Source organism: Streptomyces sp. NPDC026377 (assembly GCF_055567715.1).
Genome location: NZ_JBVHPV010000004.1, coordinates 57,503 through 172,293, shown reverse-complemented (window position 1 = coordinate 172,293; position 114,791 = coordinate 57,503). Strand labels below are relative to the sequence as shown.

Sequence of the window (114,791 nt, the reverse complement as noted above, 5' to 3'; positions counted from 1 at the left end):
GCCCTGCCGGCCCAGCGGGTCCTGGTCCACCGCGATCACATCGGTGTTCTTGAGGATGGCGAGCGTCGAGGGGCTCGCGGTGCGCAGATCGCTGCCGATCAGCAGCGGCGCGGCCATCTGCGACCAGAGGCTGAAGTGGGTGCGGTACTCGGTGTCGCTCATCCCGCCGTTGCCGACCTCCAGCATGTCGGGGTCGTTCCAGGCGCCCGGCCGGGCGTACGGCGCCAGGGGCTGGTTCTGGTGGGCGATGGAGATCATGCTCGACCAGGAGTCGCTGATGTCCCCGGTGGTCCGCCAGGAGTTGCCGATGGCCGGGGCCCAGGTCCAGGGCTGGTTGGAGCCCCATTCGCAGATGCTGTAGAGGATCGGGCGGCCGGTGGCGCGGGAGGCCGCCGCCAGCGCGTCACCCATGGCCCGGTAGCGCTGCCTGGCGTCGACACCGGCATTGTTGCAGTTGTCGTACTTGAGGTAGTCCACGCCCCAGGAGGCCCACAGGTTCGCGTCCTGCTGCTCGTGGCCGAGACCGCCGGGGAAGCCCTGCGGATCACAGGTCTTGGTGCCCGCGCTGGAATAGAGGCCGAACTTCAGGCCCTTGGCGTGCACATAATCGGCCACGGCCTTGATGCCGTGCGGGAAGCGCACCGGGTCCGGGACGAGGTTGCCGCTCGCGTCCCTGTTCGGCAGGGCCCAGCAGTCGTCCAGGTTGACGTAGGTGTACCCGGCGTCCTTGAGGCCCTGCGAGACGAAGGTGTCGGCGATGCCTTTGACCATGGCCTCGTTGAACTCGGCACGGCAGTGCGTGGAGTTCCAGTTGTTGAACCCCATCTGCGGGGTCCGGGCGAGCCCGTTGTCCACGGTCGCCACGGAGGGCGCGGGGGAGGGCGCTGCGGTGGCGGGCGGCGCCGCCGTGGCGGTGAGGGCGACCAGGCCGCCCGCGAGGAGGGGGAGGGCGGCGAGCGCGGCGCCGGCCCGTTTGCTGGCTGTGCTGAGCCTGGTGAGTCCTCTGAGCGATGACATGTGCGGCTCCGTCGAGGTAGGGATGCCGAATTCAACGAGCTCAAACGAAAACGAACATATTCCAGCGTCGGGACTCGAACATGTCAAGGGTTTGCGCGGGGTCCGGAACAGGGCGCCGCCCGCTCATCGGAGCGCCCCGGCGCACAATTCAACAGTTGTCAATAACCCTTCATGCAAAGGTTGTTGAGTAGTCACGCCGGACCAATTCTCTACCGGCCGGTAAGCCCTAGGCTCGAAGCATGCGTCGAGCAAAGATCGTCTGTACCCTGGGGCCCGCCACCGACACGTACGACCAGATCAAAGCCCTGGTCGAGGCCGGAATGGACGTGGCCCGCTTCAACCTCAGCCACGGCACGTACGCGGACCACGAAGAGCGCTACCACCGTGTGCGCAAAGCCGCCGACGAGACGGGCCACAGCGTCGGAGTGCTCGCCGACCTTCAAGGCCCGAAGATCCGCCTCGGACGTTTCCGCGAAGGCCCCGTACTGCTTGAACGCGGCGACGAGTTCACCATCACCGTGGAGAACATCGAAGGCGACCGCCACACCTGCGGCACCACCTACTCCGGCCTCGCCGACGACGTCACCACCGGCGAGCGCATCCTCGTCGACGACGGCAAAGTCGCCCTGGAAGTCGTCGGCGTCGAAGGCCCGCGCGTGCGCACCCGCGTCGTCGAGGGCGGCATGGTCTCCGACCACAAGGGCCTCAACCTCCCCGGCGTCGCCGTCTCCGTACCCGCGCTCTCCGAGAAGGACGTCGACGACCTGCGCTGGGCCCTGCGCACCGGCGCCGACGTCATCGCGCTCTCCTTCGTCCGCAGCGGCCGCGACATCGAGGACGTCCACCGCGTCATGGACGAGGAGGGCCGCCGCGTCCCCGTGATCGCCAAGATCGAAAAGCCGCAGGCCGTCGACAACATCGACGACATCGTGGCCGCCTTCGACGGAATCATGGTGGCGCGCGGCGACCTGGGCGTCGAAATGCCCCTCGAACAGGTCCCGATCGTCCAGAAGCGGGCCATCAAGCTCGCCAAGCGCAACGCCAAGCCCGTCATCGTCGCCACCCAGATGCTCGACTCGATGATCGACAACTCCCGCCCCACCAGGGCCGAGGCCAGCGACGTGGCCAACGCCGTCATCGACGGCACGGACGCGGTGATGCTCTCCGGCGAGACGAGCGTCGGCAAGTACCCGGTCGAGACCGTCCGCACGATGAGCCGCATCGTCGAGGCGGCCGAGGAAGACGTACTCGCCAAGGGCCTGCCCCCGCTCACCGAGCGCAGCAAGCCCCGCACCCAGGGCGGCGCGGTGGCCCGCGCGGCAGCCGAGATGGGCGACTTCCTCAACGCCAAATACCTCGTCGCCTTCACCCAGTCAGGCGACACGGTCAAGCGCCTCTCCCGCTACCGCTCCCCGATCCCGCTCCTCGCCTTCACCCCCGACCCCGCCACCCGCTCCCAGCTCAACCTCACCTGGGGCGTGGAGGCCTTCCTCGGGCCGCACGTGGAGTCGACGGACGCGATGGTGGCGCAGGTCGACGAACAGCTCCTGAAGATCGGCCGCTGCCGGCGCGGCGACATCGTGGTCATCACGGCGGGCTCCCCGCCCGGGGTCGCGGGCTCGACCAACCTGGTCCGCGTCCACCACATCGGCGAGGCGGACAGCCTGAAGTAGCGCCAGGTCCCCCGGAGTCCGAGACTCCGGGGGGTCAGTGCTTGGGGCCGATGTGGCTGTCCATGAGGGCTACGGAGTCGCGGCGGGCGATCGAGACGTTCCACGCGGTGGGCGAGCGGCGGGAGCACTTCCAGGCGACTCCGAGCCGATCCAGGGTGGCGGTGAGCAGGTCGATGATGTCGGCGGAGGAATTGGTGAAGAAGTACCGGGGGTACTCGTAGCGCTTCTTCTCGCCCGCGACGAGCCGGGTTGCCCAGTTGGTGATCCGGCAGCCGTCGGAGTGGATGAGCCCTTTGACGAACTCCCACGGATGGGCGTCGACGATCTCCCGCTGCCAGGGTGCGAGCACGATGCGCCGCTCGTGTTTCCTGCCGGGGCCGTGTTGGGGGAAGAGGCAGTAGAGGTGCTTCGAGTAGATCGCCACTTGTCGGCAGCCCTGCCGCCGCACCTGGCTGACGCGGTTGGCGGGGAGTACCGCGCGCATCGCGTCCGCGCACTCCTCGATGAGTCCGGGCCAGGCGTCCGCGCAGGCGACGGAGAGCTTCGGAGCCCGCATGGCGCGGTTCTGGACGATGTGGCCGTCGCCGAGGTAGAGGCCGAGGAGATATGCGTACCCGGCCCGGTCGAGCTCCCCACCGTGGCAGCGCGGGCACTGCGGGCGGGGCGCGCCGAGGCACTCGCCGCGTCGGGCGCGGTCATCGTGCTTCCAGTGGCCGACCGTCCCGACGGGAACCCCCAGTCGGCGGGCGACATCGACGTTCCTCGCACCGTCGCGCAGCAGGGTGAGTGCCTGTTCTCGCACGCTCGGGCCATGAAAGTGCATGGGCGCAGTCTGCGGCGATGGCCCGCGACCACGAGCGGCTACGGCCGCTTTTTCACGAGAACGAGAAGGTCCACTTCGGAAATGCGACCTTGGAATCGAAGGAAAAGTGCCCCGGGTCGGACTCGAACCGACACTGTATGGGTTTTGAATCCATTGCCTGCTGCCAATTGGGCTACCGGGGCTCGCAGAATCAGAGGTTGCCTTTGACCCGCTGCGCGTCCACCATATCGCAGCTAGGTACGCTCTTGGGAAGCAGTGCCTGCCCCGCAACAAGGAGCCCCCGTGACCGCCCCCGAGTCGCCCCAGCCCGTCGCCGACGACGACAAGTCGCACGTCCCGCCGCTGACGACCCGTGTCGTCATCGCCGAGGACGAGGCCCTCATCCGCCTCGACCTCAAAGAGATGCTCGAAGAAGAGGGCTACGCGGTCGTCGGAGAGGCCGGGGACGGGCAGAAGGCCGTCGAGCTCGCCCGGGAGCACCGCCCCGACCTGGTCATCCTCGATGTGAAGATGCCGGTCCTCGACGGCATCTCGGCGGCCGAGCAGATCGCCAAGGAGTCCATCGCCCCGGTCCTGATGCTCACCGCCTTCTCGCAGCGCGACCTGGTGGAGCGGGCGCGGGACGCCGGGGCCATGGCGTATCTCGTGAAGCCGTTCTCCAAGAGCGACGTCGTGCCCGCGATCGAGATGGCGGTGTCCCGGTTCACGGAGCTGAAGGCGCTGGAGCAGGAGGTCGCGGACCTCTCCCAGCGTCTGGAGACGCGCAAGCTGGTCGACCGCGCGAAGTCGATCCTCCAGACGCAGTACGGGCTGACCGAGCCCGCCGCGTTCCGCTGGATCCAGAAGACGTCGATGGACCGGCGTCTGTCGATGCAGCAGGTGGCGGAGGCGGTCATCGAGGACGCGGAGGAGAAGAAGGCGGCGAAGGGGTAGGTCCGGCCCGGCCTTTGCCAGCGGGTGATCCGTGGCTTGTCGCGCGGTTCCCCGCGCCCCTCGACGCGTACGGGCCGCGCCACTCTTCGTGGCGCGGCCCGTACACGTAACCCTTGCTAGTCCTCGCCGAGGTACGTCTTGCGGACGTTCTCGTCGTGGAGGAGGTCCTGCCCGGAGCCGGAGAGCTTGATCTCGCCGACCTCCATCACATGGGCGTGGTCCGCCAGGGAGAGCGCGGCCTGGGCGTTCTGCTCGACGAGCAGGATCGTGGTGCCCTGGGCCTTCAGCTCGACGATGGTCTCCATGATCTTCTGCATCATGATCGGGGAGAGCCCCATCGACGGCTCGTCCAGCATCAGCAGCTTGGGCTGGGACATCAGGGCCCGGCCCATCGCGAGCATCTGCTGCTCGCCGCCGGAGAGCGTGCCGGCCGCCTGCTTGCGCCGCTCGCCCAGGATGGGGAACAGCTCGTACGCCCGCTGGATGTCCTTCTCGATGCCTTCCTTGTCGTTCCGCAGAAACGCTCCCAGCTGGAGGTTCTCGGCTATGGAAAGGCGCGGGAAGATGTGCCGGCCCTCGGGGGAGTGGGCCAGTCCCAGCGACACGATCTTGTGTGCGGGGATGTTGGCCAGGGGCTTCCCGTCGAAGGTGATCCGGCCGCCGGACGGCTTGAGCAGGCCCGACAGGGTCCGCAGGGTGGTGGTCTTGCCGGCGCCGTTGGTGCCGATGAGCGTGACGACCTGGCCCGCCTCGACGCTGAAGGAGATCCCCTTGACGGCCTCGATCTTGCCGTAGGCGACGCGGAGGTCCTCGACTTCCAGAAGAGCGGTCACTGGGAGTCTCCTTCGGTACGGGTCTTTCGTGGAGCGTCGGCGTCCGCATCGGCGCTGGCGTCGGCGTCCGCGTCGGCACGGGCGCCGGACTCGGCACCGGCCAGAGGGGCCTCGGCGTCGGCAGGGGCGGCCTCGGCACCGGCTGCCGGAGAGGTGTCGGCCGAAGGGGCCGCGGAAACGGCCTCGGCCGGGGCCGTCTCCGGAGAGACGGGGGCATCGGCGGAATGCCCGGCGGAATGCGCCGCCGCGGCCGCCGCCTCCACCTCCGCGACCTCCTCGCCCCCGGGCGCCCCCTCGAAGGGGGTGCCGAGGTATGCCGCGATGACGCGCTCGTCGCCCTGCACCACGTCGGACGTGCCCTCGACGAGCTTCTCGCCCTGGAGCAGCACCGTCACGCGGTCGCACAGGTTGAAGATGAAGCGCATGTCGTGCTCGATGACGAGGACGGCGATGCCCATGTCCCGGATCGCGAAGACCAGTTCCTCGGTGGCGCGGGTCTCCTGCGGGTTCATTCCGGCGGTCGGCTCGTCCAGGAGCAGCAGCCCCGGCTCGCTCGCCAGTGCCCGGGCGATCTCCAGCTTGCGCTGCTCGCCGTAGGGGAGGTTGCGGGCGAGGTGGTCCGCCTTGTGGGGCAGGCCGATGAACTCCAGGAGTTCCATGGCGCGTTCGCGGGACTTGGCCTCGGCCTTCTTGAAGCCGGGGCCGCGCAGCAGGGCGGACCAGAGGCCCTCCTTGGTGCGGGTGTGGCGGCCGACGAGCACGTTCTCCAGAACGGTCATGTTGGCGAAGAGCCGGATGTTCTGGAAGGTGCGGGCGATACCGGCCTGGGTGACCAGGTGCGGCTTGGGCGGCAGCACGGTGCCCTTGTAGGAGACCTTGCCCTCGGTGGGGACGTAGAGGCCGGTGAGGCAGTTGAAGAAGGTGGTCTTGCCGGCGCCGTTGGGGCCGATGAGACCGACGATCTCGCCGCTGTTGACGGTGAGGTCGACGTTGCGTACGGCGGTCAGTCCGCCGAACCGCATGGTGACGCCGGACGCCTGGAGCACGGGGCTGGGGGCGGTGGTGATGGTCTGTGCGGTCATCGTGGTTACGCCTCCGCCTTGGTGACGCCGACGGTGGTGTCCGGAAGGCCCTTTTCGGGGACGTCCAGTTGGCCGGTCTCGTGGAATTCGAGCTGGCGGCGCCGGTTGGCGACGATGCCCTCGGGGCGGAACCGCATCAGCAGGATGAGGGCGACGCCGAAGCCGAAGAGCTCGTACTCCTTGAGGAAGCTGAGCTTCTCGGGGATGAGGTAGAGCATCGAGGCGCCGAGCAGCGGGCCGCTGACGGTGCCCATGCCGCCGAGGACGACGGCCGCGAGCAGGAAGGCCGAGTTGGGCGGGGCGGCGCCGGCGAACTGGAAGGGTGTGGGTACCACGCTGTAGTTGACGTGGGCGAAGACCGTGCCCGCGAGTCCCGCGAGGGAGGCGCCGAGGGCGAAGGCGATGAGCTTGACGCGGAAGCCGTTGATGCCCATGGCGGTGGCGGCGGTCTCGTCCTCGCGGATGGCGATCCAGGAGCGGCCGATACGGGAGTTCGCGGCGCGGTTGAAGACGAGCACGATGAGGGCCGTGATCAGCAGCATCAGGAACAGGTAGTTGCCGAAGCGGCCGATGGTGCGTCCGGCGATGTCGTGTGCGGCGCCCAGGTTGAACCCGAAGATCTCCAGGTCGGGGATCTGGGAGATGCCGTTGGGGCCGTTGGTGAGGTTGGGACCGGAGTGGCCGTCGAGGTTGTTGACGGTGATTCGGAAGATTTCTCCGAAACCGAGGGTGACGATGGCCAGATAGTCGCCGCGCAGCCGCAGTGTTGGTGCGCCGATGATCACGCCGAAGACGAGTGAGGCGCCCATGCCGATCAGTGCGGCGGCCCAGAACGGGACCTGCACCCCGGAGAAGCGGGAGAACTCGGAGCCGGAGACCAGCGCGGCGGCGTAGGCGCCGACGCCGAGGAAGGCCACGTAACCGAGGTCGAGCAGTCCGGTGAGACCGACGACGATGTTGAGGCCGAGGGCGACGGTGCCGAAGATGAGGATGTTGGCGCCGAGGTTGGCGTTGTGGTCCTCGCTCTGGGTGAAGGGGAAGATCACGGCGGCGAGGAAGACCGCGGTGGTGGCGAATCCCTTGTGCCGGGCGTTGAGTTCGGTGAACCGGTCGAAGAGACCGGCGGCGAACAGCGCCATGGAGGCGAAGAGGACCAGGAGCAGCAGGCCGATGAAGGTCTCGCTCTCCTCGTCGTCGATGCCGATGCCGTACGTGAAGACGACCAGGCCGAGCGCGGTGGCCAGGGAGATGATCAGCCGCTGGACCCAGCTGGGGGCGGGCGCGGCGGCCGGGATGTGGTCGGGCTTGGCGATGTGGTCGCGCAGCGAGCGGCCGGGGCGGGGCAGCGCGAGCGCGCCGGCGACGGGCAGCAGGGAGGCGGCGGCCGCGACGAAGGCGCCGGGCTCCAGGTTGGCGAGGCCGCCGAGGTCGTAGGCGATGGCGATCGCGGTGTACCAGACGACGGCGAACGCGGAGACCGCGGCGAGCAGTACCGGGTTGTTGGAGCCGCCGGGGTTGACCCAGCCCAGGCCCCGCACGCCGTAGCCCGCGAGGGCGTAGAGCAGGGTGAGCGCGCCGGCGATGAGGGTGAGGGTCTGGAGGCCGGCCGGGTAGCCGGTGACGGTGAGGTCGCCGGGGAACTCGGAGGTCCAGGTCCAGGCGAGGAAGGTGGAGGCGATGGTGGCGGCGGCGCCGGCCGCGACGAGCAGCCGGGCGGCGGACGCGGGCAGCGGGAGGATGCCGCGCGGTTCGGCCGCGGGGGCGGCCTTGCTGCTGGTGGTGGTGCTGGTGGTCATGTGGATCACGCCCTGTCCGCGACGCGTTCGCCCACCAGGCCTTGTGGCCTGAAGAGCAGGACGAGGATGAGGAGGACGAACGCCCAGACGTTGGCCCAGCCGGAGCCGCCGAGCTGCTGCATCCCGGGGACGTCGGAGATGTAGGCGCTGGCCATGGTCTCGGCGAGGCCGAGGACCACGCCGCCGATCATGGCGCCGTAGATGTTGCCGATGCCGCCGAGGACGGCGGCGGTGAACGCCTTGAGGCCGGCCTGGAAGCCCATCTCGTACTTGATGGAGCCGTACTTCAGGCCCCAGGCGACACCCGCGACGGCGGCGAAGATGCCGCCGATGGCGAACGCGATCATGATGATCCGGTTGGTGTCGATGCCCATGAGCTGGGCGGTGTCCGGGTCCTGCGCGGTGGCCTGCATGGCGCGGCCGGTGCGCGAGGAGCGGACGAAGAGCGCGAGCGCCGCCATGCAGAGCGGGGCGGCGGTGATCAGGAAGATGTCACCGGAGCCGAAGGTGATCGAGCCGACGTGGAACGGTCCGCCCGGGAGCTGCGGGAACGGTTCGTCGTTCTTGGCCTTGGGGTACCAGTTGAAGACCGCCTGCTGGAGCGCGAGCGAGAGGCCGATCGCGGTGATCAGCGGCGCCAGGCGTGGCGCGCCGCGCAGTGGCCGGTAGGCGAAGCGTTCCGCCCCCAGGGCGATGAGCACGGAGACGAGTGCGCCGCCGATGAGCATCAGGGGGAGGGCTATCCACATGGATATGCCGTCGGGCAGCACGTAGAGGTAGACCGTGAGTCCGCCGAAGGCGCCGGTCATGAAGATCTCGCCGTGGGCGAAGTTGATGAGCTGGACGATGCCGTACACCATCGTGTAGCCGATGGCGATCAGCCCGTACATCGAGCCGAGGAGCAGCCCGTTGGCCAGCTGTTGCGGCAGGGTGTGCACCGCATGGCCTCCATGTGGATGGGGAGTGAGTGCAAGGGGAGTAGACGTCGGGCCGCGCGGTAGACGGTTGCCGTGGCCGCGCGGCCCTGTTGTCGTGCGGGTGGAGCGGTGATGCGGGTGCTGCGGTGATGCGGGTGGAACGGGTGGGGCTGGTGGAGCGGCCGGAGCGGGTGGTGGTCCGGGTCGTACAGGAGCGGGCTGGGGTCAGCCGGCGTTGTACGTGCCGCTCTTCACGGCCTTCCACTTGCCGTTGGTGACCTGGTAGACGGTCAGCTGCTTGTTGGTGGTGTCACCGAACTCGTCGAACGAGACCTTGCCGGCGATGCCCTCGAAGTTGGTCTTCTGGACCTCGGCGACGACCTGCTGGCGGGCGTCGGCCGGGACCTTGCCGTCCTTCACCACGTTGCCGACGGCCTTGATGATCGCGGTGGCCGCGTCGTACGAGTAGCCGCCGTAGGTGCCGTAGTCGCCCGGGTACTTCTTGTCCTTGTACTTCTGGATGAAGTCCTTGGCGGCCTGGAGGGTGTCGACCGGGACGCCGACGGAGGTCGCGAGGTCGCCCTCGCCCGCCTTGCCGGCGGTGGTGATGAAGGTGTCGCTGTAGATGCCGTCACCGCCGAAGAGCGGGATCTTCGCGCCGGAGTCCTTGAGCTGCTTGGTGACGATCTGCGCCTCGTCGTACTGGCCGCCGTAGTAGACCAGGTCCGCACCCGAGTTCTTGATCTTGGTGACGAGGGTGGCGAAGTCCTTGTCGCCCACGTTGACGTGGTCCTCGCCCGCGACCTTGCCGCCGGCCTTGGTGAAGCCCTGCTTGAAGAGCGCGGCCAGACCGGCGCCGTAGGTCTGCTTGTCGTCGACGACGAAGACGTTCTTCTTCTTCATCGTGTTGACCGCGTAGTCCGCCGCGAAGCCGCCCTGGATGGCGTCGGTGGTGGCGGTGCGGAAGTACGTCTTGAACGGGCGGGTCTTGTTCCCGGCCGCCCAGTCCTTGCCCTGGGTCAGGGTGGGGTTGGTGTTCGAGGGAGAGATCTCGACCAGGTTGGCGTTGGCGAACACCTGCTGCATCGTCTGGGCGACGCCCGAGTTCAGCGGGCCGACCACACCGAGGACGTCCTTGTTCGCGACGAGCGCCGTGGCGTTCTGCTGACCGGTCGGCGGCAGCGCCTTGTCGTCCAGTGCCTTGACCGCGAATTTGACGCCCGGGACGAGGTTCTTCGCGTTGGCGTCGTCGACGGCTATCTGCACGCCGTACTGGATGCCGAGGCCGGTGGCGGAGTTCTGGCCGGTGAGCGGGGCGTCGACACCGATGACCACGGTCGTCGTCTTGCCGCCGCCCTCGTCGTCCTTCTTGTCGCGCGAACCGCACGCGGTGAGGGTGAGAGCCCCCGTGGTGAGCACGGTGGTGAGTATGAGCAAGGAACGGTGTCGCACGATATGTCCTCTCCCTGGCGCGACGCCTCCGCTGAGGCGCCGTGTGACTCGCCGGGCCGTACTGGGGTTGGTACAGGGGCCGTGCAGCAGACGCGCCCGGCGGCGCGGTGACTGGCCGTGACTCTAGGCGCAGGTGGCGGAGTCGGGGACCAGGGAAGGTCAGGATGTGACTTTCTTGTTATGACGAGCGGACACGCCGGGGGGAGCTCTGTGGACAGATGGGGGCATTGGTACGCCCGAAGAGTGCCCACATACTGAGAATCCCCAGTTCCGCTAAGGGGCTTGAGCCGATCTTGCTACTGACAGGGGGGTTTGTCGGGGGTACCCGCCCCACCTGCGGCGTTGCCCCTGTCCCGGATTTTCGTAATGATCTTGTGAATGCGGCCCGGAAGCGCGGATCCCGTTCATCCCTTTCGCCCGAGTTACGGAGCGTTACGATCGGGAGTGGCCGGAAGGGTCGTGTGGCCCCGTCCCGGACGCGACACGGACTGGGTGCGATACGGACTGGACGCGCTACGGACTGGGCGCGGCCCCTAGTGGCGGCCACCCCCCATCGCCCCGTGGCGCGCGGTGCACTGTTCCCGTGCCTGGCGGTCTATGAGCCGCAACGCGGCGTCGGCGCCGTGCGCGCGCTGCTCGTCCCGGGCCGCGGCCACGATCCGCTCGTGGATCGCGTGCTGGTCGATCGAGAACCCCTTCTGCTCCCAGTCGAGCCCCGACCAGCGGTTGCTCTGGATCACGGCCCGGGCCCAGTACCCGACCAACTGCCGGCAGTCCTCTTCGGGGGTGCTGGTGGTGGGGGCAGGGACGGGTGTGACGACAGTGGCGCGCGATCCCGCAGAAGAACACCCGACGACCCCGCCACCGATGAGAAGCGCCCCGGCGGCGAGCACACCGACCCCGAACCGGAGCGGAATGTACCGCCGCGCGACGGGGTGTCCGATTCCCGATGGGCTCACCATGACGGGAACGGTAGGGGGTCACGATCGGTGACACAACTGGGGGGAGGGGGTGGGGTTTTGGGGACGGTGGGCTGTTGATCGGGGATCGTCTGCGGGCCGGTGGGTGGCTGCTCGCACAGTTCCCCGCGCCCCCGGAAGGCGCCTCCGGGTGATGCGGAATCCGGCCTCTCGGGCGGGGGCACTTCAGGGCCTCCCGCGTTTGAGGAGGGGGTCCGGGGCGGAGCCCCGACCCTTCAGGGGCGCGGGGAACTGCGCGACCAGCCCCCACGGGCCCCCAGGTGATCACGAAGCGGGGTGCAGGGCCGCCAAGCCCCGCAACGGGGGTCCGGGGGCGCAGCCCCCGGGAAACCCGCCTCCACCCCCGCCCACCCCCGGAGGGCTGAGGGAAGGGGTGGGGCGGGGGCAAAACCCCTCACCCCCGCGGCACCTCCGCATCCCGCAACAAACAAGTAAGCCGAGCCGAACACACCCGCTTACCATCCTCATCCGTGATCACGATCTCGTACGTCGCCGTGGACCGCCCCCGATGCACCGGCGTAGCCACCCCCGTGACCAGCCCACTCCGCACCCCCCGGTGATGCGTGCAGTTCAGGTCGACCCCCACCGCGATCTTGGTGATCCCCCCGTGCAGCATCGCCCCCACGGAGCCGAGCGTCTCCGCCAGCACGGCCGACGCCCCGCCGTGCAGCAGCCCGTACGGCTGGGTGTTGCCCTCCACCGGCATCGTGCCGACGACCCGCTCCGCCGACGCCTCCAGGACCTCCACGCCCATCCGGGTGCCCAGGTGCCCCGCGGAAAAGAGCGCGGGCAGGTCGATGCCCAGCGCCGCGTACTCGTCGACGACCCCCTGCGGGAACTTCACCTTGCTCTGCTCACCCATGGCGCGGGACTCCGATCGTGGTGGTCCGGTTCCGTCTCCGTGGCCCCCTGGCCACGCCGACCTGTCTGAACTGCCTGAACGGTCGGGCCGGCCAACTGCCCGACTGTCTGAGCGAACGCTTAGACGGTCGCCGATTGTTCCAGACGCACGACCACGGACTTGCTGGCAGGGGTGTTGCTGGTGTCCGCCGTGGAGTCCAGCGGCACCAGGACGTTGGTCTCCGGGTAGTACGCCGCCGCGCACCCCCGCGGCGTCGGGTAGTGCACGACGCGGAATCCCGGCGCCCGCCGCTCCACCCCGTCCGTCCATTCGCTGACCAGGTCCGCGTACGCACCGTCCGCGAAGCCCAGTTCCCGCCCGTCCTCCGGGTTCACCAGGACCACCCGGCGCCCGCCCTTGATGCCCCGGTAGCGGTCGTCCAGGCCGTAGATCGTGGTGTTGTACTGGTCGTGCGAGCGCAGGGTCTGCAGGAGCAGCCGGCCCTCGGGCACCCTCGGATACTCCACCGGCGCCGCCGTGAAGTTGGCCTTGCCGGTCGCGGTGGGGAAGCGGCGCTCGTCGCGCGGCCCGTGCGGCAGCCGGAAGCCGCCGGGCTTCGCCACGCGCGCGTTGAAGTCCTCGAAGCCCGGGACCACGCGCGCGATACGGTCGCGGATCCTCGCGTAGTCCTTCTCGAACTCCTCCCACTCCGTCTTCGACGCCGCCCCGAGCGTGGCGCGCGCGAGGCGGGCGACGATGGCGGGCTCGGAGAGCAGATGCGGGCTCGCGGGCTTCAGGTTGCCGCGCGAGGAGTGCACCAGTCCCATCGAGTCCTCGACGGTGACGAACTGCTTGCCGCTCTTCTGCACGTCCTTGTCGGTGCGCCCGAGCGTCGGCAGGATCAGCGCGCGCCGGCCGGTGACCGCGTGGGAGCGGTTGAGCTTGGTCGACACATGGACGGTGAGCGAGGCGCGGCGCATCGCGGCCTCGGTGACCTCGGTGTCGGGCGTGGCGCCCACGAAGTTGCCGCCCATCGCGAAGAACACCTTGGCCCTGCCGTCGCGGAGAGCCTCGATGGAGCGGACGACGTCATAGCCGTGGTGGCGCGGCGGCGCGAAGCCGAACTCCTTCTCCAGGGCGTCGAGGAACGCGGGCGCGGGCCGCTCGAAGATGCCCATGGTGCGGTCGCCCTGCACGTTCGAATGGCCGCGCACCGGGCAGACCCCGGCGCCGGTGCGGCCGATGTTGCCGCGCAGCAGAAGGAAGTTGACCACTTCCCGGATGGTCGCGACCGCGTGCTTGTGCTGGGTGAGGCCCATCGCCCAGCAGACGATGGTGCGCCGGGAGGCGAGCGCCATGGTCAGCGCCTGCTCGATCTCCGCGCGCGTCAGGCCCGTCGCGGCCAGCGTCTCGTCCCAGTCGGCGGCCCGGGCCGCCTCGGCGAACTCCTCGTACCCATGGGTGTGTTCGCGGACGAACAGCTCGTCCACGGCGCCCTCGGTCTCCACGATCATCTTGTTGAGCAGGCGGAAGAGCGCCTGGTCGCCGCCGATGCGGATCTGCAGGAAGAGGTCGTTGAGCTTCTGGCCGCCGAGCGCCAGCCCCTTGGCGGTCTGCGGGTTCTTGAAGCGCTCCATGCCCGCCTCGGGCAGCGGGTTCACCGAAATGATCTTCGCGCCCGCCCGCTTGGCCTCCTCCAGGGCGGAGAGCATCCGGGGGTGGTTGGTGCCCGGGTTCTGCCCGGCGACGATGATCAGGTCGGCCTGGTGCAGGTCCTCCAGGGAGACGCTGCCCTTGCCGATGCCGATGGTCTCGGTGAGCGCCGAGCCGGACGACTCGTGGCACATGTTGGAGCAGTCCGGCAGGTTGTTCGTGCCGAACTCGCGCGCGAAGAGCTGGAGCAGGAACGCGGCCTCGTTGCTGGTGCGCCCGGAGGTGTAGAAGAGCGCCTCGTCCGGCGAGTCCAGCGCCTTCAGCTCGTCCGCGATGATCTCGAACGCCCGCTCCCAGGTCACCGCCTCGTACCGGTCGGCGCCCTCCGGCAGGTACATCGGCTGGGTGATCCGGCCCTGCTGTCCCAGCCAGTACCCACTGCGGCCCGCGAGGTCCTGGAGGGGATGCGCGGCGAAGAAGTCCGGGGTGACGCGGCGCAGCGTCGCCTCCTCGGCGACCGCCTTCGCCCCGTTCTCGCAGAACTCCGCCACGTGCCGCTTGTCGCCCTCCGGCCAGGCGCACCCCGGACAGTCGAAGCCGTCCTTCTGGTTGACCTTCAGGAGCGTCCGCGTCGCCCGGGCCACGCCCATCTGCTGCTGGGCCACCAGCGCCGTGTACCCGATCGCGGGCAGCCCGGCGGCGGCATGCTGGGGCGGCTCGACCTGCGGCGCGTCCTGGACCGGGTCCCCTGCGGGCGGCTTGGTGGCCATGGCGCTCCCCTTCGAGCGACGTGTGCGATACGTACGGTTCCGATCCTGTCACGGACCACTGACAACGGTCCCGGCACGGTCCCCGCTCCGCACTGGCGGGGATTGTCAGTGGGGCGTGGCAGGATCGGGGACGTGGCTGAGACGGCATCGAAGAAGACCCCTGACAACCGACCGCGCCTGCTCCTCATGGACGGGCACTCCCTGGCGTACCGGGCGTTCTTCGCGCTGCCCGCGGAGAATTTCACGACCGGGGCGGGTCAGCCGACCAACGCCGTGTACGGCTTCATGTCGATGCTGGCGAACACGCTGCGTGACGAGACGCCCACGCATTTCGCGGTGGCGTTCGACGTGTCGCGCAAGACCTGGCGCGCCGAGGAGTTCCCGGAGTACAAGGCGAACCGCTCCAAGACCCCCGACGAGTTCCGCGGCCAGGTCGAGCTGATCGGCGAGCTCCTGGACGCGATGAACGCGCCGCGCTTCGCGACCGAGGGCTTCGAGGCCGACGACGTCATCGCGACGCTCGCCACCCAGGCCGAGGCCGAGGGCTTCGAGGTGCTCATCGTCACCGGCGACCGCGACTCCTTCCAGCTGGTCTCCGAGCACGTGACCGTGCTCTACCCCACCAAGGGCGTCTCCGAGCTGACCCGCTTCACCCCGGAGAAGGTCGAGGAGAAGTACGGCCTGACCCCTCAGCAGTATCCGGACTTCGCGGCGCTGCGCGGCGACCCGTCCGACAACCTGCCGGGCATCCCGGGCGTGGGCGAGAAGACCGCCGCGAAGTGGATCAACCAGTTCGGCTCCTTCGAGCAGCTGGTCGCGCGCGCGGACGAGGTCAAGGGCAAGGCCGGGCAGAACTTCAGGGACCACCTGGAGTCCGTCAGCCTCAACCGCCGCCTCACCGAGATGGTGCGCGATGTGGAGCTCCCCAAGGGCCCCGCCGACCTGGAGCGCCTGCCGTACGACCGTACGGCGCTGATCGGCGTCCTGGACGTGCTGGAGATCCGCAACGCGTCGCTGCGCGAGCGGCTGCTCGCGGTCGACCCGGGCGCGGGCGAGCAGGAGGCCCCGGCCCCCGCCGCCGGCGTGGAGCTGGACGGCGCGGTGCTGGGCGCGGGCGAGCTCGCCCCCTGGCTCGCCGAGCACGGCTCGGGACCGCTGGGCCTGGCCACCGTCGACGCCTGGGCGCTGGGCACCGGCAGTGTGAGCGAGATCGCGCTGGCCGCCGCCGACGGTCCCGCCGCCTGGTTCGACCCCTCCGAGCTCGACGAGGCGGACGAGCGCGCCTTCGCCGCCTGGATCGCGGACGCCGCAAGGCCGAAGGTCCTGCACAACGCCAAGGCCGCGATGCGGGTCTTCCCCGAGCACGGCTGGAGCGTCGCGGGCGTCACCATGGACACGGCGCTCGCCGCGTATCTGGTCAAGCCCGGCCGCCGTTCCTTCGCCCTGGACGCGCTGGCCGTGGAGTACCTGGGCCGCGAGCTCGCCCCGGCGGCCGTCGACGGACAGCTCGCCTTCGGCAGCGACGACCAGGCCGAGGCCGAGGCCCTGATGACCCAGGCGCGCGCGGTCCTGGACCTGGGGGAGGCCTTCACCGAGCGGCTCAAGGAGGTCGGCGCGGCCGACCTGCTCCACGACGTGGAGCTGCCCACCTCGGCCCTCCTCGCCAAGATGGAGCGATACGGCATCGCGGCCGACCGCCCCCATCTGGAGGCGATGGAGCAGCAGTTCGCGGGGGCGGTGCAGCAGGCCGTGAAGGAGGCCCACGCCTCGGTGGGCCACGAGTTCAACCTGGGCTCGCCCAAGCAGCTCCAGGAAGTCCTCTTCGGCGAGCTCGCCCTGCCCAGGACCAAGAAGACCAAGACGGGCTACACGACGGACGCAGACGCGCTGGCGTGGCTGGCCGCCCAGACCGAGCACGAGCTGCCGGTCATCATGCTGCGCCACCGCGAGCAGGCGAAGCTGCGCGTCACCGTCGAGGGTCTGATCAAGACCGTCGCCGCGGACGGCCGCATCCACACCACCTTCAACCAGACGGTGGCCGCGACCGGCCGCCTCTCCTCCACCGACCCCAACCTCCAGAACATTCCGGTGCGTACGGACGAGGGCCGCGCCATCCGCCGCGGCTTCGTGGTCGGCGAGGGCTTCGAGTCGCTGCTCACCGCCGACTACAGCCAGATCGAGCTTCGGGTGATGGCCCACCTCTCGGAGGACGCGGGCCTCATCGAGGCCTTCACCTCGGGCGAGGACCTGCACACCACGGTCGCGTCCCAGGTCTTCGGCGTCGACAAGACCCAGGTCGATCCGGAGATGCGCCGCAAGATCAAGGCCATGTCCTACGGCCTCGCCTACGGCCTCTCCGCGTTCGGCCTCTCCCAGCAGCTGAACATCGAGGCGGCCGAGGCGCGCGGCCTGATGGACACCTTCTTCGAGCGCTTCGGCGGCGTACGGGACTACCTCCAGCGGGTGGTGGAGGAGGCCAGGGCGACCGGATACACGGAGACGATGCTGGGCCGCCGCCGCTATCTGCCGGACCTCAACAGCGACAACCGCCAGCGCCGCGAGATGGCCGAGCGGATGGCGCTCAACGCCCCTATCCAGGGCACGGCGGCGGACATCGTCAAGGTCGCCATGCTGCGGGTGGACCGGGCACTGACCGAGGCGGCGCTCGACTCCCGGCTGCTGCTCCAGGTGCACGACGAAATCGTCCTGGAGATCGCCCCGGGCGAGCGCGAGAAGGTCGAGGCCCTGGTCCGCCGGGAGATGGCCTCGGCGGTGTCGCTGCGCGCCCCGCTGGACGTGTCGGTGGGCGCGGGCGCGGACTGGGAGTCCGCCGCGCACTGACAGGGGGCCCGGAGGGACGGGCCGCGAAGGACCTGCCCGCCGGGAGCCGCATCCGGCGGGCAGGCCGCCGCGCGGCAGCCGCCGGGCGGCGCCCCGGGTGCGGTGGCCCAGCGGTAGCCCATGGTGGCGTCGAGCGGAAACCGATTCTTCGCCATATCCGGGATATCCGGGGCGGCTCCCGGGTGACGAAGCGGTGAAAAGGTGAATAAGGGTCAAGGGGCGGTGTCGCGGCACCCGGTGGGTCCGTTAGGGTCTCCAGGAGCCTGCGCTGGGGAGCGCGAACTGCTGACCACGGGGAGGGGCTGGACACATGGCACCGCAGATCGGTCGACGGCTGCGCAAGGGGGCGACCACGACCGCTGTGGCCGCTGCGGCGGTGGCGGCGCTCTCCGCCTCCCAGGGCCCGGGCGTCCTGGCCAACGACCCGGCGGGTGAACACGCGGCGTCCGGCACCCCGACGCCTCCCCCCGGAGCCCCGGCGAGCGGCAACTCGCCGTACTACACGGACCTCCCGCCCCTCGTCTCGCCGAACCCGCCGGCCGCCCCGGCCACCGGCTCGCCCGTCCTCGGCGCCGACCAGCAGGGCATACCCGCGACGATTCTCGACGCCTACAAGAGGGCCGAGGCCGAGCTCGCCCGCGACCGGGCCTCCTGCCACCTCTCCTGGGAGATACTCGCTGCCATCGGCAAGGTCGAGTCCGGCCAGGCCAACGGCGGCCGCGTCGACGCGAACGGCACCACCCTCAGCCCGATCCTGGGCCCGGTCCTCAACGGCGCCGGCTTCGCGAACATCACCGACACCGACAGCGGTGTCTACGACGGCGACTCGGTCCATGACCGCGCCGTCGGCCCCATGCAGTTCATCCCCTCCACCTGGGCGAGCTCCGGCCGCGACGGCAACGGCGATGGCCGCAAGGACCCCAACAACATCTACGACGCCTCGCTGGCCACCGCCTACTACCTGTGCGGCAACCGCGACCTCGCCATCCAGTCCCACCTGGACAAGGCGATCCTGAGCTACAACCACTCCAACGCGTACCTGACCACGGTCCAGTCGTGGTTCGACTACTACAAGCGCGGCACGCACGAGATCCCGAACGGTACGGGCGTGCTGCCGGGCAGCCGCAGCGACACCCCGGCCCGCCGCCCCGCCCGCACGGTCCCGGTCCCGGCCCCGCACCCGACGACCTCCACCCCGACGCCGGCGCACAAGCCGACCCCGTCCAGGCCGAGCCCCACGCCGACGCACCCGAGGCCCTCCAAGCCCACCCCGAGCGAGCCCGGCTCGCCCAGGCCGCTGCCGTCGAAGCAGGCGAGCACCTTCGAGGACGCGGGCACCGCGGCCCTGACGACCACCGCGGGCTCCTCGTTCGAGGGCCGGCCCACGGCGCGGGTCAAGGACCAGTTGGGCCGGCCGATGGGCAAGGCCACCGTCCGCTTCCAGATCACCGGCACCACCGACGCCCGCTTCCCGGACGGCGCCACCCAGGTCACGGTCACCACCGGCCCCGACGGCCGCGCCATCGCCCCCGCACTGCGGGCGGGTGAGCAGAGCGGCACCTTCACCGTCCGGGCCACCGTCGTCGGCACCTCCCTGCCCGAGATCAAGTGGACCGCCACGGTCAACGCCCGCCAGGCGGATGCCCTCACGCGCACCGACACCAAGGCGCTGACGGCGGCCCCGGGCGCCGAGTTCGCCGACTACGTGGAGGTCAAGGCCACGTACAAGGGAGCCGTCGTCCCCGGTATCGCCGTCGCCGCCACGATGATCGTCACCCCGGAGGCGCCCGCCACCGGCACCCCGGCCGCCGACGCCAAGGTCAACGACAAGGGCCCCTACTTCAAGGACGAGAAGGGCAACCCCCTCCGGTCCCTGAAGGACCTGAAGACCGACGCCAAGGGCGTGCTGCGGCTCCCCAAGATCTATGCGGACGGCCAGACCGGGACCTTCGTGCTCCGCCTCACCACCCCCGGCGGCGCCACCCTTGACGTCCAGCTCAAGGTCGCCTGACCGCCTCACCTTCCGCGGTCCCCCGCCGCCGTCGCCCCCGGACCGCCCCCGCTGCCGCCAGTGCAGCGGGGGCGGTCCCGTGTGTTCTCATCTCACCCCCGCGTTGCTACCGTGCCCAATCCTGACGCCCCATCAGCTCCGGGAGGCCGAGCATGCGCGCCCTCGTCGCCGCGGCCATCGGGCTCGCCGCCGCCCTCGCCATCGTGCTGACCGTCTCGGCGATCGGCGGCCCCGAGGGCACCACCTCGCCCAAGCCCCTGCTCACCGCCGTCCCCACCGCCCCCGGGGCCGTCCCGCCCGGGAAGCAGTAGAAGAAGTAGAAGCAGTGAAAGAAGGAGAGGAGAGCCGGCCGCATGCGACGCAAAGCCAGCCTGATCCTGCTCGCCCTCGCCGTCTTCTTCGCGGCCCTCTCACCGCTGCTGCGCTGGTATGCCTTCCCCCGGCTCGCCAAGGTCCCGCCCAGCCAGTACCAGGAGACGGTCCTGGAGGCGAAGAACGCCACCCTCATCGACTACCAGCGGTTCACGTCCGTGACGGTCCCCAAGGTGACCATCGTGCAGACCCTCAAGGGCAACGTCGAGGAGTCCCGGAAGATCGAGAAGACCGCGGGCAGGGACGTCGTCGTGTGGGACGCGCTCTCATATGTCCTCGACGACAAGGGCAAGTTCGTCTCCAGGATTCCCGAACGCTATGTCTTCGACGCCCACAGCCAGGCCCCCGTCCACGCCACCGGCGAGATGGTCGACGGTGACCCGGTCAAGCGCGAGGGGCTGGAGTTCAAGTGGCCCTTCCTCACCGAGAAACGGGACTACGAGTACTTCGACGCCCAGACCCGCACCACCGCTCCCATCCACTACCAGGGCACGGTCACCTTCCACGGACTGAAGGTCTACTACTTCGAACAGACCGTCCCCTGGACCCAGGTCCCCTTCCCCAAGGCGATGCCCCTCGGCGTCACCCCCGAGGTCGCCAAGCAGACCGGGCTGACCCGGTGGTACTCCACCAAGCGGATGTTCTGGGTCGACCCCGTGACCGGCGGACCGGTCAACGGCGAGGAGATCCATCAGGAGGAGCTCCGCAACGCCCAGGCTCTGTTCGGCCAAGACAAGATCACCGCCTTCTCGGGTCATGTGAAGATGCGTGAGGACTACGTCGACCACACGGTCGCGCTGATCAAGAAGAACCGCACGCTGGTCCTGCTGCTCACCTCCTACCTCCCCTGGGGCTTCGCCGGACTCGGGGCCGCGCTGCTCACCTTCTCCCTCTGGCTGGAGGCCCGCGGCCGCCGCCCCGCCGCCCCGGCCCCGACGGCCCGCACCGAACCCGAGCCGGTCGGAGCGTGACCTCGGCACCTGGAGGCCGCGACGGACACCGGCTTGTGCATGTGCGGGTCAGCGCCTGATCCGGGCGTTGGTGTGGCGCGTCGGCCGGGCCTGTGAGGGGTCCTCCGGCCAGGGGTGCTTGGGGTAGCGCCCGCGCAGCTCGGCGCGGACCGCGCGGTACCCCTCCCGCCAGAAGTTCGCCAGGTCGGCGGTGACGGCGGCGGGCCGGCCCGCCGGGGACAGCAGATGTATGAGCACGGGAACCCCGGCGACCTCCGGTGTTCCCTCCAGCCCGAACATCTCCTGGAGCTTCACCGCGAGCACCGGCTGGGCGCCCCCGTACTCCACCCTGATCCGTGACCCGCTCGGCACCTCGATGCGCTCCGGGGCCAGCTCGTCCAGCCGCGCCGCCTCGCCGCCCGCCCACGGCAGCAGCCGTGGCAGCGCCTGCCCCGCGTCCAGCCGTCCCAGATCCGCCCGGCGCCGCGCCCGCGACAGCTCCGGCTCCAGCCACTCCTCGGCCCGCGCGAGCAGCGCCTCCTCCGACACGTCCGGCCACGGCTCGCCCAGCGTCCGGTGCAGGAACGCCAACCGCTCCCGGAGCCCCACTGCCTCCCGGGACCACCGCAGCAGCCCGGTGCCCTCCCTCGCCAGCCCGTCCAGGAGCGCCTGGCGTACCAGGGCGGGGTCGGGCTGCTTCAGCGCCCGCACCGACAGCTCCACCGCGCCCAGCCGAGCGACCCGCCGGGCGACCACATCGCCGTCCTCCCAGCGCACCTCCTCACCCTCGGCCCCCAGCGGCCCGGCCACGGAGCGCGCGATGCCCTCGTCCACGACGGCGGCCAGCCGCACCCGCGCCGAGGCGGCCTGCACCGGCCGGTCCGCCACGGCCACCGCGAGCCACTCCGCACTGCGCAGCCCGGACCCCTGACCCAGCTCCGCCCGAGTGCCGGACACCATCAAGAACGAGCCCTCACCCCGAGCCCGGGCCACCCGCTCCGGAAACGCCAGCGCGGTGACCAGCCCGGCGACGGCATCGTCCGACCGCGCCCCGGAGCCGGAACCCGAGCCGGAACCCGAGCCGGAACCCGAGCCGGAAACTGGACCGGAAATCGAGCCGGCATCCGGACCCGAAACCGAACCCGGACCGGAACCGGAAACCGAACCCGAAACCGAGCCCGAACCCGGCCCCGCTCCACGCCCCGCCCCCAACCCCGGCGGGCTCCCGGCGCCGGAGCTCCCGGGCGGCGGGGATCCGGACCCCGCGCCCGTGACCGCCGAAGTCAGCCGCCGTACCTCCTGGCGCCAGCGCGCCCCGTAGCCGTCGCCGCCCCGGCGGGCCGTGCGCCACGCCGCTGCCAGGTCGTCCCCGTACTCCCTCGGCGGCTCCTCACTCAGGAGCGCCACCACCTCGGCCGCCCGGCGCGCGCCCACCTCGGCCGTGCCGTCGAGGAGAGCGCGGGCCAGCCGGGGATGCACCCCGAGCCGGGCCATCCGCACGCCCCGCTCGGTGGCCCGGCCGCCCTCGTCCACCGCGCCGATCGCGGTCAGCACGGAACAGGCGGCCGCCATCGCCCCGGCCGGCGGGGCGTCGAGCAGCGCCAGCCCCCGTGCGGTCGGATCGCCCCAGCACGCGGCCCGCAGGGCGAAGGACGCCAGGTCCGCGATCTTGATCTCGGGGGAGGGGAAGCGGGGACGACGGGCGTCGTCCGCGGGCGCCCAGCACCGGTACACCGTGCCGAACGCCTCCCGGCCCGCGCGGCCGAGGCGCTGGGTCGCCCCGGCGTCCGACACCGACACGGTCGCCAGGGACCCGAGCCCCCGGGCGTGGTCCACACGCGGCTCGCGGGCCAGTCCCGAGTCGACCACGATCCGGACGCCCGGCACGGTCAGACTGGATTCGGCCACGGAGGTCGCCAGGACCACCCGCCGACGCCCCTCGCCGCCCCGCAGCACCGCGTCCTGGACCGCCGCCGGGGCCCGCCCGTGCAATTGGAGGACTTCCGCCTCCACCCCGTCCAGCATCCCGGCCGTCCGGGCGATCTCGCCGGTGCCCGGCAGGAAGCAGAGCACATCGCCTTCGTGCTCCTCCAGGGCCAACCGGATCGTCGCCGCGACATGGCGCAGCAGCTGCGGGTCCACCCAGGTGCCGTGGGCCGGGCGGATTCCGGCGGGCGGCGGTGCGTAGCGGATCGCCGCCCCGTGGCCCTGTCCCGTACTGCGCACCACCGGGGCGGGGCCCGGGCCGTCGGCCACGGTCAGAAGCTGCGACCAGGCCTCCGCGTCGCTGGTGGCGGACGCCGCGATCAGCTGGAGCTCCGGGCGCAGCGCGGCCCGGACGTCCACGAGGAAGGCGATCGCGGTGTCCGCGTCGAGATGGCGTTCATGGCACTCGTCGAGCAGCACCACGTCCACCCCCGCGAGCTCCGGGTCGCGTTGCAGGCGTTGCAGCAGGACGCCGGTGGTGACCACTTCGACGACCGTGCCCGGTCCGGCGCGCCGCTCTCCTCGCACGGAGAATCCGACCGCGTCTCCGACCTCCTGGCCCAGCAGCCAGGCCATCCGGCGGGCGGCGGCCCGGACCGCCATCCGCCGCGGCTCGGCCACCAGCACCCGCCGCCGCGGCCCGGCCCCGGTCAGCCCGGCCAGCGCCAGCGGCACCAGGGTGGTCTTGCCGGTGCCCGGGGGCGCGGACAGGACCGCCGTGCCGCGCTCGTCGAGTGCGCTGAGCAGCTCGGGCACGGCATAGCGAACGGAAAGACGCTCGATCGCGTCGGTTCGGATCACGACCACAGTTTCGTACGTCCCGGCCCGGGCCCGTTTCCCGTCGTCCACAGACCAGCTGGTTTGTGGGTTTGTATGACAAATGAAGGCGTGGGGCCGCGCCGCCCCACTCCCGGACAGGTGCCGTCTAATCCCGCTCGCACACGAAGATCGCCGTACCCGGGATCAGGTTCCCCCGCAGCGGGGACCAGCCGCCCCACTCCTGCGTGTTCCAGGCCGGCCACTCCGGCTCGACCAGATCGACCAGCCGGAAACCGCCGGCCACCACGTCCCGGACCCGGTCGCCCAGGGTCCGGTGGTGCTCGACGTACACCGCCTGCCCGGCCTGGTCCTGCTCCACGTACGGCGTGCGGTCGAAGTAGGAGGCGGCCACACTCAGTCCTTCCGGACCCGGCTCGTCCGGGAATGCCCAGCGGATGGGGTGCGTGACGCTGAAGACCCAGCGTCCGCCGGGCCGCAGCACCCGCCGCACCTCACGGAAGACCCGAACGGGATCCGCGACGAACGGGACCGCCCCGTACGCGGAGCACGCGAGGTCGAAGGAGCCGTCCGCGAAGGGGAGCGCCCCCGCGTCCGCCTCCACCAACGGAACCGTTCCGCCGTCGATGCGCAGGGCGTGCTGGAGCTGGCGGTGCGAGAGGTCGAGGGCGACCGGCCGGGCGCCCCGCGCGGCCAGCCAGCGCGAGCACTGGGCCGCCCCCGCGCCGATCTCCAGGACGTCCCGCCCCTTCAGTGACTCCACCGGGCCGAGCAGCCCCGCGTCCGCCTCGTCCAGCCCCTCGGGGCCCCAGACGAAACGGTCGTCCCCCAGGAACGCTCCGTGGTCGGTCTGGTACTCGTCGGCGGTCCGGTCCCACCAGCTCCGGCTGGCCCGACTGCTCTCCGCGTCGTCGGCGTCACGCCGCGTCGCGTCGGGCTCGTATTCGGCCTCGTACTCTTGGATCATCGTGTCCGTCGTTGTAGTTTGCGCAGAGCGCGAGCACGTGTTCGGCCCAACGACTTCTGCTGGGCTTTCATGGGCCATCGTGGCCTCGGAGAACCTCAGTTGTGCCGGGAATGCGGGGATCCTCCCCGGGTGTGCGCCTTCGCGCATTGACCCTGTCCGGCTGCCCCCGTATGCTACAAGTTGCGCTGCGAGCCTGCGCACCTCAGACCTAGCAGGCGCGCTTCCATCTGTTGTATGTCCCCTCGGTTGTCGAGGCGCCATCCGGACCGACCCGGACAGGCGCTTCCCAGGCTGTCCGGCTTCTGCAGAGGCGATACGGGCTCTCGGCGTGGCAGTACCTACGACTTTCTGTCCGTAACCGGAGCCCTTTCCCACATGACGAGCAGCACCGAGACCACCTCTACCACTCCGCAGGTAGCGGTCAACGACATCGGTAACGAGGAAGCCTTCCTCGCCGCGATCGACGAGACGATCAAGTACTTCAACGACGGCGACATCGTCGACGGCGTCATCGTGAAGGTCGACCGGGACGAGGTCCTGCTCGACATCGGTTACAAGACCGAAGGCGTGATCCCGAGCCGCGAGCTCTCGATCAAGCACGACGTCGACCCGAACGAGGTCGTCAAGGTCGGCGACGAGATCGAGGCCCTGGTTCTCCAGAAGGAGGACAAGGAAGGCCGTCTGATCCTGTCCAAGAAGCGCGCTCAGTACGAGCGTGCCTGGGGCACGATCGAGAAGATCAAGGAAGAAGACGGCATCGTCACCGGTACCGTCATCGAGGTCGTCAAGGGTGGTCTCATCCTCGACATCGGCCTCCGTGGCTTCCTGCCGGCCTCTCTCGTCGAGATGCGTCGTGTCCGCGACCTCCAGCCCTACGTGGGCAAGGAGCTCGAGGCGAAGATCATCGAGCTGGACAAGAACCGCAACAACGTGGTCCTGTCCCGCCGCGCCTGGCTCGAGCAGACCCAGTCCGAGGTTCGCCAGACGTTCCTCACCACCCTGCAGAAGGGTCAGGTCCGCTCCGGCGTCGTCTCCTCGATCGTCAACTTCGGTGCCTTCGTGGACCTGGGTGGCGTCGACGGTCTCGTGCACGTCTCCGAGCTGTCCTGGAAGCACATCGACCACCCGTCCGAGGTTGTCGAGGTCGGCCAGGAAGTCACCGTCGAGGTCCTCGACGTCGACATGGACCGCGAGCGTGTCTCCCTGTCGCTGAAGGCGACGCAGGAGGACCCGTGGCAGCAGTTCGCCCGTACGCACCAGATCGGGCAGGTCGTCCCCGGTAAGGTCACCAAGCTCGTTCCGTTCGGTGCGTTCGTGCGCGTCGACGAGGGCATCGAGGGCCTGGTCCACATCTCCGAGCTGGCCGAGCGCCACGTGGAGATCCCGGAGCAGGTCGTCCAGGTCAACGACGAGATCTTCGTCAAGGTCATCGACATCGACCTCGAGCGTCGCCGGATCTCGCTGTCCCTGAAGCAGGCCAACGAGTCCTTCGGTTCCGACCCGGCCTCGGTCGAGTTCGACCCGACGCTGTACGGCATGGCCGCGTCGTACGACGACCAGGGCAACTACATCTACCCCGAGGGCTTCGACCCCGAGACCAACGACTGGCTCGAGGGCTACGAGACCCAGCGCGAGGCGTGGGAGGGCCAGTACGCCGAGGCGCAGCAGCGCTTCGAGCAGCACCAGGCCCAGGTCATCAAGTCCCGCGAGGCCGACGAGGCCGCCGCTGCCGAGGGCGCTGCCGCCCCGGCCGCCGGTGGCAACGCCGGTGCCGGCATCTCGGGTGGTTCGTACTCCTCGGAGTCGGACGACAACTCCGGCGCCCTGGCGTCGGACGAGGCCCTGGCTGCCCTGCGCGAGAAGCTGGCGGGCGGCCAGAGCTGACGCTCTGACCCCGGTCGGTAGATAGCCGAATGTAAGGCCCGCTCCCCATTGGGGGGCGGGCCTTACGTCTTTCCCGGCTGACAGCACTCCGGGACGCTCTCCGGGCGGGGTGCTCGTCATGGAGTGACGGGGATGTCGGTCAGTCCCTTCCCGCCGTGACCGTATGGCCGGGGTAGACGGTCGTTGGACAGGTGTTCGCGTTGTCGTGGGTCAGCGGCTCGTCCGGTGACGGCAGGGATGGCGCGTGGGCAGGTCAAGGTCCGTACCAGCGGCCGGAAATCGCGGCCGAGGTCCCGTACCGGCCGAAGTGAGAACAGCATGTGAAACGGACGCGCGCGGGAATGCCGCTGTCGCATGGGGCGTTCTTCCCTACGAACACGAGGAGGAGCGGTAATCGTGCTTGATCCGCAGGGTTTGTACGAATGGGAGCCGAAGGGCCTCGCTGTCGTCGACATGGCGCTCGCGCAGGAGTCGGCCGGCCTGGTCATGCTGTACCACTTCGACGGATACATCGATGCGGGTGAGACCGGCGAGCAGATCGTCGGGAAGCTGCTGGACAGCCTGCCCCACCAGGTGGTGGCCCGCTTCGACCACGACAGACTCGTCGACTACCGCGCCCGCCGACCGCTGTTGACGTTCAAGCGGGACCGCTGGGCCGACTTCGAGACGCCCGCGATCGAGGTGCGCCTGGTGCAGGACGCCACGGGAGCGCCGTTCCTGCTGATGTCGGGCCCCGAGCCGGACGTGGAGTGGGAGCGGTTCGCCGTCGCGGTACGGCAGATCGTGGAGCGCCTCGGCGTACGCCTTTCGGTCAACTTCCACGGCATCCCGATGGGCGTTCCGCACACCCGCCCCGTCGGCATCACGCCGCACGGCAACCGCACCGATCTGATGCCCGGTCACCGCTCGCCCTTCGATGAGGCGCAAGTGCCCGGCAGTGCCGAGTCGTTGATCGAGTACCGCCTGATGGAGGCCGGACACGACGTCCTGGGCGTGGCCACGCACGTCCCGCACTACGTGGCGCGCTCCGCCTACCCGGACGCCGCGCTGACCGCCCTGGAGGCGATCACGGCGGCCACCGGGCTGGTGCTGCCGAGCATCGCGCACGGGCTGCGCACCGAAGCGCAGCGCACCCAGACGGAGATCGAGCGCCAGATCGGCGAGGGCGACGAGGAACTCGTCACGCTGGTGCAGGGACTTGAGCACCAGTACGACGCGGTCGCGGGCGCCGAGACCCGGGGCAACCTGGTGGCCGAACCGGCGGACCTGCCGTCGGCCGACGAACTGGGCCGGGAGTTCGAGCGGTTCCTCGCGGAGCGCGAGGGAGACCTCTAGAGCGGCTCGATGACGACTGCTGTAGTCGGTGTCGGGTCCGCGGGTGACGCCACCCGCGGACCTGTCGCCGACGGCGCGAGCGGCATCCCCTAGGCTGCCGCTCATGCTGAAGGTGGGCCTGACCGGCGGAATCGGCGCCGGCAAGAGCGAAGTGTCGCGCATGCTCGTCTCCTACGGGGCGGTGCTGATCGACGCCGACAAGATCGCCCGAGAGGTCGTCGAGCCCGGAACCACTGGCCTGGCAGCGGTGGTCGAGGCGTTCGGCAGCGGAATCCTCGCGGCGGACGGCACCCTGGACCGCCCCGCCCTGGGTGCGATCGTCTTCGCCGACCCCGCGCAGCTCGCGGTCCTGAACGGCATCGTCCACCCGCTGGTGGGTGCGCGCTCGGCGGAGCTGGAGGCGGCCGCGGGCCCGGACTCGGTCGTCGTCCACGACGTCCCGCTGCTGACCGAGAACGGCCTGGCGCCCCTGTACGACCTCGTGGTGGTCGTGGACGCCGCGCCCGCCACCCAGCTCGACCGGCTGACCCGGCTGCGCGGCATGGCGAAGGCCGAGGCCGAGGCCCGGATGGCGGCCCAGGCGAACCGCGAGCAGCGCCTCGCCGTGGCGGATCTGGTCATCGACAACGACGGCCCACTGGAGGCGCTTCAGCCGCAGGTCGCGAAGGTGTGGTCCGAGCTCCTGGAGCGCGCGGGCGCCCGCTAGGGCTCCCTCGGCGGGAAGTCTCAAATCACCGCACCGCCTCACCTCCCGGGTTTACGATCCCGGTGTGCTCTTCGTACTGGCGGGTTTGACGCTCTTCGGCGGGCTGGTGGCGCTGCTGGCCGGCGCCTACGGGCTGCGCCACACCCGGCGCGTCGCGGCGGCGGGCGACGCGGTCTGGGCGCTGGTCAAGCCCGCCCCGCCCGGGTCCGGACGCCCCCTCCTCCAGTACGAGACGGCCGACGGGCACGTCCTGGAGCTGCCGTCCCCCGTACCGCCCACACGTCGTGAGCCGCTGACTCCCGGCGGGCGCGTCCACCTCTCCTACGACCCGGCCGACCCGCGCGACGTCGTTCTGCTGGGCCGGGAACGAACCGGCCTGGACCGCACGTTCATAGCGGCAGGAGCCGCCGTGGCGGCGGTCGGCCTGATCCTGGCGGTCGCCGCGCTGTGAGCGGGCCTCGCACTCCGTGACGGAGGGAAGGAGTACGGAATACGGGAACTGGGCAGTGCGTTGTCAACGCGCAGCGAGGGAAAGGACCGACCGTGGCCGAGAGCACCCCGGAAACGCACGTCATAGACTTCCGCGCGGCGGAGCAGCTGCTGGCTGCCCGGGACCCTCGCGGCGCGGTCAAGCTCCTCGACTCGGTCATAGCGGCCCATCCGGAGAACACCGCGGCCCGCCTCCTGCGCGCCCGCGCGTTCTTCGCCTCGGCGCAACTGCGCGCGGCCGAGCTGGAGTTCCAGCTGGTCCTGGAGCGCGAACCGGACAACGCCTTCGCCCACTTCGCCCTGGCCCGCACCTACGAGCGCACGGCCCGCCCCGACCAGGCCGTCCGCCACTTCCGCCTCGCCGCGGCGCTGGACCCGAAGCCGGAGTACGTGGAGGCCGCCCGGTTCGAGACGGACGAGGGCTAACGCCGTCGCGGCGGCTCGTACGGGGGGATGTCCGGTCCCGGCTGGTAGTGCGGCCCCTGGTGGATGTGGTGAACGATCATCGCCAGGTCGATCGTGACCAGCAGGGCGAGGGCAGCGCACGCCGCCGTCCAGCCGGGGCGGCCCTCCAGAGCGAAGCCCGCCGTGCCGGCCAGGGCCCAGATCAGACCCCACACGCTCAGCCAGAATCGCATCCGCAGCGGACTGCGTGCGGTCGAGGGTTCACTCCCAGTGCGCATGGCCATCGCCTCTTCCAGGGAAATTTTACCCACGGGCCGGCTGGTTCGGGCTGTCCGGTGAGGCTCGGCTTGTTGGGTCTTCCGCCTGTTCCCCACCCGTACGCGGCATAGGGTGACGCGCGTGGTGGACGAGGACGTCCTGTTACCGGTGGGGGACGAGTTGCCCGAGACGCTGCTCGACCTCGCCGTACCGCACGAGGACATCGACGAACTGGTGGCAGTCGCGCGGAGGGTGGAGGACCGGCCGGAAGCCCGCAGGCTGCTGGAGGAGTCCGTGCGGGCGCTCGTCCGGGAGATCGGGAGCGTGGGATTTCAGCCGGACCCGCCACCGGCCCCGGAGGGTCTGGCGGGCCCGGCAGCGGAGCCGGGGGCGGCAGGGGAGCCGGGGGCGCTCCCCAGCTGGGACGGCTGCAGTTCCAGCGCACCCGGCTCGGCGAGCGCACCGGGCAGGCGGTGCGGGCCGCCGGGCTGCCGCTCGGACCCGGCGATGCCCGCCTCAGCATCCACGTCCCGGGCTGCCACGGGCCGCTGACCCCGCAGGCGGGCGACGCCTCCCTCGCGCTGGCCAAGGACTTCTTCGTGCTCCACTACCCCGACGAGACCTATCGCGTCGCCGTCTGTTATTCGCACCACCGTGGAACGCGCGGTCGTGGACCATCTGCGGGCGGGCGGGCACTGGTACGGCGGACACGGATGCTTCGAGCTGTGGCCCGGGGCCCGGACGGGCGGGTCGCCCGCCGGCGGCCCCCGCGTCGTCAGTGCACGAACGCGTAGCTGCGCCAGGGCGGCGTGTTGGGCGCGATGTTGTCGCCGAGACGGCTCGGGACGTACGTCATCTCCTTGCCGCGGCAGTCAAGGGTCCGGTACAGGCGGACGTCCGCCAGCGTGTTGTTGTGGACAGCCGTGGCACCTGTCGGCGCCATCCGATGACAGCCCTTGACCGGCGGACTGCCGATCTTGACAACCCGCTCCGCCGAGGTCGCGTAGGAGAAGGTGCCGACCGCCGTACGGTCGAGATTGGCGCAGGCCGTGGCGGCCAGCGCGAGGAGCGCCGCCCCGGCGGTAGGGGCGAGCCGCCTGGCGGACCCCGACCGCCGCCGGGTGGAGCGCCGGGCCGCGGACGGGGACGGCTCGGACGGGGGCGGCGCGAGCTGGGACACAGGCACGGACATGGGCGGTCCTCGTCTGTACGGAGTACGGCGGTGGTACGGCGGTCAGTACCGTCACCCTGCCCGCTCGACGCAACCCGGGCATCCCGTGCGCGGCCGGCCGGGCGACCCCGGCCCTGCGGGGCCCGGCGGTCGACTCCCCGCGTGAGGTCCCCATAGCCACCGACCCGCTTATGTGGTGCGCACACATCCCGTACTCATGTACCGGCTGCCTAGCGTCATGGTCGCAACCAGATCAGCCTAGGCAAGGGGGCCCGGACGTGCGCAGCAGACACCGTGGGGGATGGAGAGCGGCGCTGGCCGTGACAGCGGCACTCGGCGCGCTCGTGGCCGCCGGAGGCAACGCCACCGCCGACGGCACGACCGCCACCACAAGCACCGCCACCGCCGGAGGCGCGGCCGCCTGGAGCGGCACCGCCGCGCCGCCCTCGTACCTGACCCTGGAGGCCTCGTACGGCTCCGGTACGGTCACCAACGGCTGGGAGAAGGTCGAGCGCTACCGCGACACCACGCCGGGCTTCCAGGCGGCCGCCGCCGAGGGCTACCCGCCGGACGGGCGGGGCAACCAGGACGGTGTCCGGGTCACGTACTTCGGCGGCGCCGCCCGCCCCACCTCCGACCGGTTCCTGCTCTACTCGGCACCCGGCTGGAACACCGGCTCCCAGGCCACCCCCGTCCTCCTGGTGCACGGCGCCAACGACTCCGCCGACCGGGCCTGGGCCAACCCCGGCGAGTCCGGCGGCTACGGCTGCGGCGCCCTGTCGTGCCCCTCGACCGGGATGATGCAGTACCTCGCCGCCCGCGGCCACCGCGTCTTCGCCATCGGCTTCGCCCACAAGCAGGGCGACAACCTGATGCAGGCGCAGGCCGTCGGGGACGCCGTCGCCCTCATCAAGGCGAAGCTGGGGGCGGCCCGGGTGGATCTGGTCGGCTGGAGCAAGGGGGAGCTCTCCACGCGCGCGTACGTCTCGTCCCTCAAGCCCTCCTGGGGCCGCGCCTACGCCGGTGACGTCCGGAAGCTGATCACCCTCGGCGGCCCCAACGGCGGCTTCGACTACCCGTACGCCCACGGCTGGGCCCACGACTTCTCGATCTGGCCGGAGTGCGGCGGCAAGATCAACGCGCCTTCCCCGCACTCGCGGATGACCTGCTACGGCACCTACACCGCGCACCCCGAGTTCTCCATGACGCCCTCCGGCGGCTACGACGACTACCCGGGGCAGCGGCAGATGCTGGCCCGCTGGGACGGCGTGTACGGCGTCGACCAGGGGGCGCAGGACTGGTACACGACGTACTACGGAGGCCAGGGCTACTACACGGCCGGTGACGGCATCCAGCCGGCCATCGACGCGGGCTCGCTCATCGCCCCGCTGCAGAGGGCCGGTGTCCCCGCCTCCGTCACCACGTACCTGCTGGCGGGCGGCTCACCGGACGTCGTGGGCATCTTCAACGAGAACCGCGGCCCGAGCGACGGGGTCGTCTTCGTCTCCAGTGCGCTCGACACGACCGGTGTCGCCACCGTCGGCGGAAAGGCCACCGTGACCGGTGCCAACCACCTCGAACTGGGCTGGAACAACGCCTCCCAGGCGCAGGTCGCCGCCTGGCTCGGCTGAGCCCCGCACCGCCCCCGCCCCATCCGTACCAATACCAATACCAGTACCGGATACCGGTACCAGTACCTCCGTAGTCGAGCCCGAAGTCGAAGGACGGCCCGTATGCCCCCGCTCACCGCACGCCGGGTACCGACCGCCCGGCTCACCCAGCACATCCTGGAGGACCCCTCCAGGGACGCGGGGGAGCCGGTCGTCTTCGTGCACGGAAACGTCTCCTCGTCCGTCTTCTGGCAGGACGCCATGCTCGCCCTGCCCGAGCGCTACCGGCCGGTCGCCGTCGATCTGCGCGGCTTCGGCGCCACCGACCCGCTGCCGGTGGACGCGACCCGTGGGCTGCGCGACTACGCCGACGATCTGTCCGCACTCCTTGAGGCATTGCATATGGAGCGCGCACACTTCGTCGGCTGGTCCATGGGCGGGGGTGTGGTGCTGCAACACATGAGGGACCGCCCCACCCGGGTGCGGTCCCTCACACTCGTCAATCCGGTGTCCCCGTACGGCTTCGGCGGCACCAGGGGGGTGGAGGGCCGCCTCAACGCGCCGGACGGGGCCGGTTCGGGCGGCGGCACCGCCAGCCCCGAGTTCGTACGGCGGCTGGCGGAGGGCGACCGGGGCGAGGAGTCCCCGCTCTCGCCCCGCAGCGTGCTGGCGCGCTGCTACGTGAGGCCCCCGGTGCGGCCGGACCGGGAGGACGACTACGTGGAGTCGATGCTGAGCACCCGGCTCGGCGACGACCACTACCCCGGTGACAGCAAGCCCAGCGAGGCCTGGCCCGGCGTCGCCCCGGGCACGCGCGGGGTGCTCAACTGCCTCGCCCCGAACCACTTCCGCCTCGACGACCTGCACACCGCTCTCGCCGGGCTGCCCGCGAAGCCACCGGTCACCTGGGTGCGCGGCGAGGACGACGTGATCGTCTCCGACACCTCGCTCTTCGACCTCGCCCATCTGGGCGCGATCGGCGCGGTGCCCGGCTGGGACGGCACCCCGGCACAGCCGATGATCGCCCAGACACGGCATGTTCTCGCCCTTTACGCGCGCGTGGGCGGCACTGTACGAGAGATCACGGTGCCCGGAGCAGGGCACGCGGTGCACGTCGAACGCCCCGAGGAGTTCGGCGCCGCCCTGCTGGAGACGCTGGCCGAAGGAGTCTGAGGCGCAGATGGAACCGACCGAACGGGTGGGAGCGAACGGGCCGGTGGGACCGGCTGAACCGGTGGGACAGGCCAACCCCCTGGGGCCGACCGAGCCGGCGGCACCGACCGAGTCCGTGGGGCCCGCCATGCTCACCGCACCGGCCAAGTCCGTGAAGCCGGGGAAACCGGCCGAGCCGTCCGCCACGCGCGTGTGCGCGACCCGGCAGGGCGCGGTGCGCGGCCGGGCCGTCAGCGAGACGGTGACGGCCTTCCTGGGCGTACCGTACGCGGCCCCGCCCTTCGGTCCGCTGCGGTTTCGCGAACCGGCTCCGGCCGCATCCTGGGAAGGCGTACGGGATGCCTTCGAACACGGCCCTTCGGCGCCCAGGGCCCCCTACGCCCCGCCCATGGACGTTCTGATCCCGGACGCCGACGGCGGCCAGGGCGAGGACTGCCTCAACCTCAGCGTCTGGACCCCGCACCCCGGCCCGGGCGGCGGGCTCCCGGTGATGGTCTGGCTGCACGGTGGCGCGTTCTCCAACGGATCCGGCGTGGGCCCGGCGTACGACGGCACCGCCTTCGCGCGCGACGGCGTCGTCTGCGTCAACGTCAACTACCGCCTCGGCACGGACGGCTTCCTCCGGCTGCCGGGGTGCCCGGACAACCGCGGGCTGCTCGACCAGATCGCCGCCCTGGAGTGGGTGCGCGACAACATCGAGGGCTTCGGCGGCGACCCGGACCGCGTGACCGTGTTCGGCGAGTCGGCGGGCGGGATGAGCATCGGCGTCCTGCTCGCGCTGCCTCGCGCGCGTGGACTGTTCCGCCGCGCGATCCTGCAGAGCGGCGCGGCCCACCACTTCCTGCGGCCCGCCACGGCGGATCTGATCACCGCGCGGCTCGCGGCCGAGCTGGGCATCGAGGCGAGCGGGGTGGCACTGACCGAGGCGTTCGCCCGCGTCCCGTTCGCACGCCTGCTGCCCGCCCAGGCCGGACTGCGGGCTGCCATGGGCGCCCGTCCGGACCCGGGGCTGTGGGGTGAGGCGGTGCTCAACATGATGCCTTTCGAGCCCGTCCTGGACGCGCTGCCGCTGCCGTCCGCCGACTGCGGGGTGGAGCTGCTCGTCGGCAGCAACCGGGAGGAGTACCGCCTCTTCCTGGTCCCCACCGAGCGGCTGCGCGTGCTGAGCGAACGGAAGCTGCGCGGCACGGCCCAGGAGTACGGACTCGACCCCGACAAGGCGCTTCCCGTCTACGCCCGCAGCCGTCCCGGCGCGGCCCCCGGCGAGCTCTTCGACGCGGTGGCGACCGACTGGTTCTACCGGATCCCGGCCATCCGCGTCGCCGAGTCCGTCCCCGGCACGCGGGTGTACGAGTTCGCCTGGCGCTCGCCGCGGTACGGCGGTGATCTCGGCGCCTGCCACGGGGCGGAGCTCGGTTTCGTCTTCGACAACCTGCGCGACCCCGTCTACGCCCCGATGCTCGGCGACCGTCCGCCGCAGGACCTCGCGGACGCGATGCACGGCGCGTGGGTGGCCTTCGCGACGACCGGCGACCCGGGCTGGGAGGCCTACGACCGCGCGGCCCGTACGACGATGGTCTTCGGGGCCTCGCCCCGCACCCCGAGCGAGGCCGTCAGGGACCCGCGTCCGGCGGAACGTGCCTTGTGGGAGGGGGTGCGCTGAGGCCGCGGTGCCCGATTGTCAGACCCCGCCCGTAAGGTCGTGGAGCAGTCGTGGATCGCGCTCCGATCCACGGCCCTGCGCACGAGGGGAGGTGACCTGACATGACCCGGCCCGAGCGGACGCCGCCCGCGGCGCGGCCCGCTGTGTCCGCCGCGGCGGTGTTCCTGCCCGCGGGGCTCCCCCGTGAGGGCAAGGTCGCCTTCTGGGACCCGGCGGGCGGCCCGCTGCCCGGTGCGGACGACGGCGTGGGCGAGGTCACCGAGCTGACCGTGGTGCGGCGCCACGGCGGCGGCGCCGCACGGCGTGCCGTCATGGCCCTTCTGCTGCCCGTCACCGAGGCCCTGCCCCTGCTCGTCCGGGCCCGGCACCATCCCGCCGCGCACCCCTCGGCCGCCTGCTGGGGCGCCGCCGCGCTGCACGCCCTGCACCTGGTCGCGCGCGGCAGGCTGCTGCCCGGTCTGACCGGGACCGACCACGACGCCTGGCGGGCGGGCCCGCTGGACGCCGACGACATCGCCCAGCTCCGGGCCATCGCCGCAGCCATGCCGTACGAGGCGTACGGAGTGCCGGTGCCGGGCCGGGGCCCGCTGCGGCTGCCCGACCCCGAGGCGCTGGTGCGCGCGTTCCTGGACGCGGTGGCGGACGGCCTGCCGCGCACCCCGGCCGCCGCCCACGCCGTGGGCCCGGCGTTCGCGGCGGCCGCGCCCCAGCACCTGCCCGGCGCGCGCGTGTGGGCGGCCGAGGCGGCGGCGGGCATGGACGCGGGCGTGCGGGTCTCCCTGCGCCTGGACCTGTCCGGGTACGGGATGTTCGACAGCGGCGACGAGGAGGACGCCCGGCGCGCGGGCTCCGCGGTCGTCCAGGTCCACAGCCTCGCCGACCCCACCCTGGTGATCGACGCGGCGGAGCTGTGGGAGGGGGCGCGGCCGGACGCGTTCGGACCCCGCGCGCGGATCGACGCCCTGCTCGCGCTGCGCCGGGCCGCGCGGGTCTGGGCGCCGTTGGGGCTGCTGCTGGAGCGGCCGGTGCCGGACGTGCTGGCACTCACCGAGAGCGAGCTGTACGACCTGCTCGGCTCCGCCGCGAGCCGCCTGGACGCGGCGGGCGTGGCCGTGCACTGGCCGCGCGAGCTGGCCCGGACCCTGAGCGCCACCGCTGTCGTACGGCCCGCGCCGGGCTCTGCGACCGACGGCACGGCGTTCTTCGACGCCGGGGAGCTGCTCGCCTTCAACTGGGAGCTTGCGCTCGGCGGTGAACCGCTCAGCCAGTCCGAGATGGACACGCTGGCCGAGGCCCACCGTCCGATCGTGCGGCTGCGCGACCAGTGGGTGGTGGCCGACCCCGAGCTCGTCCGCAAGGCGCGCAAGCGCGACCTGGGGCTGCTCGATCCCGTGGACGCGCTCTCCGTCGCGCTCACCGGCACCGCCGAGGTCGACGGCGAGACGGTGGAGGCGGTGCCGACCGGTGCGCTGGCCGTGCTGCGCGACCGCCTCACCGAGGGCCCCCGGGCGACCGTCCAGCCTCCCGGCCTGGACGCCACGCTCCGCGACTACCAGCTGCGCGGGCTCGCCTGGCTGGACCTGATGACCTCGCTCGGCCTGGGCGGCTGCCTCGCGGACGACATGGGCCTGGGCAAGACGATCACCGTGATCGCGCTCCATCTGCGGCGCGCGCGTCCCGAGCCGACCCTGGTGGTGTGCCCGGCCTCGCTGCTCGGCAACTGGCAGCGGGAGATCGCCCGGTTCGCCCCCGGCGTCCCCGTGCGGCGCTTCCACGGCAGCGACCGCAGCCTCCTGGAGACGGAGGGCGGTTTCGTCCTCACCACGTACGGCACGATGCGCGGCAGCGCCCCCCACCTGGCCGCGCACTCCTGGGGAATGGTCGTCGCGGACGAGGCGCAGCACGTGAAGAACCCGTTCTCGGCGACGGCGAAGGCGCTGCGCACCATCCCGGCGCCCGCGCGGATCGCCCTCACCGGCACTCCCGTCGAGAACAACCTCTCCGAGCTGTGGGCCCTGCTCGACTGGACGACACCCGGGCTGCTGGGCCCGTTGAAGTCGTTCCGCGCCCGCCACGCGCGCGCAGTGGAGAACGGCGAGGACGCGCAGGCGGCCGAGCGGCTGGCCCGGCTGGTCCGCCCCTTCCTCCTGCGCAGGAAGAAGTCCGACCCCGGCATCGTGCCCGAGCTGCCGCCCAAGACGGAGACCGACCACCCGGTCCCGCTCACCCGCGAACAGGCCTCGCTCTACGAGGCGGTCGTCCGGGAGGCCATGGCCGGGGTCGAGGCCGCCGAGGGCATCACCCGCCGCGCCCTGATCATGAAGCTGCTCACGGCCCTGAAGCAGATCTGCAACCATCCGGCGCAGTATCTGAAGGAGACGGCGCCCCGGCTGCACGCCCGCTCCGGCAAGCTCACCCTCCTCGACGAGCTGCTCGACACGATCCTGGCGGAGGACGGCTCGGTCCTGGTCTTCACCCAGTACGTGTCGATGGCCCGGCTGCTTTCCGCGCACCTCACCGCGCGCGGAGTCCCCTCCCAGCTCCTGCACGGCGGAACGCCGGTGACGGAGCGGGACCGGCTGGTGGACGTGTTCCAGTCCGGTGAGGTCCCCGTCTTCATCCTCTCCCTCAAGGCCGCCGGCACCGGCCTCAACCTCACCCGCGCGGGCCATGTCGTCCACTACGACCGCTGGTGGAACCCGGCCGTGGAGGAGCAGGCCACCGACCGCGCCTACCGCATCGGCCAGACCCAGCCGGTGCAGGTCCACCGTCTGATCGCCGAAGGGACCGTGGAGGACCGCATCGCCGAGATGCTCGCCGCGAAACGCGCGCTGGCGGACGCGGTCCTGGGGTCGGGCGAGAGCGCCCTGACCGAGCTCACCGACCGCGAGCTGGCGGACCTCATCTCCCTGCGGAGAAGCACATGAACGGACACACGTGCCTCCGGCAGCCCCCGCCGGTGCCAGGCGGCCCCGCCTCCCGGCCTCCCACGCCGACGCCCGCCTGCGCCGCCCCCGGGCAACCCGCGCCGCACGCCGTGAAGCCCATGCCCGGCGCCCCCGCCCCCGCCCCCGAGAGGAGGCCCGTATGAGTCCGCTCCCGGCGACCCGGTACGACGACCGCCGCCGCACGTTCCCGGCCCTGGGTGCCCGGTCGGAGCGGACCGGCACGTGGTGGGGCGGGGCCTGGATCGACGCACTGGAGGGCCTTGCCCTGGACCCGGCCCGGCTGGCCCGTGGCCGCCGGTACGCGCAGGCGGGCCATGTCGACGCGATCACCGTCACGCCCGGCCGCATCACCGCGTACGTACACGGCTCCCGCCCCCGTCCGTACCGTACGGAACTGCGCCTGCGCACCCTCTCCGACCCGGCGTGGGAGGACTTCCTCGACACGGCGGCCCGCAACCCCTCCCACATCGCGGCGCTGCTCGACAAGGACCTGCCGCACACCCTCGCCGACCAGGTCGACCTGCTGCCCGCCTCCGGCGACCTGGTCCCCGACTGCTCCTGCCCCGACGACGGATACCCGTGCAAGCACGCGGCGGCGCTCTGCTACCAGACGGCCCGGCTTCTCGACGAGGACCCGTTCGTCCTGCTGCTGATGCGCGGCCGGGGCGAACAGGAGACGCTCGCCGCGCTGGCCCGCCGCAACACCGCCCTGTCGGCCGTGGAGCGGGAGGCACCCGCGCCCGAACTGCCCACCGTCGCCGCCCGGGAGGCGGTCCGGTCCGGCACGCGGCCCGAGCTGCCGCCCCCCTTCCCGCCCCCGGAGCACGCGGGCCATCCGCCTGCCTTCCCCACCCTCCAGGGCGCCCCCGACCCGCTCGCCCTCGATCTGCTGGCCACCGAGGCGGCCGCTCGGGCGCACGCCCTGCTGACCACCGGCGAGGACCCGATCGCACCCCTGTCCACCTGGCAGGACGCGGTGCGTCTCGCGGCGGCGCACCCCGGCTCCGGCGTGACCTCCACGACCCGGGCGCTGTACGCGGCGCTGTCCCGGGCCACCGGCCGCACACCGACCGATCTGGCCCGCGCGGTGGCCGCCTGGCGCCAGGGCGGGCTCCCGGCGCTCGCCGTCCTGGAAGCCCCCTGGGACCCGCCGGCGGGCCCGTTCGACCGTGCCCGCCCGGCCCTGACGGCCGCCGGCCACCCCGGCTTCCGCCCCTGGCGCAACCGCCTCTCCACGGCCACCACCCAGCTCCGCTACGGCCGCGACGGCCTCTGGTACGTGTACGAGTCCGACCCGGGGAGGGAGGACTGGTGGCCGCGGGGGACACCGGCCCAGGACCCCGTGGAGGCGCTCACGCGATGACGGGGCCGGCGCACGCGGGTCAGCGCCCCCGCCCCTCGGCCCACCCCGCCAGCACCCCCTCGATCAGTGCCGCCACCCGTGCCCGGGCCCGGTTGCGCGGCACCCTGGCCATCAGGAGTTCGTCGTAGGGCATGTCCAGGTGGCGTACGGAGGCGCGGACCGCCGCTGTCACCGCGTTCTCGTCCAGCGCGCGGCCCGCTGCGGTGCGGCCCACCCGGCCGCTGCCGCGTACCGAGGCGTGGACCGCGATGCTGTGGGCCCGTTCGGGCGGGCAGCCGGGGAACAGGCGCAGGATCTCGGCCTCCAGGGCCTCGGTGAAGCGGACGTCCTCGGCGGCGCGCCGGCGCGCGTCGCGGGCGCGGCGGCGTGCGCGGGCCTGCGCGTCGGCCAGGCAGCGCTCCTCGGCGGCGGCGAGCGCCGCCTCCTCGACGAGCACGCCCCGGCGCTCGTAACGGCGCCGTCGGCGATTGAAGCGGACCACCACGGCCGAGAGGGTGCTCTCCTTTCGGGCGCGGCGCGTCAGGGCCGTGTCGCCGCGCGGTAGGAACACCAGGTGCCCGAGGTCGGCGCAGTCCAGGCAGCGCGGGGCACCCGTGTCCAGGACCAGCCGGGGGAGCGGGCCCCGGTCGCAGTCGGCGCAGCGGTGCCGTCTTCTGGGCTCTATGACGAGAATGGGCCGCCTCCCTCACGCGCGCCCCCCTGCTCCCCCGCTCCCCTCTCCTCGATCCCTCAATGGGCGGCCGGGCAAACCGTGCCGAACCTGGCGGTGCTCACGGTGTCACTGCGCTCGCGGGGGTCATTGCCGGTATCCGCTGAGGAAGCGGCCGATCCGGCTGATGGCCGCGTCCAGGTCGTCGGCGTACGGCAGGGTCAGGATGCGGAAGTGGTCCGGGCGCGGCCAGTTGAAGCCCGTCCCCTGCACCACCTGGATCTTCTCGCGCAGCAGCAGGTCAAGGACGAACTTCTCGTCGTCTTCAATCGGGTGAACCTTCGGGTCGATCCGGGGGAACGCGTACAGCGCGCCCTTCGGCTTCACACAGGACACGCCGGGGATCTCGTTCAGCTTCTCCCAGGCCCGGTCGCGCTGCTCGTGCAGCCGCCCGCCCGGCGCGGTCAGCTCCTTGATGGACTGGCGGCCGCCGAGCGCGGCCTGGATGGCGTACTGGGCGGGCGCGTTGGGGCACAGCCGCATGGAGGCGAGCATGGTCAGCCCCTCCAGGTAGTTCCTGGCGTGCTGCTGGGGGCCGCTGATCCAGCCAGCCGGAGCGGAACCCCGCGACGCGGTACGTCTTGGACAGCCCGCTGAAGGTGAGGACGACCAGGTCGGGAGCGAGGGCCGCGGCGCAGTGGGCGACGGCGTCGTCGTAGACGATCTGGTCGTAGATCTCGTCGGCGAACACCATCAGCTGATGGCGGCGGGCCAGATCGAGGATGCCCTCGATGACCTCCTTCGGATACACCGCGCCGGTAGGGTTGTTGGGGTTGATGATGACGACCGCCCTGGTGCGGTCGGTGATCTTCGACGCCATGTCGTCGAGGTCGGGGTACCAGTCGGCCGACTCGTCGCAGATGTAGTGGACGGGCCTACCGCCCGCGAGCTTGGTGACGGCCGTCCAGAGCGGGAAGTCGGGGGCGGGGATGAGGACTTCGTCCCCGTCCTCGAGGAGCGCCTGGACGGCCATGGAGACCAGCTCGGAGACGCCGTTGCCGAGGAAGACGTCGTCGACACAGACGTCGGGCAGCCCCATCGCCTGGTAACGCTGGGCGACGGCGCGGCGGGCCGACAGGATGCCGCGCGAGTCCGTGTAGCCGTGGGCCCGCGGCAGCATCCGGATCATGTCCTGGAGAATTTCCTCCGGTGCCTCGAAGCCGAAGAGCGCCGGGTTGCCGGTGTTGAGGCGCAGCACGCTGTGGCCCGCCTCCTCCAGCGCGTTGGCGTGCTCGATGACCGGGCCTCGGATCTCGTAACAGACCTCGCTCAGCTTGCTCGACTGCCGGAACTCCATGCCGTGGCCCTCCCGAGGTGCCCAGATCCCTCTGGCGTGACGTGCCTGACTCGGCCGGTCGTGCCGGACTCGCCGGTCGTGCGTCACTCGAATTGCGTTACTTGGTTTTACCAAGTGTGAGCTTGGAAAGTCCAACATCTTGTCTAGACTGCGTCGCATGCCACGTCAGCCACGCCGTCGAAGCTACGACCAGTACTGCGCCGCCGCCCGCGCCCTCGACGCGGTCGGGGACCGTTGGACGCTGCTGATCGTCCGGGAACTCCTCGCGGGACCGCGTCGTTATACGGATCTGCACGCGGATCTCCCTGGCGTCTCCACGGACGTGCTGGCCTCCCGCCTCAAGGACATGGAGCGCGAGGAGCTGGCGACCCGCCGCAGGCTGCCCCCGCCGGCGGCCGCGACGGTGTACGAACTGACCGCGCGCGGACGCGCGTTGCTGCCCGTGCTGACCGCGCTGGCCGCCTGGGGCGCGCCGGACCTCGCCGAGCGGCGGCCCACCGACGCCGTGCGGGCGCACTGGTTCGCGATCCCGCTGATCCCGCTGCTGCGCCGCCTGCCGTACGGCCCGGCGGTCCTCGACGTACGCCTGGACGAGGGCGAGTTCCACGTACGGACCGGCGGGGACGTGGGGGACGGCGCCGGCGGTCCGGTGTACGGGGAGGGGCCGGCGCCGGACGCCGACGCCCGGCTCGCCCTCGACGCCGACACCTGCCGCGCGCTCGCCGAGGGCGCGCTGACGGTCGAGGAGGGCGTCAAGAACGGACGGATCGAGGTGACGGGCGAGGGGCCCGTCGCGGCGGCGCTGAGGGGCGCGTGAGCGCGGTCGCACCCCTTGGCCGCCGTCACGTACGCCGGAGCGGCCCGCATCATGGAGGGCGTGCGACTCGAAGCGATCACATGGGAACGGCTGACCGACGCCCTCGCGGAACAGGCCGTGGACGCGCTCTTGGGGGGCGGCGGCCCCTGGCTGCGCGTCGGCGTCGACGGCGCGCCCGCGGCCCGGCCCGGTGAGCTGGCGCGGTCACTGGCCGAGGCGCTGCGGGTACGCGGGCGCTCGGTGCTCGTCCTGTCCACCGAGGGCTTCCTGCGCCCCGCCTCGCTGCGGTTCGAGTACGGCCGCGAGGACCCCGACACCTACTTCGACGGCTGGTTCGACACGGCGGCGCTGTGGCGTGAGGTGTTCGACCCGCTGGAGCCCCAGGGCAGCGGCCGGGTGCTGCCCGACCTCTGGGACCCGGTGACCGACCGGGCCACGCGCAGCGGCTATCAGGACCTCCCGCAAGGGGGCGTTCTGGTGGTGCACGGGCCGCTGCTGCTGGGGCGCTGGTTCCCCTTCGACCTCACCGTCCACGTGCGTCTCTCACCCGGCGCACTGCGGCGGCGCACGCAGGAGCGGGACCGGTGGACGCTTCCCGCGTTCGAGCGGTACGAGGAGGAGGTGCGGCCCGCCGAGACCGCCGATGTCGTCGTGCGCGCCGACGACCCCCGGCACCCGGCGTGGGACGGCGCCGCCCGCTAGGCGTGTCCTTCGGATCGCGTACGGGGCGTCGCGGGGGGGCATGCCCGTGTGGCAGGACCGGGTGCGACGAGTCGAAGGGCACGCCCCTCAGCCTGCCCATGCGGCGACAGGAGCGACGGCGGCGGGTCCCCAAGGCCCCCGGCGGATCAGTCCCGTACCGGCGGCGGTCGGCTCAGCCGCCCAGGGGGCTGTCGCCCACGGGTCAGCCGCCCACCGGTCAGTCGCCCACGGGCGGTCGTCCGCCCACCACCGTGACCGCCCGCGCGCCCGCCCGGCAGCCGGCCTCCGCAGCCTCGGCCTGGCCCGCGCCCGCGAGGAGGCCGACGAGGAAGCCGCCCGTGAAGGCGTCGCCCGCGCCCGTGGAGTCGGCGGCCGCCTCCGGTGCCGGAGCGGCCACCCGGGCGACGACCTCGCCGTCCACCGCCACCAGCGCCCCTGCCGCCCCGAGCGTGACCGCGACCAGCGGAAACCTGCGGCTCAACGCGGCCGCCGCCCCGGCCGGTTCCGTGAGGCCGCTGAGCAGCCGCGCCTCGTCGGCGTTGGGCAGCAGCGCCTCCACGCCCTCGGCTGCGGCCAGGAACCGCTCGACGCCCAGCTCGGCCAGGAACCCCGCCGACGCCGGGTCCAGGCTCACCGGAATCCCGGCCTCCAGTGCCGAGCGGCACGCCGTGAGGGCCAGGTCGCGGCTGGCGTCGGCGAAGAACAGATAGCCCGAGAGGTGCAGCCGCCCGACGCCGTCCAGGAACGCCGGGTCCCAGTCGGCGGGGGATATGCGCAGCACGGCGCCGCTGTCGGTGAGGAAGGTGCGCTCGGCGGTCGCGGTGTCGACCAGCGAGACCACGGTGGCGGTGGGCGCCACGGAATCCGCGACCAGCAGGGGCCGCACCCCCGCCCGCCGCAGCTGCCGCTCGTGCCAGGCCAGCGTGTCGCTCCCGACCCGGCCCAGGACGCGCACGTCCGCGCAGCCCGAACGGGCCGCCCAGCAGGCCGCGTTCGCCCCCGCCCCGCCCGGGACCGTACGGATCTCGGCCGCCGTGTCCGTGGCCGGGGCCAGCGGTCCCCGGTGCCGGGCGACGACATCGGTCACCACGTCCCCGACGACCAGGAGGCCCCGGGGCGGGGCGGGTGGCCCGGGCGGCGTGTCCGTCACAGCGCCGCCGCGATGTCCGCCGCCAGCCGTACGTTGCCACGCACCGCCGCCACGTTCGCCTCCAGGGACGCCCCGCCGGTGTGCCGCACCAGGTGGTCGAGGAGGAACGGGGTGACGGCCTGGCCCGTGACGCCCTGCTCCCGGCAGGCGGCCAGCGCCTCGCTCAGCACCCGGTCGTGCAGCGCGGGGTCGAGCTGCTCGGCCTCCGGGACCGGATTGGCCACGATCAGCGCCGATTCGGGGCCGATCGCCTCGTGGGACCGCAGGACGTCGGCGACCTCCCACGGAGTGTGCACCGTCCAGTCGACCGGCTCGCCGGAGTCGGCCAGATAGAAGCCGGGGAAGCGGTCCGTGCCATAGCCGACCACCCCGATGCCCAGGGTCTCCATCCGCTGGAGCGTCGCGGGCACGTCGAGGATCGACTTCACGCCCGCGCAGACCACCGCGACCCGTGTACGGGCCAGGAGCTGGAGGTCCGCCGACTCGTCCTGGGTCTCGGTCCAGCCGCGGTGGACACCCCCGAGCCCGCCGGTGGCGAAGACGCGGATGTCCGCCCAGTGCGCCAGATAGGCGGTCGCGGAGACGGTGGTGGCCCCGCTCGCGCCCGTGGCCAGCGCCATCGCCAGATCGCGGTGGCCCAGCTTGCGCAGACCGTCGCCCGCGACCCGCTCCAACTGGTCCTTGTCCAGGCCGACATGGGGCCGCCCGTCCAGCACCGCGATCGTGGCGGGGACGGCGCCCCGGGCCCGTACCAGCTCCTCCAGCTCCGTCGCGACCCGCAGATTGCGCGGGCGCGGCAGTCCGTGCGCGATGATCGTGGACTCCAGAGCGACCACGGGACGCCCCTCGGCCAGGGCCTCCCGCACTTCGGCGGACACCTTGAGTACGTCGTCGTAGGACATGCCCCATCCCTGGCGCGCCCGCACACCGCGTAAACGTCCCCGGGGCGATCGCCTGTGCGAGGCGCGCGGAGGCGGCGGCCGCGAGGCCAACGGGGCCCGCCTCCGCGACCCACTCACCCGGAGTCTGCTCCCGACGGGCCGTTCCGGCCAGAGGCGGCGTCGGGGGCGCCCCGGCACCTGGCTAGATTGGCGCGCCATGACGACCCATGATCCCATCGCGAACCCTTCCGCCGACGCCTCGGCACCGGCCTCCTTCGTCGTCCACATCCCCGACGCCGAGCTGGAGCCCGAGCCGCTGGACCCCGGCCAGATCGTCTCCGGTACCCCCGAGGTCACCGGCAAGGTGCTCTGGGAGTCACCCGACGGCAAGCAGGTGCGCGGCATCTGGCAGATCACCCCCGGCGTGGTGACCGACACCGAGGCCGACGAACTCTTCGTGGTGGTCAGCGGGCGGGCGACCGTCGAGGTGGCGGGCGGCGCCACGCTGGAACTCGGCCCGGGCGACGCGTGCGTGCTGCGCGAGGGCGACCGGACGACCTGGACGGTGCACGAGACGCTGCGCAAGGCGTACCACGCCAGCCTGTAACCCCCTGGCGCCGCGCCGGAGTCCGTAACCCCTGGGCCCGCGCCGGGCGGCGGTCCGCTCCGCCCCGGAGCGCTCAGAACAGCGGCTGCGGCAGCACCCCTTCCAGGGCGAGCAGCCGCCGCTTGGTCTCCAGGCCGCCGCCGAACCCGCCCAGCCCGCCGGCGCTCTCCACCACCCGGTGGCAGGGCACCACCACGGGCAGCGGGTTGGACCCCATCGCGGCGCCCACCGCCTGCGCCGCCCGGGGTTGGCCGACCCGGTCGGCGAGGTCGCCGTATCCCACCACCGTTCCGTACGGAACGGTCGCCTCCAGCTCACGGAGCACCTGCCGGTTGAAGCCGGAGGACAGCGACCAGTCCAGCGGCAGCTCGAAGGCGCGCAGGCCGCCCGCGAAATACGCCTGGAGCTGCCGTATGGGCTCGGCGAGCGGGCCTGGCCCGTCGGGACGGGCCGGGGCCGGTTCGGCCCCCAGGCGGGCCGCCAGGGCCCGCAGAGCCCGGTCCCGGACCGCCTCCCGGGCGTGAAAGACCACGCTCACCAGCCCCTGGTCGGTCGCGGCCAGCAGCAGAGGGCCGATGTCGCTGCCCACGACCGCCCACTCCAGCCGCCCCGGCCCCCGCGGGGCCCCCTCGAACCGCTCGTCGCTGTCCATGCCGTCACCGTACGGCCCGCCACTGACAACGCCCGCCCGTTCCCGGCGCCGGTCCGTCCGGTCGGCGCGGGGCCGCGGCCGTCTGCCGGACGGGTCCGTTCGCGGCCGTGAAACCACGGAGAATGAGCCCCTCGGGTTCAAGGTGTCGACAAATTGGCGCGAAAATGTTTGCCTGGCGCTCGGCGCGCCTTAATGTCGCCCCGAACCAGGGCCTTGGCGACAGCAGTGGGCCTCTTCAGTCGGTAGTCGGTACGGGGTGAAGGGCACACGCATATGCACGGGACGGTCGACGGCTTCACCTACGGCCTCGTCACGCCGGTAGTGGCGTTCCTCATGGCCTGTCTGGGCGGCGCGCTCGGGCTGCGCTGCACGGCCAGGTCCCTCCGGGCCGACCGGCCCTTTAGGGTGCTCTGGCTGGCGCTCGGGGCCACCTCCATAGGCTCCGGCATATGGACCATGCACTTCATCGCGATGATGGGCTTCTCGGTCCGCCAGGAGGTGCTCGGCTACGACCGGCCGATCACGTTCGCCAGTCTGGGGCTGGCCGTCGTCATGGTCGGCATCGGCATCTTCATCGTCGGCTACCGGGGCGCCACCCCCCTGGCACTGGTCACCGGCGGGACCATCACCGGGCTCGGCGTGGCGTCGATGCATTACCTCGGCATGGCCGGAATTCGACTGCACGGTGAGTTCGCGTACAACACGCTCACCGTCAGCCTCTCCGTGGTGATCGCGGTCGTCGCGGCCACCGCCGCGCTCTGGGCGGCCGTCTCGGTCAGGGGCTTCCTCGCCAGCCTGGGCGCCAGCGTCGTGATGGGCCTGGCCGTGAGCGGGATGCACTACACAGGCATGGCCGCGCTCAGCGTCCATCTGCACGAGGGCGCCGGCACAGCCACCGGGGAGTCCCCGGCCACCGTGCTGGCGCCCATGCTGATCGGGCCCGTCGCCTTCCTGGTGCTGGCGGGCGTCGTCGTGATGTTCGACCCGCTCGTGGTGATGGGCAAGCCCGAGTGGGAGAAGCGGCCGCCCCGCCCGGCGCCCGTCCCCCGCCATCTGCCGTCCTTCCCCGAGCGCACCCAGTGGGCGGCCCCGCACCGGCCCGGCGAGGGCTCCTCCTCCCCGCACGACTGGTGAGCCGGCCCCGAAGACACCCCGTCCGCACCCCGGCCGCCGGGCCGGTCGAGCCCGACTGTCAGTGGGGGGTCGTACGGTGGTTGCATGCGGCCCGTTTCCAAGATCGAACGTACGGTGGCGCCTTTCGAGGTCGTCAGCCCCTACCAGCCCAGCGGCGACCAGCCGGCGGCCATCGCCGAGCTGGAGCGGCGCATCCGCGCAGGTGAGAAGGATGTCGTCCTGCTCGGCGCGACCGGCACCGGAAAGTCGGCGACGACTGCCTGGATGATCGAGAAGCTCCAGCGCCCCACGCTGGTCATGGCGCCGAACAAGACGCTGGCGGCCCAGCTGGCGAACGAGTTCCGCGAGCTGCTGCCCAACAACGCCGTCGAGTACTTCGTCTCGTACTACGACTACTACCAGCCCGAGGCGTACGTCCCGCAGTCGGACACCTACATCGAGAAGGACTCCTCGATCAACGAGGAGGTCGAGCGGCTGCGCCACTCGGCGACCAACTCACTGCTGACCCGCCGCGACGTGATCGTGGTCGCCTCCGTCTCGTGCATCTACGGCCTGGGCACGCCGCAGGAGTACGTGGACCGGATGGTACCGCTGAAGGTCGGCGAGGAGATCGACCGCGACGCGCTGCTGCGCCGCTTCGTCGACATCCAGTACACGCGCAACGACGTCGCCTTCGCGCGCGGCACGTTCCGGGTGCGCGGCGACACCATCGAGATCTTCCCGGTCTACGAGGAGCTGGCCGTCCGGATCGAGATGTTCGGCGACGAGATCGAGGCGCTGTCCACCCTCCACCCGCTGACCGGCGAGATCATCAGCGAGGACCGCGAGCTGTACGTCTTCCCCGCCAGCCACTACGTGGCGGGTCCCGAGCGCATGGAGAAGGCGGTCACCGGCATCGAGAAGGAGCTGGAGCAGCGCCTGGCCGAGCTGGAGAAGCAGGGCAAGCTCCTGGAGGCCCAGCGGCTGCGGATGCGCACCACGTACGACATCGAGATGCTGCGCCAGATCGGCAGCTGCTCGGGCGTCGAGAACTACTCGATGCACTTCGACGGCCGCGAGCCCGGCACCGCTCCCAACACCCTCCTCGACTACTTCCCGGACGACTTCCTGCTCGTCCTCGACGAGTCGCATGTGACCGTCCCCCAGATCGGCGCGATGTACGAGGGCGACGCCTCCCGCAAGCGCACCCTGGTCGACCACGGCTTCCGGCTGCCGTCCGCGATGGACAACCGGCCGCTGAAGTGGGAGGAGTTCCTGGGCCGCGTCGGCCAGACCGTCTACCTCTCCGCGACGCCCGGCAAGTACGAGCTGTCGCGCGGCAAGGGCTTCGTGGAGCAGATCATCCGCCCCACCGGCCTGGTCGACCCCGAGGTCGTGGTCAAGCCCACCGAGGGCCAGATCGACGACCTGGTGCATGAGATCCGCAAGCGCACCGAGAAGGACGAGCGCGTCCTGGTCACCACCCTCACCAAGAAGATGGCCGAGGACCTGACCGACTACTTCCTGGAGATGGGCATCCAGGTGCGGTACCTGCACAGCGACGTCGACACCCTGCGCCGGGTGGAGCTGCTGCGCGAGCTGCGGGCGGGCGAGTACGACGTACTGGTCGGCATCAACCTGCTGCGGGAGGGCCTGGACCTGCCCGAGGTGTCGCTGGTCGCGATCCTCGACGCCGACAAGGAGGGCTTCCTGCGCTCGGGCACCTCGCTGATCCAGACCATCGGCCGCGCGGCGCGCAACGTCTCCGGCCAGGTCCACATGTACGCCGACAAGATCACCCCGGCGATGGAGAAGGCCATCGAGGAGACCAACCGCCGCCGGGAGAAGCAGGTCGCGTACAACAAGGAGCGCGGGATCGACCCGCAGCCGCTGCGGAAGAAGATCAACGACATCGTCGCGACCATCGCGCGCGAGGAGGTCGACACTGAGCAACTGCTCGGCTCCGGCTACCGCAAGGCCAAGGACGGCAAGAGCGCCAAGGCGCCGGTGCCCGCGCTCGGCGCCAAGGCGGCGAAGTCGAAGGCCCGGGCGGGCAAGAGCGGTGAGGTCCTCACCGACCGCCCTGCGGCCGAACTCGCCGAGCAGATCGAGGAGATGACCGAGCGGATGCGGGCGGCCGCCGCCGAGCTCCAGTTCGAGATCGCCGCCAGGTTGCGCGACGAAGTCGGGGAGCTGAAGAAGGAGTTGCGCCAGATGCGGGAGGCGGGTCAGGCCTGACGGGCCGGCCCCCGGTGTGTTGCAAGACCGACACAAATCCGCCCCGCGCGGTGGCGCACATCGCGCCACTGCGTAGGGTCGGGGCCGAGAACGTAGGAATGCGGAGAGGGGACAGCGCGTGACGGTCAATCTGACCAAGGGCCAGGCCATCAGCCTGGAGAAGCAGGGTGGCGGCACCCTGACCGCGGTGCGGATGGGGCTCGGCTGGCAGGCGGCGCCGCGCCGCGGCCTGTTCGGCTCGCGCACCCGGGAGATCGACCTGGACGCGTCGGCGGTGCTCTTCGCCGACAAGCAGCCGGTGGACGTGGTGTTCTTCCGCCACCTCGTCAGCGACGACGGTTCGGTGCGCCACACCGGCGACAACCTGGTGGGCGGCGCGGGCCAGGGCGGCGACGACGAGTCCATCCTCGTCGACCTCCAGCGGGTCCCGGTCCACATCGACCAGATCGTCTTCACGGTGAACTCCTTCACCGGCCAGACGTTCCAGGAAGTGCAGAACGCGTTCTGCCGCATCGTCGACGAGACCAACGGCCAGGAGCTGGCGCGCTACACGCTGGACGGCGGCGGCCAGTACACCGCGCAGATCATGGCGAAGGTGCACCGCGCGGGCGCCGGCTGGCAGATGACCGCCATCGGCAACCCGTCCAACGGACGCACCTTCCAGGACCTGATGCCGGCGATCCTGCCGCACCTGTAGGCGCGGTCTACCGCAGGCACCACCGGCCACCACGGCCGCAATCGCAGCTCCCGGAGGCAAGGCCGCCGGGAGCTGCCCCGCACCACCGCGCACCACCGGCACTCGACGAGGGGACGAAGCGATGACGGCCGAGCTGGTACGGGGGCAGAACCACCCCCTGCCCCGGACCCGACTGGAGATCCGGGTGTCGGCCGGCACACCGATCGTCGCCGGTGCCACCCTGGGCGACGAGCGCGGCACGGTGCGCGGGACCGAGTGGGTCGCCCATCCGGGCACGCCCACCCTGCCGGGCCTCGAGGTCTCCCGGCAGGCCGCCGCCGACCACCGCCTGGCGGTGGACCTGGAGGCGCTGCCGCAGGGGGTGCACCGGGTCAGCGTGCTGCTGGCGCTGCCGCCCGGGGCGGGCCCGGGCCGGTTCGCGGCCGTCGCCGCGCCCTTCGTGGCCGTCACCGGCCTCGACGGCACCGAGGTCGCCACCTACACGATCACCGGCCTGGACGCGGAGTCGGCCGTGGTCGCCCTGGAGCTCTACCGCCGCGAGGGCGTCTGGAAGGTCCGCGCGATCGGCCAGGGCTACGCGGGCGGTCTCGCCGACATGCTCCTCGACCAGGGGCTGCCGCAGGCCCGCGAGCTCGCCGCCGTCGTCCTGGACGCGGTCGCCCTGGGCGCCTCCCGCTCGGTCGCGGCGCCCCCGCCCCGTACGGCCGACGAGGGACGGGTGCGGACCGGCGCGCCCGGCGCCGGCGGGAGCGATGCGGGCCCCGCGGGCGCTGCGCCCGCCCCCGAGGCCGCGCAGCAGCCCCTGACGGACAGCGGCCCCATCGACTACGCCCACCCGCGCCGCAAGAACACCGCGCCCCCGCCGCCGCCTCCCACCGCCGCGCCCGCCGCCCCCGGCGAGCCCGTGTCCCCGGTGGCGGGCGACGCCACCGGCTGGTCCATGGAGGAGCGGCTCTACAACCAGGTGTGGGGCATGTTCGAGGACCTGGCCCGCACCACGGCCGCGTACCGCAGCGCGGTCGACTTCGCGGACTCGCGGATGGAGCAGGAGCTCGACCGGGCCCTGGCCGACCCGCGCAGCCGGATCGGCTCCACCGGCGACCTGGCCCGCCAGGAGGCCGCGGCCCGCCGCGAGCAGCTCGTCGACCGCGCGCGCGAGGCGTTCGACCGGGACCTGGCGCAGCTGACCGCCGAGTCCGAGGTCGTCGAACCCGCCCTGCCGGCCGCCTACGCGCGCTGGGACAACCCCGTCTGGCACGCCTACCGGGTGCCGATGGAGATCCCGATGGCCCTGCGCGTCGGCGACCTGCGGCTCCCGGAGCGGCCGGAGCTGCGCATCCCGATGCTGGTGCGGCTGCCGCTGGAGCGCGGGCTGTGGATCGACTCCGGCCGCTCCGGCTCGGAGGCCGCCGCCTTCATGGACGCCGAGCAGGTCAAGCGGCTCGCCATGGAGACCGCGGTGGCGCTGGCCGCCCGGCTCCTCGCGGTGTATCCGGCGCACGAGTTCGCGGTCCACGTCCTGGACCCGGCGGGGACGGCGGCCGGGGCGCTCGCGCCCCTGACGCGCGCGGGGGTGCTCGCCGCGCCCCCCGCGCCCGGGGCCCGGGGAGTGGCGGACGTGCTCGCCCGGCTCACCCAGCGCGTCGATCTGCTCCAGATGGCCGCACGGGGCGGCGCCGGGGCGGACGCGCTGCCGCCCGGCACCGACACCGCCGAACAGCTCCTGGTCGTCAACGACTTCCCGCACGGCTTCGACGACCGAGCGGTCAACCAGCTGCGCTACCTCGCCGACGAGGGCCCCTCGGTCGGCGTCCATCTGCTGATGGTCGCGGACCGCGAGGACGCCGACGCGTACGGACCGGTGCTCCAGCCCCTGTGGCGCTCGCTGCTGCGGCTCACACCGGTGCCGGAGGACCACCTGGCGGACCCGTGGGTCGGGCACGCCTGGACGTACGAGCCGCCGCTGGTCCCGGCCGGCAGCGCGGTCCTGGGGCAGGTGCTTGGCCGGGTGGCGGAGGCGCGGCGCGCCTGGCCGCGCTGACGCCCTCGCCCCGCTCACCGGGGTCTCACCGGCAGGGGCCTTGGTCTTTCTTTACCCTTCCCTTTACCTTCTCTTGGTGATTGGGGTAGGGTTCTTGGTGCGGAGGGGAGTACTCCCGACTGCGGCGTTCCCGTCAGTACGGACCGACCTGACCGGTTCCGGGGCGCCGGCCCAGGTGCGACGGCACGGCCCGGGTGGAGGAGACCTCCGGCAGCGACGACGCTGATCTGTAGCGGTACGAAGCCGGAGGCACTGTGGACGTTTCGATGACCCTGTGGGTACTGACCATTCTCGGTCTGTGCGCCCTGATCGCGGCCGACTTCTTCATCGGGCGCAAACCCCATGACGTGTCGGTCAAGGAAGCCGGAATCTGGACGGTCGTCTGGATCGTGCTCGCCGCGCTCTTCGGAGTCGGCCTGCTGGTCTTCGGTGACAGCCAGGCGTCCGGCGAGTTCTTCGCGGGCTTCATCACCGAGAAGTCCCTCTCCGTCGACAACCTCTTCGTCTTCATCCTGATCATGGCGAAGTTCTCGGTGCCGACCCATCTCCAGCAGCGCGTCCTGCTCTTCGGTGTACTGATAGCGCTGGTGCTGCGGGCGGTCTTCATCGCGGCCGGCGCCGCCATCATCGCCAGCTTCTCGTGGGTCTTCTACCTCTTCGGCGCCTTCCTGATCTACACCGCCTGGAAGCTCATCCAGGAGGCGCGCTCGGATGAGGAGGACGAGGAGTTCGAGGAGAACCGGCTGCTGAAGTCCGTCGAGCGCAAGTTCGGCGTCGCCGACCGGTACCACGGCACCAAGCTCTTCATCCAGGAGCACGGCAAGAAGGTCATGACGCCGCTGCTCGTCGTCATGCTCGCCATCGGCATGACCGATGTGCTGTTCGCGATGGACTCCATCCCCGCGATCTTCGGCCTGACCCAGGACCCGTACATCGTCTTCACCGCCAACGCCTTCGCCCTGATGGGCCTGCGCCAGCTGTACTTCCTCATCGGCGGACTGCTCAAAAAGCTGGTCCACCTCAGCTACGGCCTCTCGGTGATCCTCGGCTTCATCGGCGTGAAGCTGGTGCTGCACGCCCTGCACGAGAACGGGGTGAACGTCCCCGAGATCTCCATCCCCGTCTCGCTGGGCGTCATCTGCGGCGTGCTGGTGATCACCACGGTCACCAGCCTGATCGCCGCCAGGAAGCAGGCCGCGGCCGAGACGGACGACAAGAGCAGCGTCGGGGTCTGACCCCGGAGCGCGCGGTGCGTCCGCACCGGCGCGCGCACCGGCCGAGCGGGCGCCCGGTTGCCGTGCCCGCCGGCCGGTGCTTGCTTGGACGGGAGGAGCTCCCGGTCCGCGGGGGCACCGCGGACCAGGAGGACCCATGAAGTTCGCGCAGATCATCGACTTCGAGACCGAGCGGCCGGACGAGATGCGCGAGCTCCTCCGCCAGTACGAGGAGCGGGCCCGCTCGGAGGGCCGCAAGCTCGGCCCCACGCACCGCACCCTGCTCCGCGACCGGTCCAACCCCAACCGCTATCTGGCCGTGGTCGAGTTCGACTCGTACGAGGAGGCCATGGCCAACAGCGACGCTCCGGAGACGACCGAGCTCTCCCAGCGGCTCGCGGCGCTGTCGACCCGCCCGCCCGCCTTCACGGACTGCGATGTGGAGGAGTCGGGGGCGCTGTAGCGCCGGCACCTCGGTGGCGGCTGGGCGGGCGCGGCCTCCGGTCGCGCCCGGACGGGGTCGGGCGTGTGCGCGGGCCATCAGGGGAGCGTGCGCAGGCGTGCCCGCGCCGTGACGAGCGCCTCGGCGCGCTCCGGCCGCCGGCTCGCGCTCCGGTCACCAGCCGCTCGCGCTACCAGCCGCGCGCGTGCCACTCCGGCAGTTTCGGGCGCTCATCGCCGAGCGTGGTGTCGTTGCCGTGGCCCGGGTAGACCCAGGTCTCGTCCGGCAGGACCGCGAAGAGCTTGGTCTCCACGTCGCGCATCAGGCTGGCGAAGGCCCGCGGGTCCTTGTGGGTGTTGCCGACCCCGCCCGGGAAGAGGCAGTCGCCGGTGAACAGGTGCGGGTGGCCGTGCGGGTCGTCGTAGACCAGGGCGATCGAGCCCGGCGTGTGGCCGACCAGATGGCGTGCGGTCAGCTCGACCCGGCCCACCCGGATCGTGTCCCCGTCCTCGACGGGGACGTCGGTCGGCACGTCGATGCCCTCGGCGTCGTGGCGGCCCGCGTAGGTCGTCGCGCCGGTGGCGGCGACGACCTCGGCGAGCGCCTGCCAGTGGTCCCCGTGGCGGTGGGTGGTGACGACGGACTCGATGCCGTCGTCACCGATCAGCGTCAGCAGGGTCGAGGGCTCGGCCGCCGCGTCGATCAGGAGCTGCTCGCCGGTGGCGCGGCAGCGCAGCAGATACGCGTTGTTGTCCATCGGGCCCACCGCGACCTTGGAGATCATCAGATCGCCGAGCTCGTGGACATCCGCAGGACCGCCGACCCGGACCGTTCCGCTGTACGTCATGGACTCAGCGTAGCCCGGCCCCTACAGGGGCGGCAGGGCGGGCAGCGGGCCGCCGGTGACCTCCAGGGCCGCCCCGCTCCTGCGCCCCGAGAGCCAGCCCAGCAGGTCCCACGCCGGGCCGCCCACGGTCACCGCGGGGCCCTGGGTGCCGCCCGTGCGCAGGGTGTGGCCGTTGCCCCCGGTGAGGGTGACCGGCGGGAGGGACGCGTGCCCCGAGAAACGATCGGCCAGGAACTGGATCTCACGCCGGACGAACTCGTCCGGGAGGTCTTCCAGCTCGTAGCCGGTGCCCAGGTCGACGTGGTGCAGCTCGACCTCGATCAGGCGCCGGAAGGGGATGCGGGCGGCCTGGTCCAGGACGCCGTTGCGGAGCTCGACCGTACGGGTCCAGTCGTCGGTCCGGGCGCCCTCCTCCTGGAAGCGGGCGGCGCTGTCGCGCAGGTCGGCGAGGTGTACGTCGAGCGGGCGCGCGGCGTCGCGCGCGATGTCGGCGTCGCGCGCCTCGGCGCTCTCGTACATGGGCAGCCCGGCGAGCACGTTCACGAGCGCGTCGGCGTTCCGGGAGAGGTGCGCGAGCACGTGCCCGCGACTCCAGTCGGGCAGCCGTGACGGCTCGGCGAGCGCCGCGTTGTCCAGTTTGCCCGCTGCGGTGAGCAGCCGTTCGGTGGCTTCCCGTACAGACGCCAGGTCGTGCGCATGATCAATCATGGGGCCGACGATAGTCCCGCCACTCGTTCGGGTGAAGCCGCTTGGACGAGTCCGTAAATCGAATGCGCGTGCTATAGGCTCGTCGGTGGCATCAGGCATCCTTGGTAATAGCAATCCATCGCCCAGGCGACCCCCCATAGTCTGAGACGGGGGCTCCGCCCCCTGCTTCTCTTCAAGAAAGGTGCGGACCGGCGTGGCCGACCGTCTCATCGTCCGTGGCGCGCGCGAGCACAATCTCAAGAACGTCTCGCTCGACCTCCCGCGCGACTCCCTCATCGTCTTCACCGGGCTCTCGGGGTCGGGCAAGTCGTCCCTCGCGTTCGACACGATCTTCGCCGAGGGGCAGCGCCGCTACGTCGAGTCGCTCTCCTCCTACGCCCGCCAGTTCCTCGGCCAGATGGACAAGCCGGACGTCGACTTCATCGAAGGTCTGTCGCCCGCGGTCTCCATCGACCAGAAGTCGACCTCGCGCAACCCGCGCTCGACGGTCGGCACCATCACCGAGGTCTACGACTACCTGCGTCTACTCTTCGCGCGCATCGGCAAGCCGCACTGCCCCGAGTGCCGTCGGCCGATCACCCGCCAGTCCCCGCAGGCCATCGTCGACAGGGTGCTGGAGCTGCCCGAGGGCAGCCGCTTCCAGGTGCTCTCGCCGCTGGTGCGCGAGCGCAAGGGTGAGTTCGTCGACCTCTTCGCCGACCTCCAGACCAAGGGCTACAGCCGCGCGCGCGTGGACGGCGAGACGATCCAGCTCTCCGAGCCGCCCAAGCTCAAGAAGCAGGAGAAGCACACCATCGAGGTGGTCATCGACCGCCTCACCGTGAAGGACTCCGCCAAGCGCCGCCTCACCGACTCGGTGGAGACCGCGCTCGGCCTGTCCGGCGGCATGGTGGTGCTCGACTTCGTCGACCTGGCGGCCGACGACCCCGAGCGCGAGCGGATGTACTCGGAGCATCTGTACTGCCCGTACGACGACCTGTCCTTCGAGGAGCTGGAGCCGCGCTCCTTCTCCTTCAACTCGCCCTTCGGCGCCTGCCCCGACTGCACCGGCATCGGTACGCGCATGGAGGTCGACCCCGACCTGATCATCCCGGACGAGGAGAAGTCACTCGACGAGGGCGCCATCTCCCCGTGGTCGCTCGGCCACACCAAGGACTACTTCGCCCGGCTGGTCGGCGCCCTCGCCGACGAGCTCGGCTTCCGTACGGACATCCCCTGGGCGGGGCTGCCGCAGCGCGCCAGGAAGGCGCTGCTGTACGGCCACAAGACCCAGATCGAGGTGCGCTACCGCAACCGGTACGGACGGGAGCGGGCGTACACCACCGCCTTCGAGGGCGCGGTGCCGTTCGTCAAGCGGCGCCACTCCGAGGCCGAGTCCGACGGGGCGCGGGAGCGCTTCGAGGGCTATATGCGCGAGGTCCCCTGCCCGACCTGCCAGGGCTCGCGACTGAAGCCGCTGGTCCTCGCGGTCACCGTGATGGACCGCTCCATCGCCGAGGTCTCCGCGATGTCGATCAGCGACTGCGCCGACTTCCTGGGCGAGCTCAAGCTCAACGCGCGCGACAAGAAGATCGCCGAGCGCGTCCTGAAGGAGGTCAACGAGCGGCTGCGCTTCCTCGTCGACGTCGGCCTCGACTATCTCTCACTCAACCGCGCCGCCGGGACGCTGTCGGGCGGTGAGGCCCAGCGCATCCGCCTCGCCACCCAGATCGGCTCCGGCCTCGTCGGTGTGCTCTACGTGCTGGACGAGCCCTCGATCGGTCTGCACCAGCGGGACAACCACCGTCTGATCGAGACCCTGGTCCGGCTGCGCGACATGGGCAACACCCTGATCGTCGTCGAGCACGACGAGGACACCATCAAGGTGGCGGACTGGGTCGTCGACATCGGCCCCGGCGCCGGTGAGCACGGCGGCAAGGTCGTCCACAGCGGCCCCCTGAAGCAGCTCCTCGCCAACAAGGAGTCGATGACCGGGCAGTACCTGGCGGGCAAGAAGTCCATCCCGCTGCCGGACCTGCGCCGTCCCGTGGACCCCTCGCGCAGGCTCACCGTGCACGGGGCCAAGGAGAACAACCTCCGGGACATCGACGTCTCGTTCCCGCTGGGCGTGCTGACCGCGGTCACCGGTGTCTCCGGCTCCGGCAAGTCGACCCTGGTCAACGACATCCTCTACACCCATCTCGCACGGGAGCTCAACGGCGCGCGGACCGTGCCCGGGCGGCACACGCGCGTGGCGGGCGACGACCTGGTCGACAAGGTCGTCCATGTCGACCAGTCGCCCATCGGCCGTACGCCCCGGTCGAACCCGGCGACGTACACCGGTGTCTTCGACAACGTGCGCAAGCTGTTCGCGGAGACGATGGAGGCGAAGGTGCGGGGCTACCTCCCGGGCCGCTTCTCCTTCAACGTCAAGGGCGGCCGCTGCGAGAACTGCTCGGGCGACGGCACCATCAAGATCGAGATGAACTTCCTGCCGGACGTGTACGTGCCGTGCGAGGTCTGCCACGGGGCGCGCTACAACCGGGAGACGCTGGAGGTCCACTACAAGGGCAAGTCCATCGCGGAAGTCCTCGACATGCCGATCGAGGAGGCGCTGGAGTTCTTCGAGGCGGTGCCGACGATCGCCCGTCACCTGAGGACGCTGAACGAGGTGGGGCTGGGGTACGTCCGGCTCGGCCAGTCGGCGCCGACGCTCTCGGGCGGTGAGGCGCAGCGCGTGAAGCTGGCCTCCGAGCTCCAGAAGCGGTCCACCGGCCGGACGGTGTACGTGCTGGACGAGCCGACGACCGGCCTCCACTTCGAGGACATCTCGAAGCTGATCAAGGTCCTGTCGGGGCTCGTCGACAAGGGGAACTCGGTGATCGTCATCGAGCACAACCTCGACGTCATCAAGACGGCGGACTGGGTCGTCGACATGGGGCCCGAGGGCGGCAGCGGCGGTGGTCTGGTGATCGCCGAGGGGACGCCGGAGCAGGTCGCGTCCGTGGCGGCGAGCCACACCGGGAAGTTCCTGCGGGACATTCTGGGGGCGGACCGGATCAGTGACGCGGAGCCGGCGCCTGTGCGGCGGGCGGCGAAGCGGACACCGGCGAAGAAGGCCGCGGCGAAGAAGGCGGCCCCCAAGAAGGCGACCGCCCGTTCCCGCAAGGCCTGATGCTCCCAGCCCGGGGGCCCCGCCCCGGCCCCCGGGTTCGTTCGTGTGCGGGTCGTCCGCAGCTGGTCGCCCAGTTCCCCGCGTCCCGGTAGCGGCGCCGCTACCGGGACGCGGGGAACTGCGCGAGCAACCCAGCCCGGTCCGCAGACGAACCCGGGCCGGGGGCGAAGCCCAGGGGAACGAGCCTCCTCCCCCCCCCCGCCCACCCCCGGAGGGTTCAGGTAAGGGGCGGGGCAGGGGCTCGCAGCGCAGCCGCGTACGGCGGCTGCGCCCCCCGCTTCCCGCACGTCAGCGCCGCCGCATGCGCCGCGTAGGCCAGCGCCGAACGCCACCCGGCCGCGGACAGCGGCAACCGCCCCGCCACCGTATGCAGCAGCGCCGCGTTCACCGTGTCCCCCGCCCCGATCGTGTCCACCACCTCGACGCGCTCGCCGGGGACGGAGACCTCCTTCCCGGAGCGGGTCCACACCGTCAGGCCCCCCGCGCCCCGCGTCAGCACCACCGCCTCCGGCCCCGCCGCCAGCCACTCGCGCACCCCGCCGCCCAGCCACGCCGCGTCCTCCTCGGAGAGCTTCAGCAGGGAGACGTACGGCAGCCAGGAGCGGAAGCGGGCCCGGTAGGCGTCCGGATCCGGGACCAGGCCGGGACGGATGTTCGGGTCGAGCAGGGTGAACAGGCCCCGCCCCGACTCCCGCCGCAGCAGCGCCTCGTACGCGCTGGCCCCGGGCTCCAGGACCAGCGAACACGTGCCGAACGCCAGCGCCCGTACGCCGGAGGGGAGGTCGGGTGGCAGCTCGAAGAGGCGGTCAGCGGTGCCGGAGGCGTAGAAGCCGTACCCGGCGCCCCCGTCCGCCCCGACCGTCGCCACCGCCAGCGTCGTCGGCTCGGGGCCGCGCTGGACCAGCGAGGTGTCGACACCGGCGGCGTGCAACCCGTCGAGCAGGGCCTCGCCGAAGCCGTCCGTGGACACGCGGGAGCAGAAGGCCGCCTCGGCGCCGAGCCGCCCCAGGGCGACGGCCGTGTTGTAGGGGCCGCCGCCGCGCCGGGGCGACAGGGGGCCCAGCCGGTCACCGGGCTGCTCGGGGACCAGGTCGATGAGGGCTTCTCCGGCGACGACGATCACGTGGCCGAACGTACACCCACCCGGCCCCGCACCGGCTCGGCACCACCCCACCCCTGGCCCCACCGTCCCCGCCGGTATCGTCGGATACGTCACCAACCCCCCATGACCCGTGGAGACCCCATGTCCGGCCAGCCCGCCGCCCGTCGCACCGTGCTGAAAGGCGCGGCCCTCGCCGGGGCCGCGGGGCTGGGTGTGGCCGCCTGCTCCACCGACTCCAAGCTCGGCCACGCCGAGACGCCGACCCCGACCGCGCCGGTCGCCCTGGGCGCGCCCGAGGAGGTCCCGGTGGGCGGGGCCAAGCTCTACCGCGAGCAGCGGCTGATGGTGTCCTGCCCGGCCAAGGGCGAGTACAAGGCGTTCAGCGCCCAGTGCACCCACGCGGGCTGCGTCCTGGACAAGATCGAGGACGGGCACGGGAACTGCCCCTGCCACGGCAGCCGCTTCGACGTCATGACCGGCCGGGCGGTCCACGGCCCGGCGACCGTGCCGCTGCCGCCCGTCCCGGTGAAGGTGAAGGACGGCAAGCTGGTGGCCGGTCCCGACGCCTGACGGTCGACAGGCAGGGACTGCCGTCGCGTCTACGCCCAGTCCCAGTCGATCCCCAGGATCCCCGGCCGCACCCCCTGCTCGATCAGGTGGACTGTCCGGTGCTGCCCGCTGAGCGTCAGGTCGCCCCGGTCCGAGCGGGCCGAGCCGGCCGAGGACCGGGCGAAGCGGCGGCACCGTACCGGCAGCGCCCGCTCGTCGAAGCGCACCTGGAGCACGTACTGCCCGCCCGCGAAGCTGAAGCCGCGGACGTACTCGCTGCTCGGGCCTGCCGTGCCGTCCTCGAAGCCGTAGCCGAAGAGGTACGTCTCGCCGGCCCGCAGCCGGGCGTCGAAGAGCAGCTCGGCCACCAGGACACCGGTCCCGGCGTCCCAGCGCACCCGGCCGGTGCGGCAGTTCTCGGCGGCCCGCACCCGCACCCGGGACGGGTCGCAGCCGGGGTCGCCGTGGTGGATGGCGAGATAGCGGTCGATGCCGTCCCGGTGGGCCCGCACCACCTGCTGGGAGTCGCGGCCGAGCAGTTCGCGGCCCGCCCCGACACGTACCCGCTCATGGTGGCCGACGGTGTGCAGGCCACCGTCCACGGGTGACTCCAGGTCCGTGATCAGCCGTTCGACGACTCCGGAGGCCTCCACCAGCGAGCGGTAGGAGCGGCCCGCCGGGCGGTCCGCCCCGTCGCGGCCCTCCCCGCCGTCGAGCAGCCGCAGCAGCGAGCGCTCCGGCAGCCCGAGGACGTCCTCCAGGGCGCGCACGGCCCGCAGCGACTCGGCACGCTGCGGCCGCCGGGCGCCCTGCTGCCAGTAACTGAGGCTGGTCACGCCGACCTTGACCCCGCGCCCCGCGAGATGGTGCTGGACGCGCTGGAGCGGAAGCCCGCGGACCGCGAGGGCGGTGCGCAGGGCCAGATGGAACGGGCCGGTGTGCAGCACCTGGGCCAGATCGGCATCGGTGTGGAGCATGGGGGACTCCCTCGGGACTGCTTCGGATCCGGTGGGGGGTGGCCGTACGGGTCCGGTCCGGCCACCGGGGCGGCCGTACGGACCTGGTTCAACCGCGCCGCCGGTCAGGGGACTTCGGGCCGCGCAGTGAACGTTCACGGCGGGGGGTGGTCACAGGTCGCCGCGGGACCCGGGTGGCCTGGTGGGCACGGAAGGCCTGTTCACATGGCGGCCACTCCGTTCACACCCGCGTCTCACCCCGCATTGAAGCGCGTTGACCAGCTCACGACAACGTTCGATGCTCACCGAAAGCGTCCGGACGCGCTCCTCCGATCCCCACACCCCCCGCTTCGGGAGGAACGCGATGCACAACCGCAAGAGACGGCTTCCGGCCCTCGCCCTCGTGGTGACGGCCCTGCTCGTCGCCCCCACGGCGAGCGCCGTCGCATCCCCGCACGAGCACACCCCCGCCGCAGCCGCCACGTCCACGACCACAGCCGCCACCCGTACCGCCGTCGACTCGCCGTCCCCCATGGCGGCGGCGACGTCCAAACGCCTCGACATCACCATGCAGGCCCAGCAGAAGGACAACTGGTGCTGGGCCGCCAGTGGCAACACCATCGCCACCTGGTTCGGGCGCGCCTACACCCAGAACCAGTTCTGCAACGCCGCCTTCGGGCGCCAGCAGGGCTACGACTGCCCCAACTGGCAGGCCGACCTCGGCAATGTGCAGAACGCCCTGGACTGGGCCGGAATCAGCTCCGGCTCGTACGTCAGCGGCTGGCTGCGCTACTCGACCGTACAGACCGAGATCAACGCCAACCGGCCGATGGAGACCCGCATCCAGTGGTCCAGCGGCGGCGGTCACATGCATGTGATCTACGGGTACGACACCGCGAACAGCTGGGTGTACTGGGGCGACCCCTGGCCCTCCAGCAACCGCTACAACTGGGCCTCGCACGCCTGGTACGTCGACAACAACTCGTTCTCCTGGACCCACTCGCTCTACCGGATCGGGGCGTGACGACGATGACCCTGCGACGTCTGTCCTCCTCCTGCGCCGCCGTCGCGGCGCTGCTCACCGGTCTCGCCGGTCTCTGCGCCCCGGGCGCGGCGGCCGACCAGAACCCCACCGCGACGGCCGCCTCCAGGGCCGCCGCCCACCGGGCGGCCTCGGCGCCCGCGACCCTCGCCACGCTCTCCCGCTTCTTCGCCCGGGACGGCAAGGTGTCCCCGGCCGCCGCCGCCCCGCGCATCCAGGGCGACGCGGTGCCCGTCTACACGCTCTCCCCGGAATTCGTCGCGGGGCGGGCGGGGGCGCCGGTGGCGAAGGTGGAGTACCTCGCCTCCACGGCCGTCGCCCCGGACGGCCGGAAGGCCTCCCTGTGGGCGGTCCCGCAGGGAGGTGGCTGGCAGGTGGTGAACATCGCCACCGGTGACGACGAGGCCCGCTACACCGCGGCGGGCGCGAGCCGGCTGCCGGGCGGCACGGTCTTCCAGGAGCCGCAGATCAACGCCTGGTACGTCCAGAAAGGTGCCACCGTGCTCCCGCTGGACGAGGACGCGGTGCGCGCCGTCGGTGCCCGGGGCACCACGCTGGCCGCCTACCGGCAGCGCGTCCAGCGGGCCTACGGCGACAAGCTGCCCGGCTCCGCGTACGCGAAGTCCGGCAGAGCCGGAGGGTACGGGCAGAGCCCCGGGGAGGCCCGGGGCCAGGCGGTGGCCGCCTCGCCCGTCCCAGCGGGCCACGACGGCCCGGCCACGGCCGTCTCGGTGACCGCCGGCGCGGGCGCGCTCGCGGCGGCGGGGCTGGGCGCGGTGGCGCTGCGCCGCCGCAGGCGGGGGGCGGGCCCGGCGTAGGGCCTCGGCGGACCGTGTGACCGGCCGCGGACCGTACGCGGCCGGTCACACGGCGCCCCACGGCCCCCGGAGCCACCCGGCTCCCCGCGTCCCCGACGAGGGCCGCGTCCCGTGAAACCGCGTTGTCGGTCCCCGCCAGTAGGGTGGTGGCCATGGCAGACCCCTCCACCTACCGCCCCAAGCCGGGACAGATCCCCGACTCGCCGGGGGTCTACAAGTTCCGGGACGACCACCGCCGGGTGATCTACGTCGGCAAGGCCAAGTCCCTGCGCCAGCGGCTCGCGAACTACTTCCAGCCGCTCACGAGCCTGCACCCGCGTACGGCGACGATGGTCACCACGGCGGCGTCGGTGGAGTGGACGGTCGTCTCCACGGAGGTCGAGGCGCTCCAGCTCGAATATTCGTGGATCAAGGAGTTCGACCCCCGCTTCAACGTCAAGTACCGCGACGACAAGAGCTATCCGTATCTCGCGGTCACCCTCAACGAACAGTTCCCGAGGGTCCAGGTGATGCGCGGCGCCAAGAAGAAGGGCGTGCGCTACTTCGGCCCGTACGCGCACGCGTGGGCGATCCGCGAGACCGTCGACCTGATGCTCCGCGTCTTCCCGGTGCGGACGTGCTCCGCCGGGGTGTTCAAGCGCTCCACCCAGATCGGCCGTCCCTGCCTGCTCGGCTACATCGGCAAGTGCGCGGCCCCCTGCGTCGGCCGGGTCACGCCCGAGGAGCACCGCGAACTCGCCGAGGACTTCTGCGACTTCATGGCCGGGCGCACCGGTACGTACATCCGCCGCCTGGAGAAGGACATGGCGGCGGCGGCCGAGGAGATGGAGTACGAGCGGGCCGCGCGGCTGCGCGACGACATCGGGGCGCTGCGCCGCGCCCTGGAGAAGAACGCGGTGGTCTTCGCCGACGCCACGGACGCGGACCTGATCGCGGTCGCCGAGGACGAGCTGGAGGCGGCCGTGCAGATCTTCCATGTGCGCGGCGGCCGGGTCCGCGGCCAGCGCGGCTGGGTCACCGACAAGGTCGAGGCGGTGGACACGGCCGGACTGGTGGAGCATGCCCTCCAGCAGCTGTACGGGGAGGAGACCGGCGACTCCGTACCGAAGGAGGTGCTGGTCCCGGCCCTGCCGGAGGACGCCGATTCGGTGGGGGCGTGGCTCGCGGGGCGGCGCGGGTCGCAGGTGTCGCTGCGCATCCCGCAGCGCGGTGACAAGAAGGACCTGATGGCGACGGTCGCGCGCAACGCGCAACAGGCCCTGGCGCTGCACAAGACCAAGCGCGCCTCGGACCTGACCACCCGCTCCCGGGCCCTGGAGGAGATCGCGCAGGCCCTGGAGCTGGACAGCGCGCCGCTGCGGATCGAGTGCTTCGACATCTCCCACCTCCAGGGCGAGGACGTGGTGGCCTCCATGGTCGTCTTCGAGGACGGCCTGGCGAGGAAGAGCGAGTACCGGCGCTTCCAGATCAAGGGCTTCGAGGGCCAGGACGACGTCCGGTCCATGCACGAGGTGATCACCCGCCGCTTCAAGCGGTACCTGGCCGAGAGCGCCCGGCTGGGGGAGTGGGCGGACGGCGAGGAGGGCGCGGCCGGACCGGCTCCCTCCGGTGAGGTCCCGGCGCCCGGTGAGGCCCCGGCGGAGGCCGGGCCGCGCACCGAGGACGGCCGGCCCAAGCGGTTCGCCTACCCGCCCCAGCTCGTGGTGGTCGACGGCGGGCAGCCGCAGGTGGCCGCCGCCAAGCGGGCCCTGGACGAGCTCGGGATGGACGACGTGGCCGTCTGCGGGCTCGCCAAGCGCCTGGAGGAGGTCTGGCTGCCGGACGACGACGACCCGGTCGTCCTGCCGCGCTCCAGCGAGGGGCTGTATCTGCTCCAGCGCGTGCGTGACGAGGCCCACCGGTTCGCCATCACCTACCAGCGGGTCAAGCGGACCAAGCGGTTCAAGGCGAGCCCCCTGGACGACGTGCCGGGCCTGGGCGAGTCCCGCAAACAGGCGCTGATCAAGCATTTCGGCTCGGTGAAGCGGCTGCGGTCGGCGACAATCGAGCAGATCTGTGAAGTTCCCGGGATAGGCCGCAAGACGGCCGAGACCGTGGCCGCGGCCCTGACCCGGGCGGCTCCGGCCGCACCCGCCGTGAACACGGCGACAGGAGAGATCATTGAAGAGGACGACGGGGGAGCCGCGACATGACTGAGCACGACCGAACAGACGCAGAAGCAGGAGCCGCACACGTGAGTACGGGCACGACGAACGACGCCGCCGAACCGGCCATCCCCGAGCTGGTGATCATCTCCGGCATGTCCGGCGCCGGACGCAGCACCGCCGCCAAGTGCCTGGAGGACCTCGGCTGGTTCGTCGTCGACAACCTGCCGCCCGAGCTGATCCCCACCATGGTGGAGCTCGGCGCCCGCTCCCAGGGCAATGTGGCCCGTATCGCCGTCGTCGTGGACGTGCGCGGCCGCCAGTTCTTCGACAACCTCCGCGAGTCGCTGGCCGACCTGGACTCCAAGCAGGTCACCCGGCGGATCGTCTTCCTGGAGTCCTCGGACGACGCGCTGGTGCGCCGCTTCGAGTCGGTCCGCCGCCCGCACCCCCTCCAGGGTGACGGCCGGATCGTCGACGGCATCGCGGCCGAGCGCGACCTGCTGCGCGAGCTGCGCGGCGACGCCGACCTGGTGATCGACACCTCCAGCCTCAACGTCCACGAGCTGCGCGCCAAGATGGACGCCCAGTTCGCCGGGGACGAGGAGCCGGAGCTGCGCGCCACGGTGATGTCGTTCGGCTACAAGTACGGCCTGCCGGTCGACGCCGACCTGGTGGTGGACTGCCGCTTCCTGCCGAACCCGCACTGGGTGCCGGAGCTGCGCCCGTACACGGGCCTGAACGAGGAGGTGTCCGGTTACGTCTTCAACCAGCCCGGCGCCAAGGAGTTCCTCGACCGGTACAGCGAACTGCTCCAGCTGATCGCCACCGGCTACCGCCGCGAGGGCAAGCGCTACGTCACGGTCGCCGTCGGCTGCACCGGCGGCAAGCACCGCTCGGTGGCGATGTCCGAGAAGCTGGCCGCCCGTCTCGCCTCCGAGGGAATCGAGACCGTCGTCGTCCACCGGGACATGGGGCGCGAGTGAAGGTGTACCGACGGCGCACGCGCGGGCCGGTGCGCCGCACCGGCCGTGGGCGTGGCGCCCAGCCCAAGGTCGTCGCCCTCGGCGGCGGCATGGGCCTCTCCGCGTCGCTCGCGGCGCTGCGCCGGATCACCGGCGACCTGACCGCCGTCGTCACCGTGGCCGACGACGGCGGCTCCAGCGGCCGGCTCCGCGAGGAGCTGGGCGTGCTGCCCCCGGGCGATCTGCGCAAGGCCCTGGCGGCGCTCTGCGGCGACGACGACTGGGGCCAGACCTGGGCCCGGGTCATCCAGCACCGCTTCCAGTCCCAGGGCGAGCTGCACGAGCACGCCGTCGGCAATCTCCTGATCGTCGCCCTGTGGGAGCAGCTGGGCGACCACGTCCAGGCGCTCGACCTGGTCGGCAAGCTCCTGGGGGCGCACGGCAGGGTGCTGCCGATGTCGGCCGTCCCGCTGGAGCTCCAGGCGCTGGTGCGCGGCCACGACCCGGACCGCCCCGACGACGTGGACACGGTCCGGGGCCAGGCCACGGTGGCGCTCACCCCGGGCGAGGTGCAGTCCGTCAACCTGGTACCGCACGACCCGCCGGCGGTCCCGGAGGCGGTGGAGGCCGTCCTGGACGCCGACTGGGTGGTGCTGGGACCGGGGTCCTGGTTCTCCTCGGTGATTCCCCATCTGCTGGTGCCCGAGCTGCTCGACGCGCTCACGGTGACCAAGGCCCGCAAGGTGCTCTCGCTGAACCTGGCGCCCCAGCCCGGCGAAACCGATGGCTTCTCTCCGCAGCGTCATTTGGAGGTTTTGGGACGACACGCCCCTAAACTCGCCCTGGACGTGGTGCTGGCCGACGTGGCCGCCGTGCCCGACCGCGAATCCCTCGCCGACGCCGCCAAGCAGCTCGGCGCCGTGGTCGAGCTGGCGGCGGTCGCCGCGCCCGACGGGTCCCCCAGGCATGACCGGGAGCTGTTGGCAGCCGCGTACGACCGTATTTTTCGGATGCATGGAAGGATCGGCCCATGGCGATGACGGCAGCGGTGAAGGATGAGATCTCCCGGCTTCCCGTCACCCGGACCTGCTGCAGAAAGGCGGAGGTCTCGTCGATCCTGCGGTTCGCCGGCGGCCTCCACCTGGTCAGCGGCCGCATCGTGATCGAGGCGGAGCTGGACACCGCGATGGCGGCCCGCCGCCTCAAGCGGGACATCCTGGAGATCTTCGGCCACAGCTCCGAGCTGATCGTGATGGCTCCGGGCGGACTGCGCCGAGGCTCGCGCTTCGTCGTACGGGTGGTGGCGGGCGGCGATCAGCTGGCGCGCCAGACCGGCCTCGTCGACGGCCGGGGCCGCCCCATCCGGGGTCTGCCGCCCCAGGTGGTCTCGGGGGCCACCTGTGACGCCGAGGCGGCCTGGCGCGGGGCCTTCCTCGCCCACGGCTCGCTCACCGAGCCGGGCCGCTCCTCCTCCCTGGAGGTGACCTGCCCGGGCCCGGAGGCGGCCCTCGCGCTGGTCGGCGCGGCCCGCCGGCTCCAGATCGCCGCCAAGGCCCGCGAGGTGCGCGGGGTGGACCGTGTGGTGGTCCGCGACGGGGACGCCATCGGCGCCCTGCTCACCCGTCTCGGGGCGCACGAGTCGGTGCTCGCCTGGGAGGAGCGGCGGATGCGCCGCGAGGTCCGGGCCACCGCCAACCGCCTGGCCAACTTCGACGACGCCAATCTGCGCCGCTCGGCGCGGGCCGCCGTCGCCGCCGGGGCCCGGGTGCAGCGCGCCCTGGAGATCCTGGGCGAGGAGGTGCCGGAGCACCTGGCCGCCGCTGGGCGGCTGCGCATGGAGCACAAGCAGGCCTCCCTGGAGGAGCTCGGCGCGCTCGCCGACCCGCCGCTGACCAAGGACGCGGTCGCGGGCCGGATCCGCCGGCTGCTGGCCATGGCGGACAAGCGGGCGCAGGATCTGGGCATCCCCGGTACCGAGTCCAATCTGACCGAGGAGATGGCGGACGGCCTGGTCGGGTGATCGGGGGAGCGCCCCTCCGCTTGGCGTCGGCCCCGCTCTCGTACCGCCGGCGCACCCAGGCCTCACCCTTGCGTGAACGGCGCCCACTTGGTGGGCGCCGGTTCCGGTTCCCCCTCTCTCGCGCGCTATTGACATGATCATGAAGTGTCATGAGCCTGTCGTCTGTCCACTTTCGTGGCACACAACAGCAAGGGGGGCCAATGAGACGCAGAGCGAGAGCGATCCTCGCCGCGGCTTCACTGCTCACAGCCGGTCTGGCGGCGGTACCGGCCTACGCCGGTCAGGGCGGCGGCACCGGCGGCACCGGCGAAGGACTGTCCGTCTGGTACGCCGACGTCACCAAGGCGCAGCTGCCGCTCCTGCTCGCGCAGGGCGCGGACGGCCAGGAACTGACCGCCCAGGTACCCGCCAGGGGGACCGCCAAGGTCGAGCTCTACCTCACCAGGAAACAGGCCGGCACGCTGCGCGGGCAGGGCGTCGACCTCGCCGAGCACAAGCTGGCGACGGCGACCGAGAAGCGCCTCAAGGCTCAGGGGGACGGCGTCTTCCGCCCCTACAGCGGGGCGAACGGGCTGCGGCAGGAGATCGTCGACACCCAGCGCGCCCACCCCGGCCTCACCAAGGTCGAGTCGATCGGCAAGACGGTCAAGGGCCAGGACATCCTCGCGCTCAAGCTCACCAAGGGCGCGAACCGGGCCAAGGACGGCTCCAAGCCCTCCGTGCTGTACATGTCCAACCAGCACGCGCGGGAGTGGATCACCCCGGAGATGACCCGGCGGCTGATGCACCACTACCTCGACAACTACGGCAAGGACCCGCGGATCACCAAGATCGTGGACTCCACCGAGCTGTGGTTCGTCCTGTCCGCCAACCCCGACGGGTACGACTACACCTTCACCGGCACCCAGCAGCGGCTGTGGCGCAAGAACCTGCGCGACAACAACGGCGACGGGAAGACCGCGCCGGGCGACGGCGTCGACCCCAACCGCAACTTCCCGTACAAGTGGGGCTACGACAACGAGGGCTCCTCACCCGACCCCGCCGACGAGACCTACCGCGGCCCCTCGGCCGGCTCCGAGCCGGAGACCAGGGCGCTGGACGCCTTCGAGAAGCGGATCGGGTTCTCCTACGCCATCAACTACCACTCCGCGGCCCAGCTGCTGCTGTACGGCGTGGGCTGGCAGGTCGCCACCCCGACCCCGGACGACGTCCTCTACAGGTCACTCGCGGGCACGCCCGACAAGCCCGCGATACCCGGCTACCGCTCCCAGCTCTCCTCCGAGCTGTACACCACCAACGGCGAGGCGGACGGACACGCGGGGAACGTCAACGGGATCCATATGTTCACCCCGGAGATGTCGACCTGCCAGACGGCCTCCCGGATCGACCCCGACGACCAGTGGAAGCCGGGCGACTGCCAGTCGGTCTTCAACTTCCCCGACGACGAGAAGCTGATCCAGCAGGAGTTCGCCAAGAACATCCCGTTCGCGCTGGCCGTCGCCGACACCGCGCGCCACCCCGACCAGCCGGTCTCCCCGGTCGGCATCGACGCCCCCGACTTCACCCCGGACGCCTTCACCACCTCCTACGCCCGCGGGGAGGACCAGGAAGTCGCCGTCACCGTACGCCGGTCGGTGCGCGACAAGAAGCTCAACTACCGCATCGACGGCGGCCGCAGGCACACCGAGGACCTCAGGGCCTGGAAGGGCGGCGACGTCTACGGCGGCGAGGACAACATCCACTTCGACCAGTACCGGGCCACCGTCGAGGGCGCGGACACCGGCTCCAAGGTGGAGGTCTGGTTCACCGGGCGCACCCGGGCGGGCAAGCGGACCTCCAGCACGCCCTTCACCTACACCGTGGCCGCCCGGCCCCGGGGTGACACGCTGGTGATCGCGGAGGAGGGCGGCACCGCGCCCGCGCGGCACGTCGGGGCGTACACCAAGGCCCTTGCCGACAACGGCCGCAGGGCCTCGGTCTGGGACGTGGCCACCCAGGGCACCCCGAGCGCGCTCGGCGTGCTCAGCCTCTTCCGGACGGCCGTCTGGTACACGGGCGCCGAGCGGCCCACCGCCGCGGTCACCCTGGCCGTGCGCGACTTCCTCAACGAGGGCGGCCGGCTCGTCAACGCCGGTGAGAACGCGGGCGGCACGGTCGACCTCGGCGGCGCCGACTCCGACGACTTCGCCCAGTACTACCTCGGCGCCTACAACCGCGTCGGCCTGAAGTCGCCGCCGGCCTTCGAGGGCGCCGGCCGCCTGGCGGGCGCCAAGGCGGCGCTGGGTGACGCGAGCGACAACCCGCTGGACCTGGCCGGGGCGTACACGATCACCTCGGACACCCTCAAGCCCGACCGGTTCCCGCAGTTCAAGAGCGCCGCCGCGGGCACCTACCCGGGCATCCGCACCCCGTTCGAGCCGGCCGCGGGCGACTGGTTCGCGGCGGCCCGGCACCAGGACAGCGCCTATATGAGGCTGTCCAGGACCGTCGATCTGAGCGGCACGGCGGCGGCCGACCGGCCGAGCCTGCGGTTCCAGCTCAGCTACGACACCGAGCCCGGCTTCGACAACGTGATCGTCGAGGCGCACACCGTGGGGCAGGAGGACTGGACGACCCTGCCGGACGCCAACGGCGGCACCAGCCAGACGGTGCCCGCCCAGTGCGAACAGGGCTACTACGTCCAGGGGCACCCGTTCCTGGCGCACTACCTGACCGTGGGCCCGAACGCCTGCGCGGCGAGCGGCACCTCCGGCGCCTGGAACCGGTTCACCGGCTCCTCCAACGGCTGGCAGCCGGTCTCGGTCGACCTGAGCGCCTACGCGGGCAAGCGGGTCGAGCTGTCCCTCTCCTATGTGTCGGACCCCGGCACCGGAGGGGTGGGCGCCTTCGTCGACGACACGCGCCTGGTCATCGGCGGTACCGCCCAGGGCGCCGAGGGCTTCGAGACGGCGCTCGGCGCGTGGAGCGTGCCGGGACCGCCGGCCGGCAGCCCCGGCAACGCCGGCGACTGGGCCCGCTCCCAGGCGCTCTTCCACTCCCAGGCGGCCGTCACCACCCACGACACCGTGCTGCTCGGCTTCGGTCTGGAGCACGTGCCGTCGGCCGCCGACCGCAGGAACGTGATCGGCAGGGCGCTCCGCTCCCTGCGGGACTGAACCGGAGCGGACCGGGCACCCGCGTGCTGAGACCACGGGGGTGCCCCTCGCCCGCCCATCACGCTCCGTAGTCGGGACGAAAGTCCCCCCGGCGGCCCTTACCCGTTGGTAGGTATGGGCCGTCGGCCATGTCCGGGCCGTCGTGGCAGCTCGCGGGAGTGCGCTCGATGTCACTCCACGGCTCCGGGAGAGGTAGGGTCATAAGCGGTCGGGGACATCCCATACAACTCGCCGGCGTCGAAAACCGGCGTACCTAACGAGGAGATCGGTTCGTGACGATCCGCGTAGGCATCAACGGCTTTGGCCGCATCGGGCGCAACTACTTCCGCGCGCTGCTGGAGCAGGGTGCTGACATCGAGATCGTGGCTGTCAACGACCTGGGTGACACCGCGACCACCGCCCACCTGCTGAAGTACGACACCATTCTGGGCCGCCTCAAGGCCGAGGTGACGCACACGGCGGACACGATCACCGTGGACGGCCACACCATCAAGGTGCTCTCCGAGCGCAACCCGGCCGACATCCCCTGGGGTCAGCTGGGCGTCGACATCGTCATCGAGTCGACCGGCATCTTCACCAAGAAGGCCGACGCCGAGAAGCACATCGCCGGTGGCGCCAAGAAGGTCCTCATCTCGGCTCCGGCCAAGGACGAGGACATCACCATCGTGATGGGCGTCAACCAGGACAAGTACGACGCGGCCAACCACCACGTCATCTCCAACGCCTCCTGCACCACCAACTGCGTGGCGCCGATGGCCAAGGTCCTCGACGAGAGCTTCGGCATCGTCAAGGGTCTGATGACGACGGTCCACGCGTACACGAACGACCAGCGCATCCTGGACTTCCCGCACTCGGACCTGCGCCGCGCCCGCGCCGCCGCCGAGAACATCATCCCCACCACGACCGGTGCCGCCAAGGCCACCGCGCTGGTGCTGCCCAAGCTCAAGGGCAAGCTCGACGGCATCGCGATGCGCGTCCCGGTCCCGACCGGCTCGGCCACCGACCTCGTCGTGGAGCTGGAGCGCGAGGTGACCAAGGACGAGGTCAACGCCGCGTTCAAGAAGGCCGCCGAGGGCGAGCTCCAGGGCATCCTGGAGTACACGGAGGACGCCATCGTGTCCTCCGACATCGTCGGCGAGCCGGCCTCCTGCACCTTCGACTCCTCCCTGACCATGGTCCAGGAGGGCAAGTCGGTGAAGATCCTCGGCTGGTACGACAATGAGTGGGGCTACTCGAACCGCCTCGTCGACCTCACCGTCTTCGTGGGCGGCCAGCTCTAAGTCTGATAGGTCTCAGGGCAGGCAAATCGATGTGAGCACAGGGCTCGGGCAGCGCGACGATGCGCCGCACGAGCCCTGTCGCTTGCCTCGTCCTTCTCCAAGGAGTCGCAGAAACACATGAAGACGATCGACGAACTTCTCGCCGAGGGCGTCTCCGGTAAGCGGGTATTCGTCCGCGCCGACCTCAACGTGCCGCTCGACGGCACCGCCATCACCGACGACGGCCGCATCCGCGCCGTCCAGCCGACGATCCACCAGCTCGCCGAGGCCGGCGCGCGCGTGGTCGTCGCCTCGCACCTGGGCCGCCCCAAGGGCGCCCCCGACCCGGCCTTCTCGCTCGCCCCGGCGGCGAAGCGGCTCGGGGAACTGCTGGGCGCGGACGTCGCGTTCGCCACCGACACCGTGGGCGACTCCGCCAAGGAGACCGTCGCGGCGCTGGCCGACGGCCAGGTCGCCGTCCTGGAGAACCTGCGCTTCAACGCCGGTGAGACGAGCAAGGACGACGCCGAGCGCGGCGCCTTCGCCGATCAGCTGGCCGAGCTCGCCGACCTCTACGTGGGCGACGGCTTCGGCGCGGTGCACCGCAAGCACGCCTCGGTCTTCGACCTCCCCGCGCGGCTGCCGCACGCGGCCGGCTTCCTCATCGCCACCGAGGTCGGCGTCCTGAAGAAGCTCACCGACGACGTCAAGCGCCCGTACGTGGTCGTCCTCGGCGGCGCCAAGGTCTCCGACAAGCTCGCCGTCATCGACCAGCTGCTCGCCAAGGCCGACCGCATCCTCATCGGCGGCGGCATGGCGTACACCTTCCTCAAGGCCCAGGGCCACGAGGTCGGGATCTCGCTGCTCCAGGAGGACCAGATCCCGGTCGTCACGGAGTACATGGAGCGCGCCGAGAAGAGCGGCGTCGAGCTGGTCCTGCCGGTCGACATCCTGGCCTCCTCCGACTTCCCGGACCTGAAGACCAAGGCCCCGGCCGACTTCGTCACCGTCGACGCGGACAAGATCCCCGCCGACAAGGAGGGCCTGGACATCGGCCCCAGGACCCGTGAGCTGTACGCGTCGAAGATCGCGGACGCGGAGACCGTCTTCTGGAACGGCCCGGTCGGCGTCTTCGAGCACCCCGACTACGCGGGCGGCACCCAGGCGATCGCGCGGGCGCTGCTCAACTGCGACGGCTTCACCGTCGTGGGCGGCGGCGACTCGGCCGCCGCCGTGCGCACCCTCGGCTTCGACGAGAACGCCTTCGGTCACATCTCGACCGGCGGCGGCGCGAGCCTCGAATACCTTGAGGGCAAGACCCTTCCCGGCCTTGCCGCACTGGAGGACTGAACACCGTGACCACGCGTATGCCGCTGATGGCCGGCAACTGGAAGATGAACCTCAACCACCTTGAGGCCATCGCGCACGTCCAGAAGCTCGCCTTCGCCCTGGCCGACAAGGACTACGACGCCGTCGAGGTCGCGGTCCTGCCGCCCTTCGTGGACCTGCGGTCGGTCCAGACCCTGGTCGACGGCGACAAGCTCAAGATCAAGTACGGCGCCCAGGACATCTCGGCGCAGGACTCCGGTGCCTACACCGGCGAGATCTCGGGCCCGATGCTGGCCAAGCTGAAGTGCACCTATGTGGCCGTCGGCCACTCCGAGCGCCGCCAGTACCACAACGAGAGCGACGAGCTCTGCAACGCCAAGGTCAAGGCCGCCTTCAAGCACGGTCTGACCCCGATCCTCTGCGTCGGCGAGGGCCTGGACGTCCGCAAGGCCGGTGACCAGGTCTCCTACACGCTGGCCCAGCTGGACGGCGGCCTCAAGGACGTCCCGGCCGAGCAGGCCGAGTCCGTGGTGATCGCGTACGAGCCGGTGTGGGCCATCGGCACCGGCGAGGTCGCCACGCCCGAGGACGCCCAGGAGGTCTGCGGGGCCATCCGCGGCCGCCTCGCGGAGCTCTACTCGCAGGAGCTGGCCGACAAGGTCCGCATCCAGTACGGCGGCTCGGTCAAGGCCTCGAACGTGGCCGCGATCATGGCGCAGCCGGACGTCGACGGCGCCCTCGTGGGCGGCGCTGCACTGGACGCGGACGAGTTCGTCAAGATCGTCCGCTTCCGCGACCAGTGAGTATGCGGTAGCGCGGATCCGTCGTACCCTTGCGGGGGTCGGGCTCGGGATTATGGAATACGTCCCCCCGGCCCCCGTCGCCATATCAGTCCTAGGAAGTTGGTCCAGCCGTGATTGTCGGGTTCTCGATTGCCCTGATCGTCTTCAGCCTGCTGCTGATGCTGCTGGTGCTGATGCACAAGGGAAAGGGCGGCGGCCTCTCCGACATGTTCGGTGGTGGAATGCAGTCGTCCGTCGGCGGTTCCTCGGTCGCCGAGCGCAACCTCGACCGCATCACCGTCGTGGTCGGTCTGCTGTGGTTCGCGAGCATTGTCGTTCTTGGTCTCCTGATGAAGCTGGACAACTGATCTGTCGTCTCCGCGTTCCGGGGCGGGTGTAACCACAATCGCTGGACGCGCGTTGGGCCTTACGTAGACTGGGGCATCTTCGAGCACCATCACGCAGGGAGTTACGACCGTGGCAAGTGGCAACGCGATCCGGGGAAGCCGGGTCGGAGCGGGGCCGATGGGTGAGGCCGAGCGCGGCGAGTCCGCGCCGCGCCTGCGCATCTCCTTCTGGTGCTCGAACGGGCACGAGACGCAGCCGAGCTTCGCCAGTGACGCACAGGTTCCGGAGACGTGGGACTGCCCGCGCTGCGGCTTCCCGGCCGGCCAGGACCGGGACAACCCCCCGGACCCGCCGCGCACGGAACCGTACAAGACCCACCTCGCCTACGTGCGGGAGCGGCGCAGCGACGCGGACGGCGAGGCGATCCTCGCGGAGGCGCTCGCCAAGCTCCGCGGCGAGATCTGACGGCGAAGGGCCCGGCGGGCGAACCTGGTTCGCGTGCCGGGCCCTTCGGTATTTCCGCAGGTCGGCGCCGATTGTCAGTGGCTCCCCCTACCGTGTGAATCAGCCGATCACCTGGGGGAGTTGTGGCGACACTACAGAGCACCGCCGGCGCGGTGGCCGAGGGGCCCGCGTGGCGCGGGGGATTCGGGCGGCTGTGGTCGGCCGCGATCGTCTCCCGGTTCGGCGACTCGCTGCGCGCCGCCGCGCTGCCGCTGCTCGCGGCCTCACTCACCACCGACCCGATGCTGGTCGCGCTGGTCACCGCGAGCGGTTTCCTGCCCTGGCTGCTCTTCGGACTGCTCGGCGGCGCCCTCGCGGACCGGGTGGACCAGCGCCGGGCGATGTGGGCGGTCGACCTGGTGCGCGGGGTGCTCATGGCCGCCTTCGCCGCCGCCGTGGTCCTGGGGCACGCCTCCATAGCCCTGCTGATCGCCCTCGCCTTCGCGCTCACCACCCTGGAGACGCTCTTCGACAACGCGGCGACGGCCCTGCTGCCCTCGCTGGTGCCGCAGTCCGCGCTCGGGCGTGCCAACGCCCGGCTGATGACCGGCCAGCAGCTGGCCGGAGGCTTCCTCGCCGCGCCCCTGGTGCCCCTGCTCCTGACGGCGGGCGACGGCGTGCCGTACGTGGCGGACGCGCTCACCTTCGCCCTGGCGGCGGCGCTGGTGGCCTCGCTGCGCACGGCGGCCCCCGAGCGGGCGGCCCGCAAGCCCGGCTCCACCCTGCGCGGTGAGACGGCCGAGGGGCTGCGCGCGCTGTGGGGCGAGCGGAGCCTGCGTGTGCTCTGCGTGGCCACGACGCTCTGCAACACAGGGGTGGGCGCGCTCGTCGCCACCCTGGTCCTGCACATCACCGGCTGGCTCCACGCGGGCCACGGCGGCTACGCGGCGGCGATCGCGGCCTATGGGGCGGGCAGCGTCGCCGGCGGTCTGCTCACCACGGGGCTTGCGCGCCGGCTGGGCCGGCTGGGGAGCGTGCTGCTTGCGGGAGCGGTCCAGACGGTGTGCCTGGCGGCGATCGGGTCCATACGGGAACTGTGGGTATCGATCGCGGCAATGGCGGTGTTCGGCCTGATGGGAATGGTGTGGAACGTCAACCAGGTGACCCTGGTGCAGGAGCGCACCCCGCAGGCCATGCTGGGACGCGCCGGCGCGGCCTTTCGCACGCTCGCCGTGGCGGGAGCGCCGCTGGGCGCGCTCCTTGGCGGGGCCGCGGCCTCCTCCTGGGGGCTCAACACGCCCGCCCTGGTGGCGTCCGGATTGTTCCTGGCCGCCGTGGCCGCTCTGATTCCTGCCCTTACGTCCTGATCAACTAGGTTGGAGGGGCAGCGGGGCAGGTACGTACGCGAGTACGAGGAAGTGGGCTGATGTCACAGATGAACGCAGAAGGCCGTACCAGGCTCAACCGGATGCCCGAGTGGACCGCGCTGGGCAAGCACCGCGAGCAGTTGGGGGACACCCATCTGCGTGAGCTGTTCGCCGCCGACCCCGGCCGCGGCACCGGGTACACCCTGACGGTCGGCGACCTGTACCTCGACTACTCCAAGCACCTCGTCACCGACGAGACCCTGCGGCTGCTGCGCGAGCTGGCCGCCGCGGCCGACGTGGCGGGGCTGCGGGACGCCATGTTCCGCGGGGAGAAGATCAACACGACCGAGGACCGCGCGGTGCTGCACACCGCGCTGCGCGCCCCACGCGGCACGGTCGTCGAGGTCGACGGCGAGGACGTGGTGCCGGGCGTGCACGCCGTCCTGGACAAGATGGCGGCCTTCGCCGACCGCGTCCGCTCGGGCGAGTGGACCGGCCACACCGGCAAGCGCATCAGGAACGTCGTCAACATCGGCATCGGCGGATCCGACCTCGGTCCGGCGATGGCGTACGAGGCGCTGCGCTCCTTCACCGACCGGGACCTGACGGTCCGTTTCGTCTCCAACGTGGACGGCGCCGACCTCCACGAGGCGGTGCGCGACCTGGACGCGGCCGAGACGCTGTTCATCATCGCGTCCAAGACCTTCACCACCATCGAGACGATCACCAACGCCACCTCGGCGCGCGACTGGCTCCTCACGGAGCTGAGGGCTGATCAGGAAGCGGTCGCGAAGCACTTCGTGGCGCTGTCCACCAACGCCGGCAAGGTCGCGGGCTTCGGCATCGACACGGCCAACATGTTCGAGTTCTGGGACTGGGTCGGCGGGCGCTACTCGTTCGACTCCGCGATCGGCCTCTCGCTGATGATCGCGATCGGACCGGACCGCTTCCGCGAGATGCTGGACGGCTTCCACCTGGTCGACGAGCACTTCCGCACCGCGCCCGCCGAGGCCAACGCGCCGCTCCTGCTCGGTCTGCTCGGCGTCTGGTACGGGGCGTTCTTCGACGCCCAGTCGCACGCGGTGCTGCCCTACAGCCACTACCTGTCGAAGTTCACGGCCTACCTCCAGCAGCTCGACATGGAGTCCAACGGCAAGTCGGTGGACCGCGACGGCAACCCGGTCGACTGGCAGACCGGCCCGGTCGTCTGGGGCACCCCGGGCACCAACGGCCAGCACGCCTACTACCAGTTGATCCACCAGGGCACCAAGGTCATCCCGGCCGACTTCATCGGCTTCGCCGAGCCGGTCGCCGACCTCCTGCCGGGCCTGGTCGCCCAGCACGACCTGCTGATGGCCAACTTCTTCGCCCAGACGCAGGCCCTGGCCTTCGGCAAGACCCCCGAGGAGGTACGGGCGGAGGGCGTGGCCGAGGAGCTGGTGCCGCACAAGACCTTCCGCGGCAACCACCCCACCACCACCATCCTGGCCCGCGAGCTCACACCGTCGGTCCTCGGCCAGCTCATCGCGCTGTACGAGCACAAGGTGTTCGTCCAGGGCGCGATCTGGAACATCGACTCCTTCGACCAGTGGGGCGTGGAGCTGGGCAAGGTCCTCGCCAAGCGCGTCGAGCCCGCGCTGACCGAGGGGGAGGACGTACCGGGCCTGGACGGGTCCAGCAAGGCCCTGGTCGCCAAGTACCGGGCGCTGCGGGGCCGGTGAGCCCATGGCGGGGCAGGGGGCGGTGCTGAGACCGCCGAGGAACGCGCTGGACCCGGCGGCCGTCGGCTGGTGGCGTGCCCAGTGGCTGGGGCTGACCGCGGCGCCGGTGGTGGTCCTCGCCGTCCTCGGCGCGCTCATCGCCCCCGCCCGGCCGTGGCTGCTCGCGGCGGCGGCCGGGCTCGCGGCCCTGGGCGCGCTCTGCGCCGTCCTGCTGCCCCCGTGGTGGTACCGGGTGCACCGCTGGGAGGTCACCGACGACGCGGTGTACGTACGGACGGGGTACTTCTGGCGCGAGTCGCGGATCGCGCCCATGTCCCGGATCCAGACCGTGGACACCGTGCGCGGCCCGCTGGAGCGGTCGTTCGCGCTGGCCACGGTCACCGTCACCACCGCCTCCGCCAAGGGCGCCCTGAGGATCACCGGCCTGCACCACGAGGTGGCGGCGGAGCTCGCCGAACGGCTGACGAGGATCACGGGAGCCACCCCGGGGGACGCCACATGAGCCCCGGCGGGCCGGGCGCCCCCGCTTCGGCCGACGCCCCCGTCCCCGCCGACGCCTCCGTCCCGGCCGACGCCTCCGTCCCGGCCGACGCCTGGCTGCGGCTGGACCGGCGGCGGGTGCTCGTCTTCACCGCCCTCGGCGCGGGGCTCGCCGTGGGCGCCGGGCTGCCCACGGCCCTCGCCATGCTGGGCCGGGCCTCGGGCGGCTGGGCCGTCGCCGTGCTCCTCGGCTGGCTGGGGGTCCCGCTCGGCGGCGGCGCCCTGGCCGGATACGTGGGCTGGCGCCGCACCCGGTACCGGATCGGCCCCGAGCGGGCCGAACTGCGCTCCGGGCTGCTCCTGGTGAAGCGCCGCTCGCTGGCCCGCGAGCGGATCCGCAGCGTCGACCTCACCGCCAACCCGCTGCTGCGCGTCCTCGGCCTGGTCAAGGTCAGGATCGGCACCGGTGAGCACAGTGGCGGCGAGTCCACCCTCGAACTGGACCCCGTCACCCGCGCCGAGGGCGAGCGGCTGCGCCGGGTGCTGCTCGCCCGTGCGGCGCCCGGGCCCGACGGCGCCGACCGCACGGGCGAGCTGGCGGCGCTGGACCCGTCCTGGATCCGGTACGCGCCGGTGTCGTTCGTGGCCCCGGCCCTCGCCGGGGCCGCGCTCGGCGGACTGATGCAGATCAGCGACTGGTTGGGTGTCCAGGACGAGGTGCTGGACTGGGCGGGGGACCGCTTCCACGACACCCCGCTCGGCTGGATCGTCCTCGCCGTGGCCGCCCTGGCGCTGGTGGTGGGCGTGGCAGGCGCGCTCGGACTCTGGGTCGAGATGTGGTGGAACTACCGCCTGGAGCGGGAGCCGGGCGGCACCCTGCGGGTGCGCCGGGGCCTGTTCACCTCCCGCTCCCTCTCCATCGAGGAGCGCAGACTGCGCGGAGTCGAACTGGTCGAGCCGCTGGGCATCCGGCTCTGCGGCGCCGCCCGGCTCGACGCGATCGCCACGGGACTCGCCCGGAGCGAGGACGACGAGCACGGCGACCACAACACCCTGCTGCCGCCCGCGCCCCGGGCGCTCGCCGCCGAGGTGGCCGCCCGGGTGCTGCGCGAACCGGCCGCCCCGACCGGAGCCGCCCTGACCGCGCATCCGCGCGCGGCCCGGGCCCGCCGGGTGCGGTGGGCCCTGCTCGCCGTCCTGCTCCCGGTGGCGCTCCTGGCGCTGCTCGGAGCGCTGCTCACCCCGGTGCTGCTCTACGGGGCGGCGGGGGTCGCGGTGCTGGGCGTGCCGCTCGCGCTCGCCCTCGCCCTCGACGCGTACCGGAACCTGGGGCACGGCGTCAACGGCGCCTATCTGGTGGCCCGTTCCGGCACGGTCCGCCGGTCCACCGTCGCCCTCCAGCGCGGCGGCGTCATCGGCTGGACGGTCAAGCAGTCCGTCTTCCAGCGCCGCGCGGGGCTCCTCACCCTGACCGCCACGACGGCCGCAGGAGCCGGTGCGTACTCGGTCCGGGACGCCGCCGAGTCCGAGGGGCTGGCCTTCGCGGCGGAGGCGGTCCCGGGGCTCCTGGAGCCGTTCCTGATACGGCAGCGGGAGCCGGAACCGGAGCGGGAGCAGAAGCCGGAGCCGGAGCCGGGCGGACCGGCCGAAGTGCGCTGATACGGCCGGAAAGCGACCCTGCGGGAGTCCACCCGTACGGCGCAGGGATCATTGCGTCCATGACTACTACCAGCCGTCGTACGGTCCTCACCGCCCTCGCCACCGCCACCGTCGCCGGTCCGCTGATGAGCGGGCTCGGCGCGAGCGCCGCCCACGCCACCGGCGCCAACGACCTCTACGACTCCAACACCGACCTCTACACCCGCCTCGCCGGAAAGGAGGGCACCGACTTCGCCAGACGCTACAAGCGCCACGAGCAGCTCGACAGCGACCAGAAGACGACCGTCCGGTACGGCCGTACGGCTGTCCTCGCGCTGCACGGCGGCGGCATCGAGGGCGGTACCTCCGAGCTCTGTCTGGGCATCGCCGGATACGACCCGGCCACGCTCGCGGCCAAGGGCGGCGCGGCCTACGACTACTGGATGTTCGAGGCGATCCGCTCCACCAACAACAGCGAGCTGCACGTCACGTCGAAGAACTGCGACGACAAGGTGGCCCTGTCCATCGCCGCCGCCAACCTCAACGTGCTCAGCCTGCACGGCTGCACCGCCACCCAGGCCGGGGCGCCCAGCACCCGCCCCGAGGCGGTCGTGGTCGGCGGGCTCAGCGGCACCTTCAAGACGTATCTGCACGACGCGCTGCGCGCCGCCGGGTTCCAGACCATCGACGGCTCGACCGAGCCGGACCTGGCGGGCGTCGACCCGGCGAACATCTGCAACCGGACCCTGCTCGGCAAGGGCGCCCAGCTGGAGATCACGACCGAGCTGCGCAAGTCGATGTTCACCGTGAACACCATCGCGGGCCGCGCGACCAGCACGACCCCCGTCTACGACACCTTCGTGGCGGCGGTCCGTACCGCCATCGCCCGTCTGGAGGCGTCCGGCGGCGAGCAGATCATCCTCTGACGCCCGCTCCGGCACCCGGCCGGACGCGGACGGGCCCGGCCCACCAGGAGGTGGACCGGGCCCGTCCGCGCGAGCGGCGCCCGGGTCAGGGCGACGCCGGGGGGTACAGCGCGCGCGGCAGCCGGGAGGCCGCCGCAGAGTCGAGCAGCCAGAGGGTGCGGCCACGGCCGTACGCACCCGCGGCCGGAGCCTGCACCTCGCCCGCGCCCGACAGGGCGATGGCCGCGGCCTGCGCCTTGTCCTCGCCCGCCGCGAGCAGCCACACCTCGCGAGCGGCCCGGATCGCCGGGAGCGTCATCGAGACCCGCACCGGGGGCGGCTTGGGCGCGCCGTGCACCCCGACCACCGTCCGCTCGGTCTCGCGCACCGCGGGCAGCTCCGGGAAGAGCGACGCCACATGGGTGTCGGGGCCGACCCCCAGCATCAGCACGTCGAACGTCGGCACCCCGCCGTGGTCGCCGGGACGGGCCGCGGCGGCCAGCTCCTCGGCGTAGGCCGCGGCGGCCGCGTCGACGTCCTTGCCGTACGGACCGTCGGAGGCGGGCATCGCGTGCACCCGCTCGGGGTCGACCGGCACCGCGTCGAGCAGCGCCTGACGGGCCTGGGTGACATTGCGTTCCGGATCGCCCTCGGGCAGGAAGCGCTCGTCCCCCCACCACAGGTCGATCCGCGCCCAGTCGACGGCGTCCCGGGCCGGGGACGAGGCGAGGGCCGCGAGCAGCCCGTTGCCGTTGCGGCCCCCGGTGAGGACCACGGACGCGGAACCGCGTGCGGCCTGGGCGTCCACGATCTTCGTGATCAGCCGGGCCGCCGCGGCCTGCGCCATCAGCTCCTTGTCGCGGTGGACGACGAGCTGAGGGGTGCTCACTTCGTCGCCGCCTTCTTGGCCGGAGCCTTCTTCGCGGCGGGCTTGGCGTCCGAACCGTTCGCGTCACCAGAAGCATCCGAAGCATCCGAAGCCTTCGAACCGTCGGAGCCGTCCGGCTTGCCCGCACCCTTGGACGCACCGCCGGAAGCGGACCCGGATGCGGCCGGGGCCTTCTCCTTCGCCGGCTCGCCGAGCCGGTCCACGCCGAACTTCAGCGCGGAGGCGTAGGTGTCGTCCGGGTCCAGGCGCCGCAGCTCCTCGGCGATCAGCTCGGCCGTCTCGCGCCGCTTGAGCGCCACCGCGCGGTCCGGCTGGCCCTGGATCGAGAGCGTGGCCAGCGAGCCGTCGGCGCGGTCCAGGACGATCGGACCGCAGTCCGTCTCCATCCGTACGGCGGTCAGGCCCGGGCCCGAGGACTGGGAGCGCTTCACCGGCACGTCCAGCCGGTCCGCGAGCCACATGGCGAGCAGCTCGCAGCTCGGGTTGAACTCCTCGCCCTCCACCTCGACCGAGGTCACCTCGCACGACACCTGGTCCAGCGCCGCGGCCAGCATCGAACGCCAGGGCGTGATGCGGGTCCAGGCCAGGTCGGTGTCGCCCGGGGTGTAGGTGTCGGCGCGGGCGGTCAGCTCCTCTATGGGCTGCTCGGCCGCGTAGGTGTCGGTGACCCGGCGCTGGGCGAGGGAGCCCAGCGGGTCGTTGGCCGGGTCGATCGGCGAGTTCACCGGCCACCAGACGACGACCGGCGCGTCCGGCAGCAGCAGCGGCAGCACCACCGACTGGGCGTGGTTGATCACCTCGCCGTAGAGCCGCAGCATGACCGTCTCGCCGGTGCCGGCGTCCGCGCCGACCCGGACCTCGGCGTCCAGGCGCGACTGGGTGCGGTCGCGCGGCGAGCGCGAGACGCGCTTGATGACGACGAGGGTGCGCGAGGGGTGCTCGCGCGAGGCGTCGCTCGCGGCGCGCAGGGCGTCGTAGGCGTTCTCCTCGTCGGTGACGATGACCAGGGTCAGGACCATGCCGACGGCGGGTGTGCCGACGGCGCGGCGGCCCTGGACGAGCGCCTTGTTGATCTTGCTGGCCGTGGTGTCCGTAAGGTCGATCTTCATGGCCGGCGCCAGCTCCGTCCGTCTCGTGCGAGCATTTCGTCCGCCTCGACCGGGCCCCAGGTGCCCGACGCGTACTGCGCGGGCGTGCCGTGGGCGTCCCAGTACTGCTCGATCGGGTCGAGGATCTTCCAGGACAGCTCGACCTCCTCCAACCGGGGGAAGAGGTTGGAGTCGCCGAGCAGGACGTCGAGGATGAGCCGCTCGTACGCCTCGGGGCTGGACTCGGTGAAGGACTCGCCGTAGGCGAAGTCCATCGACACGTCCCGGACCTCCATGGAGGTGCCCGGCACCTTGGAGCCGAACCGCACGGTCACGCCCTCGTCCGGCTGGACCCGGATGACCAGCGCGTTCTGCCCCAGCTCCTCCGTCGCCGTGTGGTCGAAGGGGGAGTGCGGGGCGCGCTGGAAGACGACCGCGATCTCGGTGACGCGGCGGCCCAGGCGCTTGCCGGTGCGCAGGTAGAACGGCACGCCCGCCCAGCGGCGGTTGTCGATCTCCAATTTGACCGCGGCGTAGGTGTCGGTCTTCGACTTGGGGTCGATCCCGTCCTCCTGGAGGTAGCCGACGGCCTTCTCGCCGCCCTGCCACCCCGCCGCGTACTGGCCGCGCACGGTGTTGGAGCCCAGGTCCTTCGGCAGCCGCACGGCGCCCAGGACCTTGGTCTTCTCGGCCGCGAGCGCGTCCGCGTCGAAGGAGGCGGGCTCCTCCATCGCGGTCAGCGCGAGCAGCTGCAGGAGGTGGTTCTGGATGACGTCACGGGCCGCGCCGATGCCGTCGTAGTACCCGGCCCGGCCGCCGATGCCGATGTCCTCGGCCATCGTGATCTGGACGTGGTCGACGTACGACCGGTTCCAGAGCGGCTCGAACATGGTGTTGGCGAAGCGGAGCGCCAGGATGTTCTGGACGGTCTCCTTGCCGAGGTAGTGGTCGATCCGGAAGACCTCGTCCGGCGGGAAGACCTCGTGGACGACCTGGTTGAGCTCCTGGGCGGAGACGAGGTCGTGGCCGAAGGGCTTCTCGATGACCGCGCGGCGCCAGGCGCCGTTCTTCTGGTCGGCGAGCCCGTGCTTCTTGAGCTGCTGGACGACCTGGGGGAAGAACTTCGGCGGCACCGAGAGGTAGAAGGCGAAGTTGCCGCCGGTGCCCTGCGCCTTGTCGAGCTCGGCGATCGTCGACTTCAGCTGCTCGAAGGCGTCGTCGTCGTCGAAGTCGCCCTGGACGAAGCGCATGCCCTGGATGAGCTGCTGCCAGACCTCCTCGCGGAAGGGGGTCCGCGCGTGCGCCTTGACGGCGTCGTGGACCTCCTGGGCGAAGTCCTCGTCCTGCCACTCGCGGCGGGCGAAGCCGATCAGGGAGAAGCCCGGCGGAAGCAGACCGCGGTTGGCGAGGTCATAGACGGCGGGCATCAACTTTTTACGGGACAAATCGCCCGTGACGCCAAAGATCACCAGGCCCGACGGCCCCGCGATGCGCGGGAGCCGTCGGTCTGCGGCGTCACGAAGCGGATTCGCTGGGCGAATCGCAGTCAAGATCTACGCCTCCGAGGGTGCGAGGCGCTTGAGCTCCGCCTCGGTCGACTTGAGCAGGTCGTTCCAGGCCGCCTCGAACTTGTCGACGCCCTCGTCCTCGAGGAGCTGTACGACCTCGTCGTAGGAGATCCCGAGCTTCGCCAGGGCGTCGAGCTCGGCGCGGGCCTGCTCGTAGGTGCCCGAGACGGTGTCGCCGGTGATCTGCCCGTGGTCGGCGGCCGCCTCCAGGGTGGCCTCCGGCATGGTGTTCACCGTGTTGGGGGCGACCAGGTCGTCCACGTACAGGGTGTCCTTGTACGCCTTGTCCTTGACGCCGGTGGAGGCCCACAGCGGACGCTGCTTGTTGGCGTGCGCCTTGTCGAGCGCGGCCCAGCGGTCGGAGGAGAAGACCTCCTCGTACGCCTGGTAGGCGAGCCGCGCGTTGGCGAGACCGGCCTTGCCGCGGGCGGCCTTCGCCTCGTCGGTGCCGAGCGCGTCGATCCGCTTGTCGATCTCGGTGTCCACCCGGGACACGAAGAAGGACGCCACGGAGTGGATCTTCGACAGGTCCAGGCCGCGCTCCTTGGCCTTCTCCAGGCCCGCCAGGTAGGCGTCCATGACCGCGCGGTAGCGCTCCAGGGAGAAGATCAGCGTGACGTTGACGCTGATGCCGAGGCCGATGGTCTCGGTGATCGCCGGCAGACCCGCCTTGGTGGCCGGGATCTTGATGAGCGTGTTCGGGCGGTCCACCAGCCACGCCAGCTGCTTGGCCTCGGCGACCGTCGCCCGGGTGTCGTGCGCCAGGCGCGGGTCGACCTCGATGGAGACCCGGCCGTCCTGGCCCTCGGTCGCGTCGAAGACCGGACGCAGGATGTCGGCGGCGTCCCTCACGTCCGCCGTCGTGATCATGCGGATGGCCTCTTCGACGGTGACCCTGCGGGCCGCGAGATCGGTGAGCTGGGTGTCGTAGCCGTCACCCTCGCTGATCGCCTTCTGGAAGATCGACGGGTTGGTCGTGACACCCACCACGTGCGACTGGTCGATCAGCTCGGCCAGGTTGCCGGACGTGATCCGCTTGCGCGACAGGTCGTCGAGCCAGATCGCGACGCCTTCGTCGGAGAGGCGCTTGAGTGCGTCTGTCATGAGAAATGCATCTCCTACTAGTTCGTATACCGGCGTCAGCGCGCGGTGGCGGCGAGAGATTCCCGGGCGGCGGCGGCCACGTGCTCGGCGGTGAAGCCGAACTCCTGGAAGAGGACCTTGCCGTCGGCCGAAGCGCCGAAGTGCTCCAGCGAGACGATGCGGCCCGCGTCGCCCACGTACCGGTGCCAGGTCAGGCCGATGCCGGCCTCGACCGCGACCCGGGCCCTGACCGACGGCGGCAGGACGCTGTCCTTGTACGCCTGGTCCTGCTCCTCGAACCACTCCACGGACGGCATCGAGACCACCCGGGTCGGCACACCGGCCGCCTGGAGCTGCTCGCGCGCCTCGACGGCGAGCTGGACCTCGGAACCGGTGCCGATGAGCACGACCTGCGGCTCGGCGGTCCCGCCCGAGGGGCCCGCGGCGTCGAACAGGACGTAACCGCCCTTGGCCGCGTTCTCGTTGGGCTCGTACGTCGGCACGCCCTGGCGGGTGAGGACCAGGCCGTGCGGGGCGCCCTTGCCGAACACCTTGGTGTAGCGCTTGAGGATCTCGCGCCAGGCGATCGCGGTCTCGTTGGCGTCCGCCGGGCGGACGACGTTCAGACCCGGGATGGCACGCAGCGAGGCCAGGTGCTCGACCGGCTGGTGGGTCGGGCCGTCCTCGCCCAGACCGATGGAGTCGTGCGTCCACACGTACGTCACCGGCAGGTGCATCAGGGCCGACAGCCGCACCGCGTTGCGCATGTAGTCGGAGAACACCAGGAAGGTGCCGCCGTAGACGCGCGTGTTGCCGTGCAGCGCGATGCCGTTCATCTCGGCGGCCATCGAGTGCTCGCGGATGCCGAAGTGGATCGTCCGGCCGTACGGGTCGGCCTCCGGCAGCGGGTTGCCGGCCGGCAGGAACGAGGAGTTCTTGTCGATCGTCGTGTTGTTCGAGCCCGCGAGGTCGGCGGAGCCGCCCCACAGCTCGGGGATGACCGCGCCCAGGGCCTGGAGGACCTTGCCGGAGGCGGCGCGGGTGGCCACGCCCTTGCCGGTCTCGAAGACCGGGAGCTTCTCCTCCCAGCCCTCGGGCAGCTCGCCCGCGTTGATCCGGTCGAACTCGGCGGCGCGCTCGGGGTTGGCGGTGCGCCAGGCGGCGAACGACTTCTCCCACTCCGCGCGGGCCTCACGGCCGCGGTCCAGGGCGCCACGGGTGTGCGCCAGGACCTCGTCGGCGACCTCGAAGGTCTTCTCCGGGTCGAAGCCCATGACCCGCTTGGTGGCGGCCACCTCGTCGTCGCCGAGCGCCGAGCCGTGCGCGGCCTCGGTGTTCTGCGCGTGCGGGGCCGGCCAGGCGATGATCGAGCGCATCGCGATGAAGGAGGGGCGCTCGGTCTCGGCCTTGGCGGCCTCGATCGCCTCGAACAGCGCCTTGGGGTCCAGGTCGCCGTTCTCCTTCGGGGCCACGCGCTGGACGTGCCAGCCGTACGCCTCGTACCGCTTCAGCGTGTCCTCGGACACGGCGGTCTCGGTGTCGCCCTCGATGGAGATGTGGTTGTCGTCCCAGAGCAGGACCAGGTTGCCCAGCTTCTGGTGACCGGCCATCGAGGACGCCTCGGCGGAGATGCCCTCCTGGAGGCAGCCGTCGCCCGCGATCGCGAAGACGAAGTGGTCGAACGGGGAGGTGCCGGGGGCCGCCTCCGGGTCGAACAGACCGCGCTCGTAGCGGGCGGCCATGGCCATGCCCACGGCGTTGGCGACACCCTGGCCCAGCGGACCGGTGGTGGTCTCCACGCCCGTGGTGTGGCCGTACTCCGGGTGGCCCGGGGTCCTGGAGCCCCAGGTGCGGAACGCCTTCAGGTCGTCGAGCTCCAGGCCGTACCCGGCCAGGTAGAGCTGGACGTACAGCGTCAGGGAGGAGTGGCCCGCGGACAGCACGAAGCGGTCGCGTCCGGTCCAGTCCGCGTCCGCCGGGTCGTGGCGCATCACCTTCTGGAAGAGGGTGTACGCGGCCGGGGACAGGCTCATCGCCGTACCAGGATGGCCGTTGCCGACCTTCTGTACAGCATCCGCGGCCAGGACGCGGCCGGTGTCTACGGCCCGCTGGTCCAGTTCGGTCCACTCAAGGTCTGTGGTGGTCGGCTTGGTGCTCACCCTGGGTCAGGGCTCCTCTCCACATGTTCGTTCCCGGTGACTGTGGGCGCACCGGGCGTTGTCGAGCCTACCCCCGCCGGAACGCTCATTTTTTCGACTGCCCACCGGTTGGGACACCCACTCCAGAGTGCCCAAGACCGGTCACTTCCGCCTCACGGCGCGGTCTTCGCGACCCGGCGCCAACACGAGCCCACCCCCGCGAAGGGCGGCGTATGGGCAACGTCTACAGTGGCGTGGTACGCGCAAGTCTTCACCGGGTTCTCTTGCCCGGAACGTCCGGGCCCATCCGACCGATTGCCCCGGGACTTGCTGGGAATTCTCTGTCAGGGGTGTGCGTGACGGCCGTCGAGTCCCGACCCGCAGGGGTCGTCTTGACTCCCAGCCCGGGGGCCCATCGGCCGTTCGGGGCCCGCGTCAAGGCGTTCGTGGCACTGACCAAGCCGCGAATCATCGAACTGCTCCTCATCACCACCATTCCGGTGATGTTCCTGGCCGAGCAGGGCGTCCCGTCCCTCTGGCTGGTGCTGACCACCACCGTCGGCGGCTATCTCTCCGCGGGCGGCGCCAACGCGCTGAACATGTACATCGACCGCGACATCGACGCCCTGATGGACCGCACCTCGCAGCGGCCGCTGGTGACCGGGATGGTCTCGCCGCGCGAGTGCCTGGCCTTCGGCATCACCCTCGCGGTCGTCTCCACGCTCTGGTTCGGACTGCTCGTCAACTGGCTGTCCGCCGCGCTGTCACTCGGTGCGCTGCTCTTCTACGTGGTCGTCTACACGATGATCCTCAAGCGCCGCACCTCGCAGAACATCGTCTGGGGCGGCATCGCGGGCTGTATGCCGGTCCTCATCGGCTGGTCGGCCGTCACGGACTCGATGTCCTGGGCCGCGGTCATCCTCTTCCTGGTCATCTTCTTCTGGACGCCGCCGCACTACTGGCCGCTGTCGATGAAGGTGAAGGACGACTACGCGCGCGTGGGCGTCCCGATGCTGCCGGTCATCGCCTCCAACCAGGTGGTGGCGCGCCAGATCGTCGCGTACAGCTGGGTGATGGTCGCCGTCTCGCTGCTGCTGACCCCGCTGGGCTACACCGGCTGGTTCTACACGGCGGTGGCGCTGGTCTCCGGCGGCTGGTGGCTCTGGGAGGCGCACGGCCTCCAGAACCGCGCCAAGGCGGGCGTGACGGGCGCGAAGCTCAAGGAGATGCGCCTGTTCCACTGGTCGATCACGTATGTGTCGCTGCTGTTCGTGGCGGTCGCGGTGGACCCCTTCCTGCGGTAGGCACCGGCGGGCACGCGCTTCTCGTGACGGGAGGGCCCAGTGGCACAGGCCACGGGGCCCTCCCGTCGCATCTGGATCTACTCGCGAGTAGCATCCTGGACATGGCAGAAACCCAGGTTGACGAGAAGCAGGCCGCCAAGGCCGAGCGGCGGGCGGCGCGCCTCGCCAAGCAGATCGGCCACTTCGCCAAGGAGCACGGCGGCGCCGAGGGCCAGGTCGCGTACATCGGTCAGCGCGGCGCGCGGATCGTGCTGGTCGGCGAGGACGGCGGCTGGGGCGACCTGGTGGCCCCCAGCCACGCCATCGCGTTGAGCGCGGTCGAGAAGGCCGGGATCACCGTCCACGAGGACTTCGACGGCGAGTTCGCCGCCAAGGTGAGGACCGGCCGCTACGAGTGGAGCCGGATGGCCGGCATCCAGCTCGGCGGTCCCAAGAACGGCTGAGAGCCTGTCTTCGGACGGCCGCAGCAACACTCATCCGGGGCTCACCCGTTAGTGGGGTGGAAGCACACCACCCAGGGAGCCCCGGATGATCGACGCCGTGCCGCAGCCGGAGCTGGTGGACCAGTACTGCCACGGAGTGCTCCGCACGGAGCTGGGGCTCGGCACGTTCGAGACGCAGCTCGGCAGGACCGGCGCACCGCCCGCCCCCGGCACCACGTTCTTCGACACCCAGACCGGCTTCGCGGTGCGCCGCTGGTGCCCGCCGCTGCTGGGCCTGGAGGCGCACTGCGCCCCGGCCCGCTATCTCGCCCGCCGCCGTGAGCTGGGCGTCCTGGAGACCGTCCGACGGCTGCTGCGCGGCTCGGGCGTGTCGACCTATCTGGTCGACACGAGCCTGCCCGGGGACCTGACCGGGCCCGGCGAGCTGGCCGCCGCCGGGGCGGCCGAGGCCCATGAGATCGTCCGTCTCGAACCGCTGGCCGAGCAGGTCGCCGACACCTCCGGCACGGTCGACGCCTTCCTCGTCAACCTCGCCGAGGCCGTGCACACCGCCGCCGCCTCGGCCGTGGCGTTCCTCTCCGTGACGGCCGTACGCCAGAGCCTCGACCCGGCCCCGCCCGGGCCCGGCGAGGTGCGCGGGGCGGCGGGGCGCTGGCTCACCCGGCGGCGCATCCAGGAGCCGCTGGAGGACCCGGTGCTGCTGCGGCACCTGCTGTGGAGCGCGGTCGCCTCCGGCCGCCCGCTCCAGCTGCGGCTCGGCATGGACGACGCGACCGGGCTCGCGGGCTTCGCCGCCGCCACCAACGGCCTGGGCACGGACCTGGTGCTGCTGCACGGCTATCCGTACCACCGCCAGGCCGCCCATCTGGCGAGCGTCTTCCCGCATGTGTACGCGGACGTGGGGCCGGCCCTGGTGCGCACCGGCGCGCGCGCCGCGGACGTGCTGGCCGAGCTCCTGGAGCTGGCGCCGTTCGGGAAGCTGCTCTACTCCAGCGGCGCGCGCGGCCTGCCCGAGCTGCACGTGGTGGGCGCGCGGCTGTTCACCCACGCGCTGGGACGGGTGCTGGGGGCGTGGGTGGCCGACGGGGCGTGGGCGCGGGCGGACGCGGAGCGGGTCGCCGCGATGATCGGGGCGGGGAACGCCCGGCGGGTGTACGGGCTGTCAGGCGCGGGTGAGCGCCGCGTCTGACTGGGCCGGGACCGGCACGGCGGTGTGGGGCCGCTCGCGCAGCGAGAGCACGACCCGCACCACGCCGATCCACACCAGGCAGGAGCCGAGCATGTGCACGGCGACCAGCGCCTCGGGGGTCTTGGTGAAGTACTGGACGTACCCGACGATCCCCTGCGCCATCAGCACCAGGAACAGATCGCGGGCCCGGTCGCGCGGGCCCTTGGGTGCGTCGACGGCCTTCAGGACGAACCAGAGCGCGACCGTGAGGGCCACCACGACCCAGGCGAGGTCGGCGTGGAGCTGGCTGATCATCGTCCAGTTCAGCGGGATGCGGTCCACGTCGCTGGAGTCGCCCGCGTGGCGTCCCGCGCCCGTGACGACCGTGCCGACCGCGACCAGCGCGCCCGCCGCGACCACCAGCAGCCAGGTCAGCTGGACCACGGCCCTGCCCACCAGCGGGCGCGGCTCGCCGTCGCTCTCGCGGACGCGCTGCCAGGTCATCATCGCGACGGTCAGGAGCGCGGTGGAGAGCAGGAAGTGCGCCGCGACCGTGTACGGGTTGAGGCCGACCAGGACGACGATGCCGCCCAGGACCGCGTTGCCCATGACGATCCAGAACTGGACCCAGCCGAGCCGGGTGACGCCCCGGCGCCAGGGGCTCGCGGCGCGGGCCGCGATGATCGCCCAGCCGACGGCCGCGCACAGCACGTACGTCAGCAGCCGGTTGCCGAACTCGACGGCGCTGTGGAAGTCCATCTCGCCGGTCGGCGCCAGGCTCTGGTCGGTGCACTTGGGCCAGGTCGGGCAGCCGAGCCCGGACCCGGTGAGCCGCACCGCGCCGCCGGTCACCACGATGACGACGGCCATGACGACGGCGGCGAGCGCCGCGCGCTGGACGGTCCGCGGGGACGGCGTCCACCGTTCGGCGATGAAGGCGAGCGGGTTGCGCACCGCCTGAGCCGCTTCGGCTCGGGTCACGTTCGGCATGGGCTCTATCGTAGGGCTCCGTTTGTGCATGTTTTCACGAGGGGTCGCCCGCCCCGGGGCGGCGCCTCACTCCCAGCGGAAGAACTTCGCCGCCGCGCCCAGTCCCAGCACCGTCCAGACCGCCAGGATCCCCAGGTCGCCCCAGGGCATGGACGACCCGTGCCGGAGCACGTCCCGCAGCCCGTCCGAGAGCGCCGATACGGGCAGCAGGCCGAGGGCCGTCTGTACGCCGCCGGGGAACTTCTCCATCGGCACGATGATCCCGCCGCCCACCAGCAGCAGCAGGAAGACCAGATTGGCCGCGGCGAGCGTCGCCTCGGCCTTCAGGGTGCCCGCCATCAGCAGCCCGAGCCCGGAGAACGCGGCCGTCCCGAGCACCAGGAGCAGCAGTACCGCGAAGGGGTTGCCGTGCGGCGACCAGCCGAGCGCGAAGGCGATTCCCGTCAGCAGAACGATCTGGAGGACCTCGGTGACCAGCACCGACAGCGTCTTGGCGGTCATCAGCGCCCAGCGCGGCAGCGGCGAGGCGCCGAGCCGCTTGAGCACGCCGTAGCGCCGGTCGAAGCCGGTGGCGATGGCCTGCCCGGTGAAGGCGGTGGACATCACGGCGAGCGCCAGGACGCCGGGGGTGAGGAAGTCGACGGACTTCCCCTCGCCGGTGTCGACGATGTCCACGGCGCTGAACAGCACGAGCAGCAGTGTCGGGATGACCACGGTGAGCAGCAGCTGCTCGCCGTTGCGCAGCAGCATCCGCGTCTCCAGCGCGGTCTGCGCGCGGATCATCCGGCCGACGGGCGCGGCCCCGGGGTCCGGCGTGTACGTACCGGTACCGGCACTCATCGGCGCAGCTCCTTGCCGGTCAGCTCCAGGAAGACGTCCTCCAGGGTGTGGCGCTCCACCGCGATGCCGTCGGGCATCACGCCGTGCTGGGCGCACCAGGAGGTCACGGTGGCCAGCAGCTGGGGGTCGATGGTGCCGCTGATGCGGTACGCACCGGGGGTCAGCTCGGCCGCGGCCGTGCCGTCGGGCAGCGCCTTGAGGAGGGAGGCGAGGTCGAGCCCGGGGCGGCCGGTGAAGCGCAGGGTGTTCTCCGCCCCGCCCCGGCAGAGCGCCTCGGGGGAGCCCTGGGCGACGGCCCTGCCCGCGTCGATGATCACCACGTCGTCCGCGAGCTCCTCGGCCTCGTCCATGAAGTGCGTGGTCAACACCGTGCTGACGCCGTCGGCGCGCAGTTCCCGCACGAGGTCCCAGGTGGCGCGGCGGGCCTGCGGGTCCAGGCCCGCGGTCGGCTCGTCGAGGAAGACCAGCTCGGGACGGCCCACCACGGCCAGGGCGAGCGCGAGGCGCTGCTGCTGGCCGCCGGAGAGCCGGCGGTAGGTGGTGCGTCCGCAGCTCTCCAGGCCGAGGCGCTCGATGAGCGCGGGCACGTCGAGGGGGTGGGCGTGCAGCTTCGCCATGTGGCGCAGCATCTCCTCGGCGCGGGCGCCGGAGTAGACGCCGCCGGACTGGAGCATCACCCCGATGCGCGGGCGCAGCCGCTCGGCCTCGGTGACCGGGTCGAGGCCCAGGACACGGACGGTGCCCGCGTCGGGTCTGCGGTAGCCCTCGCAGGTCTCGATCGTGGTGGTCTTGCCGGCACCGTTGGGGCCGAGGACGGCGGTGACGGTCCCGGCGGCGACCCGCAGGTCGAGGCCGTCCACGGCGGTCTTCGATCCGTACCGTTTGACCAGGCCGCTGACCTGGACGACGGACTCGCTCTTCATGGGGGCCAAGTCTAGGCAGCGCGCGCGGGGCGCCGGACCGGGGGAGGGGGTCGTTCGGGCGCGGGGACGCGCGCAGATGCGACCTTCGATTTCCGGCCGTCGAAAGGCCCGCGGAGGGCCCCGGCCGGGTCCTTCGAGGGCGGCCGGGCCGGGAGGCGCGGGCCGGGTGCGCGCAGGGTGTCGAGTCGGCCATATGGCGAGGTCACAGCGGTCGGCGGCCACCTGTTCGCAGCTCCGTCAGGTGATCGATCGGAGATCGTTTCCGCAGGTCAGCTTAGGTATGCCTAAGTGATGTACCGCACCGCTCGATGATCAGGACGTGGCTTGTCAGGCTCTGAGGAATTACGCAACAATGGTGTTGTGAAAAACGTCGGCGAGGCTCCGCAGGAGGAGATCGCGACCGGTGAGCGGTCCACCCGCAACCGGGTCGCGCGCTCCATCCTGGACCACGGGCCCTCCACCGTCGCGGACCTCGCGAAGCGCCTCGGGCTCACCCAGGCCGCCGTCCGCCGCCACCTCGACGCCCTCGTCGCCGACGACGTCGTCGTCGCCCGCGAGCAGCGGGTGTACGGGGCGCGGACCCGCGGCAGGCCCGCCAAGGTCTTCGCCCTGACGGACTGCGGGCGGGACGCCTTCGACCAGTCGTACGACAAGCTGGCCGTGGACGCCCTCCGCTGGATCGAGCGGTCCGCCGGCGAGGAGGCCGTCGTCGCCTTCGCCCGCGCGCGGATCGAGGCCCAGGCCGAGGGCTACCGCGAGGCCGTCGAGGCGGCGCCGCCCGAGGAGCGCACCGAGGCGCTGGCCAAGGCCTTGACCGCCGACGGGTACGCTGCTACGGCACGCAGCGCGCCCCTCCCCGGACGGGGCGAGCAGCTCTGCCAGCACCACTGCCCGGTCGCGCACGCCGCCGAGCAGTTCCCGCAGCTGTGCGAGGCGGAGACGGAGTTCTTCTCCCGCCTGCTCGGAACCCATGTGCAGCGTCTGGCCACCATCGCCCACGGCGACGGGGTGTGCACGACGTTCATCCCGCACAGCGCACCACAGACCCCGCACGAAACCGAATCAGCATCCACAAGCACGGCCGGGAGGAACCCCGCATGACTCTCCCCACGGAGACTGCCCACCCCGAACTCGAGGGCCTGGGCAACTACGAGTACGGCTGGGCCGACTCCGACGCGGCGGGTGCCACCGCCAAGCGCGGGCTCTCCGAGGACGTCGTCCGCGACATCTCGGCGAAGAAGAACGAGCCCGAGTGGATGCTGAAGCTGCGCCTCAAGGGCCTGCGCCTGTTCGACAGGAAGCCCATGCCCAACTGGGGCTCGGACCTGTCGGGCATCGACTTCGACAACATCAAGTACTTCGTGCGCTCCACCGAGAAGCAGGCCGCTTCCTGGGAGGAGCTGCCCGAGGACATCAAGAACACGTACGACAAGCTCGGCATCCCCGAGGCGGAGAAGCAGCGCCTCGTCGCCGGTGTCGCGGCCCAGTACGAGTCCGAGGTCGTCTACCACCAGATCCGCGAGGACCTGGAGCAGCAGGGCGTCATCTTCCTGGACACCGACACCGCGCTCAAGGAGCACCCGGAGCTCTTCCAGGAGTACTTCGGCACGGTCATCCCGGTCGGCGACAACAAGTTCGCCTCGCTGAACACCGCCGTGTGGTCGGGCGGCTCCTTCATCTACGTCCCCAAGGGTGTCCACGTGGACATCCCGCTCCAGGCCTACTTCCGTATCAACACGGAGAACATGGGCCAGTTCGAGCGGACGCTGATCATCGTCGACGAGGACGCCTACGTCCACTACGTCGAGGGCTGCACCGCCCCGATCTACTCCTCCGACTCGCTGCACAGCGCCGTCGTGGAGATCATCGTCAAGAAGGGCGGCCGCTGCCGCTACACGACGATCCAGAACTGGTCGAACAACGTCTACAACCTGGTCACCAAGCGCGCCGTGGCGTACGAGGGCGCGACCATGGAGTGGATCGACGGCAACATCGGTTCCAAGGTCACCATGAAGTACCCGGCGGTCTACCTGATGGGCGAGCACGCCAAGGGCGAGACCCTTTCCATCGCCTTCGCGGGCGAGGGCCAGCACCAGGACGCCGGTTCCAAGATGGTCCACATGGCGCCGAACACGTCCTCCAACATCGTCTCCAAGTCGGTGGCGCGCGGCGGTGGCCGCACCTCGTACCGCGGTCTGGTCGAGATCGGCGAGGGCGCGGCCGGATCGAAGTCGAACGTGCTGTGCGACGCGCTGCTCGTCGACACGATCTCCCGCTCCGACACCTACCCGTACGTCGACGTCCGCGAGGACGACGTGTCCATGGGCCACGAGGCGACCGTCTCCAAGGTCTCCGAGGACCAGCTCTTCTACCTGATGAGCCGCGGTCTGACGGAGTTCGAGGCGATGGCGATGATCGTGCGCGGCTTCGTCGAGCCGATCGCCAAGGAGCTGCCCATGGAGTACGCCCTGGAGCTCAACCGGCTGATCGAGCTGCAGATGGAGGGCTCGGTCGGCTAGTACGGCCACCGTCCCCGCAGCACAGCGACATCCTTTGACGTAGGAAGAGAGCAACACGACAGCCATGGCTGAGGCTCAGAACATCCCAGCGGGTTCCACCACCGCGGGCTCGATCGCGGTGGCCGCCGAGTCGACCGTCGCCACGCGCATGAGCGCGCCCCCGTCCTTCGACGTGGCGGACTTCCCGGTGCCGCACGGCCGCGAGGAGGAGTGGCGGTTCACGCCGCTGGACCGGCTGCGCGGGCTGCACGACGGCACCGCCGTCGCCACCGGCGACGGGCTGCGCGTCGAGGTGAGCGCCCCCGAGGGCGTCACCGTGGAGACGGTGGGCCGCGACGACGCCCGGCTCGGCCGGGCCGGCACCCCGGTGGACCGGGTCGCCGCCCAGGCGTACTCCTCGTTCGAGAAGGCCTCGGTCGTGACCGTCCCCAAGGAGACGGTCCTCACCGAGCCGATCCGTATCGCCGTGCACGGCGAGGGCGGCACGGTCTACGCGCACCAGGTCGTCGAGCTCGGCGCGTTCGCCGAGGCCGTCGTGGTCATCGACCACACCGGGGACGCGGTGCTCGCCGCCAACGTGGAGTTCGTCCTCGGCGACGGCGCCAAGCTGACCGTCGTCTCCGTGCAGGACTGGGACGACAAGGCCGTCCACGTCGCCCAGCACAACGCGCTGGTCGGCCGGGACGCCTCCTTCAAGTCCGTCGTCGTCACCTTCGGCGGCGACCTGGTCCGGCTGCACCCGCGCGTCTCCTACGCGGGCACCGGCGGCGAGGCCGAGCTCTTCGGTCTGTACTTCACCGACAAGGGCCAGCACCAGGAGCACCGCCTCCTGGTCGACCACAACACGCCGCACTGCAAGTCCAACGCCGTGTACAAGGGCGCCCTCCAGGGCGACGACGCGCACGCCGTATGGATCGGTGACGTCCTCATCCAGGCCAAGGCCGAGGGCACCGACACCTACGAGATGAACCGCAACCTGGTGCTGACCGACGGCGCCCGGGTCGACTCCGTGCCGAACCTGGAGATCGAGACCGGCGAGATCGCCGGCGCCGGTCACGCCTCGGCCACCGGCCGCTTCGACGACGAGCAGCTGTTCTACCTGATGGCGCGCGGCATCCCGCAGACCGAGGCCCGCCGCCTGGTGGTGCGCGGCTTCTTCGCCGAACTGGTCCAGCAGATCGGCGTCGCGGACGTCGAGGAGCGCCTGCTCGCCAAGATCGAGGCGGAGCTGGAGGCGTCGGTCTGATGAGCGCCTTCGTCCGCGTCTGCGCACTGAGCGAGCTGGAGGAGGACACCCCCAGACGGGTGGAACTCGACGGCACGCCGGTGTCGGTCGTCCGCACGGCGGGCGAGGTGTTCGCGATCAACGACATCTGCTCGCACGCCAACGTCTCGCTGTCCGAGGGCGAGGTGGAGGACTGCCAGATCGAGTGCTGGCTGCACGGCTCCAGCTTCGACCTGCGCACCGGCAAGCCGTCGGGCCTGCCCGCGACGCGACCCGTGCCCGTTTACCCCGTAAAGATCGAAGGGGACGATGTGCTCGTCTCCGTATCCCAGGAGAACTAAGTCCCCATGGCAACGCTTGAAATCCGCGACCTGCACGTCACCGTGGAAGCCGAGAACGGCCCCCGGGAGATCCTCAAGGGCGTCGACCTGACCGTGAGGCAGGGCGAGACCCACGCCATCATGGGTCCCAACGGCTCCGGCAAGTCCACCCTCGCGTACTCGCTCGCGGGTCACCCCAAGTACACGATCACCGGCGGTACGGTCACCCTGGACGGCGAGGACGTCCTGGAGATGTCCGTCGACGAGCGTGCCCGCGCCGGCGTCTTCCTCGCCATGCAGTACCCGGTCGAGGTCCCCGGCGTCTCGGTCTCCAACTTCCTGCGCACCTCCGCCACCGCCGTGCGCGGCGAGGCCCCCAAGCTGCGCACCTGGGTGAAGGAGGTCAAGTCCGCGATGGAGCAGCTCCAGATGGACCCGGCCTTCGCCGAGCGCAACGTCAACGAGGGCTTCTCCGGCGGTGAGAAGAAGCGCCACGAGATCCTCCAGCTGGAGCTCCTCAAGCCGAAGATCGCGATCCTCGACGAGACCGACTCCGGCCTGGACGTCGACGCGCTGCGCCAGGTCTCCGAGGGCGTCAACCGCGTCCGCGGGACCGGCGAGGTCGGCACGCTGCTGATCACGCACTACACGCGCATCCTGCGCTACATCAAGCCCGACTTCGTCCACGTCTTCTCCGAGGGCCGCATCGTCGAGTCCGGCGGCGCCGAGCTCGCCGACAAGCTGGAGAACGAGGGCTACGAGGCATACAGCACGAAGGGTGGCGCTTCCGAGTGACGATTCTGCCGGGCCTCCTCGACACCGAGGCGATCCGTAAGGACTTCCCCCTCCTGGACCGCGTGGTCCACGACGGGAAGAAGATCGTGTACCTCGACAGCGCGGCGACTTCGCAGAAGCCGCGCGCGGTGCTCGACGCCCTCAACGAGTACTACGAGCGGCACAACGCCAACGTCCACCGTGGGGTGTACACGGTGGCCGAGGAGGCCACGGCGCTGTACGAGGGCGCGCGCGACAAGGTCGCCGCGTTCATCAACGCGCCGAGCCGCGACGAGGTGATCTTCACCAAGAACGCCTCGGAGTCGCTCAACCTGGTCGCCAACATGCTGGGCTGGGCCGACGAGCCCTACCGGGTGGACCACGAGACCGAGATAGTCATCACGGAGATGGAGCACCACTCCAACATCGTGCCGTGGCAGCTGCTGGCGCAGCGCACCGGCGCGAAGCTGAAGTGGTTCGGCCTCACCGACGACGGCCGCCTCGACCTCTCCAACATCGAAGAGATCATCACCGAGAAGACGAAGATCGTCTCCTTCACGCTGGTCTCCAACCTGCTGGGCACGGTCAACCCGGTCGAGGCGATCGTCCGGCGCGCCCAGGAGGTCGGCGCGCTGCTGTGCATCGACGCCTCCCAGGCCGCGCCGCACATGCCGCTGGACGTGCAGGCCCTCCAGGCCGACTTCGTGGCCTTCACCGGCCACAAGATGTGCGGCCCGACGGGCATCGGCGTGCTGTGGGGCCGCCAGGAGCTCCTGGAGGACCTGCCGCCGTTCCTCGGCGGCGGCGAGATGATCGAGACGGTCTCGATGCACTCCTCGACGTACGCTCCGGCGCCGCACAAGTTCGAGGCGGGCACGCCCCCGATCGCACAGGCCGTGGGCCTGGGCGCGGCCGTGGACTACCTCTCCGCGATCGGCATGGACAAGATCGCCGCGCATGAGCACGCGATCACGGAGTACGCGGTCAAGCGCCTCCTGGAGGTCCCGGACCTGCGGATCATCGGCCCCACCACGGCCGAGGACCGGGGCGCGGCGATCTCCTTCACGCTCGGCGACATCCACCCGCACGACGTGGGCCAGGTCCTCGACGAGGAGGGCATCGCGGTCCGCGTGGGCCACCACTGCGCCCGCCCGGTCTGCCTGCGCTACGGAATTCCCGCGACCACGCGCGCGTCTTTCTATCTGTACTCCACGCCCGCCGAGGTCGACGCCCTGGTGGACGGTCTGGAGCACGTACGGAACTTCTTCGGCTAGGGGTCGGTCGACGTGCTGTGTCTCAGGGACGCGAGGTAATTCGTTGTGAAGCTGGATTCGATGTACCAGGACGTCATCCTGGACCACTACAAGCATCCGCACGGGCGGGGCTTGCGGGACGGTGACGCCGAGGTGCACCACGTGAACCCGACGTGCGGGGACGAGATCACCCTGCGGGTGAAGTACGAGGGCTCGCAGATCTCGGACATCAGTTACGAGGGTCAGGGCTGCTCCATCAGCCAGGCCAGCGCCTCGGTCCTCAACGACCTGCTGGTCGGCAAGGAGCTCGACGAGGCGCGGCGCATCCAGGAGACCTTCCTGGAGCTGATGCAGTCCAAGGGCCAGCTGGAGCCGGACGACGCGATGGAGGAGGTCCTGGAGGACGCGGTCGCGTTCGCCGGGGTCTCCAAGTACCCCGCGCGCGTGAAGTGTGCCCTGCTGAGCTGGATGGCCTGGAAGGACGCTACGGCCCAGGCGCTGGGCGCCGAAGCCGAGAGGAAGAGCGCATGACCGAGAACGCAGAGGCCACCTTGAAGCCGGCCTCGGAGGAAGAAGTCCGCGAGGCGCTGTACGACGTCGTCGACCCCGAGCTGGGCATCGACGTCGTCAACCTAGGCCTCATCTACGGCATCCACATCGACGACGCCAACATCGCCACGCTGGACATGACCCTGACGTCCGCGGCCTGCCCGCTGACCGATGTGATCGAGGACCAGGCGAAGGCGGCGACGGACGGCATCGTCAACGAACTCAAGATCAACTGGGTCTGGATGCCGCCGTGGGGCCCGGACAAGATCACGGACGATGGGCGCGAGCAGTTGCGGGCGCTGGGGTTCAACGTCTGAGCGAGCTGTGTGTGAAGGGCCCCGGCGGTGTGCCGGGGCCCTTTCGCGTCAACGGCGCCGACGCATCGCCCCGGCCAGGATGCGGAAGGCTGCGAGGCGGTGCTCCCCTCGTAGGCCATGCAATGTCGCGAGATGACCGATGAGCAGAGTTGCTGCCGCCGTGAGCGGGATCCCGGTCAGCAGTAGGAGTACACGGGTGAAGGACATGTGCGGCAGCCTTCCTCGGAGTGCCGATGTCGATGCGATCGCGTGGCACTACGAAAGCGGCCGAACGTGGCGCGGACCATCCTCCCCGTGCGTTGATGGCTCATCGGTGCAGGTCAAGGCGGGCGAGCGGGTTATCCCGGCGGGAACCCGGTTCACCGGCGGAACCCGCGTTCCGGGTCGCGTGTCGTGTCTTTGCGGAAGGGGTCGAACCAGTCCTCTGCTTTGAGGTTCGCGATGCCGAGGTGTTGATGGATGGGATTGTCGGCATCCTCGATGCCTTGCGCCCAGGGCTCGTAGAGGAGCAGTACATCCGTGTCTTCAAGGAAAAGGTCCAGACAGAGGCTCCAGTCATAGTCGCCGGTTTCCTCCGGGAGATCTTCGATGAACGTATCCACCAGCTCGGGCTCGTCCGCCACCATGGCTGACGCGTGCTCAAGGGCGATGTGCATGGCCATCTCTTCAGCCGTGCGGGTGGGGCGGGGCCACTTACCCGACCGGATGTCTTGAGCGAGGTCGTCGAAGCATCGCGCCATCCGGCGCCGCCACTGCGCGTTCTGGCCCCAGGTGAGCACGGGCAGATCGCTGAAGACAGCAGCGTAGTTGCGGGTGAGGCCGACTCGCTGGTCTGCGATCTCTTCCAGGGAGTCGTACGCCATGTCTGCCGAGATCTCGAAAGCGGCCTCCAGGACGCGCAGGGTACGCGGAGTAGGGCCGAAGTCCTCGGCCTCGTCCCAGTCTCCGTCGGCGGCTTCCTCGACATCCGGCTCGATGGTGTGAGACGTCTGGGCCGGCGGCTGAAAAACCAGGGCGGGCTCGTTGTAGTACGACTGCGACACCTCATCCCCGGCCTCGGCCGCCTTTCGGTACCACTGGAAGGCGGTCTCGCGGTCCTGGTTGCGGAAGTGCAGGTTGCCCATCAGACGGAAGGACAGGACGTCGCCCGAGTTGATGGCGAGTTGCAGCCATTGGGCTGCTTCCTGCCGGTCGGTGTGCTCGCAGAGCACACCGAGCGTGCGCTGGGCCTCGGCGTCCTGCGCCTCCGCGAGCGGCAGCAGGGCCCTTCGGCCGATGTCCATGCGGTCGTTGGCGTGGGCCGCGAGGGCGATGCTGAAACGTTGGTGTGTCTCGGTGGCTGTTGCGAGGACGGTTGCCCAGACCTTCTCGGGGATCAGCTTGGGTGAGGGACCTCTGTCCCGCAGATGCGCGTCGAGCAGATAGTCGAAGGGACGCAGCCCATCGCCTTCCGGGGTCAGGAGACGTGTCACTGCGTCGCGCGGGCTGGTAGCCCACAAGAGGGCGCTCTCGAACGGTTCGGGACCGATCAGTTGTTTGTTGCTCCCCGGCAGGTAGTCCTCGTGCAACTCGCCGAGGAGGCCGACCGAAAGGGGTTCTGTCAGGCCGGCGAGCGTCAGGTCGATCGCGCACCACACCAGCGCAGCCCCACGGGGATTGCCGTTCACCACAGACGCACCGCGCAACTCGCGCCACAGCTGAGGCCCCGTCGCCAGTGTTTCTGCGATGCCGAAGTCCGCTCACCTGCCCCCTACTCGCGGGGGGGGGGATCGCGCTGATCATCGCCGGTGTGCTGCTGCTCAACCTCGGCGGCGCCGCGTACCGACCCCCGGCCGCCCCCGCTCAGCCCCCGCCGCCCGCCCGGCGGACCGCCTCCAGCGCCGCCCGTACGCTCGCCTCGACATCCGTGATCGGGTAGAGCGCCTCGACCACCGTCCGGTCCCGGTCGACGACCAGGGTGAGGCGCTTGAGGCGGCTCACCCCGGCCGTGCGGAACGTGGGCAGCCGCAGCGCGGCCGTCAGGGTCAGGTCCGCGTCCGACAGGAGCGGGAAGCGCAGGTGCTCCTTGTCCGCGAACGCCCGCTGCTCGTCCGGGCGTTGGGTGGACACGCCGCGCACGCTCGCGCCCGCCGCCGTGAACTCGGCGAGCCGGTCGCGGAAGGTGCACGACTCCAGCGTGCAGCCCGGCGCCCCCGGGATGCCCGCCCAGCCCGGGGGATAGGACTCCTTGCGGGCGTGGGCGCCGGGGAAGCAGTAGAGCACGGTGTACGCGCTCTCCTCGGCCACCGGGTCCCGCGACCGCCCGTCGAAGTCGGTGAGTTCGAGCGCGGGCACCTTCGTCCCCACCAGCTCGCGCACCCGCTCGGTCTCCCCGGACCGCTCCGTCGCCGTGGCCATCGTCTCTCCTTCTCCCAGCACCCAGGTGTCACCCCAGTCCTGGAGCGCGATCAGTACGGGCAGCAGGGCACGGCCGCGCGGAGTGAGCCGGTACTCGTACCGCGCCGGGCGGTCCTGGTACGGCTCCCGGCTCAGCACCCCCGTCTCCACCAGCAGCCTCAGCCGCTCGGCGAGCACCTTCCGGGACATGCCGAGCTCGCGCTGGAGCGCGTCGAAGCGGTGCACCCCGCGTGCGGCGTCGCGCACGATCAGGAGGGTCCACCAGTCGCCGACGACGTCCAGGGCCTGGGCGATGGCGCAGTGCTCGTCGTGGAGCCGGGTGCGTTGAGGCATGGCTCCATCCTTCCGTACGCCGTTGACCTGCGAACCCCATGCTGACATAGTCCGTTCCCATAGGGAACTCACTCAGGGGCGAGGCCGGGGGGCGACGGTGTGAAGACTTTGCGAGCGGTGCCGGGAGACGTCCGGCTGCTGTGCTTCGGCGTGTTCTTCAACGCGGTCGTCAGCTTCACCTTCATCTACCTCTTCGTGTACCTGACCGGCCCGCGCGGTCTGAGCGTCGGCCAGGCGGGCGCGATCGGCGGGATCGGGGGCGTCGGCCTGGTCGCCGGGAACCTCACCGGCGGCTGGTTCGGCGACCGGTACGGCCACCGGCGCGCCCTGCTCACGGGGTCCCTGGTCAGCGGCGTCCTGCTCGCCGTCCTCGCCCCGCTGCCGACCCCGGTCCTGATCGCCGCGCTGCCGCTCGCCCAGTACGCCTCCGGGGTCGTAAGGGCCGCCAACTCCGCGCTCGTCGCCGTCGGCGTCCCCGAGGGCAGCCGCCGCCAGGGCTTCGCGGTGATGCGGTTCGCGTCCAACGCGGGCTTCACCGTGGGGCCGCCGCTGGGCGCCCTGGTCGCCGCCCACTGGTCGTACGACTGGCTCTTCGCCGCCGACGGGGCCGGAACCCTGCTCTTCGCGGCGTACGCGGCCCGGGTGCTGCCCGCCCGCGGGGCCGTCCACACCCAGCCGGTCCACGGCCCCGGGGCGCCCGGCCTCCGGCGCGAGCTGCGGGCCCGGCCCGCCGTGCCGGTGCTGCTCGCCGCGATCGTCTGTGTCGACCTCGTCTACCGCCAGCAGTACTCCACCCTGCCCGTCTTCCTCGGCGACCACGGCCTGGACGCCCAGGTCTACGGATGGCTGATCGCCCTCAACAGCGCGGTGATCCTCTGCCTGGAACTGCCCGCCGCCCACGCCCTGCGCGACCGGGCGCCGCTGAGCGTCGTCGGCTGCGGACTGCTCCTGGTCGGTCTCGGCTACGCGCTGCTGATCCCGGGCGCCTCCCTCGGCCTGGCCCTCGCCCTGATGGTCTCGCTCACCCTCGGCGAGATCCTCTACAAGACCACTGCCACCGCGTACGTGGCCGACCAGGCGCCGCCGCACGCGCAGGGCCGCTTCCAGAGCCTGTACGCGGGCGCCTCCATCAGCGGCCAGGTGCTGGCCCCGCCGCTGGGCGGCGCCCTGTACACCGCCGCGCCCGCGTTGCTGTGGCCCCTGTGCGCCGTCCTCGCGGGGCTCGCCGGGCTTGCGGTGCTGTGGGCGCGGGGGGGCTGCCCGAGCCGCCGGACGGGGGTGACGCGCACGGGGACGTGCCCGGTGACGTACGCGGTGAGCGGCCCGGCGACGCGCGCCCGGCACCTGAGACCGGTTCGCCCCTGCGGGCCGCCGCCGGTTAGGTTTTCCGCTATGACCGACACGACTGCTACTGCTTCTCGCTCCACCGGCGCCGTCGCCGCCGGCCTCGCCACCCTCGCCGGCGACGGCACCGTCCTCGACACCTGGTTCCCCGCCCCCGAGCTCACCGCCGAGCCCGGCCCCGCCGGCACCGAGCGCCTGACCGCCGACCGGGCCACCGCCCTCCTCGGCAAGGGCGCCGCCGCCGCCCTCGGCGCCGACGAGCGCCGGGGCGTCGAGGTCGTCGCCGTCCGTACGGTCATCGCCTCGCTCGACGACAAGCCGCTGGACGCCCACGACGCCTACCTGCGGCTGCACCTGCTCTCGCACCGCCTGGTCAAGCCGCACGGGCAGAACCTGGACGGCCTCTTCGGCCTGCTCGCCAACGTCGCCTGGACCTCGCTCGGCCCGGTCGCCGTCGACGACGTCGAGACGGTCCGGCTGAACGCCCGCGCCGCCGGGCTGCACCTCCAGGTGACCTCCATCGACAAGTTCCCGCGCATGACGGACTACGTGGCCCCCAAGGGCGTCCGCATCGCCGACGCCGACCGGGTGCGCCTGGGCGCGCACCTGGCCGAGGGCACCACCGTGATGCACGAGGGCTTCGTGAACTTCAACGCGGGCACGCTGGGCACCTCGATGGTCGAGGGCCGCATCTCGGCCGGCGTCGTCGTCGGCAACGGCTCCGACATCGGCGGCGGCGCGTCCACCATGGGCACGCTCTCGGGCGGCGGCAACGTCCGCATCGTCATCGGCGAGCGGTGCCTGGTGGGTGCCGAGGCGGGCGTGGGCATCGCGCTCGGCGACGAGTGTGTCGTGGAGGCGGGCCTCTACGTCACCGCCGGTACGCGGGTGACCATGCCGGACGGGCAGATCGTCAAGGCGCGCGAGCTGTCGGGCGCCTCCAACATCCTGTTCCGCCGGAACTCGGTCACCGGCGCGGTGGAGGCCCGGCCCAACAACGCGGTGTGGGGCGGGCTCAACGAGGTTCTGCACGCGCACAACTGACGTCACGGGGCGCGGGTGCGTCCTCACGCGGCGGGTGCGGCCCGCCCTGCGGTGAGAGCCCGTGATCAGTCCCGGACCAGGTCGTCGTACGCCCTGCGCAGTGCGGCGGTCCGGTCCGGGGCGGCGGGCCGCAGCGGCTCCCGCACCGGGCTGCCCAGCAGCGCCTTCGCGGTCACCGTGCCCGGCAGGCCCGACGCCATCATCAGCTCCACCAGGGGGAGCGTGCGGTGGTTGAGACGGGCCGCCTCCCCCGGGTCGCCCTTGTCGTGGGCGTCCAGCGGTGCCCGCATGTGGGCCGGGGCCACGTTCGCCACCGTGCTGACGTACCCCGCGCCGCCCACCGCGTACAGCGGCAGGTTCGTCTCCTCGCAGCCCGAGTAGTACGCCAGCGAGGTGCGGCCGATGACCTTGGTGGAGCCGAGCAGGTCGTACGCGCAGTCCTTGACCGCCACGATCCGCTCGTGCTCCGCGAGCCGCAGCAGGGTGTCCGTGCCGATCCGGACGCCGGTGCGGCCGGGGATGTCGTAGAGCATCACGGGCAGTTCCGTGGCGTCGGCCACCGTACGGAAGTGCGCCTCCACCGCTTCCTCGGGCGGGCGGCTGTAGTACGGCGAAACCACCAACAGGCCGTTCGCACCCGCCTCCTCGGCCTGCCGGGCGAGCTCCACGGTGTGCCGGGTGGAGGCGGTGCCGACCCCGGCCACGACGTGGATGTCCGCGCCGACCTCCGCGCGCACCGCCCGGACCAGCGCCGCCTTCTCCGCGTCGGTCGTGGTGGGCGACTCGCCGGTGGTGCCGCTGAGCACCAGCCCGTCGCAGCCCCCGGCCACCAGGCGCGCCGCCAGCCGTCGCGCGTGGTCGAGGTCGAGGCGGTCGTCGGCGGTGAACGGCGTGATCATGGCGCAGAGTGCGCGCCCGAAGGGGCGGGGAGTGCTCATGGCCGCAGTCTGGGCCGCAGTGAGTGTGAAGGTCTACTTAGATCTGCTTGCCGTTCATCCACAGCAGCGCTGAAGTGTCCTCCCGGCAGGCACTCTTGGCGGGCGACGGCGCGTACGCCACCATGAGAGACCGGTGTGTCCGTTCATGTCCGTCCCGTCGTCCCGTCGTTCTGTCGGAGGTCGTCATGAAGCTCGGCAAGGCTCTCGCCACCGGGGTCGCGGAGGAGCGGCCCGAAGACGCCGTACGGGACGAGGCGCCGCCCGTGCCCGAGGAGGTCCCGGCCGTCGATCGTGTCGAGGTGACGGCGGACCGATGAGGCTGCGGCTCCCCGAGGAACGCCCGACGGAGCCGCCCACCGGCTACAAGATCGCCCATGCGGCGCTCTCCCAGGACGGCGCGCGGGCCGGGTTCCTCGGTGTCTCGCTCGGCGCCGCTCTGCCCTACGGCGTCCTGGACGACGCGCACTGCGCCTACGGGCGGCGCCACCGCTCACCGTCCCGCCTCTGCGACTGCGGCTTCCACTGTCTGCACGAGCGCGCCGAGGCCGCCGCGCTGACCTGCACGGCCGAGCACCGCTCGGCGCTGCTGCTCGACGTGGCGGTGCTCGGGCGCTACATCCGCTTCGAGCGCGGGACGCGCTACGCCCGTCAGCGGGTGCGTACCGCCACGGCGGGCCCCTGCCGCTGCCGGCGCACCGCGACCGGGCTGGCCGACGCGGGGTGGGGGCGGCCCGGCTGGCGGGCCCTGGAGCCGGTCTGCGCCGGGTGCGCCGGAGCGCGCGCGGTCGTGGGGTTCGACGAATTCGCCCGCCGGGGCGGTGATGGGCTGAAGGCGACGGCCGCGCCCGCCGTCGGCGCGGACGCCGGTCCCGGCCGCACCTTCCCCGAGCTGGTCGCGGAGGCGGCACTGCTCCAGGCCCGGCTCGACTGGTTCCAGAGCGAGTTGGCGCGGCTCGGCGACCAGGGCGGCTGAGCCGGAGCCGGCCGTCCTTGACCTCAAGTGGCCTTGACGTTCCAGGATGGTGATCGTCCACGCGGCACAGGACCGCCACGATCACCGGGAGACCACCATGGCCACGATCTCCACCGACACCGCCTTCCATGCCCTGCCCGACCTGCGCCGCCCCGGCGTCGGTGTGGTCAAGTCCAGCGTCTGGCGCACGGGCACCCCCGAGCGCCAACGGGCGACCGTCGAGGCGATCGCCCGGGCATGGGGCAGCCGGGACTGGCCGGACTCGGGCCTGCTCTCGTACAGCGTCCTCACCGGGACCGACGGCGACCGTCTGCTCCACTACTCGCAGTGGCGGAGCGAGTCGGCGTACGAGGACTTCGTCCGGCGGTTCCGGGACGACCGCAACGCCGAGATCGACGCGGCCGTCCCCGGCATCGAGCGCGTGGGACTGCACTCCTACGAGCTCTACCGCAGCAGTGACCCGCGGCCGGGCGCCCCCCGTACGCCCGGCTGCGTGGTCATCGTCGATGTGGCGTTCGAGGGACCGGACCCCCGGCGGCAGCGGGCCTGGGTGGACGGCGTCTTCGAGGCCCTGGCCACCGACCCGGACCTGCCCGAGGGAGGCGTCTCCGCCCACTTCCACACCAGCCTGGACGGCACCCGCGTCCTCAACTACGCCGAGTGGGAGAGCGAGCGGGCCCACCTCGACGCCCTGGCCGCACCCGGCGCCGGGGTCGGCTCCAGGACCCCGGAGTGGGAGCGGGTGCAGAGCTACCCCGGCGTGAGCGGCGGCGGGGTGACGCGCTACCTCCCGGCGCTGACCGTCACCCCGGCCCCGTGACCTACGGGCGGAAGCGGATGACCTGCGGGTCGTGGTCGCTGGTCTGGTCGGCGAACTCCGCGTTGATGTGCACGCTGTCGTAGTCGAAGCCGCGCACGGCCGGGCTGGTCAGGATCTGGTCGAGGACCTGCGTGTTGCCCTGGTAGACGTAGGAGTAACGCTCCTTCTTCGGCAGCGTACGGAACGCCGAGCGCAGCGCGCCCCCGTCCTCCAGGGCCTTGGTGGTGCTGGAGAAGTCGAAGTCGTTGATGTCGCCGAGCGCGAGGACCCGGGCGTGCTTGTCGACCGCGAGGATCTGCTTGACGAAGCCGTTCACGGCCTGCGCCTGGAGCAGCCGCTTGGCCTCCGAGGAGCGCGGCACCGGCTGGTGCTGGGAGACCAGGCCCTCGTCGCCGCCCTTGGAGGCGAAGTGGTTGGCGATGACGAAGACCGTCCGCCCCTGGAAGACGAACTCGCCCGCCAGCGGCTTGCGGCTGTCCGCCCACGCCGGGTTCGCCGGGTCGATACGGCCGGGGGAGAGGGTGAGGGCCGGGCGGCCCTTGGTGCCGGTGACACCCACGGCGGTCCTGGCGTCGCCGCCGGGGCGGTCGGTGAAGGAGACCCGGGCCGGGTTGAAGAGGAACACCTGGCGGATGTTGCCGCCGGGCTCGCCGCCGTCCTTGAGGTTCTCCGGGTCGATCGAGCGCCACTGGTAGGCGGGCCCGCCCTTGGCGGCGATCGCGTCCGTGAACTTCTTGAGGGTGGCCGAGGCACCGACCGTACCGTCGTTCTTGGCGCCGTTGTCGTCCTGGATCTCCTCCAGGGCCACGATGTCGGGCGAGGCGAGATGGGTGACGATGCCGTCGGCCAGGGCGTCGAACTTGGTCTGCGGGTCGGACGGGTCCAGGTTCTCCACGTTGTACGTGGCGACGGCGAGCTCGCCGGTGCGCTGCTTGCGGGTGCTCTCCCGCTTGAGGCCGTGGTCCTCGACCGTGCCGAGCGTCCGGGCGGTGATCGTGTAGCCGCCGAACTGGTTGAAGTCCAGCGGGCCCTCGGCGCCGCCGGTCAGCGTGTCACCGACGTTCGCCTTGGGGAACGGCTGCTGGGCGCCGGGCACCAGGCTCTGGATCTGGAGCCGGCCGGTGTTCTGGTCGTCGTAGGAGGCGTACAGCGTGCCGCCCCGCCGGGTGCGGTTCTCGTGCGGCTTCACGGTGACCCACAGCTCGCTGTACGGGTCGGTGGCGCCCACGATCCGCGAGGTGCCGACGCGGACGTTCATGCCCTCCAGGGACTCGTAGTAGTCCAGGGCGTACTTCTTCGGCTTCAGGGTCAGGCCGTTGACACTGTTGCCGGTGGCCGGGTCGCCGGCCGGGGTGTAGCGGTTCGGGACGGTACGGGCCGTCACGGTGACCGGGGCGGGCAGCGGGTTGCCCGACGAGACGACCGTCACGGTCGCCTTGGATATCTGGGTCAGCGACTGGTTGCCGGAGGAGAGGCCGCCCGGGACGTACTCGGTGACCGTGCCGGAGACCGTCACCGCGTCACCGACGGCCACCTTCGGCGCCGAGCCCGTGAAGACGAAGACGCCCTCGCTGGTGGCCGGGTTGTCGTCCGGGGCGCTGTCCTGGAACCAGAAGCCCTTCGAGGAGCCGTACGTCCGTACGCCCGTGACGACGCCCGGCACGTCGGCCACCTGCGCGCCGGCCAGCGGCGAGGTGCGGGTCGTGCCCTGGATGTCGTGGATGCGGGCCGCGGTGGGGGCGGCCGGGTCGGCGGCGGCCGACGAACCGGCGGCGAGCAGACCGGCGCCCAGCGCGGCGGCGACGACGGCGGAGACGGCGGCGGATCTCGGAACGGGCAGCATCAACAGACTCCGGAGGATGAGGGTGAGGGTGGATCGCGCACGTACGGGTGCGGTGGTTCAGGTGTACGGCTAGTTCTACGCGCGTCAATCTCTTGGCTGAGCGGGGCAGTTGTCAAGGGTCGCCGGGTGGCCGGAATCCGACGGCCGGATGAACCGGTCGCGCAGGGTGCCCGGACACCGCCCGCCGATTCCCGTACGCAACCGCGCCGCGCCCCGGCCGGAACCCGCCGTCCGGGCCGGCCGCGGCGGCGACCGGGCGCGGCGATACCCGGTGAAATGCGTCTACGCTGGGTGCCTCATCCAGCACACCCGCGACCACACCGCTTCGCCCGAGGAGTACGTCACAGATGTCCGGAGACCGCCCCACCCTGCCGCCGGTGCGGCTGCACTCCGAGGCCGAGCTCGCGCGGGCGGCCCTCGCCGCCCCGCTGCTCGCCCGCGCGGTCGTGCTGGCCCGCTGGGCCGGACCCGCGACCCGCGTCGGCGCCGGGGGCGAGCTCGTCGAGGAGCAACTGCCCGCGGCGGCCGAGGCCCTGGGGCTGGCCCCCGACGACGACGGCGCCGCGGACGCCAGCGAGGCGTGGCGGGTCGCCGTGGACGCCGGGCTCGTCGATGTCGAGGACGCCGAGGACGCCGAGGAGGGGGACGGCGAGGGGACGGCTACGGCGGGCGAGGCCCTGGCCCAGCTCACCTCCGGATCGCCGCAGGACGTCCTCACCATCTGGCTGGACGCGTTCGACGCCGTCTTCGCGGACGCGACCGCTCCGGTACTCGACGACTTCGCCGACCTCATCGGCGACGACGGCGAGGTGGACTTCGACCGGCTCGACTGGGACCCGCAGGCGGAGGCGGACTTCCTGGAGGGGGTCCTGGGCAACCTGTACCTGCTCACCGTCACCGAGGGCGGCGCGGGCGAGGGGCCGGTGCCGCTGCCCGCGCTCGCCGCGTCGATGATCGTCCCCGACGACATGGGCGAGCCCACCGACGACATCCTGGAGCAGGTCTCGGACGCGATGATGCGCCTCGACGACCAGTTCCGCCTCCTCGAACCGATCGGACTGGTGGAGTACCAGCCGGTCGACGAGGCGTTGATGGCCGAGGAGGGCGAGGAGCCCGCCCCGCCCGTCGACGACGAGGACGTCGCCCGGTACGGCATGGTCCGCCTCACCCCGCTCGGCCTCTACGGCGTACGGGCGCGGATGCTGGAGGCGGGCGTGGAGGCACCAGCCGTCGGCGACCTGGTGGACAAGGGCGCGGACGCGCTCCTCGACGGCATCGCCCACTACCCGGCGGCGGCCGCACGGGCCGAGACCGAGCAGTGGCTGGCGCGGCACGGGATGCCGGGCGCTGCACAGGAGTTGCTGGCGGCGGCCCGGGGCTCCGACGAGCGCGGCCCGCTGCGCCGGCTCCACTGCCAGCAGGCGCTCGCCCTGACCGGCCCCGAGGCGGAGCCCGCGCTGCGCGAGGTCCTGGACGACGCGGAGCTGGGCGGCCTCGCCCGGGTCTGGCTCGCCGAGCGCGGCGCGCGGGACATCCCGGCGCCGCCGGAGGCGATGGTGTTCTGGCTCGCCGTGGACACGATCGCCGCGCAACTGGAGATGGACGGGGACCTGGAGGAGCTCCAGGGCCTGGTGGAGGGCCTGGTCGGCCGGCACAGCGGCTTCTTCGACGCGGTGTGGCGGGTGGAGCACCCCGCGACGGCGGACGTGCTGGAGGCGATGGGACGGCTGCACCCGGACAAGAAGGTGGCGAAGGAGGCCCGCAAGGCGGCCTTCAAGGCACGGTCCCGGGCGTAGCCCGACGCCCCCGGCCTTCCCCCGCGCCCCGGCAGCGGCTCGCCCGCCCCGGGCCGGGGGAAGTCCTCGGGGGAGGGGGCGGCGGACCACCAAGGGGGCGCGGGAAACGGCCCGACCGGCCCCCTGCGGTCTGCGGGTGCCCGAGGCTTTCAGGGGCGCGGGGAACGGCGCGACCGGCCCCGCACGGTCCGCAGGCGAGCGACGGTTTTGCGGGGCGCGGGGGCGCGACCAGCCCCCCACGGTCCGCAGGTGCCCGAGGCTTTCAGGGGCGCGGGGAACTGCGCGACCAGCACCCACGGTCCGCAGGTGAACGACGGTTTTGAGCGGCGCGGGGAACGGCGCGATCAGCACCCACGGCCCGCGGGCGAACAGGACGCTCTCGGGGCGCGGGAGTTGGCCCCATGGACACCCCGCGTTCTTGCGGGATTCGCCCGGCCCGGCGACCCTGACCCCGCCCCCGCCTCACTCCACCCCGTCAGGAGACCCGCGATGTCGCTCAGCCGCAGGGAATTCACCAGGAATTCCGCCCTCACCGGTGCCGGAGTCGCCCTCACCGGATCCGTCGGGGCGCTCGCCACGGCCCCCGGAGCGCTGGCCGCCGAGGACGTCCACGGCGGCGCCGGACACGGCCACCACCGCGAGCCCGGATACGGCCCGCTGCGCCCCGACCCCCAGGGCATACTCGCGCTGCCGGAGGGCTTCTCGTACCGGATCGTCACCCGCACCGGCGTCACCAGGCTGGAGTCCGGCGAGTCCACCCCCTCCAACCACGACGGCACCGCCGCCTTCGAGGGGCCGCGCGGGGTCACCCTGCTCGTCAACAACCATGAGCTGAAGGGCCCGCGCAAGAACTGGCCGCACCCGGTGCCGCTCACCGAGGGCCTGGTGTACGACCCGGCCGCGTCCGGCGGCTGCACCGTCGTCGAGGTGCACCCGCACGGCGGGCCGGTCGCGGAGTGGGTAGGCATCGCCGGCACCTCCACCAACTGCGCGGGCGGCGCCACCCCCTGGGGCACCTGGCTGACCTGCGAGGAGACCGAGGACAGGGCCGGCTCCAACGGGATGACCAAGGACCACGGCTATGTCTTCGAGGTCGACCCCTGCGACCGCCGCGCCAACCGCGCGCCCCAGCCGATCAAGGCGCTCGGCCGGTACGCCCACGAGGCCGTGGTCGTCGACCCCCGGCGCGGCCACCTCTATCTGACCGAGGACGCCTCCGGCCCCAACGGCCTGCTCTACCGCTGGACCCCGCCGCACGGCTTCAGGCACGGCCGCGGCCGGCTGCGCACCCTGGCCGACGACGCCGGGGTGCTCCAGGCCCCCAAGTGCTACGACGCGGGCGGCCGGTTCGTCGACGACCTCTCGCGCGCCACCCGGATCGGCACGGTGTTCGGGGTCGACTGGGTGGACGTGCCCGACCGCGACGCCCGCACCACCTCCGTACGCAAGCAGTTCGCGGCCGGGGACGTCACCCGCGCCCGCAAGCTGGAGGGCATGTGGTGGGGCGACGGCGGCGCCTACATCGTCTCCAGTTTCGCCCGCGAGGAGTCTCCGGTGCGCCACGACGGCCAGGTGTGGTTCTACGACCCGCGCCGCCGCACCCTCACCCTCAAGGTGCTGCTCGGCGTCAACCCCGAGCCCGGCGAGGACGGCGCGTTCGACGGCCCGGACAACATCACCGTCTCGCCCTACGGCGGCCTGGTCATCGCCGAGGACGGCGAGGGGGTCCAGCACCTCTTCGGCGCCACCGACTCCGGGCGTACGTACCCCATCGCCCGCAACGAGCTCAACCTCGGCACCGAGCAGGAGCCGGAGTACAGCGAGTTCACCGGGGTGACCTTCTCGCCCGACGGGCGGACCCTGTTCGCCAACATCCAGGAGCCGGGCATCATGCTCGCCATCACCGGCCCCTGGCGACGCCAGCCGCGCTGAGCGTCCGG

At 71.6% G+C, this 114,791-nt stretch carries 97 protein-coding genes, 1 tRNA gene and 2 pseudogenes (1 of these 100 cut by a window edge); 64 read left to right on the top strand and 36 right to left on the bottom strand.

The features are described 5' to 3' along the window. A protein-coding gene (locus ACZ4MU_RS11095; RefSeq protein WP_467873943.1) for an NPCBM/NEW2 domain-containing protein crosses the window boundary here: on the bottom strand, window positions 1-1,017 show its 5' portion. Its footprint begins 711 nt before the window's first position; 1,017 of the gene's 1,728 nt are visible here — the first part of the coding sequence; its start codon is at window positions 1,015-1,017; its stop codon lies off the left edge, out of view. Between the two features lie 239 nt (window positions 1,018-1,256). Between ACZ4MU_RS11095 and pyk the strand changes: the two genes are divergently transcribed. After that, entirely contained in the window at window positions 1,257-2,690 is a 1,434-nt protein-coding gene (gene pyk, locus ACZ4MU_RS11090) for a pyruvate kinase (RefSeq protein ID WP_467873940.1), read from the top strand. A gap of 34 nt (window positions 2,691-2,724) precedes the next feature. Here the strand turns inward: pyk and ACZ4MU_RS11085 are convergent, their stop codons facing one another. After that, window positions 2,725-3,513 (bottom strand): helix-turn-helix domain-containing protein, encoded by a 789-nt coding sequence (locus ACZ4MU_RS11085; RefSeq protein WP_467873937.1) that lies wholly within the window; start codon window positions 3,511-3,513, stop codon window positions 2,725-2,727. Between the two features lie 107 nt (window positions 3,514-3,620). Next, window positions 3,621-3,695: transfer RNA gene (locus ACZ4MU_RS11080), tRNA-Leu, on the bottom strand. Between the two features lie 100 nt (window positions 3,696-3,795). Here ACZ4MU_RS11080 and ACZ4MU_RS11075 point away from each other — a divergent pair. After that, entirely contained in the window at window positions 3,796-4,446 is a 651-nt protein-coding gene (locus tag ACZ4MU_RS11075; protein ID WP_467873934.1) for an ANTAR domain-containing response regulator, read from the top strand. Window positions 4,447-4,562: 116 nt separating this feature from the next. Here ACZ4MU_RS11075 and ACZ4MU_RS11070 read toward each other — a convergent pair whose 3' ends face one another. The 8 genes from ACZ4MU_RS11070 to ACZ4MU_RS11035 form a co-directional block, all read right to left on the bottom strand. Continuing rightward, window positions 4,563-5,279: an ABC transporter ATP-binding protein gene (locus tag ACZ4MU_RS11070; protein WP_358835145.1), complete on the bottom strand. Its 717-nt coding sequence runs from the start codon at window positions 5,277-5,279 to the stop codon at window positions 4,563-4,565. Beyond that, a complete protein-coding gene (locus ACZ4MU_RS11065; RefSeq protein WP_467873931.1) occupies window positions 5,276-6,361 on the bottom strand; it encodes an ABC transporter ATP-binding protein in 1,086 nt (361 codons plus the stop codon). Before ACZ4MU_RS11065 ends, ACZ4MU_RS11070 begins: the two co-directional genes overlap by 4 nt. Window positions 6,362-6,366: 5 nt before the next feature. Continuing rightward, complete coding sequence (locus ACZ4MU_RS11060; RefSeq protein ID WP_467873929.1) at window positions 6,367-8,157, bottom strand: branched-chain amino acid ABC transporter permease; 1,791 nt, start codon at window positions 8,155-8,157, stop codon at window positions 6,367-6,369. 5 nt (window positions 8,158-8,162) lie between these two features. Next, window positions 8,163-9,095: a branched-chain amino acid ABC transporter permease gene (locus ACZ4MU_RS11055; protein WP_358835142.1), complete on the bottom strand. Its 933-nt coding sequence runs from the start codon at window positions 9,093-9,095 to the stop codon at window positions 8,163-8,165. Window positions 9,096-9,299: 204 nt separating this feature from the next. Next, a complete protein-coding gene (locus ACZ4MU_RS11050; protein ID WP_467873927.1) occupies window positions 9,300-10,526 on the bottom strand; it encodes a branched-chain amino acid ABC transporter substrate-binding protein in 1,227 nt (408 codons plus the stop codon). A 533-nt stretch (window positions 10,527-11,059) separates the two neighbouring features. Continuing rightward, window positions 11,060-11,488, bottom strand: coding sequence for a hypothetical protein (locus ACZ4MU_RS11045; RefSeq protein ID WP_467873924.1), 429 nt, complete (start codon window positions 11,486-11,488; stop codon window positions 11,060-11,062). Window positions 11,489-11,900: 412 nt separating this feature from the next. Next, the gene (locus ACZ4MU_RS11040) at window positions 11,901-12,368 is read right to left on the bottom strand and encodes a PaaI family thioesterase (RefSeq protein WP_467873922.1); all 468 of its coding nucleotides are present in this window, start codon (window positions 12,366-12,368) and stop codon (window positions 11,901-11,903) included. Between the two features lie 119 nt (window positions 12,369-12,487). After that, window positions 12,488-14,770: an FdhF/YdeP family oxidoreductase gene (locus tag ACZ4MU_RS11035; RefSeq protein WP_467873919.1), complete on the bottom strand. Its 2,283-nt coding sequence runs from the start codon at window positions 14,768-14,770 to the stop codon at window positions 12,488-12,490. Between the two features lie 132 nt (window positions 14,771-14,902). On the opposite strand from ACZ4MU_RS11035, the gene polA reads away from it, so the two are divergent. The 4 genes from polA (at window position 14,903) to pgfA (ending at window position 20,965) form a co-directional block, all read left to right on the top strand. Beyond that, complete coding sequence (gene polA / locus ACZ4MU_RS11030; RefSeq protein WP_467873917.1) at window positions 14,903-17,611, top strand: DNA polymerase I; 2,709 nt, start codon at window positions 14,903-14,905, stop codon at window positions 17,609-17,611. 310 nt (window positions 17,612-17,921) lie between these two features. Continuing rightward, window positions 17,922-19,622 (top strand): lytic transglycosylase domain-containing protein, encoded by a 1,701-nt coding sequence (locus ACZ4MU_RS11025; protein WP_467873914.1) that lies wholly within the window; start codon window positions 17,922-17,924, stop codon window positions 19,620-19,622. Window positions 19,623-19,774: 152 nt separating this feature from the next. Next, window positions 19,775-19,933, top strand: a complete 159-nt coding sequence (locus tag ACZ4MU_RS11020) for an SPW_0924 family protein (RefSeq protein WP_467873911.1) — start codon at window positions 19,775-19,777, stop codon at window positions 19,931-19,933. 42 nt (window positions 19,934-19,975) lie between these two features. Next, window positions 19,976-20,965 (top strand): cell envelope lipid trafficking protein PgfA, encoded by a 990-nt coding sequence (gene pgfA / locus ACZ4MU_RS11015; RefSeq protein WP_467873908.1) that lies wholly within the window; start codon window positions 19,976-19,978, stop codon window positions 20,963-20,965. A gap of 48 nt (window positions 20,966-21,013) precedes the next feature. On the opposite strand, the gene ACZ4MU_RS11010 is transcribed toward pgfA, so the two are convergent. Continuing rightward, window positions 21,014-23,731 (bottom strand): ATP-dependent RNA helicase, encoded by a 2,718-nt coding sequence (locus tag ACZ4MU_RS11010; protein WP_467873905.1) that lies wholly within the window; start codon window positions 23,729-23,731, stop codon window positions 21,014-21,016. A gap of 124 nt (window positions 23,732-23,855) precedes the next feature. Further along, a complete protein-coding gene (locus ACZ4MU_RS11005; RefSeq protein WP_467873903.1) occupies window positions 23,856-24,674 on the bottom strand; it encodes a class I SAM-dependent methyltransferase in 819 nt (272 codons plus the stop codon). 375 nt (window positions 24,675-25,049) lie between these two features. Here ACZ4MU_RS11005 and rpsA point away from each other — a divergent pair, with 375 nt between their 5' ends. From rpsA to ACZ4MU_RS10980, 5 genes are all read left to right on the top strand, one after another. Next, window positions 25,050-26,558 (top strand): 30S ribosomal protein S1, encoded by a 1,509-nt coding sequence (rpsA, locus tag ACZ4MU_RS11000; RefSeq protein WP_467873901.1) that lies wholly within the window; start codon window positions 25,050-25,052, stop codon window positions 26,556-26,558. Window positions 26,559-27,011: 453 nt separating this feature from the next. Next, entirely contained in the window at window positions 27,012-27,893 is an 882-nt protein-coding gene (locus ACZ4MU_RS10995; RefSeq protein ID WP_467874631.1) for a PAC2 family protein, read from the top strand. 103 nt (window positions 27,894-27,996) lie between these two features. Then, window positions 27,997-28,599 (top strand): dephospho-CoA kinase, encoded by a 603-nt coding sequence (gene coaE / locus ACZ4MU_RS10990; RefSeq protein WP_467873898.1) that lies wholly within the window; start codon window positions 27,997-27,999, stop codon window positions 28,597-28,599. 64 nt (window positions 28,600-28,663) lie between these two features. Further along, complete coding sequence (locus tag ACZ4MU_RS10985) at window positions 28,664-29,050, top strand: DUF3592 domain-containing protein (protein ID WP_467873895.1); 387 nt, start codon at window positions 28,664-28,666, stop codon at window positions 29,048-29,050. A gap of 92 nt (window positions 29,051-29,142) precedes the next feature. Further along, window positions 29,143-29,514, top strand: coding sequence for a tetratricopeptide repeat protein (locus ACZ4MU_RS10980; protein WP_467873893.1), 372 nt, complete (start codon window positions 29,143-29,145; stop codon window positions 29,512-29,514). On the opposite strand, the gene ACZ4MU_RS10975 is transcribed toward ACZ4MU_RS10980, so the two are convergent. Continuing rightward, window positions 29,511-29,771, bottom strand: a complete 261-nt coding sequence (locus ACZ4MU_RS10975) for a DUF6343 family protein (protein ID WP_365113558.1) — start codon at window positions 29,769-29,771, stop codon at window positions 29,511-29,513. The genes ACZ4MU_RS10980 and ACZ4MU_RS10975 overlap by 4 nt on opposite strands. 121 nt (window positions 29,772-29,892) lie before the next feature. On the opposite strand from ACZ4MU_RS10975, the gene ACZ4MU_RS10970 reads away from it, so the two are divergent. Beyond that, window positions 29,893-30,303: an acyltransferase domain-containing protein gene (locus ACZ4MU_RS10970; RefSeq protein ID WP_467873890.1), complete on the top strand. Its 411-nt coding sequence runs from the start codon at window positions 29,893-29,895 to the stop codon at window positions 30,301-30,303. After that, complete coding sequence (locus ACZ4MU_RS10965) at window positions 30,225-30,545, top strand: hypothetical protein (protein ID WP_467873888.1); 321 nt, start codon at window positions 30,225-30,227, stop codon at window positions 30,543-30,545. Before ACZ4MU_RS10970 ends, ACZ4MU_RS10965 begins: the two co-directional genes overlap by 79 nt. On the opposite strand, the gene ACZ4MU_RS10960 is transcribed toward ACZ4MU_RS10965, so the two are convergent. After that, the gene (locus ACZ4MU_RS10960) at window positions 30,527-30,943 is read right to left on the bottom strand and encodes a hypothetical protein (RefSeq protein ID WP_467873885.1); all 417 of its coding nucleotides are present in this window, start codon (window positions 30,941-30,943) and stop codon (window positions 30,527-30,529) included. The genes ACZ4MU_RS10965 and ACZ4MU_RS10960 overlap by 19 nt on opposite strands. Window positions 30,944-31,242: 299 nt before the next feature. On the opposite strand from ACZ4MU_RS10960, the gene ACZ4MU_RS10955 reads away from it, so the two are divergent. The 5 genes from ACZ4MU_RS10955 (at window position 31,243) to ACZ4MU_RS10935 (ending at window position 39,679) form a co-directional block, all read left to right on the top strand. Beyond that, on the top strand, window positions 31,243-32,553 hold the full coding sequence (locus ACZ4MU_RS10955; RefSeq protein ID WP_467873883.1) for an esterase/lipase family protein: 1,311 nt from the start codon (window positions 31,243-31,245) through the stop codon (window positions 32,551-32,553). Window positions 32,554-32,655: 102 nt separating this feature from the next. Next, window positions 32,656-33,705 (top strand): alpha/beta fold hydrolase, encoded by a 1,050-nt coding sequence (locus ACZ4MU_RS10950; protein WP_467873881.1) that lies wholly within the window; start codon window positions 32,656-32,658, stop codon window positions 33,703-33,705. 7 nt (window positions 33,706-33,712) lie between these two features. Then, window positions 33,713-35,368 carry a carboxylesterase/lipase family protein gene (locus ACZ4MU_RS10945; protein ID WP_467873879.1) on the top strand — a complete coding sequence of 552 codons (1,656 nt, stop codon included), beginning with the start codon at window positions 33,713-33,715 and terminating at the stop codon, window positions 35,366-35,368. 101 nt (window positions 35,369-35,469) lie between these two features. Then, window positions 35,470-38,295 (top strand): DEAD/DEAH box helicase, encoded by a 2,826-nt coding sequence (locus ACZ4MU_RS10940; protein ID WP_467873876.1) that lies wholly within the window; start codon window positions 35,470-35,472, stop codon window positions 38,293-38,295. A 160-nt stretch (window positions 38,296-38,455) separates the two neighbouring features. Then, a complete protein-coding gene (locus ACZ4MU_RS10935) occupies window positions 38,456-39,679 on the top strand; it encodes an SWIM zinc finger family protein (RefSeq protein WP_467873874.1) in 1,224 nt (407 codons plus the stop codon). Between the two features lie 19 nt (window positions 39,680-39,698). Here ACZ4MU_RS10935 and ACZ4MU_RS10930 read toward each other — a convergent pair whose 3' ends face one another. Continuing rightward, window positions 39,699-40,352, bottom strand: coding sequence for a DUF2293 domain-containing protein (locus ACZ4MU_RS10930; protein WP_467874629.1), 654 nt, complete (start codon window positions 40,350-40,352; stop codon window positions 39,699-39,701). A 123-nt stretch (window positions 40,353-40,475) separates the two neighbouring features. Then, a pseudogene (locus ACZ4MU_RS10925) lies at window positions 40,476-41,685 on the bottom strand (pyridoxal phosphate-dependent aminotransferase). A 157-nt stretch (window positions 41,686-41,842) separates the two neighbouring features. Here ACZ4MU_RS10925 and ACZ4MU_RS10920 point away from each other — a divergent pair. Continuing rightward, entirely contained in the window at window positions 41,843-42,502 is a 660-nt protein-coding gene (locus ACZ4MU_RS10920; protein WP_467873872.1) for a winged helix-turn-helix transcriptional regulator, read from the top strand. 60 nt (window positions 42,503-42,562) lie between these two features. Then, window positions 42,563-43,204 carry a nucleoside/nucleotide kinase family protein gene (locus tag ACZ4MU_RS10915; protein WP_467873869.1) on the top strand — a complete coding sequence of 214 codons (642 nt, stop codon included), beginning with the start codon at window positions 42,563-42,565 and terminating at the stop codon, window positions 43,202-43,204. Window positions 43,205-43,421: 217 nt separating this feature from the next. Here the strand turns inward: ACZ4MU_RS10915 and ACZ4MU_RS10910 are convergent, their stop codons facing one another. Together ACZ4MU_RS10910 and ACZ4MU_RS10905 are read right to left on the bottom strand one after the other, a co-directional pair. Beyond that, the gene (locus tag ACZ4MU_RS10910) at window positions 43,422-44,354 is read right to left on the bottom strand and encodes a carbohydrate kinase family protein (RefSeq protein ID WP_467873866.1); all 933 of its coding nucleotides are present in this window, start codon (window positions 44,352-44,354) and stop codon (window positions 43,422-43,424) included. Next, window positions 44,351-45,256: a pseudouridine-5'-phosphate glycosidase gene (locus tag ACZ4MU_RS10905; protein ID WP_467873864.1), complete on the bottom strand. Its 906-nt coding sequence runs from the start codon at window positions 45,254-45,256 to the stop codon at window positions 44,351-44,353. Before ACZ4MU_RS10905 ends, ACZ4MU_RS10910 begins: the two co-directional genes overlap by 4 nt. A gap of 196 nt (window positions 45,257-45,452) precedes the next feature. Between ACZ4MU_RS10905 and ACZ4MU_RS10900 the strand changes: the two genes are divergently transcribed. Continuing rightward, window positions 45,453-45,842: a cupin domain-containing protein gene (locus tag ACZ4MU_RS10900; protein WP_467873861.1), complete on the top strand. Its 390-nt coding sequence runs from the start codon at window positions 45,453-45,455 to the stop codon at window positions 45,840-45,842. Window positions 45,843-45,915: 73 nt separating this feature from the next. Here ACZ4MU_RS10900 and ACZ4MU_RS10895 read toward each other — a convergent pair whose 3' ends face one another. After that, on the bottom strand, window positions 45,916-46,494 hold the full coding sequence (locus ACZ4MU_RS10895; protein WP_467873860.1) for a methylated-DNA--[protein]-cysteine S-methyltransferase: 579 nt from the start codon (window positions 46,492-46,494) through the stop codon (window positions 45,916-45,918). Window positions 46,495-46,767: 273 nt separating this feature from the next. Between ACZ4MU_RS10895 and ACZ4MU_RS10890 the strand changes: the two genes are divergently transcribed. From ACZ4MU_RS10890 to ACZ4MU_RS10865, 6 genes are all read left to right on the top strand, one after another. Further along, window positions 46,768-47,628, top strand: a complete 861-nt coding sequence (locus ACZ4MU_RS10890) for an MHYT domain-containing protein (RefSeq protein ID WP_467873857.1) — start codon at window positions 46,768-46,770, stop codon at window positions 47,626-47,628. An 84-nt stretch (window positions 47,629-47,712) separates the two neighbouring features. After that, window positions 47,713-49,845 carry an excinuclease ABC subunit UvrB gene (gene uvrB / locus ACZ4MU_RS10885; RefSeq protein WP_467873854.1) on the top strand — a complete coding sequence of 711 codons (2,133 nt, stop codon included), beginning with the start codon at window positions 47,713-47,715 and terminating at the stop codon, window positions 49,843-49,845. A gap of 118 nt (window positions 49,846-49,963) precedes the next feature. Beyond that, a complete protein-coding gene (locus ACZ4MU_RS10880) occupies window positions 49,964-50,542 on the top strand; it encodes a TerD family protein (RefSeq protein WP_101387801.1) in 579 nt (192 codons plus the stop codon). 121 nt (window positions 50,543-50,663) lie between these two features. Next, a complete protein-coding gene (locus ACZ4MU_RS10875) occupies window positions 50,664-52,583 on the top strand; it encodes a TerD family protein (protein WP_467873851.1) in 1,920 nt (639 codons plus the stop codon). A gap of 254 nt (window positions 52,584-52,837) precedes the next feature. Then, a complete protein-coding gene (locus ACZ4MU_RS10870) occupies window positions 52,838-53,818 on the top strand; it encodes a TerC family protein (RefSeq protein ID WP_467873848.1) in 981 nt (326 codons plus the stop codon). A gap of 136 nt (window positions 53,819-53,954) precedes the next feature. Beyond that, complete coding sequence (locus ACZ4MU_RS10865) at window positions 53,955-54,260, top strand: hypothetical protein (RefSeq protein WP_467873845.1); 306 nt, start codon at window positions 53,955-53,957, stop codon at window positions 54,258-54,260. Window positions 54,261-54,429: 169 nt separating this feature from the next. Here the strand turns inward: ACZ4MU_RS10865 and ACZ4MU_RS10860 are convergent, their stop codons facing one another. Together ACZ4MU_RS10860 and ACZ4MU_RS10855 are read right to left on the bottom strand one after the other, a co-directional pair. Continuing rightward, on the bottom strand, window positions 54,430-55,086 hold the full coding sequence (locus tag ACZ4MU_RS10860; RefSeq protein WP_467873842.1) for an MBL fold metallo-hydrolase: 657 nt from the start codon (window positions 55,084-55,086) through the stop codon (window positions 54,430-54,432). A 21-nt stretch (window positions 55,087-55,107) separates the two neighbouring features. Next, window positions 55,108-55,794 (bottom strand): maleylpyruvate isomerase family mycothiol-dependent enzyme, encoded by a 687-nt coding sequence (locus ACZ4MU_RS10855; protein ID WP_467873839.1) that lies wholly within the window; start codon window positions 55,792-55,794, stop codon window positions 55,108-55,110. 193 nt (window positions 55,795-55,987) lie between these two features. Here ACZ4MU_RS10855 and uvrA point away from each other — a divergent pair, with 193 nt between their 5' ends. Next, window positions 55,988-58,948, top strand: coding sequence for an excinuclease ABC subunit UvrA (gene uvrA, locus ACZ4MU_RS10850; protein WP_467873837.1), 2,961 nt, complete (start codon window positions 55,988-55,990; stop codon window positions 58,946-58,948). Window positions 58,949-59,165: 217 nt separating this feature from the next. Here uvrA and ACZ4MU_RS10845 read toward each other — a convergent pair whose 3' ends face one another. After that, window positions 59,166-60,071 (bottom strand): carbohydrate kinase family protein, encoded by a 906-nt coding sequence (locus ACZ4MU_RS10845; RefSeq protein WP_467873835.1) that lies wholly within the window; start codon window positions 60,069-60,071, stop codon window positions 59,166-59,168. Between the two features lie 120 nt (window positions 60,072-60,191). On the opposite strand from ACZ4MU_RS10845, the gene ACZ4MU_RS10840 reads away from it, so the two are divergent. Beyond that, entirely contained in the window at window positions 60,192-60,620 is a 429-nt protein-coding gene (locus tag ACZ4MU_RS10840) for a Rieske (2Fe-2S) protein (RefSeq protein ID WP_467874627.1), read from the top strand. A 29-nt stretch (window positions 60,621-60,649) separates the two neighbouring features. Here the strand turns inward: ACZ4MU_RS10840 and ACZ4MU_RS10835 are convergent, their stop codons facing one another. Then, window positions 60,650-61,576 (bottom strand): hypothetical protein, encoded by a 927-nt coding sequence (locus ACZ4MU_RS10835; RefSeq protein ID WP_467873832.1) that lies wholly within the window; start codon window positions 61,574-61,576, stop codon window positions 60,650-60,652. A 343-nt stretch (window positions 61,577-61,919) separates the two neighbouring features. Between ACZ4MU_RS10835 and ACZ4MU_RS10830 the strand changes: the two genes are divergently transcribed. The 17 genes from ACZ4MU_RS10830 to ACZ4MU_RS10750 all read left to right on the top strand — a co-directional run bounded on the left by ACZ4MU_RS10830 (window position 61,920) and on the right by ACZ4MU_RS10750 (window position 81,993). After that, a complete protein-coding gene (locus tag ACZ4MU_RS10830; protein ID WP_467873830.1) occupies window positions 61,920-62,579 on the top strand; it encodes a papain-like cysteine protease family protein in 660 nt (219 codons plus the stop codon). Between the two features lie 5 nt (window positions 62,580-62,584). Then, a complete protein-coding gene (locus ACZ4MU_RS10825) occupies window positions 62,585-63,415 on the top strand; it encodes a hypothetical protein (RefSeq protein WP_467874626.1) in 831 nt (276 codons plus the stop codon). A gap of 152 nt (window positions 63,416-63,567) precedes the next feature. Further along, entirely contained in the window at window positions 63,568-65,607 is a 2,040-nt protein-coding gene (gene uvrC / locus ACZ4MU_RS10820) for an excinuclease ABC subunit UvrC (RefSeq protein WP_467873827.1), read from the top strand. Beyond that, on the top strand, window positions 65,604-66,545 hold the full coding sequence (gene rapZ / locus ACZ4MU_RS10815) for an RNase adapter RapZ (protein WP_467873824.1): 942 nt from the start codon (window positions 65,604-65,606) through the stop codon (window positions 66,543-66,545). The genes uvrC and rapZ overlap by 4 nt, the downstream gene beginning before the upstream one ends. Continuing rightward, window positions 66,542-67,564, top strand: coding sequence for a gluconeogenesis factor YvcK family protein (locus tag ACZ4MU_RS10810; protein ID WP_467873822.1), 1,023 nt, complete (start codon window positions 66,542-66,544; stop codon window positions 67,562-67,564). The genes rapZ and ACZ4MU_RS10810 overlap by 4 nt, the downstream gene beginning before the upstream one ends. Beyond that, the gene (whiA, locus tag ACZ4MU_RS10805) at window positions 67,555-68,544 is read left to right on the top strand and encodes a DNA-binding protein WhiA (RefSeq protein ID WP_101387789.1); all 990 of its coding nucleotides are present in this window, start codon (window positions 67,555-67,557) and stop codon (window positions 68,542-68,544) included. Before ACZ4MU_RS10810 ends, whiA begins: the two co-directional genes overlap by 10 nt. Before the next feature lie 200 nt (window positions 68,545-68,744). Further along, the gene (locus tag ACZ4MU_RS10800) at window positions 68,745-71,699 is read left to right on the top strand and encodes a M14 family metallopeptidase (RefSeq protein WP_467873819.1); all 2,955 of its coding nucleotides are present in this window, start codon (window positions 68,745-68,747) and stop codon (window positions 71,697-71,699) included. A 272-nt stretch (window positions 71,700-71,971) separates the two neighbouring features. Continuing rightward, window positions 71,972-72,979 carry a type I glyceraldehyde-3-phosphate dehydrogenase gene (gene gap / locus ACZ4MU_RS10795; RefSeq protein ID WP_467873817.1) on the top strand — a complete coding sequence of 336 codons (1,008 nt, stop codon included), beginning with the start codon at window positions 71,972-71,974 and terminating at the stop codon, window positions 72,977-72,979. A 117-nt stretch (window positions 72,980-73,096) separates the two neighbouring features. Continuing rightward, entirely contained in the window at window positions 73,097-74,308 is a 1,212-nt protein-coding gene (locus tag ACZ4MU_RS10790) for a phosphoglycerate kinase (protein WP_467873814.1), read from the top strand. A gap of 5 nt (window positions 74,309-74,313) precedes the next feature. Beyond that, entirely contained in the window at window positions 74,314-75,090 is a 777-nt protein-coding gene (gene tpiA, locus ACZ4MU_RS10785; RefSeq protein ID WP_467873811.1) for a triose-phosphate isomerase, read from the top strand. 110 nt (window positions 75,091-75,200) lie between these two features. Then, complete coding sequence (gene secG / locus ACZ4MU_RS10780) at window positions 75,201-75,437, top strand: preprotein translocase subunit SecG (protein WP_190088918.1); 237 nt, start codon at window positions 75,201-75,203, stop codon at window positions 75,435-75,437. 109 nt (window positions 75,438-75,546) lie between these two features. Continuing rightward, window positions 75,547-75,882 carry an RNA polymerase-binding protein RbpA gene (locus tag ACZ4MU_RS10775; protein WP_003976875.1) on the top strand — a complete coding sequence of 112 codons (336 nt, stop codon included), beginning with the start codon at window positions 75,547-75,549 and terminating at the stop codon, window positions 75,880-75,882. 122 nt (window positions 75,883-76,004) lie between these two features. Beyond that, window positions 76,005-77,228, top strand: a complete 1,224-nt coding sequence (locus ACZ4MU_RS10770; RefSeq protein ID WP_467873807.1) for an MFS transporter — start codon at window positions 76,005-76,007, stop codon at window positions 77,226-77,228. Window positions 77,229-77,296: 68 nt separating this feature from the next. Beyond that, window positions 77,297-78,949 carry a glucose-6-phosphate isomerase gene (gene pgi, locus ACZ4MU_RS10765; protein WP_467874624.1) on the top strand — a complete coding sequence of 551 codons (1,653 nt, stop codon included), beginning with the start codon at window positions 77,297-77,299 and terminating at the stop codon, window positions 78,947-78,949. 4 nt (window positions 78,950-78,953) lie between these two features. After that, window positions 78,954-79,451, top strand: coding sequence for a PH domain-containing protein (locus ACZ4MU_RS10760; RefSeq protein WP_467873805.1), 498 nt, complete (start codon window positions 78,954-78,956; stop codon window positions 79,449-79,451). Beyond that, window positions 79,448-81,088 carry a PH domain-containing protein gene (locus tag ACZ4MU_RS10755; protein WP_467873802.1) on the top strand — a complete coding sequence of 547 codons (1,641 nt, stop codon included), beginning with the start codon at window positions 79,448-79,450 and terminating at the stop codon, window positions 81,086-81,088. Before ACZ4MU_RS10760 ends, ACZ4MU_RS10755 begins: the two co-directional genes overlap by 4 nt. Window positions 81,089-81,147: 59 nt before the next feature. Continuing rightward, the gene (locus ACZ4MU_RS10750; RefSeq protein ID WP_467873800.1) at window positions 81,148-81,993 is read left to right on the top strand and encodes a poly-gamma-glutamate hydrolase family protein; all 846 of its coding nucleotides are present in this window, start codon (window positions 81,148-81,150) and stop codon (window positions 81,991-81,993) included. 85 nt (window positions 81,994-82,078) lie between these two features. On the opposite strand, the gene pgl is transcribed toward ACZ4MU_RS10750, so the two are convergent. The 5 genes from pgl to tkt are packed head-to-tail and all read right to left on the bottom strand — an operon-like array spanning window position 82,079 to window position 88,759. Continuing rightward, complete coding sequence (pgl, locus tag ACZ4MU_RS10745) at window positions 82,079-82,861, bottom strand: 6-phosphogluconolactonase (RefSeq protein ID WP_467873797.1); 783 nt, start codon at window positions 82,859-82,861, stop codon at window positions 82,079-82,081. Further along, on the bottom strand, window positions 82,858-83,970 hold the full coding sequence (gene opcA / locus ACZ4MU_RS10740; RefSeq protein WP_467873795.1) for a glucose-6-phosphate dehydrogenase assembly protein OpcA: 1,113 nt from the start codon (window positions 83,968-83,970) through the stop codon (window positions 82,858-82,860). Before opcA ends, pgl begins: the two co-directional genes overlap by 4 nt. Then, window positions 83,967-85,490 carry a glucose-6-phosphate dehydrogenase gene (gene zwf, locus ACZ4MU_RS10735; RefSeq protein WP_467874622.1) on the bottom strand — a complete coding sequence of 508 codons (1,524 nt, stop codon included), beginning with the start codon at window positions 85,488-85,490 and terminating at the stop codon, window positions 83,967-83,969. Before zwf ends, opcA begins: the two co-directional genes overlap by 4 nt. 12 nt (window positions 85,491-85,502) lie before the next feature. Further along, on the bottom strand, window positions 85,503-86,621 hold the full coding sequence (tal, locus tag ACZ4MU_RS10730) for a transaldolase (protein WP_467873792.1): 1,119 nt from the start codon (window positions 86,619-86,621) through the stop codon (window positions 85,503-85,505). Between the two features lie 35 nt (window positions 86,622-86,656). Continuing rightward, complete coding sequence (gene tkt / locus ACZ4MU_RS10725; protein WP_467873789.1) at window positions 86,657-88,759, bottom strand: transketolase; 2,103 nt, start codon at window positions 88,757-88,759, stop codon at window positions 86,657-86,659. Between the two features lie 329 nt (window positions 88,760-89,088). Between tkt and ACZ4MU_RS10720 the strand changes: the two genes are divergently transcribed. The 3 genes from ACZ4MU_RS10720 (at window position 89,089) to ACZ4MU_RS10710 (ending at window position 91,674) form a co-directional block, all read left to right on the top strand. Beyond that, window positions 89,089-90,042 carry a heme o synthase gene (locus tag ACZ4MU_RS10720; RefSeq protein ID WP_467873786.1) on the top strand — a complete coding sequence of 318 codons (954 nt, stop codon included), beginning with the start codon at window positions 89,089-89,091 and terminating at the stop codon, window positions 90,040-90,042. A 101-nt stretch (window positions 90,043-90,143) separates the two neighbouring features. Beyond that, entirely contained in the window at window positions 90,144-90,485 is a 342-nt protein-coding gene (locus ACZ4MU_RS10715) for a hypothetical protein (protein ID WP_467873784.1), read from the top strand. A gap of 85 nt (window positions 90,486-90,570) precedes the next feature. Continuing rightward, window positions 90,571-91,674: an amidohydrolase gene (locus ACZ4MU_RS10710; protein ID WP_467873782.1), complete on the top strand. Its 1,104-nt coding sequence runs from the start codon at window positions 90,571-90,573 to the stop codon at window positions 91,672-91,674. Here ACZ4MU_RS10710 and ACZ4MU_RS10705 read toward each other — a convergent pair. The 3 genes from ACZ4MU_RS10705 to ACZ4MU_RS10695 all read right to left on the bottom strand — a co-directional run bounded on the left by ACZ4MU_RS10705 (window position 91,648) and on the right by ACZ4MU_RS10695 (window position 94,406). Beyond that, window positions 91,648-92,643: a COX15/CtaA family protein gene (locus ACZ4MU_RS10705; RefSeq protein WP_467873779.1), complete on the bottom strand. Its 996-nt coding sequence runs from the start codon at window positions 92,641-92,643 to the stop codon at window positions 91,648-91,650. The genes ACZ4MU_RS10710 and ACZ4MU_RS10705 overlap by 27 nt on opposite strands. A 66-nt stretch (window positions 92,644-92,709) precedes the next feature. Beyond that, window positions 92,710-93,483, bottom strand: coding sequence for an ABC transporter permease (locus ACZ4MU_RS10700; protein ID WP_467873777.1), 774 nt, complete (start codon window positions 93,481-93,483; stop codon window positions 92,710-92,712). Continuing rightward, entirely contained in the window at window positions 93,480-94,406 is a 927-nt protein-coding gene (locus tag ACZ4MU_RS10695) for an ABC transporter ATP-binding protein (RefSeq protein WP_467873774.1), read from the bottom strand. The genes ACZ4MU_RS10700 and ACZ4MU_RS10695 overlap by 4 nt, the downstream gene beginning before the upstream one ends. 360 nt (window positions 94,407-94,766) lie before the next feature. Here ACZ4MU_RS10695 and ACZ4MU_RS10690 point away from each other — a divergent pair, with 360 nt between their 5' ends. The 8 genes from ACZ4MU_RS10690 to ACZ4MU_RS10655 all read left to right on the top strand — a co-directional run bounded on the left by ACZ4MU_RS10690 (window position 94,767) and on the right by ACZ4MU_RS10655 (window position 101,363). Next, a complete protein-coding gene (locus ACZ4MU_RS10690; protein WP_467873771.1) occupies window positions 94,767-95,507 on the top strand; it encodes a helix-turn-helix transcriptional regulator in 741 nt (246 codons plus the stop codon). Next, on the top strand, window positions 95,504-96,925 hold the full coding sequence (gene sufB / locus ACZ4MU_RS10685) for a Fe-S cluster assembly protein SufB (RefSeq protein ID WP_467873768.1): 1,422 nt from the start codon (window positions 95,504-95,506) through the stop codon (window positions 96,923-96,925). The genes ACZ4MU_RS10690 and sufB overlap by 4 nt, the downstream gene beginning before the upstream one ends. A gap of 64 nt (window positions 96,926-96,989) precedes the next feature. Beyond that, a complete protein-coding gene (gene sufD, locus ACZ4MU_RS10680; RefSeq protein ID WP_467873765.1) occupies window positions 96,990-98,171 on the top strand; it encodes a Fe-S cluster assembly protein SufD in 1,182 nt (393 codons plus the stop codon). Continuing rightward, window positions 98,171-98,491: a bifunctional 3-phenylpropionate/cinnamic acid dioxygenase ferredoxin subunit gene (locus tag ACZ4MU_RS10675; protein ID WP_406550783.1), complete on the top strand. Its 321-nt coding sequence runs from the start codon at window positions 98,171-98,173 to the stop codon at window positions 98,489-98,491. Before sufD ends, ACZ4MU_RS10675 begins: the two co-directional genes overlap by 1 nt. Window positions 98,492-98,497: 6 nt before the next feature. After that, window positions 98,498-99,265, top strand: coding sequence for a Fe-S cluster assembly ATPase SufC (gene sufC, locus ACZ4MU_RS10670; RefSeq protein WP_467873762.1), 768 nt, complete (start codon window positions 98,498-98,500; stop codon window positions 99,263-99,265). Then, a complete protein-coding gene (locus tag ACZ4MU_RS10665; protein WP_467873759.1) occupies window positions 99,262-100,518 on the top strand; it encodes a cysteine desulfurase in 1,257 nt (418 codons plus the stop codon). The genes sufC and ACZ4MU_RS10665 overlap by 4 nt, the downstream gene beginning before the upstream one ends. Before the next feature lie 45 nt (window positions 100,519-100,563). Next, window positions 100,564-101,028, top strand: coding sequence for a Fe-S cluster assembly sulfur transfer protein SufU (sufU, locus tag ACZ4MU_RS10660; protein ID WP_358834177.1), 465 nt, complete (start codon window positions 100,564-100,566; stop codon window positions 101,026-101,028). Beyond that, window positions 101,025-101,363, top strand: coding sequence for a metal-sulfur cluster assembly factor (locus ACZ4MU_RS10655; protein ID WP_344074290.1), 339 nt, complete (start codon window positions 101,025-101,027; stop codon window positions 101,361-101,363). The genes sufU and ACZ4MU_RS10655 overlap by 4 nt, the downstream gene beginning before the upstream one ends. Before the next feature lie 359 nt (window positions 101,364-101,722). On the opposite strand, the gene ACZ4MU_RS10650 is transcribed toward ACZ4MU_RS10655, so the two are convergent. Both ACZ4MU_RS10650 and ACZ4MU_RS10645 read right to left on the bottom strand, forming a co-directional pair. Beyond that, on the bottom strand, window positions 101,723-103,030 hold the full coding sequence (locus tag ACZ4MU_RS10650; RefSeq protein WP_467873755.1) for a tetratricopeptide repeat protein: 1,308 nt from the start codon (window positions 103,028-103,030) through the stop codon (window positions 101,723-101,725). A gap of 175 nt (window positions 103,031-103,205) precedes the next feature. Then, a complete protein-coding gene (locus ACZ4MU_RS10645; protein ID WP_467873753.1) occupies window positions 103,206-104,093 on the bottom strand; it encodes a winged helix-turn-helix transcriptional regulator in 888 nt (295 codons plus the stop codon). Between the two features lie 99 nt (window positions 104,094-104,192). Between ACZ4MU_RS10645 and ACZ4MU_RS10640 the strand changes: the two are divergent. Continuing rightward, window positions 104,193-105,284, top strand: a pseudogene (locus ACZ4MU_RS10640) (MFS transporter); the annotation flags it as partial. A 201-nt stretch (window positions 105,285-105,485) separates the two neighbouring features. Then, entirely contained in the window at window positions 105,486-106,481 is a 996-nt protein-coding gene (dapD, locus tag ACZ4MU_RS10635; protein WP_467874619.1) for a 2,3,4,5-tetrahydropyridine-2,6-dicarboxylate N-succinyltransferase, read from the top strand. Window positions 106,482-106,546: 65 nt separating this feature from the next. Here dapD and dapA read toward each other — a convergent pair whose 3' ends face one another. Further along, on the bottom strand, window positions 106,547-107,419 hold the full coding sequence (gene dapA, locus ACZ4MU_RS10630) for a 4-hydroxy-tetrahydrodipicolinate synthase (protein WP_467873750.1): 873 nt from the start codon (window positions 107,417-107,419) through the stop codon (window positions 106,547-106,549). Window positions 107,420-107,604: 185 nt separating this feature from the next. Here dapA and ACZ4MU_RS10625 point away from each other — a divergent pair, with 185 nt between their 5' ends. From ACZ4MU_RS10625 to ACZ4MU_RS10615, 3 genes are all read left to right on the top strand, one after another. Continuing rightward, window positions 107,605-107,736 (top strand): hypothetical protein, encoded by a 132-nt coding sequence (locus ACZ4MU_RS10625; protein ID WP_467873747.1) that lies wholly within the window; start codon window positions 107,605-107,607, stop codon window positions 107,734-107,736. After that, window positions 107,733-108,392 carry a hypothetical protein gene (locus ACZ4MU_RS10620; protein WP_467873744.1) on the top strand — a complete coding sequence of 220 codons (660 nt, stop codon included), beginning with the start codon at window positions 107,733-107,735 and terminating at the stop codon, window positions 108,390-108,392. Before ACZ4MU_RS10625 ends, ACZ4MU_RS10620 begins: the two co-directional genes overlap by 4 nt. Window positions 108,393-108,489: 97 nt before the next feature. After that, complete coding sequence (locus ACZ4MU_RS10615; protein WP_467873741.1) at window positions 108,490-109,212, top strand: antibiotic biosynthesis monooxygenase; 723 nt, start codon at window positions 108,490-108,492, stop codon at window positions 109,210-109,212. A 1-nt stretch (window position 109,213) separates the two neighbouring features. On the opposite strand, the gene ACZ4MU_RS10610 is transcribed toward ACZ4MU_RS10615, so the two are convergent. Further along, on the bottom strand, window positions 109,214-111,055 hold the full coding sequence (locus ACZ4MU_RS10610; protein WP_467873739.1) for an endonuclease/exonuclease/phosphatase family protein: 1,842 nt from the start codon (window positions 111,053-111,055) through the stop codon (window positions 109,214-109,216). Window positions 111,056-111,402: 347 nt separating this feature from the next. Here ACZ4MU_RS10610 and ACZ4MU_RS10605 point away from each other — a divergent pair, with 347 nt between their 5' ends. Both ACZ4MU_RS10605 and ACZ4MU_RS10600 read left to right on the top strand, forming a co-directional pair. Next, window positions 111,403-112,851, top strand: coding sequence for a hypothetical protein (locus ACZ4MU_RS10605; protein ID WP_467873736.1), 1,449 nt, complete (start codon window positions 111,403-111,405; stop codon window positions 112,849-112,851). A 489-nt stretch (window positions 112,852-113,340) separates the two neighbouring features. Continuing rightward, entirely contained in the window at window positions 113,341-114,783 is a 1,443-nt protein-coding gene (locus tag ACZ4MU_RS10600; protein ID WP_467873733.1) for an alkaline phosphatase PhoX, read from the top strand. Window positions 114,784-114,791 lie beyond the last annotated feature (8 nt).

Excerpts from the sequence above, each read along its gene's own strand:
- pyk (WP_467873940.1), top strand. The coding sequence starts at position 1,257 with ATGCGTCGAGCAAAGATCGTCTGTACCCTGGGGCCCGCCACCGACACG.
- ACZ4MU_RS11085 (WP_467873937.1), bottom strand. The coding sequence starts at position 3,513 with ATGCACTTTCATGGCCCGAGCGTGCGAGAACAGGCACTCACCCTGCTG.
- ACZ4MU_RS11065 (WP_467873931.1), bottom strand. The coding sequence starts at position 6,361 with ATGACCGCACAGACCATCACCACCGCCCCCAGCCCCGTGCTCCAGGCG.
- ACZ4MU_RS11060 (WP_467873929.1), bottom strand. The coding sequence starts at position 8,157 with ATGACCACCAGCACCACCACCAGCAGCAAGGCCGCCCCCGCGGCCGAA.
- ACZ4MU_RS11045 (WP_467873924.1), bottom strand. The coding sequence starts at position 11,488 with ATGGTGAGCCCATCGGGAATCGGACACCCCGTCGCGCGGCGGTACATT.
- ACZ4MU_RS11040 (WP_467873922.1), bottom strand. The coding sequence starts at position 12,368 with ATGGGTGAGCAGAGCAAGGTGAAGTTCCCGCAGGGGGTCGTCGACGAG.
- ACZ4MU_RS11035 (WP_467873919.1), bottom strand. The coding sequence starts at position 14,770 with ATGGCCACCAAGCCGCCCGCAGGGGACCCGGTCCAGGACGCGCCGCAG.
- ACZ4MU_RS11025 (WP_467873914.1), top strand. The coding sequence starts at position 17,922 with ATGGCACCGCAGATCGGTCGACGGCTGCGCAAGGGGGCGACCACGACC.
- ACZ4MU_RS11020 (WP_467873911.1), top strand. The coding sequence starts at position 19,775 with ATGCGCGCCCTCGTCGCCGCGGCCATCGGGCTCGCCGCCGCCCTCGCC.
- pgfA (WP_467873908.1), top strand. The coding sequence starts at position 19,976 with ATGCGACGCAAAGCCAGCCTGATCCTGCTCGCCCTCGCCGTCTTCTTC.
- ACZ4MU_RS11005 (WP_467873903.1), bottom strand. The coding sequence starts at position 24,674 with ATGATCCAAGAGTACGAGGCCGAATACGAGCCCGACGCGACGCGGCGT.
- rpsA (WP_467873901.1), top strand. The coding sequence starts at position 25,050 with ATGACGAGCAGCACCGAGACCACCTCTACCACTCCGCAGGTAGCGGTC.
- ACZ4MU_RS10995 (WP_467874631.1), top strand. The coding sequence starts at position 27,012 with ATGGCGCTCGCGCAGGAGTCGGCCGGCCTGGTCATGCTGTACCACTTC.
- coaE (WP_467873898.1), top strand. The coding sequence starts at position 27,997 with ATGCTGAAGGTGGGCCTGACCGGCGGAATCGGCGCCGGCAAGAGCGAA.
- ACZ4MU_RS10975 (WP_365113558.1), bottom strand. The coding sequence starts at position 29,771 with ATGCGCACTGGGAGTGAACCCTCGACCGCACGCAGTCCGCTGCGGATG.
- ACZ4MU_RS10960 (WP_467873885.1), bottom strand. The coding sequence starts at position 30,943 with ATGTCCGTGCCTGTGTCCCAGCTCGCGCCGCCCCCGTCCGAGCCGTCC.
- ACZ4MU_RS10950 (WP_467873881.1), top strand. The coding sequence starts at position 32,656 with ATGCCCCCGCTCACCGCACGCCGGGTACCGACCGCCCGGCTCACCCAG.
- ACZ4MU_RS10945 (WP_467873879.1), top strand. The coding sequence starts at position 33,713 with ATGGAACCGACCGAACGGGTGGGAGCGAACGGGCCGGTGGGACCGGCT.
- ACZ4MU_RS10940 (WP_467873876.1), top strand. The coding sequence starts at position 35,470 with ATGACCCGGCCCGAGCGGACGCCGCCCGCGGCGCGGCCCGCTGTGTCC.
- ACZ4MU_RS10935 (WP_467873874.1), top strand. The coding sequence starts at position 38,456 with ATGAGTCCGCTCCCGGCGACCCGGTACGACGACCGCCGCCGCACGTTC.
- ACZ4MU_RS10920 (WP_467873872.1), top strand. The coding sequence starts at position 41,843 with ATGCCACGTCAGCCACGCCGTCGAAGCTACGACCAGTACTGCGCCGCC.
- ACZ4MU_RS10905 (WP_467873864.1), bottom strand. The coding sequence starts at position 45,256 with ATGTCCTACGACGACGTACTCAAGGTGTCCGCCGAAGTGCGGGAGGCC.
- ACZ4MU_RS10900 (WP_467873861.1), top strand. The coding sequence starts at position 45,453 with ATGACGACCCATGATCCCATCGCGAACCCTTCCGCCGACGCCTCGGCA.
- ACZ4MU_RS10895 (WP_467873860.1), bottom strand. The coding sequence starts at position 46,494 with ATGGACAGCGACGAGCGGTTCGAGGGGGCCCCGCGGGGGCCGGGGCGG.
- ACZ4MU_RS10890 (WP_467873857.1), top strand. The coding sequence starts at position 46,768 with ATGCACGGGACGGTCGACGGCTTCACCTACGGCCTCGTCACGCCGGTA.
- uvrB (WP_467873854.1), top strand. The coding sequence starts at position 47,713 with ATGCGGCCCGTTTCCAAGATCGAACGTACGGTGGCGCCTTTCGAGGTC.
- ACZ4MU_RS10875 (WP_467873851.1), top strand. The coding sequence starts at position 50,664 with ATGACGGCCGAGCTGGTACGGGGGCAGAACCACCCCCTGCCCCGGACC.
- ACZ4MU_RS10865 (WP_467873845.1), top strand. The coding sequence starts at position 53,955 with ATGAAGTTCGCGCAGATCATCGACTTCGAGACCGAGCGGCCGGACGAG.
- ACZ4MU_RS10860 (WP_467873842.1), bottom strand. The coding sequence starts at position 55,086 with ATGACGTACAGCGGAACGGTCCGGGTCGGCGGTCCTGCGGATGTCCAC.
- ACZ4MU_RS10855 (WP_467873839.1), bottom strand. The coding sequence starts at position 55,794 with ATGATTGATCATGCGCACGACCTGGCGTCTGTACGGGAAGCCACCGAA.
- ACZ4MU_RS10840 (WP_467874627.1), top strand. The coding sequence starts at position 60,192 with ATGTCCGGCCAGCCCGCCGCCCGTCGCACCGTGCTGAAAGGCGCGGCC.
- ACZ4MU_RS10835 (WP_467873832.1), bottom strand. The coding sequence starts at position 61,576 with ATGCTCCACACCGATGCCGATCTGGCCCAGGTGCTGCACACCGGCCCG.
- ACZ4MU_RS10830 (WP_467873830.1), top strand. The coding sequence starts at position 61,920 with ATGCACAACCGCAAGAGACGGCTTCCGGCCCTCGCCCTCGTGGTGACG.
- ACZ4MU_RS10825 (WP_467874626.1), top strand. The coding sequence starts at position 62,585 with ATGACCCTGCGACGTCTGTCCTCCTCCTGCGCCGCCGTCGCGGCGCTG.
- uvrC (WP_467873827.1), top strand. The coding sequence starts at position 63,568 with ATGGCAGACCCCTCCACCTACCGCCCCAAGCCGGGACAGATCCCCGAC.
- rapZ (WP_467873824.1), top strand. The coding sequence starts at position 65,604 with ATGACTGAGCACGACCGAACAGACGCAGAAGCAGGAGCCGCACACGTG.
- whiA (WP_101387789.1), top strand. The coding sequence starts at position 67,555 with ATGGCGATGACGGCAGCGGTGAAGGATGAGATCTCCCGGCTTCCCGTC.
- ACZ4MU_RS10800 (WP_467873819.1), top strand. The coding sequence starts at position 68,745 with ATGAGACGCAGAGCGAGAGCGATCCTCGCCGCGGCTTCACTGCTCACA.
- ACZ4MU_RS10790 (WP_467873814.1), top strand. The coding sequence starts at position 73,097 with ATGAAGACGATCGACGAACTTCTCGCCGAGGGCGTCTCCGGTAAGCGG.
- pgi (WP_467874624.1), top strand. The coding sequence starts at position 77,297 with ATGAACGCAGAAGGCCGTACCAGGCTCAACCGGATGCCCGAGTGGACC.
- ACZ4MU_RS10760 (WP_467873805.1), top strand. The coding sequence starts at position 78,954 with ATGGCGGGGCAGGGGGCGGTGCTGAGACCGCCGAGGAACGCGCTGGAC.
- ACZ4MU_RS10755 (WP_467873802.1), top strand. The coding sequence starts at position 79,448 with ATGAGCCCCGGCGGGCCGGGCGCCCCCGCTTCGGCCGACGCCCCCGTC.
- ACZ4MU_RS10750 (WP_467873800.1), top strand. The coding sequence starts at position 81,148 with ATGACTACTACCAGCCGTCGTACGGTCCTCACCGCCCTCGCCACCGCC.
- opcA (WP_467873795.1), bottom strand. The coding sequence starts at position 83,970 with ATGAAGATCGACCTTACGGACACCACGGCCAGCAAGATCAACAAGGCG.
- tal (WP_467873792.1), bottom strand. The coding sequence starts at position 86,621 with ATGACAGACGCACTCAAGCGCCTCTCCGACGAAGGCGTCGCGATCTGG.
- ACZ4MU_RS10715 (WP_467873784.1), top strand. The coding sequence starts at position 90,144 with ATGGCAGAAACCCAGGTTGACGAGAAGCAGGCCGCCAAGGCCGAGCGG.
- ACZ4MU_RS10710 (WP_467873782.1), top strand. The coding sequence starts at position 90,571 with ATGATCGACGCCGTGCCGCAGCCGGAGCTGGTGGACCAGTACTGCCAC.
- ACZ4MU_RS10705 (WP_467873779.1), bottom strand. The coding sequence starts at position 92,643 with ATGCCGAACGTGACCCGAGCCGAAGCGGCTCAGGCGGTGCGCAACCCG.
- ACZ4MU_RS10700 (WP_467873777.1), bottom strand. The coding sequence starts at position 93,483 with ATGAGTGCCGGTACCGGTACGTACACGCCGGACCCCGGGGCCGCGCCC.
- ACZ4MU_RS10695 (WP_467873774.1), bottom strand. The coding sequence starts at position 94,406 with ATGAAGAGCGAGTCCGTCGTCCAGGTCAGCGGCCTGGTCAAACGGTAC.
- sufB (WP_467873768.1), top strand. The coding sequence starts at position 95,504 with ATGACTCTCCCCACGGAGACTGCCCACCCCGAACTCGAGGGCCTGGGC.
- sufD (WP_467873765.1), top strand. The coding sequence starts at position 96,990 with ATGGCTGAGGCTCAGAACATCCCAGCGGGTTCCACCACCGCGGGCTCG.
- ACZ4MU_RS10675 (WP_406550783.1), top strand. The coding sequence starts at position 98,171 with ATGAGCGCCTTCGTCCGCGTCTGCGCACTGAGCGAGCTGGAGGAGGAC.
- sufC (WP_467873762.1), top strand. The coding sequence starts at position 98,498 with ATGGCAACGCTTGAAATCCGCGACCTGCACGTCACCGTGGAAGCCGAG.
- ACZ4MU_RS10655 (WP_344074290.1), top strand. The coding sequence starts at position 101,025 with ATGACCGAGAACGCAGAGGCCACCTTGAAGCCGGCCTCGGAGGAAGAA.
- ACZ4MU_RS10645 (WP_467873753.1), bottom strand. The coding sequence starts at position 104,093 with ATGCCTCAACGCACCCGGCTCCACGACGAGCACTGCGCCATCGCCCAG.
- dapD (WP_467874619.1), top strand. The coding sequence starts at position 105,486 with ATGACCGACACGACTGCTACTGCTTCTCGCTCCACCGGCGCCGTCGCC.
- dapA (WP_467873750.1), bottom strand. The coding sequence starts at position 107,419 with ATGAGCACTCCCCGCCCCTTCGGGCGCGCACTCTGCGCCATGATCACG.
- ACZ4MU_RS10625 (WP_467873747.1), top strand. The coding sequence starts at position 107,605 with ATGAAGCTCGGCAAGGCTCTCGCCACCGGGGTCGCGGAGGAGCGGCCC.
- ACZ4MU_RS10620 (WP_467873744.1), top strand. The coding sequence starts at position 107,733 with ATGAGGCTGCGGCTCCCCGAGGAACGCCCGACGGAGCCGCCCACCGGC.
- ACZ4MU_RS10615 (WP_467873741.1), top strand. The coding sequence starts at position 108,490 with ATGGCCACGATCTCCACCGACACCGCCTTCCATGCCCTGCCCGACCTG.
- ACZ4MU_RS10610 (WP_467873739.1), bottom strand. The coding sequence starts at position 111,055 with ATGCTGCCCGTTCCGAGATCCGCCGCCGTCTCCGCCGTCGTCGCCGCC.
- ACZ4MU_RS10605 (WP_467873736.1), top strand. The coding sequence starts at position 111,403 with ATGTCCGGAGACCGCCCCACCCTGCCGCCGGTGCGGCTGCACTCCGAG.
- ACZ4MU_RS10600 (WP_467873733.1), top strand. The coding sequence starts at position 113,341 with ATGTCGCTCAGCCGCAGGGAATTCACCAGGAATTCCGCCCTCACCGGT.